Origin of the sequence: Pseudomonas sp. MS19 (assembly GCF_013277615.1) — a bacterium.
Lineage (GTDB): Bacteria > Pseudomonadota > Gammaproteobacteria > Pseudomonadales > Pseudomonadaceae > Aquipseudomonas > Aquipseudomonas marincola.
This window is the reverse complement of the sequence record NZ_VBTO01000013.1, coordinates 228,594-343,936: the sequence shown is the minus strand read 5'-3', so window position 1 is coordinate 343,936 and position 115,343 is coordinate 228,594. Positions and strand designations below refer to the sequence as shown.

105 protein-coding genes (2 of these 105 cut by a window edge) are annotated in these 115,343 nt (G+C 58.1%); 40 read left to right on the top strand and 65 right to left on the bottom strand.

The genetic code is table 11. The features are described 5' to 3' along the window. From dnaE to rpsB, 17 genes are all read right to left on the bottom strand, one after another. A protein-coding gene (gene dnaE / locus FEZ62_RS14880) for a DNA polymerase III subunit alpha (protein ID WP_172928558.1) crosses the window boundary here: on the bottom strand, positions 1-515 show its 5' end (the start). 3,004 nt of this gene lie to the left of the window's left edge; the window shows 515 of its 3,519 coding nt (coding positions 1-515); the start codon lies at positions 513-515; its stop codon lies off the left edge, out of view. Positions 516-606: 91 nt separating this feature from the next. Next, positions 607-2,064 (bottom strand): alanine/glycine:cation symporter family protein, encoded by a 1,458-nt coding sequence (locus FEZ62_RS14875; protein WP_090508892.1) that lies wholly within the window; start codon positions 2,062-2,064, stop codon positions 607-609. A 210-nt stretch (positions 2,065-2,274) separates the two neighbouring features. After that, complete coding sequence (gene rnhB / locus FEZ62_RS14870; RefSeq protein ID WP_090508893.1) at positions 2,275-2,871, bottom strand: ribonuclease HII; 597 nt, start codon at positions 2,869-2,871, stop codon at positions 2,275-2,277. After that, positions 2,871-4,004: a lipid-A-disaccharide synthase gene (gene lpxB, locus FEZ62_RS14865; RefSeq protein ID WP_172928556.1), complete on the bottom strand. Its 1,134-nt coding sequence runs from the start codon at positions 4,002-4,004 to the stop codon at positions 2,871-2,873. Before lpxB ends, rnhB begins: the two co-directional genes overlap by 1 nt. Before the next feature lie 3 nt (positions 4,005-4,007). Next, complete coding sequence (gene lpxA / locus FEZ62_RS14860) at positions 4,008-4,784, bottom strand: acyl-ACP--UDP-N-acetylglucosamine O-acyltransferase (RefSeq protein WP_069899472.1); 777 nt, start codon at positions 4,782-4,784, stop codon at positions 4,008-4,010. Next, positions 4,781-5,221, bottom strand: coding sequence for a 3-hydroxyacyl-ACP dehydratase FabZ (fabZ, locus tag FEZ62_RS14855; protein ID WP_069899473.1), 441 nt, complete (start codon positions 5,219-5,221; stop codon positions 4,781-4,783). Before fabZ ends, lpxA begins: the two co-directional genes overlap by 4 nt. 48 nt (positions 5,222-5,269) lie before the next feature. Continuing rightward, entirely contained in the window at positions 5,270-6,331 is a 1,062-nt protein-coding gene (gene lpxD, locus FEZ62_RS14850) for a UDP-3-O-(3-hydroxymyristoyl)glucosamine N-acyltransferase (RefSeq protein WP_172928795.1), read from the bottom strand. A gap of 1 nt (position 6,332) precedes the next feature. Next, positions 6,333-6,842: an OmpH family outer membrane protein gene (locus tag FEZ62_RS14845; protein ID WP_172928554.1), complete on the bottom strand. Its 510-nt coding sequence runs from the start codon at positions 6,840-6,842 to the stop codon at positions 6,333-6,335. Between the two features lie 42 nt (positions 6,843-6,884). After that, complete coding sequence (bamA, locus tag FEZ62_RS14840; RefSeq protein WP_172928552.1) at positions 6,885-9,281, bottom strand: outer membrane protein assembly factor BamA; 2,397 nt, start codon at positions 9,279-9,281, stop codon at positions 6,885-6,887. Positions 9,282-9,354: 73 nt separating this feature from the next. Further along, a complete protein-coding gene (gene rseP / locus FEZ62_RS14835) occupies positions 9,355-10,707 on the bottom strand; it encodes a sigma E protease regulator RseP (RefSeq protein ID WP_172928550.1) in 1,353 nt (450 codons plus the stop codon). A gap of 18 nt (positions 10,708-10,725) precedes the next feature. Then, complete coding sequence (gene ispC, locus FEZ62_RS14830; RefSeq protein ID WP_069899478.1) at positions 10,726-11,913, bottom strand: 1-deoxy-D-xylulose-5-phosphate reductoisomerase; 1,188 nt, start codon at positions 11,911-11,913, stop codon at positions 10,726-10,728. After that, positions 11,910-12,725: a phosphatidate cytidylyltransferase gene (locus tag FEZ62_RS14825; RefSeq protein ID WP_172928548.1), complete on the bottom strand. Its 816-nt coding sequence runs from the start codon at positions 12,723-12,725 to the stop codon at positions 11,910-11,912. Before FEZ62_RS14825 ends, ispC begins: the two co-directional genes overlap by 4 nt. After that, positions 12,725-13,480, bottom strand: a complete 756-nt coding sequence (uppS, locus tag FEZ62_RS14820; protein ID WP_069899480.1) for a polyprenyl diphosphate synthase — start codon at positions 13,478-13,480, stop codon at positions 12,725-12,727. Before uppS ends, FEZ62_RS14825 begins: the two co-directional genes overlap by 1 nt. Positions 13,481-13,496: 16 nt before the next feature. After that, on the bottom strand, positions 13,497-14,054 hold the full coding sequence (gene frr / locus FEZ62_RS14815; RefSeq protein ID WP_069899481.1) for a ribosome recycling factor: 558 nt from the start codon (positions 14,052-14,054) through the stop codon (positions 13,497-13,499). Next, complete coding sequence (gene pyrH, locus FEZ62_RS14810) at positions 14,051-14,797, bottom strand: UMP kinase (RefSeq protein ID WP_069899482.1); 747 nt, start codon at positions 14,795-14,797, stop codon at positions 14,051-14,053. Before pyrH ends, frr begins: the two co-directional genes overlap by 4 nt. Positions 14,798-15,115: 318 nt before the next feature. After that, positions 15,116-15,985, bottom strand: a complete 870-nt coding sequence (gene tsf / locus FEZ62_RS14805) for a translation elongation factor Ts (RefSeq protein ID WP_069899483.1) — start codon at positions 15,983-15,985, stop codon at positions 15,116-15,118. 123 nt (positions 15,986-16,108) lie between these two features. Then, positions 16,109-16,852: a 30S ribosomal protein S2 gene (rpsB, locus tag FEZ62_RS14800; protein ID WP_069899484.1), complete on the bottom strand. Its 744-nt coding sequence runs from the start codon at positions 16,850-16,852 to the stop codon at positions 16,109-16,111. A gap of 398 nt (positions 16,853-17,250) precedes the next feature. Between rpsB and map the strand changes: the two genes are divergently transcribed. The 7 genes from map (at position 17,251) to FEZ62_RS14765 (ending at position 25,221) form a co-directional block, all read left to right on the top strand. Then, positions 17,251-18,033, top strand: coding sequence for a type I methionyl aminopeptidase (map, locus tag FEZ62_RS14795; RefSeq protein WP_069899485.1), 783 nt, complete (start codon positions 17,251-17,253; stop codon positions 18,031-18,033). 35 nt (positions 18,034-18,068) lie between these two features. Further along, positions 18,069-20,771, top strand: coding sequence for a [protein-PII] uridylyltransferase (locus FEZ62_RS14790; protein WP_090508901.1), 2,703 nt, complete (start codon positions 18,069-18,071; stop codon positions 20,769-20,771). 60 nt (positions 20,772-20,831) lie between these two features. Then, entirely contained in the window at positions 20,832-22,049 is a 1,218-nt protein-coding gene (gene dapC / locus FEZ62_RS14785; RefSeq protein WP_172928545.1) for a succinyldiaminopimelate transaminase, read from the top strand. Further along, positions 22,046-22,393 carry an ArsC family reductase gene (locus tag FEZ62_RS14780; protein WP_069899488.1) on the top strand — a complete coding sequence of 116 codons (348 nt, stop codon included), beginning with the start codon at positions 22,046-22,048 and terminating at the stop codon, positions 22,391-22,393. Before dapC ends, FEZ62_RS14780 begins: the two co-directional genes overlap by 4 nt. A gap of 81 nt (positions 22,394-22,474) precedes the next feature. Next, a complete protein-coding gene (dapD, locus tag FEZ62_RS14775) occupies positions 22,475-23,509 on the top strand; it encodes a 2,3,4,5-tetrahydropyridine-2,6-dicarboxylate N-succinyltransferase (RefSeq protein ID WP_069899489.1) in 1,035 nt (344 codons plus the stop codon). An 87-nt stretch (positions 23,510-23,596) separates the two neighbouring features. Continuing rightward, positions 23,597-24,802 carry a cysteine desulfurase gene (locus FEZ62_RS14770; RefSeq protein ID WP_172928544.1) on the top strand — a complete coding sequence of 402 codons (1,206 nt, stop codon included), beginning with the start codon at positions 23,597-23,599 and terminating at the stop codon, positions 24,800-24,802. Beyond that, on the top strand, positions 24,799-25,221 hold the full coding sequence (locus FEZ62_RS14765; protein ID WP_172928542.1) for a SufE family protein: 423 nt from the start codon (positions 24,799-24,801) through the stop codon (positions 25,219-25,221). The genes FEZ62_RS14770 and FEZ62_RS14765 overlap by 4 nt, the downstream gene beginning before the upstream one ends. Here the strand turns inward: FEZ62_RS14765 and tcdA are convergent. Continuing rightward, on the bottom strand, positions 25,208-26,017 hold the full coding sequence (gene tcdA / locus FEZ62_RS14760) for a tRNA cyclic N6-threonylcarbamoyladenosine(37) synthase TcdA (RefSeq protein ID WP_090508905.1): 810 nt from the start codon (positions 26,015-26,017) through the stop codon (positions 25,208-25,210). The two genes, FEZ62_RS14765 and tcdA, sit on opposite strands and share 14 nt — an antisense overlap. Before the next feature lie 323 nt (positions 26,018-26,340). Between tcdA and FEZ62_RS14755 the strand changes: the two genes are divergently transcribed. The 4 genes from FEZ62_RS14755 (at position 26,341) to FEZ62_RS14740 (ending at position 31,439) form a co-directional block, all read left to right on the top strand. After that, positions 26,341-28,932, top strand: a complete 2,592-nt coding sequence (locus tag FEZ62_RS14755; protein WP_172928540.1) for a glycosyltransferase — start codon at positions 26,341-26,343, stop codon at positions 28,930-28,932. Between the two features lie 117 nt (positions 28,933-29,049). Continuing rightward, positions 29,050-30,195, top strand: coding sequence for a succinyl-diaminopimelate desuccinylase (gene dapE, locus FEZ62_RS14750; RefSeq protein WP_150547403.1), 1,146 nt, complete (start codon positions 29,050-29,052; stop codon positions 30,193-30,195). After that, a complete protein-coding gene (locus FEZ62_RS14745; RefSeq protein WP_172928537.1) occupies positions 30,192-31,013 on the top strand; it encodes a putative RNA methyltransferase in 822 nt (273 codons plus the stop codon). Before dapE ends, FEZ62_RS14745 begins: the two co-directional genes overlap by 4 nt. A 54-nt stretch (positions 31,014-31,067) precedes the next feature. After that, a complete protein-coding gene (locus tag FEZ62_RS14740; RefSeq protein WP_172928535.1) occupies positions 31,068-31,439 on the top strand; it encodes a hypothetical protein in 372 nt (123 codons plus the stop codon). Between the two features lie 60 nt (positions 31,440-31,499). Here FEZ62_RS14740 and FEZ62_RS14735 read toward each other — a convergent pair whose 3' ends face one another. Continuing rightward, positions 31,500-31,709, bottom strand: coding sequence for a cold-shock protein (locus tag FEZ62_RS14735; RefSeq protein ID WP_069899496.1), 210 nt, complete (start codon positions 31,707-31,709; stop codon positions 31,500-31,502). Between the two features lie 308 nt (positions 31,710-32,017). Between FEZ62_RS14735 and plsB the strand changes: the two genes are divergently transcribed. Then, positions 32,018-34,501: a glycerol-3-phosphate 1-O-acyltransferase PlsB gene (plsB, locus tag FEZ62_RS14730; RefSeq protein ID WP_172928533.1), complete on the top strand. Its 2,484-nt coding sequence runs from the start codon at positions 32,018-32,020 to the stop codon at positions 34,499-34,501. A 60-nt stretch (positions 34,502-34,561) separates the two neighbouring features. On the opposite strand, the gene FEZ62_RS14725 is transcribed toward plsB, so the two are convergent. From FEZ62_RS14725 to FEZ62_RS14705, 5 genes are all read right to left on the bottom strand, one after another. After that, positions 34,562-36,199 (bottom strand): phosphoethanolamine--lipid A transferase, encoded by a 1,638-nt coding sequence (locus FEZ62_RS14725; RefSeq protein WP_172928524.1) that lies wholly within the window; start codon positions 36,197-36,199, stop codon positions 34,562-34,564. A 205-nt stretch (positions 36,200-36,404) separates the two neighbouring features. Next, entirely contained in the window at positions 36,405-37,163 is a 759-nt protein-coding gene (locus tag FEZ62_RS14720; protein ID WP_172928522.1) for a hypothetical protein, read from the bottom strand. A 212-nt stretch (positions 37,164-37,375) separates the two neighbouring features. After that, positions 37,376-37,891, bottom strand: coding sequence for an ATP-dependent zinc protease (locus FEZ62_RS14715; RefSeq protein WP_172928520.1), 516 nt, complete (start codon positions 37,889-37,891; stop codon positions 37,376-37,378). 171 nt (positions 37,892-38,062) lie between these two features. Then, positions 38,063-41,143, bottom strand: coding sequence for an efflux RND transporter permease subunit (locus tag FEZ62_RS14710; RefSeq protein ID WP_172928518.1), 3,081 nt, complete (start codon positions 41,141-41,143; stop codon positions 38,063-38,065). Next, on the bottom strand, positions 41,143-42,252 hold the full coding sequence (locus tag FEZ62_RS14705) for an efflux RND transporter periplasmic adaptor subunit (RefSeq protein ID WP_172928516.1): 1,110 nt from the start codon (positions 42,250-42,252) through the stop codon (positions 41,143-41,145). The genes FEZ62_RS14710 and FEZ62_RS14705 overlap by 1 nt, the downstream gene beginning before the upstream one ends. Before the next feature lie 91 nt (positions 42,253-42,343). Between FEZ62_RS14705 and FEZ62_RS14700 the strand changes: the two genes are divergently transcribed. Continuing rightward, on the top strand, positions 42,344-42,979 hold the full coding sequence (locus FEZ62_RS14700) for a TetR/AcrR family transcriptional regulator (RefSeq protein WP_172928514.1): 636 nt from the start codon (positions 42,344-42,346) through the stop codon (positions 42,977-42,979). 27 nt (positions 42,980-43,006) lie between these two features. Here the strand turns inward: FEZ62_RS14700 and FEZ62_RS14695 are convergent, their stop codons facing one another. Further along, complete coding sequence (locus FEZ62_RS14695; protein ID WP_172928512.1) at positions 43,007-43,783, bottom strand: class I SAM-dependent methyltransferase; 777 nt, start codon at positions 43,781-43,783, stop codon at positions 43,007-43,009. A gap of 271 nt (positions 43,784-44,054) precedes the next feature. Here FEZ62_RS14695 and FEZ62_RS14690 point away from each other — a divergent pair, with 271 nt between their 5' ends. From FEZ62_RS14690 to FEZ62_RS14655, 8 genes are all read left to right on the top strand, one after another. After that, positions 44,055-44,363 (top strand): DUF2282 domain-containing protein, encoded by a 309-nt coding sequence (locus FEZ62_RS14690; protein ID WP_069899504.1) that lies wholly within the window; start codon positions 44,055-44,057, stop codon positions 44,361-44,363. A 23-nt stretch (positions 44,364-44,386) separates the two neighbouring features. Continuing rightward, on the top strand, positions 44,387-45,292 hold the full coding sequence (locus FEZ62_RS14685; protein ID WP_172928509.1) for a DUF692 domain-containing protein: 906 nt from the start codon (positions 44,387-44,389) through the stop codon (positions 45,290-45,292). Further along, positions 45,289-46,077, top strand: coding sequence for a DNA-binding domain-containing protein (locus FEZ62_RS14680; RefSeq protein WP_172928506.1), 789 nt, complete (start codon positions 45,289-45,291; stop codon positions 46,075-46,077). The genes FEZ62_RS14685 and FEZ62_RS14680 overlap by 4 nt, the downstream gene beginning before the upstream one ends. Beyond that, a complete protein-coding gene (locus tag FEZ62_RS14675) occupies positions 46,070-46,591 on the top strand; it encodes a DoxX family protein (RefSeq protein ID WP_172928498.1) in 522 nt (173 codons plus the stop codon). The genes FEZ62_RS14680 and FEZ62_RS14675 overlap by 8 nt, the downstream gene beginning before the upstream one ends. Positions 46,592-46,608: 17 nt before the next feature. After that, a complete protein-coding gene (locus FEZ62_RS14670; protein ID WP_172928495.1) occupies positions 46,609-46,962 on the top strand; it encodes a hypothetical protein in 354 nt (117 codons plus the stop codon). A gap of 101 nt (positions 46,963-47,063) precedes the next feature. Then, positions 47,064-48,326, top strand: a complete 1,263-nt coding sequence (locus FEZ62_RS14665; protein WP_172928492.1) for a TolC family protein — start codon at positions 47,064-47,066, stop codon at positions 48,324-48,326. Then, the gene (locus FEZ62_RS14660) at positions 48,323-49,810 is read left to right on the top strand and encodes an efflux RND transporter periplasmic adaptor subunit (RefSeq protein ID WP_172928489.1); all 1,488 of its coding nucleotides are present in this window, start codon (positions 48,323-48,325) and stop codon (positions 49,808-49,810) included. The genes FEZ62_RS14665 and FEZ62_RS14660 overlap by 4 nt, the downstream gene beginning before the upstream one ends. Further along, on the top strand, positions 49,807-52,923 hold the full coding sequence (locus FEZ62_RS14655) for an efflux RND transporter permease subunit (RefSeq protein ID WP_172928486.1): 3,117 nt from the start codon (positions 49,807-49,809) through the stop codon (positions 52,921-52,923). Before FEZ62_RS14660 ends, FEZ62_RS14655 begins: the two co-directional genes overlap by 4 nt. A gap of 38 nt (positions 52,924-52,961) precedes the next feature. On the opposite strand, the gene FEZ62_RS14650 is transcribed toward FEZ62_RS14655, so the two are convergent. The 5 genes from FEZ62_RS14650 to ppc all read right to left on the bottom strand — a co-directional run bounded on the left by FEZ62_RS14650 (position 52,962) and on the right by ppc (position 58,725). After that, a complete protein-coding gene (locus FEZ62_RS14650; protein WP_172928483.1) occupies positions 52,962-53,822 on the bottom strand; it encodes a DUF72 domain-containing protein in 861 nt (286 codons plus the stop codon). 51 nt (positions 53,823-53,873) lie between these two features. Next, the gene (locus FEZ62_RS14645) at positions 53,874-54,233 is read right to left on the bottom strand and encodes a hypothetical protein (RefSeq protein ID WP_172928480.1); all 360 of its coding nucleotides are present in this window, start codon (positions 54,231-54,233) and stop codon (positions 53,874-53,876) included. Positions 54,234-54,332: 99 nt separating this feature from the next. Further along, positions 54,333-55,016, bottom strand: a complete 684-nt coding sequence (gene tsaB / locus FEZ62_RS14640) for a tRNA (adenosine(37)-N6)-threonylcarbamoyltransferase complex dimerization subunit type 1 TsaB (protein WP_172928478.1) — start codon at positions 55,014-55,016, stop codon at positions 54,333-54,335. A 175-nt stretch (positions 55,017-55,191) separates the two neighbouring features. After that, on the bottom strand, positions 55,192-55,839 hold the full coding sequence (gene adk / locus FEZ62_RS14635; protein ID WP_069899515.1) for an adenylate kinase: 648 nt from the start codon (positions 55,837-55,839) through the stop codon (positions 55,192-55,194). Between the two features lie 249 nt (positions 55,840-56,088). Next, positions 56,089-58,725: a phosphoenolpyruvate carboxylase gene (gene ppc / locus FEZ62_RS14630; RefSeq protein WP_172928475.1), complete on the bottom strand. Its 2,637-nt coding sequence runs from the start codon at positions 58,723-58,725 to the stop codon at positions 56,089-56,091. 184 nt (positions 58,726-58,909) lie between these two features. Between ppc and FEZ62_RS14625 the strand changes: the two genes are divergently transcribed. Both FEZ62_RS14625 and FEZ62_RS14620 read left to right on the top strand, forming a co-directional pair. Continuing rightward, complete coding sequence (locus tag FEZ62_RS14625) at positions 58,910-59,053, top strand: hypothetical protein (RefSeq protein ID WP_172928473.1); 144 nt, start codon at positions 58,910-58,912, stop codon at positions 59,051-59,053. 89 nt (positions 59,054-59,142) lie between these two features. Further along, positions 59,143-59,472, top strand: a complete 330-nt coding sequence (locus tag FEZ62_RS14620; protein WP_150547424.1) for a hypothetical protein — start codon at positions 59,143-59,145, stop codon at positions 59,470-59,472. A gap of 198 nt (positions 59,473-59,670) precedes the next feature. Here FEZ62_RS14620 and FEZ62_RS14615 read toward each other — a convergent pair whose 3' ends face one another. From FEZ62_RS14615 to FEZ62_RS14520, 20 genes are all read right to left on the bottom strand, one after another. Then, complete coding sequence (locus FEZ62_RS14615) at positions 59,671-60,018, bottom strand: hypothetical protein (RefSeq protein WP_172928471.1); 348 nt, start codon at positions 60,016-60,018, stop codon at positions 59,671-59,673. Positions 60,019-60,087: 69 nt separating this feature from the next. Further along, positions 60,088-60,768, bottom strand: a complete 681-nt coding sequence (locus FEZ62_RS14610; protein ID WP_172928469.1) for a hypothetical protein — start codon at positions 60,766-60,768, stop codon at positions 60,088-60,090. A 474-nt stretch (positions 60,769-61,242) separates the two neighbouring features. Next, positions 61,243-61,569 (bottom strand): hypothetical protein, encoded by a 327-nt coding sequence (locus FEZ62_RS14605; RefSeq protein ID WP_069899521.1) that lies wholly within the window; start codon positions 61,567-61,569, stop codon positions 61,243-61,245. Next, positions 61,566-62,444: an alpha/beta fold hydrolase gene (locus tag FEZ62_RS14600; RefSeq protein ID WP_172928467.1), complete on the bottom strand. Its 879-nt coding sequence runs from the start codon at positions 62,442-62,444 to the stop codon at positions 61,566-61,568. Before FEZ62_RS14600 ends, FEZ62_RS14605 begins: the two co-directional genes overlap by 4 nt. Beyond that, positions 62,444-63,190, bottom strand: coding sequence for a TIGR00266 family protein (locus tag FEZ62_RS14595; protein WP_172928465.1), 747 nt, complete (start codon positions 63,188-63,190; stop codon positions 62,444-62,446). The genes FEZ62_RS14600 and FEZ62_RS14595 overlap by 1 nt, the downstream gene beginning before the upstream one ends. Positions 63,191-63,252: 62 nt before the next feature. Next, a complete protein-coding gene (locus FEZ62_RS14590; protein WP_069899524.1) occupies positions 63,253-63,879 on the bottom strand; it encodes a hemolysin III family protein in 627 nt (208 codons plus the stop codon). Between the two features lie 230 nt (positions 63,880-64,109). Beyond that, complete coding sequence (locus FEZ62_RS14585) at positions 64,110-65,405, bottom strand: flavohemoglobin expression-modulating QEGLA motif protein (protein WP_170827731.1); 1,296 nt, start codon at positions 65,403-65,405, stop codon at positions 64,110-64,112. A 29-nt stretch (positions 65,406-65,434) separates the two neighbouring features. Beyond that, the gene (locus tag FEZ62_RS14580; protein ID WP_172928463.1) at positions 65,435-65,986 is read right to left on the bottom strand and encodes a hypothetical protein; all 552 of its coding nucleotides are present in this window, start codon (positions 65,984-65,986) and stop codon (positions 65,435-65,437) included. A gap of 195 nt (positions 65,987-66,181) precedes the next feature. Further along, the gene (locus FEZ62_RS14575; RefSeq protein ID WP_345940449.1) at positions 66,182-66,886 is read right to left on the bottom strand and encodes a TetR family transcriptional regulator; all 705 of its coding nucleotides are present in this window, start codon (positions 66,884-66,886) and stop codon (positions 66,182-66,184) included. Positions 66,887-67,052: 166 nt separating this feature from the next. Beyond that, the gene (gene lysS, locus FEZ62_RS14570) at positions 67,053-68,552 is read right to left on the bottom strand and encodes a lysine--tRNA ligase (protein ID WP_090508934.1); all 1,500 of its coding nucleotides are present in this window, start codon (positions 68,550-68,552) and stop codon (positions 67,053-67,055) included. Between the two features lie 212 nt (positions 68,553-68,764). After that, positions 68,765-69,860 (bottom strand): peptide chain release factor 2 gene (prfB, locus tag FEZ62_RS14565; protein WP_139134676.1). Its coding sequence is split into 2 segments (ribosomal slippage): positions 68,765-69,787 and positions 69,789-69,860, totalling 1,095 coding nucleotides; the frame shifts between segments, so codons are not numbered across the junction. An 89-nt stretch (positions 69,861-69,949) separates the two neighbouring features. Then, positions 69,950-70,939 carry a PleD family two-component system response regulator gene (locus tag FEZ62_RS14560; protein WP_242454958.1) on the bottom strand — a complete coding sequence of 330 codons (990 nt, stop codon included), beginning with the start codon at positions 70,937-70,939 and terminating at the stop codon, positions 69,950-69,952. Positions 70,940-70,993: 54 nt separating this feature from the next. Beyond that, positions 70,994-71,998 carry a chemotaxis response regulator protein-glutamate methylesterase gene (locus FEZ62_RS14555; protein ID WP_172928460.1) on the bottom strand — a complete coding sequence of 335 codons (1,005 nt, stop codon included), beginning with the start codon at positions 71,996-71,998 and terminating at the stop codon, positions 70,994-70,996. Then, positions 71,995-74,358 carry a hybrid sensor histidine kinase/response regulator gene (locus FEZ62_RS14550; protein ID WP_172928458.1) on the bottom strand — a complete coding sequence of 788 codons (2,364 nt, stop codon included), beginning with the start codon at positions 74,356-74,358 and terminating at the stop codon, positions 71,995-71,997. Before FEZ62_RS14550 ends, FEZ62_RS14555 begins: the two co-directional genes overlap by 4 nt. Further along, complete coding sequence (locus FEZ62_RS14545; protein ID WP_090508937.1) at positions 74,355-75,029, bottom strand: chemotaxis protein CheW; 675 nt, start codon at positions 75,027-75,029, stop codon at positions 74,355-74,357. Before FEZ62_RS14545 ends, FEZ62_RS14550 begins: the two co-directional genes overlap by 4 nt. Beyond that, on the bottom strand, positions 75,022-76,290 hold the full coding sequence (locus FEZ62_RS14540) for a protein-glutamate O-methyltransferase CheR (protein WP_172928455.1): 1,269 nt from the start codon (positions 76,288-76,290) through the stop codon (positions 75,022-75,024). The genes FEZ62_RS14545 and FEZ62_RS14540 overlap by 8 nt, the downstream gene beginning before the upstream one ends. Beyond that, on the bottom strand, positions 76,283-76,807 hold the full coding sequence (locus FEZ62_RS14535) for a chemotaxis protein CheW (RefSeq protein WP_345940448.1): 525 nt from the start codon (positions 76,805-76,807) through the stop codon (positions 76,283-76,285). The genes FEZ62_RS14540 and FEZ62_RS14535 overlap by 8 nt, the downstream gene beginning before the upstream one ends. Before the next feature lie 4 nt (positions 76,808-76,811). Beyond that, positions 76,812-78,452, bottom strand: coding sequence for a methyl-accepting chemotaxis protein (locus FEZ62_RS14530; protein WP_172928452.1), 1,641 nt, complete (start codon positions 78,450-78,452; stop codon positions 76,812-76,814). Positions 78,453-78,589: 137 nt separating this feature from the next. After that, positions 78,590-80,242 carry a GMC family oxidoreductase N-terminal domain-containing protein gene (locus tag FEZ62_RS14525; protein WP_172928449.1) on the bottom strand — a complete coding sequence of 551 codons (1,653 nt, stop codon included), beginning with the start codon at positions 80,240-80,242 and terminating at the stop codon, positions 78,590-78,592. Positions 80,243-80,387: 145 nt separating this feature from the next. After that, the gene (locus FEZ62_RS14520; RefSeq protein ID WP_172928447.1) at positions 80,388-81,167 is read right to left on the bottom strand and encodes a tellurite resistance TerB family protein; all 780 of its coding nucleotides are present in this window, start codon (positions 81,165-81,167) and stop codon (positions 80,388-80,390) included. 239 nt (positions 81,168-81,406) lie between these two features. Here FEZ62_RS14520 and FEZ62_RS14515 point away from each other — a divergent pair, with 239 nt between their 5' ends. The 7 genes from FEZ62_RS14515 (at position 81,407) to FEZ62_RS14485 (ending at position 89,690) form a co-directional block, all read left to right on the top strand. Continuing rightward, positions 81,407-82,318 (top strand): LysR family transcriptional regulator, encoded by a 912-nt coding sequence (locus FEZ62_RS14515; RefSeq protein ID WP_172928445.1) that lies wholly within the window; start codon positions 81,407-81,409, stop codon positions 82,316-82,318. A gap of 109 nt (positions 82,319-82,427) precedes the next feature. Then, the gene (locus FEZ62_RS14510) at positions 82,428-83,894 is read left to right on the top strand and encodes a gamma-aminobutyraldehyde dehydrogenase (RefSeq protein ID WP_172928443.1); all 1,467 of its coding nucleotides are present in this window, start codon (positions 82,428-82,430) and stop codon (positions 83,892-83,894) included. 92 nt (positions 83,895-83,986) lie between these two features. After that, complete coding sequence (ydcS, locus tag FEZ62_RS14505) at positions 83,987-85,138, top strand: putative ABC transporter substrate-binding protein YdcS (RefSeq protein ID WP_172928441.1); 1,152 nt, start codon at positions 83,987-83,989, stop codon at positions 85,136-85,138. Positions 85,139-85,409: 271 nt separating this feature from the next. Then, positions 85,410-86,450 carry an ABC transporter ATP-binding protein gene (locus FEZ62_RS14500; RefSeq protein WP_172928439.1) on the top strand — a complete coding sequence of 347 codons (1,041 nt, stop codon included), beginning with the start codon at positions 85,410-85,412 and terminating at the stop codon, positions 86,448-86,450. A 1-nt stretch (position 86,451) separates the two neighbouring features. After that, the gene (locus tag FEZ62_RS14495; RefSeq protein ID WP_069899542.1) at positions 86,452-87,402 is read left to right on the top strand and encodes an ABC transporter permease; all 951 of its coding nucleotides are present in this window, start codon (positions 86,452-86,454) and stop codon (positions 87,400-87,402) included. Then, the gene (locus FEZ62_RS14490; RefSeq protein WP_090508945.1) at positions 87,392-88,201 is read left to right on the top strand and encodes an ABC transporter permease; all 810 of its coding nucleotides are present in this window, start codon (positions 87,392-87,394) and stop codon (positions 88,199-88,201) included. The genes FEZ62_RS14495 and FEZ62_RS14490 overlap by 11 nt, the downstream gene beginning before the upstream one ends. Positions 88,202-88,265: 64 nt before the next feature. After that, the gene (locus tag FEZ62_RS14485; RefSeq protein ID WP_172928437.1) at positions 88,266-89,690 is read left to right on the top strand and encodes a gamma-aminobutyraldehyde dehydrogenase; all 1,425 of its coding nucleotides are present in this window, start codon (positions 88,266-88,268) and stop codon (positions 89,688-89,690) included. Positions 89,691-90,044: 354 nt separating this feature from the next. Here the strand turns inward: FEZ62_RS14485 and FEZ62_RS14480 are convergent, their stop codons facing one another. The 3 genes from FEZ62_RS14480 to FEZ62_RS14470 form a co-directional block, all read right to left on the bottom strand. Then, the gene (locus FEZ62_RS14480; RefSeq protein ID WP_172928435.1) at positions 90,045-90,815 is read right to left on the bottom strand and encodes a tellurite resistance TerB family protein; all 771 of its coding nucleotides are present in this window, start codon (positions 90,813-90,815) and stop codon (positions 90,045-90,047) included. Positions 90,816-91,048: 233 nt separating this feature from the next. Continuing rightward, positions 91,049-92,764: a single-stranded-DNA-specific exonuclease RecJ gene (gene recJ / locus FEZ62_RS14475; RefSeq protein ID WP_172928433.1), complete on the bottom strand. Its 1,716-nt coding sequence runs from the start codon at positions 92,762-92,764 to the stop codon at positions 91,049-91,051. Positions 92,765-92,809: 45 nt separating this feature from the next. Then, entirely contained in the window at positions 92,810-93,337 is a 528-nt protein-coding gene (locus FEZ62_RS14470) for a winged helix DNA-binding protein (RefSeq protein WP_069899547.1), read from the bottom strand. 254 nt (positions 93,338-93,591) lie between these two features. On the opposite strand from FEZ62_RS14470, the gene FEZ62_RS14465 reads away from it, so the two are divergent. The 5 genes from FEZ62_RS14465 to FEZ62_RS14445 all read left to right on the top strand — a co-directional run bounded on the left by FEZ62_RS14465 (position 93,592) and on the right by FEZ62_RS14445 (position 98,098). After that, positions 93,592-94,353 carry a 5-oxoprolinase subunit PxpA gene (locus FEZ62_RS14465; protein ID WP_172928431.1) on the top strand — a complete coding sequence of 254 codons (762 nt, stop codon included), beginning with the start codon at positions 93,592-93,594 and terminating at the stop codon, positions 94,351-94,353. Further along, the gene (gene pxpB, locus FEZ62_RS14460) at positions 94,350-95,054 is read left to right on the top strand and encodes a 5-oxoprolinase subunit PxpB (RefSeq protein ID WP_172928429.1); all 705 of its coding nucleotides are present in this window, start codon (positions 94,350-94,352) and stop codon (positions 95,052-95,054) included. The genes FEZ62_RS14465 and pxpB overlap by 4 nt, the downstream gene beginning before the upstream one ends. Then, positions 95,051-95,968, top strand: a complete 918-nt coding sequence (locus FEZ62_RS14455) for a biotin-dependent carboxyltransferase family protein (protein ID WP_172928420.1) — start codon at positions 95,051-95,053, stop codon at positions 95,966-95,968. Before pxpB ends, FEZ62_RS14455 begins: the two co-directional genes overlap by 4 nt. A 27-nt stretch (positions 95,969-95,995) precedes the next feature. After that, on the top strand, positions 95,996-96,787 hold the full coding sequence (locus FEZ62_RS14450; RefSeq protein WP_172928418.1) for a putative hydro-lyase: 792 nt from the start codon (positions 95,996-95,998) through the stop codon (positions 96,785-96,787). An 84-nt stretch (positions 96,788-96,871) separates the two neighbouring features. Further along, positions 96,872-98,098: an NRAMP family divalent metal transporter gene (locus FEZ62_RS14445; RefSeq protein WP_172928416.1), complete on the top strand. Its 1,227-nt coding sequence runs from the start codon at positions 96,872-96,874 to the stop codon at positions 98,096-98,098. Between the two features lie 74 nt (positions 98,099-98,172). On the opposite strand, the gene FEZ62_RS14440 is transcribed toward FEZ62_RS14445, so the two are convergent. Then, on the bottom strand, positions 98,173-98,715 hold the full coding sequence (locus FEZ62_RS14440; RefSeq protein ID WP_069899553.1) for a YaeQ family protein: 543 nt from the start codon (positions 98,713-98,715) through the stop codon (positions 98,173-98,175). A 94-nt stretch (positions 98,716-98,809) separates the two neighbouring features. Here FEZ62_RS14440 and FEZ62_RS14435 point away from each other — a divergent pair, with 94 nt between their 5' ends. Both FEZ62_RS14435 and FEZ62_RS14430 read left to right on the top strand, forming a co-directional pair. Continuing rightward, positions 98,810-100,009 carry a CaiB/BaiF CoA-transferase family protein gene (locus tag FEZ62_RS14435; RefSeq protein WP_172928414.1) on the top strand — a complete coding sequence of 400 codons (1,200 nt, stop codon included), beginning with the start codon at positions 98,810-98,812 and terminating at the stop codon, positions 100,007-100,009. 117 nt (positions 100,010-100,126) lie between these two features. Further along, positions 100,127-100,840 carry an endonuclease I family protein gene (locus FEZ62_RS14430; protein ID WP_069899555.1) on the top strand — a complete coding sequence of 238 codons (714 nt, stop codon included), beginning with the start codon at positions 100,127-100,129 and terminating at the stop codon, positions 100,838-100,840. 38 nt (positions 100,841-100,878) lie between these two features. On the opposite strand, the gene gtfA is transcribed toward FEZ62_RS14430, so the two are convergent. The 5 genes from gtfA to xerD all read right to left on the bottom strand — a co-directional run bounded on the left by gtfA (position 100,879) and on the right by xerD (position 107,392). Continuing rightward, positions 100,879-102,321: a sucrose phosphorylase gene (gene gtfA, locus FEZ62_RS14425; RefSeq protein WP_150547446.1), complete on the bottom strand. Its 1,443-nt coding sequence runs from the start codon at positions 102,319-102,321 to the stop codon at positions 100,879-100,881. A gap of 367 nt (positions 102,322-102,688) precedes the next feature. Further along, complete coding sequence (gene thrC, locus FEZ62_RS14420) at positions 102,689-104,098, bottom strand: threonine synthase (RefSeq protein WP_069899558.1); 1,410 nt, start codon at positions 104,096-104,098, stop codon at positions 102,689-102,691. Positions 104,099-104,146: 48 nt separating this feature from the next. Further along, positions 104,147-105,451 (bottom strand): homoserine dehydrogenase, encoded by a 1,305-nt coding sequence (locus tag FEZ62_RS14415; protein WP_069899559.1) that lies wholly within the window; start codon positions 105,449-105,451, stop codon positions 104,147-104,149. A 134-nt stretch (positions 105,452-105,585) separates the two neighbouring features. Continuing rightward, the gene (gene dsbC, locus FEZ62_RS14410; RefSeq protein ID WP_069899560.1) at positions 105,586-106,323 is read right to left on the bottom strand and encodes a bifunctional protein-disulfide isomerase/oxidoreductase DsbC; all 738 of its coding nucleotides are present in this window, start codon (positions 106,321-106,323) and stop codon (positions 105,586-105,588) included. A 172-nt stretch (positions 106,324-106,495) separates the two neighbouring features. Further along, complete coding sequence (xerD, locus tag FEZ62_RS14405; RefSeq protein WP_172928412.1) at positions 106,496-107,392, bottom strand: site-specific tyrosine recombinase XerD; 897 nt, start codon at positions 107,390-107,392, stop codon at positions 106,496-106,498. Positions 107,393-107,498: 106 nt separating this feature from the next. Between xerD and FEZ62_RS14400 the strand changes: the two genes are divergently transcribed. Next, on the top strand, positions 107,499-109,334 hold the full coding sequence (locus FEZ62_RS14400; RefSeq protein WP_069899562.1) for a sodium:proton antiporter: 1,836 nt from the start codon (positions 107,499-107,501) through the stop codon (positions 109,332-109,334). Positions 109,335-109,389: 55 nt separating this feature from the next. Here FEZ62_RS14400 and FEZ62_RS14395 read toward each other — a convergent pair whose 3' ends face one another. From FEZ62_RS14395 to ffh, 6 genes are all read right to left on the bottom strand, one after another. Further along, positions 109,390-109,806: an acyl-CoA thioesterase gene (locus FEZ62_RS14395; RefSeq protein ID WP_172928410.1), complete on the bottom strand. Its 417-nt coding sequence runs from the start codon at positions 109,804-109,806 to the stop codon at positions 109,390-109,392. A 175-nt stretch (positions 109,807-109,981) separates the two neighbouring features. After that, a complete protein-coding gene (gene rplS, locus FEZ62_RS14390; RefSeq protein WP_069899564.1) occupies positions 109,982-110,332 on the bottom strand; it encodes a 50S ribosomal protein L19 in 351 nt (116 codons plus the stop codon). Between the two features lie 42 nt (positions 110,333-110,374). After that, positions 110,375-111,127, bottom strand: a complete 753-nt coding sequence (trmD, locus tag FEZ62_RS14385) for a tRNA (guanosine(37)-N1)-methyltransferase TrmD (protein ID WP_069899565.1) — start codon at positions 111,125-111,127, stop codon at positions 110,375-110,377. A gap of 5 nt (positions 111,128-111,132) precedes the next feature. Further along, positions 111,133-111,669 carry a ribosome maturation factor RimM gene (rimM, locus tag FEZ62_RS14380; protein ID WP_069899566.1) on the bottom strand — a complete coding sequence of 179 codons (537 nt, stop codon included), beginning with the start codon at positions 111,667-111,669 and terminating at the stop codon, positions 111,133-111,135. Between the two features lie 6 nt (positions 111,670-111,675). Further along, on the bottom strand, positions 111,676-111,927 hold the full coding sequence (rpsP, locus tag FEZ62_RS14375) for a 30S ribosomal protein S16 (protein WP_069899567.1): 252 nt from the start codon (positions 111,925-111,927) through the stop codon (positions 111,676-111,678). A gap of 226 nt (positions 111,928-112,153) precedes the next feature. After that, the gene (gene ffh, locus FEZ62_RS14370) at positions 112,154-113,533 is read right to left on the bottom strand and encodes a signal recognition particle protein (protein ID WP_172928408.1); all 1,380 of its coding nucleotides are present in this window, start codon (positions 113,531-113,533) and stop codon (positions 112,154-112,156) included. 157 nt (positions 113,534-113,690) lie between these two features. On the opposite strand from ffh, the gene FEZ62_RS14365 reads away from it, so the two are divergent. Both FEZ62_RS14365 and FEZ62_RS14360 read left to right on the top strand, forming a co-directional pair. After that, complete coding sequence (locus FEZ62_RS14365; RefSeq protein WP_069899569.1) at positions 113,691-114,491, top strand: inner membrane protein YpjD; 801 nt, start codon at positions 113,691-113,693, stop codon at positions 114,489-114,491. A 9-nt stretch (positions 114,492-114,500) separates the two neighbouring features. Next, positions 114,501-115,343: the 5' portion of an HlyC/CorC family transporter gene (locus tag FEZ62_RS14360; RefSeq protein ID WP_069899570.1), read on the top strand. Its footprint extends 444 nt past the window's final position; 843 of the gene's 1,287 nt are visible here — the first part of the coding sequence; its start codon is at positions 114,501-114,503; the stop codon falls past the right edge of the window.

Sequence of the window (115,343 nt, the reverse complement as noted above, 5' to 3'; positions counted from 1 at the left end):
GTACGGTGCAACTCGACATAGAAGCGATCGGGGAAAACCGCCTGCCATTCGCGCAAACGCTGCTCGGCAAGCACCGGATCACCGGCCAGCAAGGCGCGACCGACTTCACCTTCACGGGCGCCGGACAACGCAATAAGCCCTTCGGCAGCCGCTTTGACCCAGTCGCGCTGGATAATTACCAAATCATTGCTTTGGCCTTCACTCCAGCCGCGCGAGACCAGTTCGGTGAGGTTGCGATAACCCTTGCCGTTCATCACCAGCAAGGTCATGCGCGTCAGCGCGCCATCTTCATCTGCACTGGCCAGCCAGATATCAGCCCCGCAAATGGGTTTGATACCGGCGCCCATCGAGGCTTTATAGAACTTGACCAGTGAGCACATGTTGCTCTGATCGGTGACTGCCACCGCCGGCATACCCGCGCCGGCAACGGCCTTGATCAACGGCTTGACCCGGACCAGACCGTCAACCAGGGAGTATTCGCTGTGCACACGCAGATGGACAAATGGAACAGTCATGGCAGCCCTATTCAAAACACAAAAACGACAAGGCCCGGATTGTACCGAGCCTTGGATCAAACATCAGCTTTGCGGATCAAACTATCGCTAATTAGCGATCATCCCAAACGCCGGGTGAAAGTTTTTTCTGCACTTCCGGGTATTCGCTGGCATCGAAGGTCGGCACCTTGCCCGCCTTGCGCTGTGCGTTGTAGTCACGCGCCAGCTTGAACGCCAGATTGGAGAGCAGTATCACGGCAATAAGGTTGGTAATCGCCATCAACCCCATCGACACGTCCGCAAGATTCCAGACGAAGGGTAACGATGCCAACGCACCAAACATAACCATCGCCAACACTGCCAAGCGGAAAATCAACAGGCCGGACTGGTGATTATGCTCCAGGAATACCAGACAGTTCTCGGCATAGAAGTAGTTGGCAACAATTGAGGTGAAGGCGAAGAACAGAATCACCACCGCCAAGAAATACTTGGCCCAACCGCCCAACTGGCTGCTCAGCGCCTGCTGCACCAGCGCAATACCTTCCGCGCTGCCGGCTGGCACCTTGGCCAGCAAAATGATCGCGGCCGAGGCGGTGCAGATCAGCAGCGTATCGATAAACACGCCAGCCATTTGCACATAGCCCTGCGACACCGGATGCGGCGGATAAGGCGTCGCCGATGCAGCAGCATTGGGCGCAGAACCCATGCCGGCCTCGTTGGAGAACAAGCCGCGCTTGAAGCCGTTCATGATCGCCGCACCAATGCCGCCAGCCGCTGCCTCATGCAAGCCAAAGGCGCTCTTGAAGATCAACGAGAACACAGCCGGCAACTCGCTGAAATTGATCACGATGATAACCAGCGCCACCAGCAGATAGGCCGCTGCCATGACCGGCACGGCCAACTCGGAGAAGCGGGCAATCGAGCGCAGGCCACCGAAGATAATCAATGCGGTCAGCACCACCAATCCCAGACCGATCACCGCTGACGCCACCGGAATCACGCTGCCCATCAGGGTGAACGTACCCCAGTCGATATTGAACGCGCCAATCATCGCGCCGCTGATGGTGTTGGCTTGCACGGAATTGAACACGAAACCGAAGGCAATGATCAGGAAGATCGAGAACAGAATGCCCATCCAGCGTGCATTAAGGCCACGCTCCATGTAATACGCCGGACCGCCGCGAAACTGGCCTTGCTCGTCGCGGCTCTTGAACAACTGAGCCAGCGTGGCTTCAACAAATCCTGTGGCCATGCCGACCAGAGCAATCATCCACATCCAGAAAATCGCACCCGGCCCGCCGAGCGTGATCGCCACAGCGACACCGGCAATGTTGCCCGTACCGACGCGCGCCGCCAGTGAAGTACACAACGCCTGAAACGATGAAATCCCCGAACTGTCACTGTTACGGCTGCCGCGCAACACCGTGAAGATGTGCCCGAAGTGACGAAACTGTACCGCGCCCAAGCGAACGGTGAAGTACAAACCGGAACCGACCAGCAACCAGATGAGTACCTTCCCCCAGATCAACCCGTTCAACAGGTCTACAACCTGCGTGGCCACTTCTTGCATGGAAATCCTCCGACCGCCTACCGCGGCATTTACGCTCGACCCTGAATTACCGGCCGGAAACGAATGTGCATCGCACTCAAGGTGCAACCTGAAAATGATGCTGACTACCAGTGTAGACAGCTCGAAAGGGCTGGGACTTTGAAATATTGGCCGCTCGCTTGCCTGCGAATGAGCGACCCATATTTGCAGTCAGGCGACAATGGCCGCGAATTAGCTGTCTAGCAGATTTCTGACCGGCGCAAACGAGCGCCTGTGGATGGGGGTTGGCCCCAGACGCCGCAGCGCCTCAAGATGTACAGGTGTCGGGTAGCCCTTGTGTTTGGCGATGCCGTAGCCCGGATATTGCGCATCGAGCGCAAGCATCTCCCGGTCACGACTCACTTTCGCCAAGATCGATGCAGCGGCAATCGCCGCCACCGAGCTATCACCCTTGACCACAGATGCACTGGGAACGTTCAATTTCGGACAACGATTGCCGTCAATCAACGCAAGCTTAGGGGTGACGCTGAGCCCTTCTACAGCCCGCTGCATGGCCAGCATTGTGGCGTGAAGAATATTCAGCTGGTCGATCTCTTCAACCTCAGCTCTGGCAATACACCAGGACAGGGCCTTCTCGCGAATCTCGTCAAAGAGCATTTCGCGGCGCGCTTCGGTGAGCTTCTTCGAATCGTTGAGCCCCAGAATCGGCCGCGCCGGATCAAGAATCACCGCAGCGGTCACGACTGCGCCGCACAGCGGGCCACGACCCACTTCGTCCACCCCGGCGACAAGTTCTTCGACCTGAGCAAAATCCAATCCCATCTGCATCAGGCTCGACCTACCAGCTCAAGTACTGCATCAGCCGCCTGCTTGGAGGCATCGCAGCGCAGTGAACGATGGATCTGATCGAAGCGTTCGGTTTGCACCTCGCCGCCATCAAGCAGTGGCGAAACCGTTTGCGCCAGCGCCTCGGCAGTTGCCGCGTCCTGAATCATTTCAGGCACCAGCAGGCGCTTGGCCAATAGGTTTGGCAGCGAGATATACGGGCTCTTAACCAGACGCTTGAGGATGCTGTAGGTCAGCGGAGCAACGCGATAGGCCACCACCATCGGCCGCTTGTACAGCAGCGCCTCAAGGGTTGCGGTGCCGGATGCAATCAGCACAGCATCGCAGGCTGCCAACGCTTCATGCGAACGGCCATCGAGCAACGTCAGGGCCAGATCGCGATCTGCGAGCATGGCTTCAAGTTGTTCGCGACGCTCACGGCTCGCGCACGGCAGCACAAACTGAATACCGGGACGCAACGCGCGCAAACGTTCAGCCGCATCCAGGAACAAAGCGCCCAGGCGCCCTACTTCACCACCGCGACTGCCCGGCATAAGTGCAATCACCGGAGCATCGTGAGCCAGGCCCAGCGCTTCGCGAGCGCCATGCCGATCCGCTTGCAGCGGGATCTCATCCGCCAGCGGATGGCCGACAAAGCGCACCGGCACCTGATGTTCATCGTAGAACTGCGCCTCGAACGGGAACAGCGTGAGCATCAGGTCGCAGGCGTCACGAATCTTCAGCACACGCTTTTGCCGCCACGCCCAAACCGACGGGCTGACGTAATGCACGGTCTTGATCCCGGCTTGGCGCAGTTTCAGCTCAAGACCAAGGTTGAAATCGGGCGCATCGATGCCGATAAACACATCCGGTTTAGCGGCAATCAGGGTTTTGATCAGGTCGCGGCGGCGCGAGAGCAGCTCCGGCAGGCGGCCGAGAACCTCGACCAAGCCCATGACCGACAAGCGTTCCATCGGGAAAATCGGCTCGAGGCCCTGAGCCTGCATCCGCGGCCCACCAACCCCGATAAACTCAACCTGCGGATGGCGCAGCTTGAGCGCCTGCATCAGACCCGCGCCGAGAATATCGCCCGAAGCTTCGCCGGCCACGAGGGCGACGCGCAATACAGCCGACATAAATTAGCGGGTGATGCCGCGTTGGGAAGACTGGATCGAGTCGCGGAATACCGCCACTTCGCTGAACTCATCGGCCAACTCAGCCAGTTCAAGCAAAGCGTCTTCGATGGTCAGGCCCTGACGGTAGACAATCTTGTAGGCACGACGCAGCGCCTGAATGGCTTCGGCGCTGAAACCACGACGGCGCATGCCCTCGAAGTTCATGGTGCGCGCTTCGGCCGGGTTGCCGGAAACGGTGACATACGCCGGAACGTCTTTACCGATCGCCGTACCCATGCCCGCAAAGCTGTGCGCGCCAATGTGGCAGAACTGATGAACCAGGGTGTAGCCGGACAGAATCGCCCAGTCACCAATGTGCACGTGGCCTGCCAGCGCGACATTGTTAACCAGAATGCAGTGGTTACCGATTACGCTGTCATGGCCGATGTGGGCATAAGCCATGATCAGGTTGTGATCACCGACGGTGGTTTCGTCACGATCCTGAATCGTGCCACGGTGCATGGTCACGCCTTCACGGATGATGTTGTGATCGCCAATCACAAGGCGCGTGGGTTCGCCCTTGTATTTGCGATCAGGGGTGTCTTCACCAAGTGAGCAGAACTGATAAACACGGTTGTGTTTACCAATTCGGGTCGGGCCTTTAATGATCACATTAGGCCCGAGCACGGTACCCTCACCAATTTCCACATCAGCCCCAATAATGCACCAAGGCCCGACCACAACGTCGTCAGCCAACTTGGCAGCAGGATCGATAATGGCGCGAGGGTCAATCAAACTCATAATTTGCGTTCCGCACAAATAATTTCAGCTGAACAGACTTCCTTGCCGTCTACGGTTGCCTTGCACTCAAACTTCCAGATGCTGCGCTTGGAGCTGAGGAACTTGGCTTCGAGAATTAACTGGTCGCCCGGCACAACCGGCTGGCGAAAACGCAGTTTATCCGAGCCAACAAAATAGTATAGCGTGCCGTCTGATGGCTTGATGTCCATCATTTTGAAACCCAGGATACCCGCTGCCTGAGCCATGGCTTCAATAATCAGGACGCCCGGCATAATCGGGTGCTCAGGAAAATGGCCGTTGAAAAAAGGCTCATTAATGCTGACATTCTTATAGGCACGAATACATTTGCCTTCAACGTCCAGCTCCGCCACCCGGTCAACCAGGAGAAACGGATAACGGTGCGGCAAGTATTCACGAATTTCGTTGATGTCCATCATTTCCAGAGAAGCCTGTAATAAAAAAAGAGGAGCACGGTTTTTCCGTGCTCACGCATCAGATGAGGCTTTTCCGTTCGAGGTCACTGCGGCGAGCTGTTTTTCCAGCTGCTGCAAGCGTTTGGCCATATCATCCAACTGGCGAATCCGCGCTGCACTTTTGCGCCACTCGTTCGCCGGCTGCATTGCCGTACCTGAAGAATATGAGCCCGGTTCTGTAATCGAGCGCGTTACCATGGTCATGCCCGTGACAAACACACCGTCACAAACCTCAATATGACCGACCATGCCCACGCCGCCGGCAATCATACAGTTCTTGCCGATCTTGGTGCTGCCAGAAATACCGACACAACCGGCCATTGCGGTGTTGTCACCGACCTGTACGTTGTGCGCGATCATGATCTGGTTATCCAGCTTCACACCATTGCCCAACACCGTGTCGGACAACGCGCCGCGATCGACAGTGGTATTGGCGCCAATTTCGACATTATCGCCGATAAGCACACCGCCAATCTGCGCTATTTTCTGCCACACGCCCTTCTCGTTGGCGAAGCCGAAGCCCTCACCGCCGATCACTGCGCCTGACTGAATAACCACATTCCGGCCGATACGCACGTCGTGATACAGGGTAACGCGCGGCGCCAACCAGCCACCTTCACCGATTATCGAACGCGCACCGACAAAGCAATGCGCGCTAATGGTGACACCGGCCGCAATCTGCGCCCCGCTCTCGATCACCGCATAAGCGCCAACGCTGGCCGTCGGATCAATGCTGGCATCCGCTGCCACCAACGCACTCGGATGAACCCCGACCACGCCTTGCGGCTTGCGGTCAAAGGCATGCGACAGCTCGGCGTAAGCCAGATACGGATTGGCCACAATCAACGCGTTACCGGGGAAACCCTCGGCATCCGCTTCTGTGAGCAACACCGCAGCCGCCTGGGTATCAGCCAGATACTTACGGTACTGGGCATTTGCCAGGAAGCTCAATTGCCCAACGCCGGCGTCCTGCAAAGTTGCAAGGCCAGTAATCAACAACTCGGAGTCACCCTTGAGGGTGGCTCCGAGTCGAGTGGCCAGTTGGCCGAGAGTAAATTCTTTAGCCGTCATCAGATCAACGCAGTTGGTTCATACGCTCGATAACCTGGCGGGTGATGTCGTACTGAGGCTTAACCTCAACCACGGCGCCACGCTCCAGAACCAGATCGTAGTTACCTTTCTTGATGACTTCTTCAACGGCCTTGTCCAGGTTCGGCTTCAGCTTCTTCAGCATGTCGCGGTCGGCAGCTGCTTTGGCTTCGTTGAGTTCTTTGGACTGGAACTGGAAGTCACGGGCTTTTTGCTTGAAATCAAGCTCAAGACGCTCGCGCTCAGCGGTCTGCATCTTGTCGCCGCCTTTAACCAGACGATCCTGAATCGACTTGGCGCTGCTTTCCAGCGACTTCAACTTGCTCAACTGCGGGCCGAACTTCTTCTCGGCATCCACTGCGTAACGCTTGGCAGCATCGGATTCGAGCAAGGCCATTTGATAGTTCAGCACAGCAATTTTCATTTCAGCCATTGCCGGAGTGGCAGTCGCCGTCAAAGCAGCACTTAACAGAATAACTTGAGTCAACTTACGCACGATGCACCCCTGCAAAACTTGTGATTGATTAAGTTCAAACGCTTAGAACGTCTGACCAAGCGAGAATTGGAACACCTGCGTGTCTGCATCGTCCGGCTTCTTGATCGGTGCAGCCAAGCTGAAGCTCAACGGCCCCAGAGCAGTGATCCAAGTCAGGCCAACACCCACCGAACTTGCCATGCTGCCCAAGTCAATATCGCAGCTGTCGCTCAACTGCTTCTGGCTATCGGTGCAGTTGGTGTCGTAGACATTACCCACATCCCAGAACAGCGAGGTCCGCAGTGAACGCTGGTCTTTGACGAACGGCAGCGGGAACAGCAACTCGGCACCACCCTGAATCAACACGTTACCACCGAACGGCAGTGGGTCCTGATCCGGGTCAGTGTAGCGACCATTGGCATCCGGCACACCGTAGATGATTTCACCCTGATCGTTACGCACCACACTTGGCGTACTGCGCGGGCCCAGGCTGCTGTCTTCGAAACCACGTACCGAGTTGAAACCACCGGCGTAGTAATGCTCGTAGAACGGCAGTTCCGAGGTATCACCGAAGCTGTCGCCATAACCCAGCTGGGTGTGGAAACGCATGGTGTAGTCATCATTGATCGGTGCAAAAATCTGTCCGCGGTAATCGACCTTGTAGAACGATAGATCACTGCCCGGCAATGTTGTTTCAACCACGAAGCTCTGCGAGTGACCACGGGTCGCCAGAACGCCACGGTTGAGGGTCGATTCGGACCAGCCGAAAGACGCCTTCCAGTTCAGGTAGCTGTCACCTTCCTTGTTCAGGAAGTCGTAGATTTCATCAACGGTGTAAACACCGGTATTGATGTCATCCTGCTGCACAGTCAAACCGTAGGTCAGACGCGAGGTTTCGCTGATCGGATAACCGATGCTCATGCCCGCACCGTAGCTGTCTACCGCATAGCTGGATACGTCGGTATCAAGCTCATCGTAGTCAGTCGAGCGATAGAACAGGTTATAACCCAGGCTCACACCATCCGGCGTCCAGTAGGGATTCACAAAGCCAAAGTTGTAGCGGCTCTGATAATCACTGCGGGTCAAGCCGATGCTGACCTTGTTACCGGTACCGAGGAAGTTGTTCTGGCTGATCGAACCACCGAGGATCAGACCGGCGTTCTGGGCGAAACCGACGCTGGCAGTGATAGAACCGGACGGCTGCTCTTCAACGCTGTAGTTCACGTCGATCTGGTCATCAGTGCCCGGCACTTGCGGCGTTTCGACGTTTACTTCCTTGAAGAAGCCCAGACGCTCAAGACGCGTCTTCGACTGGTCGATCAGGTAGGTCGAAGCCCAGCCGCCTTCCAGCTGACGCATTTCACGGCGCAGTACTTCGTCTTCCGTCTTGGTGTTGCCACGGAAGTTGATGCGGTTGACGTAAGCACGCTTGCCCGGATCGACAGCAAATACGATCGAAACTGTTTTATCTTCATCGTTAGGCTGCGGAATACCGTTGACGTTGGCGAAGGTATAACCCTCGTTACCCAGACGACGGGTGATCAGCTCGGAGGTGCTGGTCATCACTTTACGTGAGAACACCTGCCCTTCCTTGACCAGCAACAGCTTGCGAACTTCTTCCTCAGGTACCTTGAGGTCACCACTGAGGCGAACGTCGCTGACTTTGTACTTGCTGCCTTCGTCGATGTTTACAGTAATGTAAACATGCTTTTTGTCAGGGGTGATCGAAACCTGAGTCGAGGCGATATCCATGTTGATATAACCGCGATCGAGGTAATACGAGCGCAGGCGCTCAAGGTCACCGGAAAGCTTTTCACGGGCGTACTTGTCATCGTTCTTGAAGAACGACAGCAAGTTGGTGGTTTTCAACTCGAACAGATCAATCAGATCGTCGTCCGGGAACACCGTGTTACCGACTACGTTGATGTGCTGAATCGCAGCAACCGAGCCTTCGTTGATGTTGATCTTCAGCGCCACACGGTTACGTGGCTGCGGGATCACCTCGGTCTCGATTTCAGCTGAGTAACGGCCCTGAGCAACGTACTGGCGTTGAAGTTCGTTACGCACGCCTTCAAGGGTTGCACGCTGGAAGATTTCACCTTCAGCCAGGCCGGACTGGTTCAGGCCCTTGAGCAAGTCTTCACTGGTAATCGCCTTGTTGCCTTCAATTTCAATGTTCGAAATCGAAGGTCGTTCGACGACTGTAATTACCAGCACATCACCGTCACGTCCGAGCTGGATATCCTGAAAGAATCCAGTTTTGAACAGATCACGCGTTGCATCGACCAGAGCGCGGTCATCAGCAGCTTCGCCGACGTTAAGCGGCAACGCGCCAAACACGCTCCCCGCAGACACACGCTGTAGACCGTTTACGCGGATATCGGAGATGGTGAAGGACTCGGCGTGAACTTCGGCGATCATCAATGCGGAAAGCACCGCAGGCAGCAGCAGACGTTTCATGAAGTCCTTTCTTATTCCAACTGACGATAAAAAATCTGCCGCTCTTGGCGACAGATTTGTAATTCAGTAGCGATTACAAACGGCTCAAATCGTTAACCAGGGCCAGTAACATCACCCCAACCACCAGACTTATGCCAATTTGCATCCCCCAACCTTGAACCCGCTCAGACAATGGGCGACCACGCACCCACTCGACCAGGTAAAAAAGCAAATGCCCTCCGTCTAATACCGGAATAGGCAACAAATTGAGTACCCCCAAGCTTATGCTCAGATAGGCGAGGAAGTTAAGAAAATCCCCCAAGCCCGACTCAGCCGAAGCGCCCGCCACTTTAGCAATGGTTATCGGCCCACTCAAGTTTTTTACCGAGAGCTCGCCGAAGAGCATTTTCTTCAGGGAGTCGAGAGTCAACAGACTCATGGTCCAGGTGCGCTTAAAACTCTCGCCGATTGCGGCAATCGGGCCATGGCTGACTTCGCGTAACATGTCGCTCGGCCAGTCAACGCCTTTAACCCCAGCGCCCAGATAACCTGTAGGCGCATCCAGTTCACCGCGCGTGGCCAGCGTCACCGGCACGTCACGCTGAGCACCGTCACGCTCAACGGTGAACACCACCGACTTACCCGGCAGGCCGCGCACCCGATCAACCAGCTGCTGCCAGTCGTCCAGCGGCTGCTGATCCAGCGCTACCAGCCGATCACCCAACTGCAAGCCGGCAGCGCCTGCAGGCCCTTGCGGGTCGAGCTGATCAAGAACCGGCGGAATCTGCGGACGCCAAGGCGTGATGCCCAGCGCAGCAATCGGATCAGGCTCACCAACACCTTGCAGCCACTTGTTCAACGCCACCTGACGCGAGCTTTCAACGCTTGAGCCCGGCTCGCGCACGGTAATATTCAGATTGCCGGTCTCACCCAGACGGCGAACCAGCTGCAAATTGACCGCCGACCAGCCGTTGGTAGGCTTGCCGTCGATCGAAACAATTTCCTGCCCAGCGGCGAAACCCGCCTCAGCGGCCAGACTTGAGACCTCGACACTGCCGATAATCGGCTTGACCTGCTGGCTGCCCAACATGGCAACCACCCAGAAGAACCCGATGGCGAGCAGAAAGTTGGCAATCGGCCCTGCCGCAACCACGGCGATGCGCTGCCCAACGGTTTTGCGGTTGAAGGCGTGTTCCAGCTGGTCCAGCGGCACATCGCCTTCACGCTCATCGAGCATTTTGACGTAGCCACCTAACGGGATTGCCGCCACCACGAACTCGGTGCCGTGGCGATCGTGCCAGCGCAGCAATGGCGTGCCGAAGCCGACCGAAAAACGCAGGACCTTGATCCCGCACTTGCGGGCGATCCAGAAGTGACCGAACTCATGGAAAGTAACCAACACCCCGAGCGCAATCAGGGTGCCAACAATCATGTACAGCGCACTCATCACTCTTCTCCGCGTGGTTTATCCACGACGTGTAAGCCAATGCTCAGCCAGGCTGCGCGCAACGCGATCAGCCTCCAGCACGGTAGCAAGCCCTTCGACAGCAACACCAGGCTGCGTGCTCAGAACATCTTCGATGATACTCGGGATTTCGTTAAAACGAATGCGCCGCTGAAGAAATGCCTCAACCGCCACTTCATTCGCCGCGTTGAGCATGGCCGGTGAAGTACCGCCAGCATCCGCCGCCTCACGCGCCAGACGCAAACACGGGAAACGCACCTCATCCGGTGCCTGAAAATCCAGCCGCGCGACCGCAAACAGGTCCAGAGGCGGCACACCGGAGTCGATTCGCTCCGGCCACGCCAGCGCATGGGCGATTGGCGTGCGCATATCCGGATTACCCATCTGCGCTAGCACCGAGCCGTCTACATAGTCGACCAGCGAATGAATCACGCTCTGTGGATGAATCACCACCTCGACCTTGGCCGGGCGCGTATTGAACAACCAGCAGGCCTCGATCAACTCCAGGCCTTTGTTCATCATGCTCGCCGAATCGACCGATATCTTGCGCCCCATCGACCAGTTCGGATGGGCGCACGCCTGTTCTGGCGTTACTTGAGCCAATTGCTCGAGTGGTGTTTCACGGAACGGCCCGCCAGACGCGGTCAGCAAAATACGCCGTACACCCACCGACTCAAGACCATTGGCATAATTGTTCGGCAGGCACTGAAAAATCGCGTTGTGTTCGCTGTCGATAGGCAACAGCACCGCGCCACTGTGTTTGACGGCCTGCATAAACAGATCGCCCGACATCACCAGCGCTTCCTTGTTGGCCAGCAGCACCTTCTTGCTCGCCTCAACCGCCGCCAGCGTTGGCTTAAGCCCCGCTGCACCGACGATTGCCGCCATCACCGTATCAACCTGCGGGTGACTGGCCACCGTGCACAAACCGCTTTCACCGATCAATACTTCGGTGCTCAAGCCTGCGGATTGCAGACCGCCGCTCAACAGCTCAGCCGCCTGCTCGTCACGCACCACCGCAAACCGTGGGCGATGCTTGAGACACAAGGCCTCCAGCTCTGCCAGACGACTGAACCCACTCAGGGCAAAAACAGCGTAACGCTCGGGATGACGCGCGATGACATCAAGCGTGCTCAAGCCAATCGAGCCCGTCGCCCCGAGCACGGTAATTTGCTGAACGTGACTCACAGAGTTGCCCAGCCAGACAGCAATAACAACAGCGCAAATACCGGTATCGCAGCCGTCAGGCTGTCAATGCGGTCAAGCACGCCGCCGTGGCCAGGCAGCAGATTGCTGCTGTCCTTGATGCCGGATTCACGCTTGAACATGCTCTCGGTCAGGTCGCCGACGACCGAGACTGCCACAACGATGCCAGCGCCCAGCAGCGCCAGAACTGTATTGCCGGCCGACCAGCCCTGAACGATACCAGTGACCAGCGTAATCAGCAGGCACGTACACATGCCGCCAATCATGCCTTCCCAGCTCTTACCGGGACTCACTGCCGGGGCCAGCTTGCGCTTGCCAAAGGCCTTACCGGAGAAATAAGCACCGATATCAGCCGCCCAGACCAGCACCATTACGGCGAGTATCAGCCAATTGGCTTGCGGCCATTGCTTGAACAGGACCAAGCCCTGCCAGGCCGGCAGCAAAATCAGCAAACCAATGGCAATCCGCCGCCAGGCAGGCGCCCAATACACAGCAGACTGCGGGAACTTCAACACCAAAGCTGTCGCCACGCACCACCACAACACACCCAGCAGCAACACCGGCGTCGCCAGAATCGGCGCGTGGTAAAGCCCGAGCAACAATACGGCAACAAGCGCTGCAAACAACACACGCTGCCACTGCGCAGGAAAACCGGCCAGACGCGCCCACTCCCAACCACCCAGCGTCACAACGGCGCCGATAAACAGGGCAAAAGCGCCTCCCTCAAGCAGGAAGAAGCCACCCAGCGCTATCGGCAACAGGATGAGCGCGGTGATGATTCGTTGTTTAAGCATTAAGCTTTCGCCTCGGCTTCGATTTGCTCACTGGTGCGACCAAACCGCCGTTGGCGTTTGGAAAAGTCAGCGAGTGCTTTGCGCATGGCGTCATGCTTGAAATCCGGCCAGAACAGGTCGGAAAAATACAGTTCGCTGTAAGCCAACTGCCACAACAGGAAGTTGCTGATGCGATGCTCGCCACCGGTGCGGATACACAGATCCGGTAACGGCAGGTCGCCCGTCGCCAAGCAGCTTTGCAGCAACTGCGGGGTTATGTCGGCAGGCTGCAAGTGCCCACCTTGCACTTCACGGGCAAGACGCTGCGCGGCCTGAGCGATATCCCACTGGCCGCCGTAATTGGCGGCAATCTGCAGCACAAAGCGCTTATTGCCAGCCGTTTGCGCTTCAGCATCACGCATGGCAGTTTGCAGATCCGGATGAAAGCGAGCGCGATCCCCGATAATCCGCAAACTGATACCGTTTTCATTGAGCTTCTTGGTTTCACGCCGCAGCGCTGCCAGGAACAACTCCATGAGCGCGCCGACTTCTTCCGCCGGACGCTGCCAGTTCTCGCTGGAGAAGGCAAACAGGGTCAGCACCTCAACCCCGGCCTCTGCGCAGACCTCGATCACCGCACGAACGGCATCAACGCCGGCTTTATGTCCCGCCACACCAGGCATGAAACGCTTTTTCGCCCAGCGGTTATTGCCGTCCATGATGATTGCAACATGGCGCGGCACTACTTCGGCGAGGCCGTTTTTACTCTTCTCCATAACGCCATCCTGGCCGTCAGACGGCCATCAGATCCGCTTCCTTGCCTTCCAAGGCCTTATCGGCTTCGGCGACAAATTTGTCTGTCAGTTTCTGGATTTCATCAGCGGCGCGACGCTCGTCGTCTTCGCTGATTTCCTTTTCCTTGACCAGATCCTTCAACTGCGCCAGCGCGTCACGACGAATGTTGCGCACCGCAACACGGGCGTTCTCGGCTTCAGCGCGCGCCTGCTTGGTGTAACCCTTACGCGTTTCTTCGGTCAGGGCAGGCATTGGCACACGAATGGTGGTGCCGGCAGTGGACGGGTTCAGGCCCAGATCCGAGGTCATGATGGCTTTTTCGACAGCCTGGATCATGCTCCGGTCGAACACGGTCAATGCCAGTGTGCGCGAGTCTTCTGCCATCACGTTGGCAACCTGACGCAGCGGAGTGTCGGTGCCGTAGTAAGATACCATCACGCTATCGAGGATGCTCGGATGTGCGCGGCCGGTACGAATTTTGGCAAAGGCGCCAGCCAGCGACTCAAGAGTCTTGGCCATACGCACTTGAGCGTCTTGCTTGATCTCGTTGATCATTGTTGTTCACCTTCCTCAATTAAAGTGCCTTCTGCGCCGCCGACTACAACATTGAGCAATGCGCCAGGCTTATTCATATTAAACACACGAAGCGGCATATTATGGTCGCGGCACAGGCAGATTGCCGTCAGATCCATAACGCCAAGCTTGCGATCCAGAACCTCGTCATAGGTCAGGTGATCGAATTTCTCGGCGTGCGGGTCCTTGAACGGATCAGCGGTGTACACACCATCCACCTTGGTTGCCTTGAGCACTACGTCCGCATCGATCTCGATGGCGCGCAGGCAGGCAGCAGAGTCGGTGGTAAAAAACGGATTACCAGTGCCAGCGGCGAAAATCACCACCTCACCGGTTTTCAGATGACGCATGGCCTTACGACGGTCGTAATGATCAGTCACACCCACCATCGAGATGGCCGACATAACGATGGCCGGAATGTTTGAACGCTCCAGCGCGTCACGCATGGCCAATGCGTTCATTACAGTTGCCAGCATGCCCATGTGGTCGCCGGTCACACGGTCCATTCCAGATGCGCTCAGAGCCGCACCACGGAACAAGTTACCGCCACCAATGACCAGACCCACTTGAACACCGATACCTACCAGCTGGCCTACTTCCAAGGCCATACGATCGAGCACTTTAGGATCGATCCCGAAATCTTCGGAACCCATCAGCGCCTCGCCGCTAAGCTTGAGCAGAATGCGCTTATAGCGCGGTTGACGACCACTCACCTGCTGAGCCATTACCAGTCTCTCCTGCGGCGTTAAAAATTCTTGGCGAACCGACATGATTCGCAACTTTCGAGCACTTCGACAGCGCCCGACACAAAAATGCTGCGAGCGTGCAAACAAACAACAGCGCTCGTGATCCAGGTGTTTATTCTAGCGTCCGGCCGAACAGCTTACCGGTTACTGCAAGGATTACCTACAACACTGCCAGTGCGGGTGAACTTTGCCATGCAAAGACCCCACGCTTAAAGCGTCAATCAGTCACCCTATTTTGACAAAGAGGCCGCGCGCATAAGCGGGCAGCCTCTTTTTAGCAATAGCCTTGGGGGCTAATTACTGCTTGCTGGCAGCCAACTGAGCAGCTACTTCAGCGGCGAAGTCAGTTTCGCCTTTGTCGATGCCTTCACCTACTTCGTAACGTACGAAGGAGATGATTTCAGCACCGGCTTTCTTAACCAGCTCGCCAACTTTAACGCTGTCGTCTTTAACGAAAGCCTGTTCAACCAAGCTCGCTTCAGCGAGGAACTTGGTGATACGGCCAGCAGTCATTTTCTCAACGATTTCAGCAGGCTTGCCCTTGATCTTCTCTTCGTTCAGCGCCAGGAATATTTCTTTTTCCTTGGCGATGGCTTCTTCAGAGACTTCAGAAGGGTTAAGGAACTGCGGGTTGCTGGCAGCAACGTGCATAGCAACGTCTTTAGCCAGTTCAGCGTCGCCGCCTTTCAGAGCAACCAGAACACCGATGCGGTGACCGTGCAGGTAAGAACCTACAACGTCAGCCTCAACAGTCGCCAGACGACGGATGTTGACGTTCTCGCCTACTTTAACAACCAGTGCTTCACGCTCGGCTTCCTGAGCTGCGATCAACTGAGCAACGTCAGTGATGTTCTCAGCGAAAGCCTTGTCGATGCTGTTAGCAACGAAGCCTTTGAAGTCGTCTTGCAGAGCCAGGAAGTCGGTCTGAGCGTTAACTTCGATGATCAGAGCACGCTTGTTGTCATCAGCAACTTTAACGGCGATAGAGCCTTCAGCTGCGATGTTACCGGCTTTCTTGGCGGCCTTGATCGAACCTGCTGCGCGCATGTCGTCGATGGCTTTCTCAATGTCGCCACCAGCAGCAGTCAGGGCTTTTTTGCAGTCCATCATGCCTTGGCCAGTACGCTCACGCAGTTCTTTAACCAGGGCTGCAGTAATCTCTGCCATTTTGAAAATCCTCTTGGTAGGTCTTCAACCAGTTCACCCCATCACAGGGCAATCAATTCTATAAGTGGCAAAAAGGGGGCCAAGCCCCCTTTTCGCGCAGCGAGTAACGCAGGCGGTTACTGCTTAGCCTTGAGCGGCTTCAGCTGCCGGGGCTTCTGCGACGAATTCCTCAGTGCCACCGTTAGCGTTGCTGCGGCCACGGATAACTGCGTCAGCAAATGCGCCCATGTACAGCTGGATAGCGCGGATTGCGTCGTCGTTACCTGGGATGATGTAGTCAACACCTTCAGGGCTGCTGTTGGTATCAACGATGCCGATAACCGGGATACCCAGCTTGTTGGCTTCGGTGATAGCAATGCGCTCGTGATCAACGTCGATTACGAACATGGCGTCTGGCAGACCGCCCATGTCCTTGATACCACCCAGGCTGCGATCCAGTTTTTCCAGATCACGGCTGCGCATCAGGGCTTCTTTCTTGGTCAGCTTGGTGAAGGTACCGTCTTGCGACTGGGTTTCCAGATCACGCAGGCGCTTGATCGAAGCACGGATGGTTTTGTAGTTGGTGAGCATGCCGCCCAACCAGCGGTGATCGACGAACGGAGAGTTGCAACGAGCAGCTTCTTCGCGAACGATCTTGCCAGCAGAACGCTTGGTACCAACGAACAGAATCTTGTTTTTACCAGCAGCCAGTTTCTCAACGAACGACAGCGCGTCGTTGAACATTGGCAGGGTTTTTTCAAGGTTGATGATGTGAATCTTGTTACGCGAGCCGAAAATGAACTTGCCCATTTTCGGGTTCCAGTAACGGGTCTGGTGGCCGAAGTGCACACCGGCCTTCAGCATATCGCGCATATTGACTTGGGACATTGTCGTTCCTTAATAAGTCGGGTTAGGCCTCCACGCATCCCAATCTCCAACCCTTGCACGTGGCAAAAGGCACCCAGGAAATCGTGTCGATACGTGTGTGGGTTAGTGCTCTACAGACAGACAGCCCGTAAAGCGGCGCGTTTTATACCACAACAACCCGATCTAAGCTACACCTATCAGCAATCAGATCAACCCATTGCCCGACCTAAGGCGGGTGGCAAATACGCCGACGCCGCCAATACACCGGACCGGCCAGCCCTGTTTAACGGCAGCAACACAACCCGCCAACTATGCCGCAGCAGGCCGGACGGTTCGCCGCCGCGTGTTTACGGCTTATAGCTTGGCGACTAGAACTGTTACCATAGACCTCTTTTTTCAGCTTGACCGCGAGAGCCCACATGACCGTGACCATCAAAACGCCCGAGGAAATCGAAAAAATGCGCATCGCTGGCCGTCTGGCCGCCGAAGTGCTCGAGATGATTGGTGAGCACGTCAAGCCGGGCGTCACCACTGAAGAACTCGACCGCATTTGTCATGACTATATAGTGAACGTGCAGCAGGCCATCCCTGCCCCGCTCAACTATCGCGGTTTTCCCAAGTCGATCTGCACCTCGATCAACCACGTGGTCTGCCACGGCATTCCCAACGAGAAGCCGCTTAAAGAAGGCGACGTACTGAACATCGACATCACGGTGATCAAGGACGGCTATCACGGCGACACCAGCAAGATGTTCATGGTGGGCAAGGTTGCCGAGTGGGCCGAGCGCCTGGCGCAGGTCACCCAAGAGTGCATGTATAAAGGTATCGAAATCGTCAAGCCGGGCACCCGCCTGGGCGATATTGGCGAAGTGATCCAGAAGCACGCCGAGAAAAACGGTTTCAGCGTAGTCCGCGAATATTGCGGCCACGGCATTGGCGCGGTGTTCCACGAAGAGCCGCAGGTTCTGCATTACGGTCGCGCCGGCACGGGCATGGAACTCAAAGAAGGCATGACCTTCACCATCGAGCCGATGATCAATCAGGGCCGCGCCGAAACGCGCCTGCTGGGTGATGGCTGGACGGCAATCACCAAGGACCGCAAGCTCTCGGCCCAGTGGGAACACACCATTCTGGTGACTGCCGATGGCTACGAGATTTTCACCCTGCGCAGCGATGACACCCTGCCACGCACGTCAGCCTAATCCGCCAGCACGGCCGTAACCATGAAGGATGCAGTATGCCGCAGGTAGATCCCGAACTGTTTGATCGCGGCCAGTTCAAAGCCGAACTGGCATTGAAATCCAGCCCGATTGCAGCCTTCAAGAAAGTTATCCGCCGTGCCAACGAAGTCCTCGACGCCCGCTTCATGGCGGGCCGCGAGATTCGCCGGCTGATCGAGGACCGCGCCTGGTTTATTGACCAGATCCTGCTTGAGGCCTGGGGTCGGCTGGAGTGGAGCGAAGATGCCGATATCGCCCTGCTCGCTGTGGGCGGCTACGGCCGGGGCGAACTGCACCCGCACTCCGACATCGACCTGCTGATTCTACTCGACTGCGCCGACCACGAAACCTTCCGCGACCCGATTGAGCGCTTCCTCACCCTGCTCTGGGACATCGGCCTGGAAGTGGGCCAGAGCGTGCGCTCAGTGGATGAATGCGCCAGCGAAGCTCGCGCCGACCTGACCGTCATCACCAACCTGATGGAAAGCCGCACCATTGCCGGCCCGGAACGCTTGCGCCAGCGCATGCAACAGGTGACCAATACCGAGCAGATGTGGCCGAGCAACGAATTCTTTCTGGCCAAGCGTAAAGAGCAACGCGCGCGCCACGCCAAGTACAACGACACCGAATACAACCTTGAGCCCAACGTCAAAGGCTCGCCGGGCGGCTTGCGCGATATCCAGAACATTCTCTGGGTCGCCCGCCGGCACTTCGGCACGCTCAATCTGCAGTCCATGGTCGATCAGGACTTCCTGCTGAAAACCGAATACAACATGCTCGCGTCCAGCCAGGAGTTTTTGTGGAAGGTGCGCTACGCCCTGCACATGCTGGCAGGCCGCGCCGAAGATCGGCTGTTGTTTGATCACCAGACGCAAATTGCTGAGCTGCTCGGTTATACGACGAATGAAAGCAAGCGCGGCATTGAGCAGTTCATGCAGAAGTACTACCGCGTGGTCATGGGCATCGCCGAACTCAGCGACCTGATCAAGCAGCACTTCGAAGAGCAAATCCTGCGGGCGGGCGAGTCGGGCCCGGCGACACCGATCAATAGCCGCTTCCAGTTGCGCGACGGTTATATCGAGGTCACCCACCCCAACGTCTTCAAACGCACGCCTTTCGCGATCATGGAAATCTTCGTGCTGATGGCCCAGCACCCGGATATCAAGGGCGTCAAAGCCGATACCATCCGTTTGCTGCGCGATCATCAACACCTGATCGACGATGAGTTTCGCAACGACATTCGCAACACCAGCCTGTTTATCGAGCTGTTCAAAAGCAGTTCCGGTATCCACCGCAATCTGCGCCGCATGAACCGCTACGGCATTCTTGGCCGTTACCTGCCCGAGTTCGGCCTGATTGTCGGACAAATGCAACACGACCTGTTCCATATTTTCACGGTCGATGCGCACACGCTCAACCTGATCAAGCACCTGCGTAAGTTCAAGTGGCCCGAGCTTGCCGAGAAATTCCCGCTGGCGAGCAAGCTGATCGACAAACTGCCAAAACCCGAGCTGATCTACATCGCCGGGCTTTATCACGATATCGGCAAGGGCCGTGGCGGCGATCACTCCGAGCTGGGCGCTGTCGATGCCGAGGCATTCTGCCAGCGCCACCAATTGCCAACATGGGACTCGAAACTGGTGACATGGCTGGTGCAGAGCCATTTGGTGATGTCGACCACTGCCCAGCGCAAAGACCTTTCTGACCCGCAGGTAATCCACGACTTTGCCCTGCATGTCGGCGATGAAACCCATCTCGACTACCTGTATGTGCTGACCATCGCCGACATCAACGCGACCAACCCGACGCTCTGGAACTCCTGGCGCGCGAGCCTGTTGCGCCAACTGTATACCGAGACCAAGCGTGCACTGCGCCGTGGCCTTGAGAACCGTCTGGAGCGCGAAGAGCAGATCCGCCTGACGCAAACGGCAGCACTGGACATTCTGGTACGCACCGGCACCGACTCTGATGAGGCGGAGCATCTGTGGTCGCAATTGGGAGATGACTACTTCCTGCGCCACACCGCCAATGACGTGGCCTGGCACACCGAAGCGATCATCCAGCACGGCAACGACAGCAACCCGCTGGTGTTGATCAAGGAAACCACCCAGCGCGAGTTCGAAGGCGGCACGCAGATATTCATCTACGCGCAGGATCAGCACGACTTCTTCGCGGTAACCGTAGCGGCCATGGCCCAGCTCAACCTGAATATTCATGATGCGCGGATTCTGACCTCGACCAGCCAGTTCACCCTCGACACCTATATCGTCCTTGAAGGCGATGGCAGCTCGATTGGCGACAATCCGGCGCGTATCAAGCAGATCCGTCAGGGCCTGATCGACGCACTGATCAACCCCGACGAATACCCGAATATCATTCAGCGTCGCGTACCGCGTCAGCTCAAGCACTTCGACTTTGCGCCGCGCGTGACCATCCATAACGATGCACAGCGCCCGGTGACCATACTCGAACTGACGGCGCCGGACCGGCCAGGCCTGCTGGCACGGATTGGCGGGATCTTCCTCGACTTCGACCTGTCGTTGCAGAACGCCAAGATTGCCACCCTTGGCGAGCGGGTAGAAGACGTGTTCTTCGTCACCGACGCCAACAACATGCCGCTCTCTGACCCGGACTTATGCATGCGCCTGCAAGAGACGATAATCTCGCAGCTGTCCGAAGCCAGTGGTCATATGAGCGAACCCAACCGGATCTCTATTTAACTTTTATTCGCAAGAAATCGTTGGCCCGCGCAGCCAGTGTTTAAGTTTCAGGAAGCCCACATGAACGACGCGTTAAACCAGCTGCAACCCTACCCGTTTGAAAAGCTCCGCGCCCTGCTTGGCAGTGTTCAGCCGAATGCCGACAAAGCGCCGATTGCGCTTTCCATTGGCGAGCCCAAGCACCGCAGCCCGGCATTTGTCGCCGAGGCCCTGAGCAGCAACCTCGACCAACTGGCGGTCTACCCGACTACGCTGGGCATTGCGGCACTGCGCGAAGCCATCGCCAACTGGGCCACGCGTCGCTTCAACCTGACCGCCGGCGCGCTCGATCCGGCGCGCCACGTGCTGCCGGTCAACGGCACCCGTGAGGCGTTGTTCGCGTTTACCCAAACCGTGGTCAAGCGTGCGCAAGGCCCCGACGCGCTCCCGGGCCTGGTAATCAGCCCCAACCCGTTCTACCAAATCTACGAAGGCGCCGCCCTGCTGGCCGGCGCCCAGCCGCATTACCTGCCGTGCCTTGAAGATCATGGCTTCAACCCTGACTTCTCCAAAGTCAGCGCCGAGACCTGGCAGCGTTGCCAGATCTTGTTCCTCTGCTCGCCCGGCAACCCGACAGGCGCGCTTATCCCGCTGCCGGTACTCAAGCAGTTGATCGCGCTGGCCGATGAGCATGACTTTGTGATTGCCAGCGACGAGTGCTACAGCGAGTTGTATTTTGATGAGAGCAACCCACCCGCAGGTCTGTTGACCGCCTGCGCCGAGTTGGGCCGTAATGACTTCAAGCGCTGCGTGGTCTTCCACAGCCTGTCCAAGCGCTCCAATCTGCCAGGCCTGCGTTCTGGCTTTGTCGCCGGTGACGCCGACATTTTGAAATCTTTCCTGCTGTACCGTACCTATCACGGCTGCGCGATGCCGGTGCAAACCCAACGCGCGAGCATTGCTGCATGGGAAGATGAGGCGCACGTGCTGGCCAATCGCGACCTGTACCGGGAAAAATTCGACGCCGTACTTGAAATTCTCAAGGATGTACTCGATGTAAAGCGCCCGGACGGTGGTTTTTACCTGTGGGCGAAAACCCCGGTGGATGATGAAACCTTCACCCGTGACCTGTTCGCCCAGCAACACGTGACGGTCGTGCCAGGTTCTTATTTGTCGCGTCAGGTTGAGGGTAATAATCCAGGCGCCTACCGCATTCGTATGGCGCTGGTTGCTCCACTGGCGGAGTGCATTGAAGCCGCCGAACGGATTCGCACTTTTGTTAAGGGTCTGTCTGTATGACTAACACGCTGTTTGGCATCAAAGCTTGTGACACCATGAAGAAAGCCCGGACCTGGCTCGACGAGCATCAGGTCAGCTACCAGTTTCACGATTACAAAGCCGTCGGTATCGACCGCGAAAACCTGCAAAAGTGGTGTGATGAACATGGTTGGGAAAAAATCCTCAACCGTGCCGGCACGACTTTTCGCAAACTGGACGATGCGCAGAAAAGCGACCTCGACCAGAGCAAGGCCATCGAATTAATGATGGCCCAACCTTCGATGATCAAACGCCCTGTGTTGGATTTGGGCACTAAAACGCTGGTGGGTTTCAAACCCGAGCTTTACGCCGCAGAAATGGCATAAGGCCAGGTGTCATGCACAGGCATGACACCGACTGAATAACCCCACGCGCCACACATTGAATTCGCTGTAAGGAAGATAAACATGAGCAACTCACTATTCAGCCTGGCCTTCGGGGTCGGTACGCAAAATCGTCAGAGCAACTGGCTCGAAGTCTTCTATGCACAGCCACTGCTCAACCCGAGCGAAGAACTGGTTGCCAAGGCCGCCGAAAAGCTCGGCTACGATGGCGGCAATCAGGCCATTGCGTTCACCAATCAGCAAGCGGCGCAACTGGCTGAAGCCCTGAAAAGCGTAGACGAAGTGCAAAGCGCCCTGCTGACCCGTCTGGCCGAGAGCAACAACCCACTGGTCGCGACCTTCCTGGCCGAAGACTCATCGCCAACCAGCACGCCTGAGGCCTACCTCAAGCTGCACCTGCTGTCGCACCGTCTGGTGCAGCCGCACGGCGTCAACCTCAGCGGCATCTTCCCGCTGCTGCCAAACGTGGCATGGACCAGCCAGGGCGCAATCGATCTGGCCGAGCTGGCTGAGCGTCAACTCGAAGCGCGTCTGCGCGGCGAGCTGCTGGAAGTGTTCTCGGTCGACAAGTTCCCGAAAATGACCGACTACATCGTGCCGAAAGGTGTGCGCATCGCCGACAGCTCGCGCATCCGTCTGGGCGCCTACATTGGCGAAGGCACCACCGTCATGCACGAAGGTTTCGTCAACTTCAACGCCGGCACCGCAGGCCCGGGCATGATCGAAGGCCGTGTATCGGCTGGCGTATTCGTGGGCAAAGGTTCCGACCTTGGCGGCGGCTGCTCGACCATGGGCACTTTGTCTGGCGGCGGCAACATCGTGATCTCGGTCGGCGAAGGCTGCCTGATCGGCGCGAACGCCGGTATCGGCATCCCGCTGGGTGATCGCAATACCGTTGAAGCGGGCCTGTACGTGACCGCCGGCACCAAGATCAACCTGCTCGACGGCGAAGGCAATCTGGTTAAAGTGGTCAAGGGTCGCGACCTGGCTGGCCAACCCGACCTGTTGTTCCGTCGCAACTCGCTGAGCGGCGCGGTCGAGTGCAAGACGCACAAGTCCGCAATCGAGCTGAACGAGTCGCTGCACGCGCACAACTAAGCGCGGCTGCGCGACTTACGGGGAGTCGCTTAAACACGAAGCGCTGTATAAGCTCGTCTTTAGCGACTCCAATGTCTGGATACCCACATGTCTTTGCACTCCCCCTGGCGAGCCGACTTCCCCGGGATTCTGGCGCTTGAAACCGAGCACCAGACCTACCTCGACAGCGCGGCCACCGCGCAAAAACCGCAGAGCGTAATCGACGCAATCACCGGCTATTACCTGCATGGCGCGGCGAATGTCCATCGTGCCCAGCATGTGCCGGGCGAACGTGCGACGCGGGCGTTTGAGGGCACGCGGGAAAAAGTCAGCCAGTGGTTGAATGCGCCGGACCCGGCGCAAATCATTTTCACTCATGGCGCAACTGAAGCCTTCAATCTGCTGGCCTATGGCCTTGCGGATGTGTTTCAGGCGGGCGATGAGATCGTCATCAGCGCAGCCGAACACCACGCCAACCTGCTGCCGTGGCAACAACTGGCGCTGCGCAAGCAACTCACCCTGCACGTTCTGCCACTGGCAGACGACGGCCAGATTGACCTGCAACAGGCCGCTGAAATAATCGGGCCGCGCACCCGTCTGTTAGCCGTGACCCAGCTTTCTAACGTACTGGGCGGCTGGCAGCCCTTGGCCCGGCTACTCGAACTCGGCAAAACACACGGCGCAATCACCGTGGTCGATGGCGCGCAGGGCGTGGTGCATGGCCGCCACGATGTGCAGCAACTGGGCTGCGACTTTTATGTTTTCTCCAGCCACAAACTCTACGGCCCGGACGGCGTCGGCGTCATTTCTGGTGAGGCGCAGGCTCTACAGCAGTTGCGCCATTGGCAGTTCGGCGGCGAGATGGTGCGCAGCGCAACCTTTGAGTCGGCGGAATTCAATCCGGCCCCGCTGGGCTTCGAGGCCGGCACGCCACCGATCAGCAGCGTGATTGGCCTTGGCGCCGCGCTGGATTATCTGAGCGGGCAAAATCCAACGGCCATCGCCGCGCATGAAGCGGCGCTGCATAAGGCGCTGCTTGCCGGCCTCAGTCAGTATCCGCAGGTGAAAATTCTCGGCCAGCCCGAGGTTGCGCTGGTCAGCTTTGTGGTTGATGGCGTGCACAACGCCGACCTCGCCCACCTGCTCACCGAGCAAGGCATTGCGGTGCGCGTTGGTCATCATTGCGCCATGCCGCTGCTGAAAAGCCTCGGCCAGACGGGCGCGATCCGTGTGTCACTGGGTTTGTACAACAACGGCAACGACTTGATGCGCTTCTTCAATGCCTTTGATCAGGCCCTGGAGTTGCTGCAATGAGCCCGCAGAACTTACCCGCTTCTGCTGCCGAAGCGCTTAGCGCGTTTCAGGCGGCCGGTAGCTGGGAGCAACGCGCGCGCCTGCTGATGCAATGGGGCGCGCGGCTCGAACCGCTGAGTGACGCGCAACTCTGTGAAGAGAATCGCGTGCATGGCTGCGAAAGCCAAGTCTGGCTGGTTGCGCAACAACAGGGTGATAGCTGGCAGTTCAACGCCAGCAGCGACGCCCGCCTGTTGCGCGGTCTGCTCAGCGTGTTGCTGGTACGGGTCAACGGTTTGTCTGCCGGTGAACTGGCGCAACTCGACCTGATCGACTGGTTTAATCAGCTCGGCCTGTCACGGCAATTGTCACCCTCGCGCAGCAACGGCCTCAACGCCGTGCTGCAGCGCATGCACCAGCTGGCGGTCAGCTCGGCTTAACCCGCTCGGATGGCCGGCGCACGCCTTCCACCAGTTTCTCCACGGTTTTACTCACGGCGACCATGCCGAAAGTCGCCGTCACCATCATCGCCGCGCCAAGCCCGCCCGCACAATCGAGGGCCACGGCGTCGCCGACAAAGCTCTTGCTCAGGCACATCGATCCATTGGGCAGCGGGTAGCGTAATTGCTCGGTTGAGAACACGCACGGCACGCTGTAATTACGCCCCTGAGTGCGCGAGAAGCTGTAATCACGGCGCAATGTTGAGCGTACTTTGGATGCCAGCGGGTCGTTGAACGTCTTGTTCAGATCGCCCACGCGAATCTGCGTCGGATCAATCTGGCCACCGGCACCGCCCGTGGTGACGATTTGAATCTTGCGCCGCTTGCACCACGAAATCAGCGCCGCCTTGGCGTTAACACTGTCGATGCAGTCAATGACCGCATCCATGTCTTCGGTGATGTACTCGGCCATGGTTTCACGGGTCACGAAATCGGTGACCGCATGCACCTTGCACGCCGGATTGATCGCCCGTACCCGCTCGGCCATCACCTCGACCTTGGACTTGCCGACGGCGCCGTCCATTGCGTGGATTTGCCGATTGGTGTTGGTGATGCACACGTCATCGAGGTCGAACAACGAAATCTCGCCCACGCCCGAGCGCGCCAAGGCTTCGGCCGCCCACGAGCCAACGCCGCCAATCCCGACCACGGCCACGTGCGCCGCCAATAGACGCTCAGCACCTTGCTGGCCATAGAGTCTGGCGATACCGCCGAAGCGTTGTGGGTCGAACGTCATTACTGTCCCCTGAAGGCGGCTATTGAATGCAGGCGCGCATTATAGAAAGCTCAACGCAAACCCCCAAGCCCGCTGGTAGATAAGCCGTAATCAGCCAGCAGCTAAACGCGCCGCCGCTTATTACGGGCAGGAAGTTAGGTGTAGGAAATTTCGAACTCATTGCAAACGCGACGCTCTAACCTTCATCGTTAAATATTGCCTTTGGGAGCAGTGCATACGCAGGCTATACAGCCTGCCTGGGTGAGAGTAGGATGCGCGCCAACCGGCGTTCGCCGGATTCTCCCTGCTCCCTTCTGCTACTTTCTGCGGAATTTGAAAACACCATGCCATCGCGCAAATTTGGTCTCAACCTGGTTGTTGTACTGGCAATTGCCGCTCTGTTTTCCGGTATCTGGGCGCTGTATAACCGCCCCGTTACGGCACCGGACTGGCCCGAACAGATATCCGGATTCTCCTTCTCGCCATTTCGCCAGGGGCAAGATCCGCAGAACAATACCTACCCGAACGATGAAGAGATCCGCTCCGACCTTGAGCTGCTCTCCAAGCACACCGATAACATCCGCACCTATTCGGTCGACGGTACGTTAGCTGACATCCCACGACTGGCCGAAGAGTTCGGCCTGCGCGTCACTTTGGGCATCTGGATCAGTACTGATGAGGTGCGCAATGCCCGCGAGATCGCCCGTGCGATCGAGCTGGCAAACACATCGCGCAGCGTCGTGCGGGTTGTGGTGGGAAACGAGGCCTTGTTCCGTGAGGAAATCACCGCCGACAAGCTGATCGAATACCTCGATTACGTGCGCAGCAAAGTCAAAGTACCGGTGACCACCTCCGAGCAGTGGCACATCTGGGAGAAGTACCCCGAGCTTGGCCAGCATTCCGATCTGATTGCCGCGCACGTGCTGCCTTACTGGGAATTTATTCCCATGAAGGACTCGACCGAGTTCGTGCTTGAGCGTGCCCGAGACCTGAAAAACCTGTTCCCGAAAAAGCCGCTGCTGCTTTCCGAAGTGGGCTGGCCGAGTAACGGCCGCATGCGTGGCGGCGCCGATGCCAGCCAGGCGGATCAGGCCATTTATCTGCGCACCCTGGTCAATACACTCAACGCCAAGGGCTACAGCTACTTCGTGATCGAGGCGTTCGACCAGCCGTGGAAAATCAGCGATGAAGGCTCAGTGGGCGCCTATTGGGGCGTGTACAACCTTGATCGAAACCCCAAATTCAACCTGACCGGGCCAGTCGTGGCGATTCCCCAGTGGCGTCTGCTGGCGATTGGTTCTGTGGTCATGGCCTTGCTGTCGCTCGCCCTGCTGCTGATCGACGGCAGCGCCCTGCGCCAGAACGGCCGGACCTTCCTGACCTTTGTAGCCTTTGCCGGCGGTTCGGCGCTGGTGTGGATCGGCTACGACTACAGCCAGCAATACAGTACTTGGTTCAGCCTGACGGTCGGCCTGTTGCTGGGCGTCGGCGCGCTCGGCGTGTTTATTGTGTTGCTCACCGAGGCCCATGAGCTGGCCGAAGCCGTTTGGACACGCGTGCGCCGGCGTCCTTTCAGGCCGATTGTGGGCGAGTCTGATTACCGTCCCAAAGTGTCGATTCATGTGCCGTGTTACAACGAGCCGCCGGAGATGGTCAAACAGACCCTCGACGCCCTCGCACGCCTCGATTATCCGGATTTTGAAGTGTTGCTGATCGACAACAACACCAAGGACCCGGCGGTGTGGGAACCGGTGCAGGCGTATTGCGAACAACTGGGCCCGCGTTTCAGGTTCTTCCACGTCGCACCACTTGCAGGCTTCAAGGGCGGCGCACTCAACTACATTCTGCCGCACACCGCGCCAGACGCTGAAGTGGTGGCCGTGATCGACTCGGACTACTGCGTAGACCCGAACTGGCTCAAGCACATGGTGCCGCACTTTGCCGACCCGAGCATTGCCGTGGTGCAGTCGCCGCAGGATTACCGCGACGGCACTGAAAGCACCTTCAAGAAGCTTTGCTACGCCGAATACAAAGGCTTTTTCCATATCGGCATGGTCACGCGCAACGACCGCAACGCGATCATTCAGCACGGCACCATGACCATGATCCGGCGCAAGGTGATGGATGAACTGCAGTGGGCCGACTGGACCATCTGCGAAGACGCCGAGCTGGGTCTGCGTGTGTTCGAGAAGGGCTATCAAGCCGCGTATGCCTACGACAGTTATGGCAAGGGCCTGATGCCCGACACCTTTATCGACTACAAGAAGCAGCGCTTCCGTTGGTCGTATGGCGCCATCCAGATCATGAAAGGCCACGCCAAGAGCTTGTTTGGCCGTGACTCGACGCTCAAGCGCGGCCAGCGTTATCACTTTATTGCGGGCTGGTTGCCGTGGATTGCCGATGGCCTGAACATCTTCTTCACCGCCGGTGCCCTGCTCTGGTCGGCGGCAATGATCATCGTGCCGCAACGAGTTGACCCGCCACTGTTGATTTTCGCAATCCCGCCACTGGCGTTGTTTGTGTTCAAGATCGGCAAGATCCTGTTCCTTTACCAGCGTAATGTCGGGGTCAACCTGAAGGACGCCTTCTGCGCCGCCGTGGCCGGTCTGGCGTTGTCCCACACCATTGCCAAAGCCGTGCTGTACGGAGCGTTCACCACCAGCATTCCGTTCTTCCGGACACCGAAGATGCGCAGCAGCCATGGCTTTATGGTGGCGCTGGCCGAGGCACGTGAGGAGGTTTTCCTGATGCTCCTGCTCTGGGGCGCAGCGGCAGGTATTGCGCTGGTTCAGGGGCTGCCAAGCGCAGACGTGAAGTTCTGGATCACCACATTGTTGGTGCAGTCACTGCCGTATCTGGCGGCGCTGATCATGGCGATGCTGTCTTCCTTGCCCAAACCCAAGGAAGACGAGGCGCCCGAGACCGCCCCGGCTTAAGCCTGAATAACCTGCTTGCAGTGCAAGGTGCATGCAGATCAGCAGTTTCGGCGGCCAATGGCCGCCGTTTTGCTTTAAGATGTCGGCCTTTCTGCTGACCGTTGCCCTGGAGTCGTAATGACCACCCTGACCCCGACCCTCGAACTTGCCTGCGATCTGATTCGTCGCCCTTCCGTGACGCCGGTCGATGAAGGCTGCCAAGAGTTGATGATGCGCCGCCTGGCCGACATTGGCTTCAACGTAGAGCCGATGCGCATCGAGGAAGTCGATAACTTCTGGGCCACTCACGGTCACTCAAAAACCGGCCCGGTGCTTTGCTTCGCCGGCCACACCGACGTGGTGCCGACAGGCCCGGTGCAGGCGTGGCAGCACCAGCCGTTCGATGCGCTGATCGACGAGCAAGGCATGCTTTGCGGCCGTGGCGCCGCAGACATGAAAGGCAGCCTGGCCTCGATGATTGTCGCGGTCGAGCGCTTTATTGCCGATCATCCGCAGCACAAAGGCGGCATCGCCTTCCTGATCACCAGCGACGAAGAAGGCCCGGCGCATCACGGCACCAAGGCCGTGGTCGAACGCCTGATGGACCGTGGCGAGCGCATGGACTGGTGCATTGTGGGTGAACCCTCGAGCACTTCCAAAGTCGGCGACGTGGTCAAAAATGGCCGTCGTGGCTCGCTCGGCTGCACCCTCACGGTTAACGGCGTCCAAGGCCACGTGGCTTATCCGCATCTGGCCAAGAACCCGATCCATCTGGCGGCTCCGGCGCTGGCCGAACTGGCTGCCGAACATTGGGATGACGGCAACGACTTCTTCCCGCCGACCAGTTTCCAGATCTCCAATGTCAACTCTGGCACCGGCGCGACCAACGTTATTCCGGGCGAGCTGCGTACCATCTTCAACTTCCGTTTCTCGACCGAGTCGACCGTTGAAGGCTTGCAGCAGCGTGTTCGCGAGATCCTCGACAAGCACGAACTCGACTATCACCTTGAGTGGGCACTTTCCGGCCTGCCGTTTCTCACCGAGCCAGGCGCTTTGCTGGATGCCGTGAGCGATAGCGTGCGCAGCGTAACCGGTCAGGAAACCCGCGCCAGCACCAGCGGCGGCACGTCCGATGGGCGTTTCATTGCCACCATGGGCGCTCAGGTGGTCGAGCTCGGGCCGGTCAACGCAACAATTCATCAGGTCAACGAGCGCGTACTCGCCAGCGACCTCGACCTGCTGACCGAAATCTACTACCAGACGCTGGTCAATCTGCTGACATGAGCCAGAGCCGTTCAAGCCTCATTTGCCCGATCTGCCACGGCGCGCTCAGCGCTGTGGATAACGGCGTCGCCTGCCCGGCCAACCACCGCTTCGACCGGGCGCGTCAGGGCTATCTGAATCTGTTGCCGGTGCAGCACAAGAACAGTCGCGACCCGGGCGATAATGCCGCGATGGTTGCCGCACGCCGCGACTTTCTGGAAGCCGGTCACTATGCCCCGCTGGCCAAGCGCCTGGCCGAACTGGCCGCCAGCTATGCGCCACAGCAGTGGCTGGATATTGGCTGCGGTGAAGGTTATTACACCGCACAGATAGCCGAGCTATTGCCGCAAGCACAAGGCTACGCGCTGGATATCTCGCGCGAGGCGGTAAAGCGTGCGTGCCGCCGAGCGCCCGCGGTTGAGTGGCTGGTGGCGAGCATGGCGCGGGTGCCTTTAGCTGATGCATCGTGCCAGTTGCTCGCCAGCGTTTTCAGCCCGCTCGACTGGCAGGAAGCCAAGCGCCTGCTCTCACCCGGCGGCGGTTTGCTGCGCATGGGGCCAACGCGTGAACACCTGATGCAGTTGCGCGAAAAACTCTACGACGAGGTGCGCGACTACGATGACCAGAAGCATCTGGAACTGATTCCGCAAGGCATGCGCCTGGCGCACAGCGAAGTGCTGGAGTTCGAGCTGCAATTGCAACACAGTGCTGACCGCGCCAACTTGCTGGCAATGACCCCGCATGGCTGGCGCGCCAGTGCCGAGCGCCGCGAGGCCGTGATTGCCGAGCCGCTGCAGGTTAAAGTGTCGATTCGTTATGACTGGATTGTGCTCGACTAGAGTTCAACCGGCCCAATCCATTCAATGCCAGACAGTCCAAAGGTATTTACCATCATGCGCCAACCCGATATCGAGATTTACCTGAAAGACGCCGACCATAACGACATCAGCAACTGGCTGACCACGGCCATTGGCCCGTGCTCCGAGTGGCAGCAAAAGGGCCAGACCTTCAAGTGCAAGGCGGGCGATGTCGCGGTGACCTGGCTGCCAAAAGCAGTCGGTAAATGGCACAGCCTGTATCTCGAAAGCGCAGACACCCCTTGGGAAGATGATCTGGCGTGTGCACAAGCAGCCTTTGCCGCTCTCAACGTAGAAGTACGCTGCGCGCCTGGCACTTGGGTTGAAGAAGAAAGTGTCGAGCAGGCCGACCGCTGGATGCGCATCAGCGCCGATGGCGTTGAAGAAATTACCTGGCGCACTCAGTAATTACATGTGAGCCGCGCATAAAAAAACCCGTCGATGACGGGTTTTTTTATGCCAATTGGCTTATCGCGGCGCTACATCATCCGCTTGCAAGCCCTTCTGGCCTTCGGTTACCGCGAATTCAACCTGCTGGCCTTCGACCAGCGAGCGGTGGCCTTCGCCGCGAATCGCCCGATAGTGGACGAACACATCAGCACCACTCTCACGCTGAATAAAGCCATAACCCTTGGAATCGTTGAACCACTTGACGGTTCCCAGTTCGCGCTCAGCCATTACCATACTCTCCAACTGCAGTTTTTTATTGTCTCAAAGGTAAGTTGAAAGCTCGCCAATCGCACCTGGTGCTTTACCGGCACGCGCGCCACGGCCTGCAATCCAGACTCAGTATAATTCAACGAATTTCGCTGAAAAGTGCTAATTCAACTGGTTATCTGATGTTTTACGTCCACGGTCAATAAAAGCCAGGAGCAGACGCCGGTGCTGAACGCTCTGGTAATGAGAAGATTTTGCCCCGCTGCGGGCGATGCGTCACACTAGCGCCCCCGAGCATTCGCTCGATTGAAATCACCAGCAGACTCCGTATGACCCGCTCACCGCTACACCGTCTTGTATTCGGCACACTGCGCCGCCTGCTGTACCTCTGGGTACGCTCGGAAACCATTAATCAGTCATCCTTGTCGCTCAAACTCGACCGCGGCACGCCGGTATTTTACGTGCTGCAATCGCCCTCGATGACCGACCTCGCGGTGGTCGACACCGAATGCACCAAGGCCGGATTGCCGCGCCCGGTACTGCCGGTATCTCTGGGCTCGCTGGATGAACCCAACGCCTTTTTCTACCTGACCCCGGCGCCTGGCTGGTTTGGTCGGCAGGATAAACGCGGTGTCGCGCCGACGCTCGACCGCCTCGTCAGCGCGCTAAGCAGCGATGCACTGCTGAGTGCGCAAATCATCCCGGTCAGCGTGTTCTGGGGCCAGTCGCCCGACCGCGAAACCAGCCCCTGGAAACTGCTGTTTGCCGATAGCTGGGCCGTAACCGGACGCATCAAGCGATTGTTCAGCATTCTGATTCTGGGCCGCAAAACCCGCGTACAGTTCGCTGCGCCGATTCAGTTGCGCGATCTGGTCGCCCAGAACAAAGGCCATGAGCGTACCTTGCGCATGGTTCAGCGCATTCTGCGTGTGCACTTTCGCAATCAGAAAGCCGCGGTTATCGGCCCGGATGTCTCGCACCGTCGTCATCTGGTCAAAGGGCTCGTGCACTCGGCGCAGGTTCGTCAGGCCATCAGTGACGCCGCCAGCCACGACAACATCAGCCTGGAAAAAGCCGAAGCGCAGGCGCTGCGTTACGGCAATGAAATTGCCTCGGATTACACCTATACGGTGATCCGCTTCCTCGAACTGGTGCTGAGCTGGTTCTGGAACAAGATCTACGACGGCATCAAGGTTAATCATATCGAGGGCGTGCAGGACGTTGCGCAAGGCCACGAGGTGATCTATGTGCCCTGCCACCGCAGCCACATCGATTATCTGTTGCTGTCTTACCTGCTGTTTCGCAATGGCCTGACGCCGCCGCACATTGCCGCGGGCATCAACCTCAACATGCCAGTGGTCGGTAGCCTGCTGCGCCGTGGCGGTGCGTTTTTCATGCGCCGCACCTTCAAGGGCAACCCGCTGTACACCGCAGTATTCAATGAATACCTGCATACCCTGTTCACCAAGGGCTTCCCGGTTGAGTACTTTGTCGAGGGCGGCCGTTCACGCACCGGCCGCATGCTCCAGCCCAAGACCGGCATGCTGGCGATTACCGTACGCAGCTACTTGCGCAACAACCGTATGCCGGTGGTTTTCGTGCCGGTCTATATCGGTTACGAGCGCGTGCTTGAAGGCCGCACCTACCTCGGTGAGTTGCGCGGCGCGAGCAAGAAGAAAGAGTCGATATTCGATATCTTCAAAGTCATCGGCGCGCTCAAGCAGCGTTTTGGCCAGGTGTGGGTCAACTTTGGCGAGCCGATCAAACTGGCGGAATTCCTCGATGCCGAACAACCCGATTGGCGCCAGCAGGATTTAGCGCCGGCCTACCGCCCCGAATGGCTCAACGCCACAACCAACCGACTCGGCCAGCGCGTTGCCCAGCACCTCAATGAAGCCGCTGCGGTCAATCCGGTGAATCTGGTGGCATTGGCGTTGTTGTCCACCAGCAAGCTGGCGCTCGATGAGCGCTCGCTGGCGCGGGTATTGGATCTGTATCTGGCTCTGCTCCGGGAAGTGCCTTATTCACCGCATGCCACCTTGCCGGAAGGCGATGGCGCGGCGCTGATCGAGTACGTCGCACGCATGGACCTGCTCGCACAGCAGGATGATCGTCTGGGCAAGATTGTCTATCTGGACGAGAAAAATGCAGTCCTGATGACGTACTACCGCAACAACGTGCTGCATATATTTGCGATTCCAGCGCTGCTCGCCAGCTTCTTCCAGAGCAGTGCGCGCAACAGCCGCGAACAGATATTGCGCTACACCCGTGCGCTTTATCCGTATTTGCAGAGCGAGCTGTTTATCCGCTGGAGCCTCGACGAACTCGACGCGGTGATTGACCAGTGGCTGGCGGCGTTCGTTTCGCAAGGCCTGCTCAAACAGGAAAACGACGCCTACACCCGCCCGGCGCCAAGCTCGCGGCAGTTCGTGTTGCTGACTTTGCTCTCGCGCACGGTCGCGCAAACCCTGCAGCGCTTCTACATGGCCACCGCGCTGTTGATTAACGCCGGACAAAACACCATCAGCGCCGAAGAACTGGAAGACCTGTGTACAGTCATGGCTCAGCGTCTGTCGATCTTGCACGGCCTCAATGCGCCGGAATTCTTCGACAAGAGCCTGTTCCGTCACTTCATCCAGACCCTGCTCGACCAGGGCGTGTTGCGCCGTGATCAGGCCGGCAAGCTGAGCCATCACCCGGCACTCGACTCGCTGGTTGAGGGCGCGGCCAAGCGGGTGCTGCCTGCCGAGTTCAGGCTCTCAATCCGTCAGGTGACGATGGACGGTAATCAGGATCACCCAGCCGACCAATAATTGACCCAGAATCCAAAAGCCCCGGAATAATCCGGGGCTTACTGGTGCAGATTGGCCGTATCAGTTAACGCCCTTCGCCTGCGTACCGCTGATGGTTGAAGCCTGCTGCGGCGCCTGACACTGATGGAACATATCGCGGGCCGGGTCGTAAACGCTGGTTTGAATAGCCATCAAGCCCAACACCGAATCGAAAAGATTATCCTGCGACCAAGCTTTATCCTTAACACTCTGCAAGCAACCTGGCTGCAGGTTGGCGGTTTCCTCCATGCCTTGGGACATCCACAGAATCATCGGGATATGCGTTTGCTGCTGCGGCGCCATGGCGTAAGGCAGGCCGTGCAGGTAAATGCCATTCTCGCCGAGCGACTCGCCGTGGTCGGACATATACAGCATGGCGGTGTCGAAGCGCGTTTGATTAGCCTTGAGCAATTCGATGGTCTGCGCCAAAACATGATCGGTGTAACGCAGTGAGTTGTCGTAAGCATTGACGATGCTCTCGGTTGAACACTGATCCAGCTCACTGCTCTGACACACCGGCGTGAAGTGCTCAAACGCTTGCGGGTAGCGCTTGGAATACGACGGGCCGTGACTGCCTTTCATGTGCAGCACCACCACAGTGTCGTCCTTGAGCGTGTCCAGATAATCCTGCAGGCCGCTGAGCAATGCTTCGTCGTGGCACTCGCCGCCCGCCTCGCAGATGTCAGCAAGCCCCAGATTCGACACATCAACGCTCGCCACGCGATCACAAGCACCTTTGCAACCGGAGTTATTGTCACGCCAGAGCACGTTGACCCCAGCGTGTTTCAACACATCCAGCAAGCCTTCGCGGGACGTTGCCATCGACGGCTTGTAATCATCACGACCGGCTTGCTGGAACATGCACGGCACCGATACCGCAGTGGCCGTACCGCACGAGCTGGCGTTGGTGAAGTTGATGATGTCCTGCTTTGAAAGCTCAGGATTGGTGTCGCGCTTGTAGCCATTGAGCGCAAAGTTCTCGGCGCGCGCCGTTTCACCGACCACCACAATGGTCAGGCGTGGTTTGACGGCATTACCCACGCGCATCTGCCGGTGAGCATCGGCGCCAATCACTTCAAGTTGGGTCGGGGTTTTCAGTTCACGACGCACATAACCATTGACCGCAGACACCACGTTGGACGGCGTCAGTTGCAGGCGAATTTCGCGGTGGTTGCGAAACAACGAGGCGTAGGACTGATACTCGCTCATGGCGATGCCGCCGATACCGGCCAGGGCAACCACCACACTGACCAGCTTCATGCTCAGCTCACGCTTCCAGCTGAACTTGCGGGTTTCAATGCGGGTGAGCAGAAACGCAGGCAGAACGCCTAACAGCGCGATCCAGATGAACATGCGCGGGCTGAGCAGTTCGAGCGCCTCACGGGTGTCTGTCTGCACCACGTTAGTCAGCATGTCGTAATCAATCACAATCCCGAAGCTGTTCATGAAGTAGCTGGCCGAAGCCGAAACGATCAGGAACAGGCCCAGCACCCACTTGGTCATCCGGCCCCACGCCAGCAGCGTGAGCAGGCCAAATGTCCACAGCAGTGCCAGCACTGGCAGGCTCAGCAAAAACAGCGGGCTGCCGTTATCCCAGCCGCCGATGCCTTGCCAGACAGTGGTCCAGAATGTGCTGTTGCTGAAAACCAGCAACCACACCGAAACCAACAAAATCTGCATGGGTCGGCTTAAGCTGATTTTCCAAGCGAAAGAGGATGAGTTAGCGGTGTTGTCAGTAGTGGGCTTGGTCACTTCGAGTCCTGCAGCTGAGCCTAGAATGAAGCCAGCTTACGGAGCACGCTGTTAGTGGAATGTCAGCCCGATGTGAAAAAATCGTTGGTCAGATTACAGTGGCACCTGGCGTCAGGTGCCACTGTAATCTGAGTCATGCGCTGGGGTTGGCGACCAGTGTAACCGGGGCCCGGCGCTGGGCAATGCTGGCTCCTACGATCATCAGCAGCAGGATCGCGCCGAGAATAGCTGACGAGCCGATAGTGCCGAAGCCCATGCCGCCCTGCTCGTGTGTCTTGGTCAGGAAATCGCCAAGCGTTGCGCCAAACGGACGGGTCAGCACGAAGGCAATCCAGAACAGCGCCACCGGCGAAATCCTGGTGACGAAACGCAGTACCACTACCGCTGCGATCAGGCTGCCGATCAGCAGCGCGCCACCGGCAAAACCTAGCCCCGAATCATCGGCCAGATAATCACCGAGGGCGGTGCCCAGTGTGTTCGAAAACAAGATGGCGACCCAATAGAACAACTCACCTTTGCGGGTGGTGATGTGCTCAACGTTGAGCGACTTTTCACTGTATTTCCACACGGCAAAGGTCAGCAGCAAGATGCCGATCAGCAATGCCGAACCAGTGGCGTAACCGAGCCCGAGTGTGCGATCCATAAAGTCCGACATGGTGGTGCCGGCAGTGCTGGTTGCCAGAATGACCACCCAGTACAACGCGGGGTGGTAGCGACGTGAATAGAGTTGCCCCAACAAGGTCAGCAGAAACACGCTGATGAGTAATAGCGAGCTCATTGCATAGCCGATATTGAGGGTCATCGATAACAAATCACCGGCGGTTTCGCCGAGAGTGGTCGCACAAATCTTCATCACCCAGAAAGCCAGGGTGATTTGCGGAAGTTTATTCATAGAGGGGCGCTCGCGAGACGGTTGGCGGAACTGCACCCGGTATGCGGCCCGGCTGTATTAGCCGGGCTTGAGCGGTTCAAGGTGTCAGTGCGCGAACAGTAGGCAAGCGTTGGTGAAAATAGCGTCAAGAAACAATCAAGCCGGTATTAGCGCCTGAGTTGTTCTGAAACTAGTGCATCAGGCCAGGCAAAAGGCTAAGGGTGCCGGACAGCTCAGAGCTTGCACTTGGGCTTGGTGGTGAATGTCTGGGAAACATCGACCGCGCCTAAATGCTCAAGCGTGCGACGACCAATGAGCACCGGATAATTCATCTTTCCACGGTTCTTCAGCGAGAACTGCTCATCGTAGATTTCGTTACCGATGCAGATTTTCATCATCACCACCGGGCGGCTTTCCTGCCCGCCAGCACCACGCACCTTGATTCTGCGAACCACCCGCCGCTCAACGGGCGAGTTGCTGACTTCACCGGTGTTGGCGTCTTTCAGCTCAACCATGAACCGTACCCAGTCCTCGCCATCTTTCTTGAAGGTTTCCAGGTCCTTGGCATCCATCGACGATGTCTTGGCCCCGGTGTCGAGCTTGGCCTTAACGGTGATGGCCTCAGGTTCGATTATCGCTTCCTCGATCCAGCCGAAGGTTTTACTTTGGGCCTCGCCCGCCAGTGCCGGAAAAACACTGCCGATGCCCAAGGCGATTAGTGCGAAGCGAATGCAGCGTGCGACTTGCATAACGATCCCCCGATAAGGTGTAGGTGTCGATTATGCCGCAGCAAATGTGAATGGATTGTCATGCCGGAGCAAACCGACAGCGCTGCAGCTCTCGACCTAGCCTAGCCCACAGGCCAGACGACCGACAGGCAATGGAGCAGATGCGCTGCCCTGTTGCCTGCCCAGGCGTGCTTAGTCGGTATGCGCTTCACTCGGTTTCACTCGGAACCAGGCGGCGTACAACGCTGGCAGGAACAGCAGTGTCAGCGCAGTCGCGACGATCAAGCCACCCATGATTGCCACCGCCATTGGCCCGTAAAACACACTGCGCGACAGCGGAATCATCGCCAGAACAGCGGCCAGCGCCGTAAGCACAATCGGCCTGAAACGGCGTACGGTGGCATCGATCACCGCATTCCAGCGATCCTGACCAGCAAGGATATCCTGCTCGATCTGGTCCACCAGAATTACCGAGTTACGCATGATCATCCCGGACAGGGCGATGGTGCCCAGCATGGCAACAAAGCCGAATGGCTGATTGAAGATCAGCAGGAACAAGGTCACCCCAATCAACCCCAACGGCGCCGTGAGAAACACCATTGCGGTGCGCGAGAAACTCTTCAACTGCAACATCAGCAAGGTCAGCACCACCACCACAAACAGCGGGATACCGGCGTTTACTGAGCGCTGCCCGCGCCCGGAGTCTTCAACGGTGCCGCCCACTTCAAGGTGATAACCACCAGGCAGGCGCGCACGAATCGGCTCCAGCGTTGGCAGAATCTGCTGCACCAATGCCGAAGGCTGTTCCGGCCCATAAACATCAGCCCGCACGGTGACCGTTGGCAGGCGCTTACGGCGCCAGATAATGCCCTCTTCAAAGCCGTATTCCAGCGAGGCGATTTGCGCCAACGCAACGCTGCGCCCGTTACCCGTTGGCACCGACAAACTCGACAACATGCTGAGTTTTTCACGGTCTTCCTTGGCCCCGCGAATCACCAGCGCAATCAGCTCATTGTTCTCGCGGTACTGGCTGACCGGCGTGCCGACCAGAGTACTTTGCAAGAAGTTGGACACTTCGCGCGTGCTCACACCCAATGCCCGTGCGCGCTCCTGATCTATATTCAGGCGCACCACTTTGCTTGGCTCCTGCCAGTCGAGGTGAACGTTGGTCACGTAGGGGTTCTCACGCACTTTGCGCTGCACTTCGCGGGCAAATGCGCGAACCTCGTCTATGTGCTCACCAGACACCCGAAACTGGATCGGATAACCCACCGGCGGGCCGTTCTCAAGACGCGAAACGCGGGTGCGCATGGTGGTGAACTCGGTCGCCATCAGGTCGATCAACCATTTGCGCAACACCTCACGTTGCTCCAGATCCTTGGCCAACACCACGAACTGGGCGAAGCTGGTCATCGGCAGTTGTTGATCGAGCGGCAAGTAGAAGCGCGGCGACCCTGAGCCAATGTAGCCCACATAGTTATCAATGCCCGGATGATCCTTGAGCATGGCCTCAAGGCGTTTCGCCTGCGCCTCGGAGGCTTCAAGGGAAGCACCTTCGGCCAGTTTCAGGTCGACCATCAGCTCAAGACGACCGGATGCCGGGAAGAACTGCTGCGGCACCAGCTTGAATAAAAACACCGAGCCGATAAACAGCACCAGCGTCGAAACAATGACTGTTTTACGGCGCTCGACACACCAGCCCACTACACGCCGCACGCGCTGATAAAACGCCGTTGAATAAGGGTCATGTCCGCCTGCGCTGCCGCCGTGCTTGGCCGCATGCAATTTAGCCAGATCCGGCAGCAGGCGATCGCCCAGATACGGCACAAATACCACTGCGGCGAACCAAGACACCAATAAGGCGATGGTCACAACCTGAAAGATCGAGCGGGTGTACTCACCGGTACCGGACTGCGCGGTGGCAATCGGCAAGAAACCGGCGGCGGTAATCAAGGTGCCGGTCAGCATCGGAAATGCAGTGCTGGTCCAAGCGAAGCTGGCGGCCTTAAGGCGGTCATAGCCCTGCTCCATTTTGATCGCCATCATTTCGACGGCAATAATGGCGTCATCCACCATCAAGCCCAGCGCCAGCACAAGTGCGCCGAGGGAAATCTTGTGCAAGCCGATACCGAAGAAATACATCGCCGCAAAGGTCATGGCCAGCACCAGCGGGATCGACAAGGCGACCACTAAACCTGTGCGCAGCCCAAGCGAGAAGAAGCTCACCAGCAAGACGATCACCACCGCCTCGGCCAACACTTTAACGAACTCGTTGACCCCAGCTTTAACCGCAGCGGGCTGGTCGGACACCTTGCTCAGCTGCATGCCGGCGGGCAAATCGCTCTGCAGCGTGGCAAAGGTTGTTTCAAGCGATTCCCCGAGTTGCAGAATATCGCCGCCGTCCTTCATCGCCACGGCCAGGCCAATGGCATCTTCACCCATGAAGCGCATGCGCGGCGCCGCTGGCTCATTGAAGCCGCGTTTAACCTCGGCAATATCGCCCAGCCGGAAGGTGCGCCCGGCCACCCGTATGGGGAAGTTGCGAATCTGCTCGGGCGTGGTGAAGCGCCCGGAAACCCTGACTTGCACGCGGTCGGTGGCGGTCTCGAAAAAACCTGAGCTGACAATCCCGTTCTGGTCTTGCAGCGCCTGCTGCACAGCCTGTAACGGCACGCCCAGCGTTGCCAGTTTGGTGTTGGACACCTGCACCCAGATGCGCTCGTCCTGCAGCCCGATCAACTCGACCTTGCCGACGTCTTTAACACTTTGCAGTTGCAGCTGCACACGCTCGGCATAATCCTTGAGCACGGCGTAATCAAAGCCCTTGCCGGTCAGTGCATACAAGTTGCCGAATGTGGTGCCGAATTCATCGTTGAAGAAAGGCCCTTGCACGCCTTCGGGCAACGTATGCTGGATATCGCCGACCTTCTTGCGAATCTGATACCAGAGCTCGTTAACGTCCTTGGGCCCCATCGCATCGTTGGCAATGAAGGTGACTTGGGACTGGCCCGGTCGCGAAAACGAGATGAGCTTTTCGTACTCGCCGGTCTCCATCAATTTCTTTTCAATGCGGTCCGTCACCTGCTCGGCCACTTCCTCGGCACTGGCGCCGGGCCAATCGGTACGTACCACCATTGCTTTGAAGGTGAAGGGCGGATCTTCACTCTGCCCCAGCTTGGTGTAGGAGAGTGTGCCGACAACGGCCAGCAACAGCATGAAATAGAGCACGATCTGGCGGTTTTTCAGCGCCCAAGCCGATAGATTGAAGCCCATTACTGCGGCTCCTGACCAGTCAACTCAACGGTGCGGTTATCACGGTCCACCGGGCGCACTTTCTCGCCTTCGTGAAGCATCTCGACACCGGCCAGGACAAACCAGTCATCGGCACTCAAGCCTTCGAGCACAGGCACCAGACGCTCGCCGTACGGGCCCACGCGCACAGGCCGTTTGTGCAATGTCGAGGTTGCCGGGTCAAGCCACCAGACATAGGGTTGCTGCCCTTCTGCGGTCAACGCCGAAAGCGGAATTGCCAGCGCGTCCTGATCTTTTTCAAGAATGAATACCCGTGCGCTCAAACCCAGTGCGACGCGCGTGGTGTCGGTGTTGAAGGCCACCCGCGCCGCGTAGGTGCGCGACTGTGCGTCGGCTGAGGGTGAAATCTCGCGGATGTAGCCGATGTAGCGTTTACCCGGCTGCGACCACAGTTCCACGGCGACCTTCTGGCCGATTTCAAGTTTGGAAACCATGTGTTCAGGCAAGTCGATCTGCACTTCACGGTCGCCATCGGCGGCCAGGCTCAACACCGTTTGCCCCGGCGAAACCACTTGGCCGACGTCGATCATCCGCTCAGCGATAACCCCATCCTGCGGGGCGCGCAGCACTGCGTAGTCGGCATGATTACTGGCCACCTTGTATTCGGCCTTGGCCTGATTGAGCCTGGCCAGACCTGCACGGTAGAGGTTTTCGGTGTTGTCGTATTGCGAGCGACTGACCAGTTGGCGACCGAGCAAAGTCTTGTAGCGATCCCGTTCGGTCTTCACCAACTGCAGGTTGGCTTCGGCTGCCGCGAGCTGAGCCCGCATGGCATCGAGCTTGAGGCGCATGTCATCCGGATCGAGTTCGGCCAGCGCCTGATTCTTTTTCACCCGCTGCCCGGAATCAACCAGCCGCTTACTGACCTTGCCGGCGATGCGAAAAGCCAGTTCAGGCTCGAAGCGCGCGCGAACCTCGCCCGGGTAAGCCTCCTGCAACTCGATGGCAGATTGCGGCTGCGTCACCATCGCAGCGCGAATAACCGGCTCCGAGGTCGGTTCCTTACCGCAAGCGGCAAGCAATGCAACCAGCGCCAATGGCAAGGTTAGGTTCACAATAGGACGCAGCATGACAGCAGACCTTTGAAGAAGGTTTAGAATATTTATACTGAGCGGTATAGTAAAAATACTAAACTCGGCAGTCCAGTATTATAATCAGCCAATGACCGACAAAATATTGCAGACCAACGGCCCGGGCCGTCCCAAGGATCAAGCCAAGCGCCAAGCCATTCTGGATGCGGCGCAATCGCTGTTTCTGAGCAATGGCTATGACGGCAGCAGCATGGATGCGATTGCCGCCGAGGCAGGCGTTTCAAAGCTTACGGTGTATAACCATTTCACCGATAAAGAGACGCTGTTCTCGGCCGCAGTGGCCGCCAAGTGCACCTCGCAGTTACCGGAAGGCCTCTTTGAACTGACGTCAGACGTCTCGATAGAAAAGGTTCTGATGAATATCGGCAGAGCGTTCCACACGCTGATCAACAGCCGCGAGTCCATCGAACTGCACCGGGTGATGGTCAGCCTGAGCACGCAGGAATCGAAACTGCCGGAGATGTTTTTCCAGGCAGGCCCACAAACGCTGATCGACAAGATGACGCGCCTGCTGACCCAGGCCAACAGCAGCGGCACACTCAATGTGGAAAAACCACAACTGGCGGCGGATCAGTTCTTCTGCCTGCTCAAGGGCACCAGCAATTTTGCACTGCTGATCGGTTGCCGCGCGGCGCACAGCCCGCAGGAGGCGGAATTGCACGTCAGCGATTGCGTGAAAATGTTCATCCGCGCCTATCAGCCGTAATCTGCCGGGCGTAACTGACCGGCAGGGTTACTGAAGCTTCTTCAGCGGGTAGATATCGTAACGGCTGGATTTACCTTCCAGCGCATAACCGGGTTTGAACCCCTCGATTATCGGAGCCTTGCGCGGGCGTTTAACCACCACGCGGTGAGTGGCCAGCGCCATCGCGGCCGCCAGCAGCGCCGGAGCATCCTGATCGTCGCCGACCAATGGCCGAAACAGGCGCATTTCCTTTTTCACCAAGGCGCTCTTGTCGCGGTGCGGGAACATCGGGTCGAGATAAATCACCTGCGGCGCTTCGCCCTGCCACGCGCTCATCAACTCGATTGCATTGCCTTGCAGCAAGCGCATGCGTGCGCAGATCGGTGCGACATCCAGATCCAGCCGTGCCCGCGCCAGCCCGTCTTCCAGCAAGGCGGCAATCAGTGGCTGACGTTCGATCATGCTCACATTGCAGCCCAGACTCGCCAGCACAAAGCTGTCGCGCCCAAGCCCTGCGGTAGCGTCCAGCACCACCGGGCGTATGCCTTGCTGAATGCCGACGGCCTTGGCGATCATCTGCCCGCTGCCACCGCCAAACAAGCGCCGGTGCGCCACCGCGCCTTCAACAAAATCGACCTTGACCGGCCCCGGCGCCTTGTCACCCAGCTCGCTCAGTTGCAGGCCAGCCGGACCGAGTTGCAAGGCAAAATCGGCATCGCCGTGCAATGCAAGGCCCAAGCGTGACGCCCATTGCAGCGCTGCATCATCCAGCTCCGGCACCAGCGCTTCCATCCGCACCACGGCTGCTTGCACGTTATCGCTCATAAACCACTCATCAATTATTCGTCTGCGCAGGCATTCTGCGCTGAGACCTTCCAATGCCGGCTATTTTGCCAGAGCCGGGCACTTCACGGGTTATCCAAGCGCCGCTGAAATTGTTTATTTGCCCGCTGTAACAAAAACACCGCTGACGGCTCTTTAGTCTCAAGCGAGCGACATCAGCATCTCGCTTATAACTGGCGCTCATCAGGTGATTAATCGCCGGTCTGAGCCAGCAACAGATCCGCTCAATCTTTGAAGCCTTGGAGATATAAAGATGACTAACAAAAGCACCCGCGCTGTATCCGCTGCCAGCTTGGCCCTTGCGCTTGGCGCAGCCGTTGCGATCTCGACTGCCACTGTTACCACCGCCCATGCCGCCGACAACGAGAAATGCTTCGGTATTTCCATGAAAGGTAAAAACGATTGCGCAGCAGGCGCTGGCACCACTTGCGCAGGCACTGCAAAAACCGATTTGCAGGGTAATGCCTGGAAATATGTCCCGGCCGGCACCTGTGAAAAGACCCCGTCTGCCTCATCGCCAACCGGCTTTGGTCAGCTGCAGGAATACAAAGAAAAAGCCTGATAACTCGCGGGGGAGCGGTCTGTATGCCTAATGCTCATTTAACCGACGTCAGCCTGCGCGCCCCCGCGAAAGTCCGGGGCCTGCCCAACCGGGCGGGCATCGGCCTGAAAAGCCAGCATGTGGCCGAAATTATCGAGACGCTTCCGGAGCTCGGTTTCTTCGAGGTACATGCAGAGAATTACATGGTTGCCGGAGGTCCGTTTCACCACTTCCTGCAACAGATTCGCCAGCATTATCCGCTCTCTATTCATGGCGTCGGCCTGTCGATTGGCGGTGAAGAGCCACTCGACACCGCACATTTACAGCACCTGCAAATATTGCTGGAACGCTACCAGCCGGAGTCGTTTTCCGAGCATCTGGCCTGGTCAAGCCATGGGCAAAACTATTTCAACGACCTGCTGCCAGTTGCTTACGACGCCGCCACGCTGGACCGGGTGTGTGAGCATGTCGATCAAGTGCAGTCGCTGCTGAAGCGACAGATACTGCTGGAGAATCCATCGACTTACGTCGAGTTCGCTGACTCCAGCCTGACTGAGCCGCAGTTTATCAGTGCGATCATCCAGCGCACCGGCTGCGGCCTGCTGCTCGATGTGAACAATGTGTACGTCTCGGCGACCAATCATAACTGGGACGCACAACAGTACATCGACGCGTTGCCGCTGCACGCGGTCCGCGAAATTCATTTGGCAGGCTTCAGTGAAGACCTCGACAGCCTCGGCAGCCGCCTGCTGATCGACGCCCACGGTTCTGCCGTGGATCAGGCCGTGTGGGCGCTGTACGCCGATGTTCTGCAGCGCCTCGGGCCGGTTCCGACGCTGATCGAGCGCGACAACGATGTGCCAGCGCTGCAACATTTACTGGCCGAGGCGGATATCGCCGAGCAACATCTGCAACATGCAGCCGCCGCACGCAAGCAGGCCTGTCGATGAGCAACCAGACCACCTTCAGCCAGGCCCTGCTCAACCCAGAGCAGCCGTGCCCGGATGGCTTACGCAGCTGGAATGGCTCCGATCCTGCGCAACGCTTTGCGATTTATCGCAACAACGTCACCCGCTCGTTGATCGACGCGTTGGCAGACACTTTTCCGGTGGTCGCTGAGCTGGTAGGTGCAGACTTTTTCGACTTGCTGGCGCACAGCTACATTCAACACAGCCCCCCCACCAGCCGGCTTCTGGTCAAGTACGGTGAAACCTTTGCCGACTTCATTCAAGGCTTTGCACCGGCCGCCAGCGTGCCGTATCTGGCGGATGTCGCGTGCCTTGAGTTCGCCAGAGTCCGGGCTTATCACAGCGCCGATATTACAGCTCTGACGCCGGTTGCGATCGCCGAGGTAATCGGCCAGCCCGAACACTTGGCCAGCATGACTTTCGCCCTGCATCCTTCCGTGCAGATAGTCCACTCACGTTTCGCCCATGTCTCGATCTGGGCCGCGCATCAAGGCACGCATGACCTCGCCGGGGTTGATAGCCAATGCGCCGAAACAGCGCTGATTTTGCGCAACCGTTTAAGCGTCGAGGTCATGGCCATTAAACCGGCAGACGCGGCGTTTATCAGCGCACTGAAACAGGGCCAGCCGTTTGCCAAGGCGGCCGAACTCGCTATGGACGTGGCCGCCGAATTCAATCTAAGCCCACCACTCGCTCACCTGATCAACACCGCCGTGATCGTGGGTTATGCCTATCCGGGCGCCTCATTAGGAAACAACCATGTCTGACTCCCCAACACTCGCCAACGCCTCGGCACCGGTAAAACTGATCGCAAAAGCGGTCGACTGCTGCAAACGGATTCCCTACAGCCTGATCGCTTTTATCGCGCGCTTCTCGATCGCGGCGGTGTTCTGGAAATCGGGCCAGACCAAGGTTCAAGGCTTTGTCATCGACATCGTCTCTGGCGATTTCGAATTGGGCGTGCCGCAGTTGTCCGGTTCGGCAATTCCCTTGTTCACAGAAGAGTACAAAGTGCCGCTGCTTTCCCCGGAGTTTGCCGCCACGCTGGCAGCGTTCGCCGAGCACCTGTTCCCGGCGCTGCTTCTATTGGGCCTGGCCACTCGTTTTTCTGCGCTGGCCCTGCTGGCCATGACGCTGGTAATCCAGTTATTCGTATACCCCGATGCCTACCCGGTTCACGGAACATGGGCGGCAATATTGCTGATGCTGGCGGCCAAGGGGCCGGGCAAGCTATCAATCGATCATCTGATCGCAAAACACTATGGCTATAAGTCAGCCTGAGACGTTAAAGTACCAACATGACTGCCCTCACTCGCCTGTGCCTGCGTTTGCTCATTGGCCTGACCCTTGCCTTCAATGGCATGGCTCAAGCCGAGACGCATATGCCCTGTCCGATGCAGGCTAGCGAGCAGAACGCCATGCATACCCAGCACATGATGGATGCGATGGATTGCTGCAACGATGCGGCAGATCACCAGTCCAGCAAAACGCCCTGCAAAGACGGCCAGGACTGCAGCAGCGCCAATATCGTGTTGCCCCTGCCCGGCCTGACTACACCGCTGGCGTTCTCTGCGCAGCGCACCCTCTCGACCTATCAAAGTTTCATCCCTGCCAAGACCCCGTCCGGTGTCTGGCGCCCGCCCCGGGCCTGATTCCTCTGTTCTGACTTGATCACATCGCTCTCGCCTTGCGCCTGAGCGAGCTGGCGTGCCGTTGCGCATGCCAGATCATCAATATGACTGGAATCAGTACGATGAATGTTCACCGTAGTCATCCACGACGCAGTGCCTGCGCACTCGTCTGCAGCCTCGTGCTTGGCGGATTCACCCCGAACATCAGCAGCGCCCTGACGCTGGATGAAGCCTTGCGTATTGCCGAAGCACAAGCGCCTTCCCTTAACGCCCAGACTGCCGATGTTGAATTGGCACGCAGCATGTCCAAGCCGGCCGACCAATTGCCCGACCCGAAACTCTTGCTGGGCCTGAATAATTTTCCCATCAGCGGAGAAAATCGTGGCGAGCTGAACGCCGAACCGATGACCATGCAAATGGTCGGCATCTCTCAGGAAGTCACCAGCAGCGACAAACGTCAGGCGCGGGTGGCCATGGCTCAGGCGACAATCGAAACGGCGCAGGCCCAACGCCAGATCGAGCGGCTGAATGTGCGCTTGCAAACAGCGCTGGCATGGATTTCTGCGCGGGCGACTGAGCAAAAACTGCAGTTGTTCAAACAGCTCTACAGCGAAAACAAGTTATTCGCTGCCGCCATTCGCGCCAGCATCGCCGGGGGTCAGGGCCAGTCTGCCGACAGCGTCGCGCCCCGCCAGGAAGCCCTGTTATTGGCAGAACAACAGGACAGCCTTGAGCAGGAACGCAGCCAGCAACGTGCCGCATTGCGCCGCTGGATCGGCGAAGACGCCCGCCAACCGCTCACTGGCAAGTTGCCGCAATGGCAGCCCGTCCCCGCGCAATTCAGCCACGCTCTGGAGCAGCATCCCGAGCTTGCGGTGTATGAACCGATGAGCCGTCAGGCGGACGCTGCGATCAGCGCGGCCGTTGCCGAAAAGCAGCCGAACTGGGCCTGGCAGGTGGCGTACCAAAAGCGCGGCGCAGATTTCGGTGACATGGTCAGCGTGCAATTCAGCGTCGACTTGCCGGTGTTCGCAGGCTCGCGCCAAGACCCGAAAATTGCCGCCAGCCACTCCGCGCGCAATCGTCTGGACGCTCAACGCGAAGCCAAACTTCGCCAGCACCGCCAGCAGCTTGATGATCTGCAGGCGCAATACCACCGGCTCGACCGCGCCGTGGAGCGCAGCCAGTCACAGTTGATCCCGCTGGCAGTCGACAAGGTGCAACTGAGCCTTGCCGACTACCGCGCCGGCAAGAATCAACTTGCCAATCTGATCAGCGCCCGCCGTGAACTGATTGAAGCCCGCCTCAAAGATATCGACCTGCAACAACAGCGCTCACTCGTCAGCGCCAACCTGCATTACGCCTACACAGAGATCAGCCAATGAACACGCATCGCACCTACACGCTGCTCGGCGCGGCAATTCTGATCGGCCTCGGCGCCGCCGGGGGTTATTGGCTGGCACTGAGTACCGGCGAACATTCCGCCGACATGTCGGCGATGCAATCCGCTGCGGCCGAGAAAAAAGTTCTGTACTGGTACGACCCCATGTATCCGCAGCAGAAGTTCGATAAACCCGGCCCGTCACCGTTCATGGACATGGCCCTGGTGCCGCGCTACGCCCAGCAAGAAGCCTCGGGCGCTGCCGTGAGAATCGACTCCGCCGTGACCCAGAACCTTGGCATACGCTTGGCGCCGGTGGTTCGCGACACGCTCGATTCGACACTGGAAGCCACCGCCAACCTGAATATCAGTGACCGCGACCGCGCCGTATTGCAGGCCCCCGAACAGGCCTTTATCGAGAAGGTGTATCCGCTGGCAGAAGATGATCTGATCCGCGCGGGTGAGCCGATAGCCGACCTGCTGATTCCCGAATGGGTGCGCGCGCAAGAAGAGTTTCTGGCGCTGCGCAGCAGTGGCAACCGCCAACTATTGGAGGCCGCGCGCCAGCGCATGCGCCTGATCGGTATGCCATCCGCGCTGATTGCAGCGGTTGAGCGCGGCGGCAGGACCCAGACCGTATGGACACTGACCAGCCCGATTAACGGCGTAATCAAAAGCCTGGATGTACGCCGTGGCATGCGCCTCAATGCAGGCCAGGATTTGGCCAGCATCAGCGGTTTGGGCACGGTATGGCTGGACATAGACGTCGCGCAGGGCAATGCAACGCGCGTGCAACCTGGCCAGTCACTGGAGGCACGCCTGAGTGCATTTCCAGGTGAAGTGTTCAACGGCAAGGTCAAAGCCATACTGCCGGAAACAGACACCGACAGCAGCACGCTGCGGGTTCGCGCAGAACTTGATAATCCACAAGGACGCTTAAGGCCGGGCCTCACTGCGCAGGTTCGGATCAATACCGGAGCCGGACGCGAGACATTGTGGGTACCCACCGAGGCACTGATTCGCACCGGCCAACGGACACTGGTCATGTTGGCTGCCGGTGAAGGTGCTTATCAGGGCGTGGAAGTTCGCACAGGGCTCGAAGCCGGGGACCGCAGCGAAATTCTCGCTGGCCTGCAGGCGGGGCAAAACGTCGTGGTTTCAGGGCAGTTCCTGCTCGACTCCGAAGCCAGCCTGCAAGGGGTCGAGATACGCCGGCTGAGCGACAGCGCGGCAACTGAAGATGCAACAACTGCAAAACCCCTGCATGCCTCGCAAGGTGAAGTCATCGAGGTCAGTGCCAGCGCTATCACCGTCGCCCACGGACCGTTCGAAACACTCGGCATGCCGGGCATGACCATGAGTTTCAAACTCGCCAAAGCCGAGCTTGCCGACGGTATTGAGGTTGGCGCGCACGTACGCTTTGCGGTCAGCGAAGCGGATGCCGGGCTGATCGTTGAGCAACTGCAGGCAATGGAGGCTCAGCCATGATTGCTGCGTTGATTCGCTGGTCGGTTCACAACCGGTTTCTGGTATTGCTCGCGACCTTGTTCATCACGGCATGGGGAACGTGGGCGGTGCAGAACACCGCAATTGATGCCCTGCCCGACCTCTCCGATGTACAGGTGATTATCCGCACGCCCTACCTCGGACAGGCGCCGCAGATTGTCGAAAATCAGGTCACGTATCCGCTCGCCACGACCATGCTTTCAGTACCCGGCGCCAAGACCGTTCGCGGCTATTCGTTCTTTGGTGACAGCTACGTGTATGTGCTGTTTGAAGACGGCACCGATCTGTACTGGGCGCGCTCGCGCGTGCTCGAATACCTGAGCCAGGTGCAAAGCCGCTTGCCTGCCGAAGCCAAGCCCAGCCTGGGCCCGGACGCCACAGGCGTTGGCTGGATATACCAGTACGCGCTGGTTGACCGCAGCGGCAAACACGACCTTGCGCAACTGCGGGCATTGCAGGACTGGTTTCTCAAATTCGAGCTGAAAACCATCGCCAACGTCGCTGAAGTGGCGACTATCGGCGGCATGGTCAAGCAATATCAGGTGGTACTTGATCCGGTGAAAATGGCCAGCCTGGGGATAACCCAGGCGCAGATCACCGCGGCCATTGGCGAGGCCAATCAGGAAACTGGCGGCGCGGTGATGGCGCTGGCCGAGACCGAGTTCATGGTGCGCGCTTCGGGCTACCTGAAAACATTGGATGACTTTCGCGCCATCCCCCTGAAACTCAGTGCACGCGGAGTCCCGGTCACGCTTGGTGATGTGGCGCACATTCAACTGGGCCCGGAAATGCGCCGGGGCATTGGCGAACTCGATGGCGCAGGCGAAGTGGTGGGCGGCGTGGTGATTTTGCGCAGCGGCAAAAACGCCCGTTCCACCATTGCCGCGGTGAAGAGCAAACTGGAGGAACTCAAGAGCAGCCTGCCGGAAGGCGTCGAGATCGTCAGCACTTACGACCGCAGTCAGTTGATTGACCGCGCGGTGAGCAATCTCAGCTTTAAGTTACTTGAAGAGTTCGTGGTGGTTGCGTTGGTCTGCGGGCTGTTTCTCTGGCATCTGCGTTCCGCCATGGTCGCCATCGTCTCGCTGCCGGTTGGCGTGCTGATCGCCTTTGCCGTGATGCACCAGCAAGGCGTCAACGCCAACATCATGTCGCTGGGCGGCATTGCCATTGCCATCGGCGCAATGGTCGATGCCGCGGTGGTGATGATCGAGAACGCGCACAAGAAGATCGAAGCCTGGCATGAGCAAAATCCGGGCAAAACCCTCGAAGGCGCTGCGCATTGGCGAGTCATCACCGAAGCCGCTGTAGAGGTCGGCCCTGCGCTGTTTTTCAGCCTGATGATCATCACCCTGTCGTTCATTCCGGTGTTCACTTTGCAGGCGCAGGAAGGTCGCTTGTTCGGTCCACTGGCGTTTACCAAGACTTACGCCATGGCGGCCGCCGCCGGTTTGTCGGTGACGCTGATACCGGTGTTGATGGGCTACTGGATTCGCGGGCGTATTCCCAGCGAAAAGCAGAATCCGCTCAACCGCGGCCTGATCGCGATTTACCAGCCGCTGCTCGACGCGGTTCTGCGCAAGCCTAAAACCACGATGGTGGCTGCAGGCCTGCTGTTCTTCAGTGCAGCCTGGCCGTTGGCGCATTTGGGCGGCGAGTTTTTACCGCCGCTCGACGAAGGTGATCTTTTGTACATGCCGTCCGCGCTGCCGGGTTTATCCGCGCAAAAGGCCGGGCAGTTGCTGCAGCAGACCGACCGTCTGATTAAAACCGTGCCGGAGGTTGCCAGTGTGTTTGGCAAGGCCGGACGCGCCGAGTCCGCCACCGATCCGGCGCCGCTGGAGATGTTCGAAACCACCATTCAGTTCAAGCCACAAGCGCAGTGGCGCGAGGGCATGACGCCCGCCAAATTGATCGAGGAGCTTGACCGTGTGGTGCAAGTGCCGGGCTTGAGCAACATCTGGATCGCGCCAATCCGCAACCGCATCGACATGCTCGCCACCGGCATCAAAAGCCCGATTGGGGTCAAGGTTGCGGGGCAGAATCTGGCGCAGATCGATGCCATTACCCAGGCCGTTGAAAAGGTCGCGAAACAGGTTGATGGTGTTAGTTCGGCACTCGCCGAACGGCTGACGGGCGGGCGCTACATTGATGTCGATATCAAGCGCAAAGCCGCTGCGCAATACGGTCTGAATATCGCCGAGGTCCAGGCGATTGTCGCCGGTGCAATCGGTGGGCAGAACATCGGTGAAACCGTAGAGGGCTTGGCGCGCTTCCCGATCAGCGTGCGCTACCCGAAGGAGTGGCGTGACTCGCTGAGTCGCCTGCGCGAACTGCCGATCATCACCGCGAACGGCAGCCAGATTACCTTGGGCATGGTCGCCAGCATAAGCGTCAGCGACGGACCGCCGATGCTCAAAAGCGAAAACGCCCGCCCCTCGGGCTGGGTTTACATTGATGTGCGCGAGCGCGATCTGGCCTCGGTGGTCAGCGACTTGCGCGAAGCAATCGATCAGAACGTGACGCTACAGCCGGGCATGAGCTTGAGTTACGCCGGGCAATTCGAGTTTCTTGAGCGCGCCAATGCGCGTCTGAAACTGGTAGTACCGGCGACATTGCTGATCATTTTCGTGCTGCTGTATCTGACCTTTCAGCGGTTCAGCGAAGCGCTGCTGATCATGTCGACCCTGCCCTTTGCCTTATCCGGCGGAATCTGGTTTCTCTACTGGCTGGATTACAACTTGTCGGTGGCCACCGGAGTCGGTTTTATCGCCCTGGCCGGCGTCGCGGCCGAGTTCGGGGTCATCATGCTGCTGTACCTGAAAAACGCCTGGCAACAGCGGTTAGCGCTCGGGCAAAACTCGCCAGCGGCCTTGCTTGATGCAATCCGTGAAGGCGCCGTTCAGCGCGTAAGGCCCAAGGCGATGACCGTGGCGGTGATTATTGCCGGTTTGCTGCCAATTCTGCTCGGCAGTGGCACCGGCAGTGAGGTGATGAGCCGTATCGCCGCGCCGATGGTGGGCGGCATGATCACGGCGCCGCTGCTGTCGCTGTTTGTGCTACCAGCGGCTTACCGGCTGATGCAGCGCAAGTAGCCCCTGCCCGCCGTGCAGCGCCAGCCGCGCTGCACGGATCACAGCAAACCGAGTTGCTCGGCGGGTGGCGCAATGTCGATGGCAGGCAATGCCGGCAGACCCGGCAAACGCGTCATCAGTTGTTCGTGAAAGCGCCGGGCCAACAGCGGCGCCAGGCGATTATCCGAGGTGTGCAAGTACACATGCGGGGTGAGACCGGCTTCGATCCACTGCGCCACTTTATCCAGCCAAGGTTCGATAAATGGATCATTCGCCAGTAATTGCGGATGGCCAATAAAACGTACCTGCGGCGCTTGGCTGAATGCAGCTGGGCGAATGGGCAGCCGCGGCTTTTTATCCTGCGCATGCACAACCGAGGCATCTGCGGAGGTACAACTGAACAGCGCGCGCGAGTCCAGACAAATGCGCTCAACGCCTCTGTCCAGCAACAATCGGTTAAGTGCTTTCTCCTCCTCGCCTTTGGCGAAAAAGTGGGGATGACGCACCTCGACGGCTAAAGCCCCTTCCCCCCAACGATCGATAAAGCTGGCTAACTCGGGTAGCCGCCGTGGCTCGAAACTGGCCGGCAATTGCAGCCAGTACGGAGTCACTCTCTGACCTAATGGCGCCAGCAGTTGGCGGAACTGATCAACCGCTTCAAGCTGCAGACGCAAGTCACCGGAGTGGCTGATATCTCCAGGCAATTTGGCGCAAAAACGGAATGAGCTGGGCATGGTCTCAGCCCAGCGCTCAATCGTCGCCTGCGAGGGCCGCGCATAGAAGGTGGTGTTGCCTTCGACGGTATTGAACAGCTGGCAGTAATGGCCAAGAAAGTCAGAGCTGCGGGCCTCATCGGGATACACCAGGCCGCGCCAGGCGTTTTCACTCCACGACGGGCACCCCAAATAATAAGGAATCATTGATAACCCGGCAGACGGTCAATTGCTGCAACGCCCGTGCGCATCAGCCGCTCAGGCGAACAGATCGAGACCTACGACCTGCGGGCCATCGGAGTCGGCGACAAAGGCGGCGGTGCTGCTGTAACTGGCGATGGCCTGAGCGGCGCGGTTGTTCAGGCGCGGTTGGTAGTCCTGATCAGGCTGCGTGGCAGGTAACCGGCCGTACAAGCTGTCGGTGGTCGATGAGGCAGTTGTTGCGGAATAGACCTGCAAACCCGATGTGGACGAGCCCGGCGCAGGGCTGACAACTGCATCCGGACGCTGCGCGGCTTGCTGGGTGTCTTGCTGGATTTGCCGATACGTAGACGAAGCCGTTCCCTGTCGCGGGCTGCGATCCAGTGAAACCGGCAATGACGGGGCGTCTATACGCATCTAATACTGCTCAAAAAATAATCAGAACGCTAATTTGAACTGCAATTTAACCTGCGCCCGGCACCTTGGCAACAATGGTCAGGTGCCGGGCATCACAAACTACTGGCGTTCAGCCTTCGGCGTGGCGACCTGATCACGCAAGTACACCGGCAACGCCTGATCCGCCGGCAGTGCCTCACCACGCGCCCAGGCAAAACCGGCCAGCGCCAGAACGTCTTCAGCATGCGGCAACATGGCGGGTTCGCACGCCTTGAGCGTGACATCAATGCGCTCGGCAAACGTGCCCCAACCGGTGCCTGCACCGTACCAATCGCCACTCGCGCCGACTGGCAAACTGGCAGATTCTGGCGCGCAAACGCGCTCGTTTTCCTGCAGGCGCATCTCGCCATCTTTGAGGCTGTAGCAGCCCCAGTAGACTTCATCCATGCGCGCATCAATCGCCGCTGCGACTTGGCTTACGCCCTGCTCGCGATAGGCCCGCTGAGCCAGTGCCGCCAGATTGGAAACCGGCAGTACCGGGCGATCCAGCGCAAAACCCAGCCCCTGAACCACACCGATGGCAATCCGAATACCGGTAAACGCGCCAGGCCCACGGCCAAAAGCGATGGCGTCGAGCTGAGACAATTCAACACCCGCCTCCGCCAGCAGGTTCTTGATCATCGGCAGCAGGCGCTGCGCATGCAGGCGTGGAATCACCTCGTAATGACTGGTCACCTTGCCGTTATGCAGCAAGGCAACCGAACAAGCTTCAGTCGCGGTATCCAGGGCCAACAAGGTGGTCATTGCACAATCCAGAAAATCGGAGCCAGTGAATTCAGGCGGGGGCGCATTATACCTGCAGTTGCGCCGCTAAAACGACTACGGCCCGCAAGCGGGCCGTAGGTTGAGCAAACAGGGCATGAGGCCAGTTGCTCGCTAAAACCTCAGGTAAGCCGCAAAGGCGCTTACCTGTGCGGTCTTAGCTAAGTGCTGCCAACACCTTGGCAGTGATCTCATCGACCGAGCCAACGCCTTGAACGGCGGTGTACTTTGGCGTGCCTTCAGCAGCCGAAAGTGCCTGATAGAAGGCGACCAGCGGTTGAGTCTGCGAATGGTAAACCGACAGGCGATGACGCACGGTCTCTTCCTTGTCGTCTTCACGCTGAATCAGCTCTTCACCGGTTTCATCGTCTTTACCGGCTACTTTCGGCGGATTGTGTTCGGTGTGGTAAACGCGGCCCGAGGCCGGGTGAACGCGGCGACCGGCGATACGGCCGACGATTTCTTCGTCATCTACTGCGATTTCGATAACAGCGTCGATGACCACGCCTGCGTTCTTCAGGGCTTCTGCCTGAGGAATGGTGCGCGGGAAGCCGTCAAACAGGAAACCACCGGCGCAATCCGGCTGAGTCAGGCGCTCACGGATCAGATCAATGATGATTTCGTCAGATACCAGACCGCCGCTATCCATCACACCCTTGACCTTGAGGCCAAGCGGGCTGCCGGCTTTGACCGCTGCACGAAGCATGTCACCGGTGGAGATTTGTGGAATGCCGAACTTCTTGGTAATGAAGCCGGCCTGGGTACCTTTACCGGCACCGGGCGCCCCTAGCAGAATCACGCGCATCGATGTGCTCCTCAAACATTAAGTAGTAATCGTCGGACTCGCCTCATGGGGCCAATCTCAATAATAGGTTTCGGCTGTTGGACACAGGGGTGCCAAATTGCCAAAGGCCGATCAAGATACACAGCGCACACCCAGCGCACAAGCCATCGAAAGTAGCAGGAACCTCAATGGCACAAAAGTCGCACGTGGTCTAATGTCGCAGGTCCAAAAAGACGCGAACCTGCGCCATCACACGCCGATAAGCGAGCCTTATCCGGTGTTGCGCAAACCCGCCGCAATACCGGCGACGCTCACCAGCAAAGCTTGTTCCAGAGGGCTGTCTGCGGTACTTTCGCGCATTCTCGAGCGTGCCAAAAGCTCAGCCTGAAGCAAATGCAGGGGATCGAGATAGGTATTGCGCACACTGATCGAGGCCAGGGTCACCGGCGAGTGACCCAGCAGCCGGGACTGGCCAGTCAGCTCCAGAACAGCCGCACACGCCTGCGACAATAGGTCGCGCAAATGATCGCCCAGCGGTCGTAAATCCGCACTCACCAGCCGCTCGTCATAGAGTTTTGCGATGTCGGCGTCTGCTTTACTGAGGACCATTTCGAGCATGTCGATGCGCGTCCGGAAGAACGGCCAGTGCTCACGCATGTGCCGGAGCAAATCGCCTTCGCCGCGCTCAATCGCCTTGCCCAGCGCATGATCCCAACCCAGCCAGGCCGGTAACATCAGTCGTGTCTGGGTCCAGGCAAATATCCACGGAATCGCCCGTAAGCTCTCAATGCCGCCCGCCCGACGCTTGGCAGGGCGACTACCGAGCGGCAAACGCCCCAATTCCTGTTCTGGCGTGGCCTGACGGAAATACTCGACAAATTGCGGATGGCTGCGCACCACGCCCCGGTATCCCTCGACACCATCTGCCGACAAGCGGTCCATCATTTCCCGCCATTGCTGCTCGGGCGCAGGCGGAGGCAGCAAGGTGGCTTCAAGCACCGCCGACAGATAAAGGTTGAGGTTCTGCTCGGCAATTCTCGGCAGGCCAAACTTGAAGCGAATCATCTCGCCCTGCTCAGTAGTACGGAAACGCCCATTCACCGAACCCGGCGGCTGCGAAAGAATCGCAGCATGAGCAGGACCGCCGCCCCGCCCAACCGTGCCACCACGGCCATGGAACAACAACAATTCAACCTGATGCGCTGCACACACCTGCACCAGACTTTCCTGCGCACGGTACTGCGCCCAGGCGGCTGCGGTTGTGCCGGCATCCTTGGAGGAGTCGGAATAGCCGATCATCACTTCCTGCGGCCCGCTGAGGCGTGCGCGGTAACTTTCCAGACCGAGCAATTGATCGATCACAGCGCCGGCGTTATTCAGATCTGCCAGTGTTTCAAACAGCGGCACCACCCGGATCGGTCGCTGCAATCCGGCTTCTTTAAGCAGCAGTTGCACCGCCAGTACATCCGAGCCTGCACCCGCCATCGAAATAACATAAGAACCCAATGAGGCCTCGGGCGCGGCGGCGACTTCTCGGCAGGTTGCCAGCACCTCGGCGGTGTCAGTTTCTGGTTTGAAATGCGCCGGCAACAGTGGTCGACGGCTGTCCAGTTCGGTTTGCAGGAACATCAACCGCGCCGGTTCATCCCAGTCGGCGTAACGGCCCAGCCCCAGATATTCGGTGATTTCAGTCAGTGCGGCGGTGTGGCGGCTGGAGTCCTGGCGGACATCGAGGCGCACCAGGAACAAGCCAAAGGTGGCCACCCGACGCAGACAATCGAGCAGCGGCCCGTCGGCGATCACGCCCATGCCGCACTCATGTAGCGAGCGATAGCACAGCGCCAGCGGCGCCATCAGTTGCTCGTTGTCCTGCAACACAGCAAGGGGCGCAGGCACTTCGCGGGTGAGTGAAGCATGCGCCCAGTTGCGTGTTTCACGCAGGCGGTCACGCAGCAGTTTCAGCTGCGCTCGATACGGCTCGGCCGTTTTGCCGACGACCGAGCACAACTCATCGCTGGCCTGCTGCATGGACAGCTCAGACGCCAGTTCATCGACATCACGCAGGTAAAGGTCTGCCGCCATCCAGCGCGCCAGCAGCAAGACTTCGCGGGTTACGGGGGCGGTTACATTGGGGTTACCGTCGCGGTCACCGCCCATCCATGAGGCAAACCGGATTGGCGCCGCCTCGATAGGTAAGCGTTTTCCGGTAGCGGCCAGCAATTGCTGATCGGTTTTTCGCAAGAATTGCGGCACCGCCTGCCACAGCGAGTGCTCGATAACCGCAAAGCCCCACTTGGCCTCATCAATCGGCGTGGGTCGCACCCGCCGGATCTCTTCGGTGTGCCAGGCCTCAGAAATCAACCGCTGCAAACGCTGCTGCACTTGCTCGCGCTCCTCGGGCAGCAGGTCATCGTGATCCTGCGCGGCTAACTGCGCGGCGATTGCATCGTATTTTTGGATAAGCGTGCGGCGTGCCACCTCAGTCGGGTGCGCCGTGAGCACCAGCTCAATATCGAGCGAGGCTATCTGTTCTGCCAGTTCGGCGCTTTGATGCCCGCTGGCCAGCAGCCGCTGGAGGAGTTCCGGCAGCACGCAATCGGCCAGTTGCTCGGGCTCATCGGCGCTGCGTCGGCGGATGCAATGATATTGCTCGGCAATGTTGGCCAGATTGAGGAACTGGTTGAAGGCGCGGGCAACTGGCAGCAGCTCGTCGTCGTTCAGGCTGTCGAGAGTCTCGCTGAGCTGCTGAGCGCCTTTGGCAGAGCCTTGACGAGCAGCCTTGGCACCTTTGCGAATACGCTCGATCTTCTCCAGAAATGCATCGCCACGCTGGTCGCGAATGGTATCGCCAAGCAACTCACCGAGTTGATGAACATCTTCGCGCAGTCGTACGTCGATCTCAGCCATGCCAGAACCTCCTGCAAATCCATGTATGCCAAGAGTGCACAGCGCGGCGCGTTCTTACAAGAGTGCGACAGCTGGCGGCATATCTGCCGCGTTAGAACTAATCTTGCAGATGACGACTCCAAAAGAACGTTAACACCCGCGTAATCACACATGCCTACCACGAATAGGCTAAGGATTGAGCTGAATGAAAATTCGCGAACCAATACGCCATTGGGAACATAACGCAGAAGGCAGCAATGTCGTTGCTACTGACGAAATGGGCGATCCGCTCCATGACAAAGACGGGCAAGCGTTAGGAAAAACTGAATACCTCCTGAAAGCTGCATGACACACAGCCTTGCGATCACTTAACAAGCCGTGATCCTGAAAGGCAGCCACACCGTTTAAGAACAAACTCAGCCAAGCAGGAGATTTCATATGAACACTTTCAGAGACATGTTGAACAACTGGGAATCCAAGTCGCAGGAAGCCAGTGAGCGGGTTGAATTCACCCTCACTATGGACAAGCATGATCTGGTCAAAATCAAAGCATTCGCCAAAGCTTATGGACTGGACGAAGCCACCATCACCGAAGACCTGATCCGCTCGGCCATTAAAGAAGCAGAACAGGCTATGCCCTACGTAAAAGGCCAAGAGGTCATCAGGATCGAAGAAGGCGAAGAGATTTATGCCGATGCCGGCAAAACCCCATTATTCGTGGAAGCCGAGCAGGCGATTTCTCACGAGATGCATATGAAAAGTCAGTGACTAATCAATTGCAATTTGATTTGGCCGATACGAGGCATATTTCGATAGGCTGAGATCGGCCGGGGGCGGTCATCTACTGACTACGGCACCATGGAAGATTCACACTTCGCCACGCCATTTAACCTTGGATTAAGGGGCGAGCGTCAGCGAGTCCAGTCCACGCTTATTGGGGCGCTTTGGAATTGCCTTGCTATACGCTTAGTCTGGTTTTGTTTGAATAATGGTAATATTTTTAGCATTAGCTATTAATACCGTGACTTCCTTCTCTGAGAAGCCCTCAAGGTGAAAAACTTCGTTATCTTTAGTATTAAGGATTACTTTACGAGATGCTTTGTTTTTTAACCACTGAACGACCACTGCCGCAATGGATGGCGCCAAAGACAAACCTGAAAGAGCTTTAATTATCTCTAGCGTCTCACCGGTAGCAAGAACGGTACCCGGAAGAAAATGGTTTACCTTGCTGCAAGGAATATCGTATTTGTCCAAAAGCGCAGTAAAATCATCAGCTCCATTTTTAAATAATCTAACTTCTAGTGCTTCGTCCATTCCTTAACTCCATTCGTCATGATCCATAGAGCTGCGCTCTACGGAAATTTGTCCGGCAGCATCGCTTTGTTAGGCCTTCGCGATCTCTCGCTCGAAGTCATCTCTGAAATTGTACATCAACCGATCTAACTCCCAACCGTTGAGGCCGGCTGCTCCCGCTACGTCAAGAAAAAAATCTTCATGCTCTTGATATTTTTTGAAATTCAGACCTAATGCCTCAGAAATCGCCTTGATCCGCACATCAATGGCTATGCTATCTCTGAAATCTTCATGATAAACATCCATCATGATGTTTCTTGCATATTTAGGCCCTATGCCTGGAAGTTGCTGAAGAAATTTCATTTTTCCATCGCGACCTTCTGCTGAAAGAAGTTTTTGTTTTGCTTGTTTCAATCCACCCAGATCGTTTAGAGCTTTAAAGCAACTAAGAATAAAACCAGCTTTTCTATCTGGCATTCTGATCTTAGCAACTCGGCAAACTGATTTAACAACTACCTCCCTGTCATCATTACTCAAGCCAGAGAGCGCATTAAAAGTAACTTGATTATAATTATCTTTATTACCGATAAGCCCTTCCCAGCCAGACGACCTTCCCATTGTTGAGAAGCTTTGGAGTAAGAAATGCCACAAAAAATCATCTCGTTCAATTTCGGAGTATTTTTTCTTCAATGAATCGAGATACTCTGCATTCTGCTCGTATATATTTCTTGCGATAGTCGCCAGCTTGGCAACTTCTACTTTGTATGGCATGCGCTTCCTCATAGGACTAACGATAATGTTAAGGGGCATGCTTTAGCCCGCCCCTGTGAATGAAATGAGCGTTTTGAGCGCATTGCTATACGAGTCCACACGATATCTTGTTGTCTGTGTGTGTGTGTCGAGTTGAATCGACCCAGTTTTCCTAGACACATAATGACCGCTCAAGGCTGATTGCTGCCATACACTTCAGGCTAAAGTCTGCCGTATGCAGTCAGCAGATTATCTCTAGAAAACTTGGGGCGAATTACTGCAGTCCGGAATTGATAACCAATATCCATCAACATAAAACAATCGATAATTCGAACTTCGACCAACGCCTAAGGAAGTCGGCCCCGACGCCACGTTTTCTGGCGCTGTCACGCAAACTCCTGCACACGCAGGCAGAACCACTCGACAACGCCGAGCACCAGCATTTACAGCGTTCAGCCACACCCGCCATGCGGCGTGTGTGGCTGAACGGGGCGTTTAAGGCATTACCTTGGTTGGGGTTTCCTGGCCAATGCAGTGCACGGCTTGCTTGCGTGAGTCGACCAGCACGCCAGAGAGGCCTTTCTGCTCGGTATCAAACAACACCAGCACGCCATCGATGCACTGAGCCACCTGACTGGCGGGCTTGAGCGAGATTTTGTAGTCCTCGCCGGGCACTGTCTTGAGCATGGTGAATTCGGACAGCAGCAGTGCGTCCTGCTCTTTGGCGAAGTGCACATAGCCGTAGTAAGAAAGAATTGCGATGGTCGCGCAGACGCTACCAATGGCAGTGAGAATCAGCGGGATTGGGTCACGTTCACTCATTGTGGGCTCTCGGGGTCAGGAACTTCAGCCAAACGGCGCAGGCCGGTGAATCCGCGCGGATCGCTCATAAACAGCAGCATCACCTGGCGCCATGTCGGGTCGGCAAATGTTTGCACATGATTGCCACGGGTTGGCTGGAACACCCGTGGCGGCGGCGCAGCTTGATACAAACTGACGCCGTTGGAAAGAGGCACAACCGGATCATCAATGCTGTGAAAGATCAGCATCGGCACGCCAGTCAGCTGCGGCATGGCCTTGATCGCGCTGTCGCCATCGGGCACAAACCAACTCAGCGGCACCTGCAACGGCCATGTTAGCCATGCATTACCCAGTGCGAATTGAGCGACATCACGATAACTGGCCGGTACGCCATCAAGCACCAGCGCCTTGAGTTTTTTACGCTGCTGCGGTTGCTCGGCCAGATAATGCACGGCCATCGCACCACCCAAGCTCTGTCCGAGCAGAAACAGCGGCTTGCCAGTAACTTCCGGGGCTTGATCGAGCCACGCAAATGCCGCGTCTATATCTTCATAGACCGCCGGTAAGGACGGCGTACCGGCGGAGGTACCAAAGCCGCGATAATCCAGCATCAGCACTTGGTAACCCTGTTCCGGCAACCAGAATGGCCCGCCCAGATGCGCCGCCATATTGCCGCCATTGCCGTGAAGGTACAGCACCGTACCTTGCACATCGGTCCCCGCCTTGGCCGGCAGCCACCATGCGCTCAAGCGCGTACCGTCGGCGGCCATAAGGCTGACATCACGGTATTCAAGTTTGGCAGCAGTCGGTGTGTAGGCCAGATGCTTATCGGGATAGAACAGCAACTCGCTGCAGCCCTGCAGCAGCAACAGCGCCAGCAGCCAGACGAGGCGCATTATTGGCCACCTGTGCGCACTTCCTCGCGGGCCTTGTAGGTGGCCTCGTAAACGCGCTCGGCGAGCCGGGAGAATGGCAGGCTTTGAATCCATACGGTGCCTGTGCCCTTGAGCGTAGCCAGCCAGATGCCCTCGCCGCCGAACAGCATGCTTTTCAGGCCGCCCGCCAGCTTGATATTGTAATCAATGCCCTCACTGAACGCCACCAGACAACCGGTATCGAGGCGCAGCGTCTGATTGTTCAGCTCTTTGCGGATGACCGCGCCGCCCGCATGCACAAACACCAGACCGTCGCCTTCGAGTTTTTGCAGGATGAAGCCCTCACCGCCAAAGAATCCGGCGCCAAGGCGCTTGCTGAAGCTGATGCCAATCGAGGTGCCGCGGGCTGCACACAGAAACGCATCCTTCTGGCAATGCAACGTGCCGCCAACATTCGCCAACGAGATCGGCACCACCGTGCCTGGATAAGGGGCGGCAAACGCCACCCGAGCCTGCGTCTTGCCGTCATTGGAGAAGTGCGTCATGAACAGCGATTCGCCGGTGACCATGCGCTTGCCGGCGCTCCACAACTTGCCCAGCACACCCGTCGCGGAACCATCCCCCATGCGGGTCTCGAAACGCACATCTTCGGTCATGTAGTTCATCATCCCGGCCTCGGCAATCACCGTTTCACCCGGATCGAGAATGATCTCGACGCACTGCGCCGAGCTGCCGATGATTTCGTATTCGAGCTGATGGCTGTCCATAGAGCGTCCTTGTGTGCAGGCACCGGATTGACCGGGTCTCAGACCGTGCGGGTCAGGCAATACTATCGAACATAACCAATAATGGAAATGAAGTGTGACATCGAGCCTAACAATACAAACAGGTGCCAAATACCATGACTGTGCCGGAGACTTATAACTTCATCCAACACATAAAAAATAATACCGACGGTATAAAACAATCCACCCGCCACTAACCAATAAAAACCCGCTGCGTGCAACGCCTGCTTCAAGGCGGTTAATTCCAGCGCGCAAGTCCAGCCCATTATCAAATAAATACTTATTTGCAGAATCTCGACCCGATTCTTTTTGAATACATCAATACAGATCCCGACCACCGCCATCGACCAGACAAAGATCAGCAGCTCAAGCCCATGACTGTGCTCCAGCGAAACCAGCATGAACGGCGTGTAGGTCCCTGCGATCAGCAGGTAGATCGCCACGTGATCGAGCTTGCGAAAAATTCGCTTGAGTGTCGGCAGGTAGAAGCTGTGATACAGCGTGGAACACACATACAGAACAACCAGAGCAAAACCAAAAACTGCATAACTAAGGGTTAGCTTTAAATCTTTCAGCATAACGCCAACAGCAATCAGCGCGCCCAGCCCCACCAAAGCAAAAACAGCACCGACCAAATGGGTAATGCTGTTAAATTTCTCACCGCTATACATTGATAATATCCATATTAAAATTCCAGGCTTCCAAAGCAAGGGTAAATATTGAAGCCCGCGCTGCCCCAAAGTTCACACTTCAAATGGTTACGATTGATATAAATCACCCGCCAAGGATGCGACGCGCGCAGGCCAACCGGCGTACTTGTTAACAAGCGCTGTTTACAATGAGTAAATGAGCATTTTAAACAGGCACTCCGGCGCAGTGGCAGCCAGCGCAGCAGCCCGCCTCAGAGGATATTGGCGTAATCGGCCTCGATTCTTTCCAGGCTCAGGTGATTGAGGAAGTTTGAGAAGCACATCCACGCTGACAGCGAGTTCAAGTCGCTGAACTGCGGCGGCAGGTACTTGGGCGGCACCACCAGTCCTTCATCGACCAGCTGGCGCAACGTGCGCATATCTTCGAGGGTGGTCTTGCCGCAAAACAGCAGCGGAATCTGCTCCAGCTTGCCTTTGCGCACAGCGAGCTGGATGTAGTTGTAGATCATGATGAAGCCTTTCAGGTACGAAAGGTCCTTGGTGAACGGCAGGCCAGTCGGTGTAGAGCCACGGAATGCCCGGTTGGCATTGCTGTAGCTCTCTTCCATGCTGAAACCCTGCTCACGGTAGAAGTCGAATACCTGCAGGAAATCAGCGCCCTCCTCGGCCATGTGAATGGCGCGAGTGCGGTTGGTCAGTTTGCGCAAACGAGTCGGATACGAGGCGAAGGTGATGACTTCCATCAGAATCGCCAGGCCTTCCTGCGTAACTGTTGATGAAGGTGGACCTTTGGCCAGAAAGGTACAGATCGGCTGGTTCTGACCATTCAGGGTCGTTGCCACATGCACCAGCCCTTCGTGGACCTCAAGCGCACGCACATCGCGCTCGTTGAACATGGCATCGGTGCGGATCTTGATGTAGTCGGCGCCTGCGGCTGCGTCGGCGAGAATGCCGTCGGACTCGAACACGCGAATCGTGTCTTCGTGCTCGCCGAACACCTTATTCAGGCGATGCTGGAGCAGATCGACCGCTGTTTTAGCGTCCAGATCTTTCGCCTCGTCCTTGAGGTCACCGCGTTTGTCGATGTTATTCAGAAAGCCCGAGAACATTACGCCGAGATCGGCCAGAGTCGGATCACCGGCATGGAAGGCATCCGAGGCCGCGCCGTAGAGTTCCTGCGAGATAAGACCGAAGTCTTCGGTGCCGCGCGCTTCGAGCATGCGAATAACCATGCGGTATTCACGGCACATGCGGCGCATGATCTGGCCAACCGGGTTGAATTGCCCCAGTTGGCGGGTGACATCGCGTTCGATGTTCTGAAATTCGAGTTTCTTCGCGGCGGTATCAAACGCCAGCGGGCGATTGACGTAGTAATCACGATCAACCTGCGGCAGCGCCTTGCCTTTGTGTTTGAGGAACTCGTTGCGTACGTTTTCGTCCCACTTCACCGCATCCAGCACGCGGATCGGGGTTTGCGCCTCTACAATCCGGTCGGACAGTGCGCGGACGACTAATTGGTAATCGTCCAAACCTACATGACTGTTCATTGCTCTCTCACGACCTCACACCCACACAATCACTCGCTGGTACGCTGATAACGGCCGACCTCGACAAACACATCAGAGTTGGCCGGGTCGTTCAGGTAGGCGAATACTTTTTCCATTGGCGAGGTTATCAACACCCCTTCGCCGATTGGCATGTCGACCCGTTCACCTTGCCACAGGCCATCGTCAAGCTCTTGCAGCATGCGCTCGACATCCAGAGCATACAATACCAGCTCGTTATCATTGGTCAGCTCGAAGCCACCAATCGCAAAGTTTGCTCCCAGACGCTTCGGCAAACCGGTGGACAGATACCAGCGCTTACCGTGATGGGCCACGGTAAAACCAAATTCCTGCATGCTCTCCAGGTTGTCCGGGCTGTTCTCGTAGGTTCGCGCCTTGTAGGTATTGGAGCCGGCGCGGCTGATTTCGAGATACTGCATCTCACCCCATTCATCCTTGCGCGCCCAGTCGCCCAGCAGCGGGATCGGGGCAGCCTCGTTGGCCGGAATCGGATCTTTGAACGTTACCAGGCAGCCACTCAACAATATGAATGATAACGCGACCATCACACGCCAGGCCTTCATTCAGCTCTCCTTCTGAAAACGAGTTGGCAAAGCAATACGCACGGTGCAGCTGATTACCCTGACATTGGACAGTTGCACTGGATAGCAACCGCCACTATCAAAGCATGCAGTTACAAAATAGCCGATAAACGGTCGCGAAGAGCGGTTACCCGCACAAAAACCAGCAAAAAAATCCACGGGCGCGGATTAAACGGTTCAGGCCAGCTTCAAAACCAGATACATGTGGCGCTTGAGAATGGCCAGCATTGCTGACTTGTCTAGGACTTCGACGCCGTCGATCAGGCCCTGATATTCCATTTGCAGAATGACCGGCATCAGCAACCTTGAGTCTTCAAAGGGCTGATCCGAGCCCAAAGCCTCAAAGAATTTGCTCACGCCAAACAGCACCATTTTACGGTGCGCGCGCCATAGCTCATGCAGGCCGGGATTGAACAACGCGGCGTGATAGAAAGCCTGCCCGGCAATCAGCTGATCGCGCCGTGTGGTCAGTTGCATCACCACATAGTCGAGGGCGATCTGCGCCAACTCGTCAGCTAGCACCTGACGCTCATTCGGGCACTCACCACGGGCTTTCAAGCTGGCAAAAAGCCGGTTTTCAGTCTGCGACCAATAGGCTTCAAGGTTGGCCGCGCTTTGCTCGACAAACTGAGTAAAGGTGTCGCTGATCAGGTCGTCGATATCATCGAAATAATAGGTGGTGGCCGATAGCGGCACTTGCGCTTCGGCAGCAACTGCCCGATGGCGCACCGCACGCACGCCTTCACGGACTATAAGGCGCATGGTCGCATCGAGAATCGCCTGGCGGCGTAATTCACTGCCAGCACGGCTGGCCTTGCGACCCTGGTACTGCAGCGTATCGGCAACCGTTTTGGCTTTGGGCGTGTTGAGTGTAGGGATCACAGCAGATCTCCTTAAAATGAGGCATCAGTACATATTGTTGTTTTTATCGGGCAAGCCAACTGTAACCGCTAAAAACAAAAAACCGCCAGCGCTGGCGGTTTTTTTATTCTTAGCTTTTATTGCTAACTCGAATAAGCGAGTCAGGCAGAAGACTGCCTGAGGCTGCTTAGCTTTCCGGGCGCATGTGCGGGAACAGAATCACGTCACGGATCGACGGCGCGTCAGTCAACAGCATCACCAGACGGTCGATACCAATGCCCTCGCCCGCAGTTGGCGGCATGCCATATTCGAGCGCACGGACGAAATCGGCATCGTAATGCATGGCTTCGTCGTCGCCTGCATCTTTATCCGCGACCTGCGCCATGAAACGCTCAGCCTGATCTTCTGCATCGTTAAGCTCGGAATAGGCGTTGGCGATTTCGCGGCCACCAATGAACAGCTCGAAACGGTCAGTGACGCTTGGGTCCTGATCGTTACGGCGCGCCAGCGGCGACACTTCGAACGGGTACTGAGTGATGAAGTGCGGTTGCTCCAGCTTGTGCTCGACCAGCTCTTCGAAAATCATCACCTGCAATTTGCCCAGCCCTTCAAAACCGAGCACCTTGGCACCGGCCTTCTTGGCGATTTCACGGGCCACGTCGATGTCCTGCAACTGCTCGGCAGTGACGTCGGTGTACTTGAGGATCGAGTCGAATACCGACATCCGCGCAAACGGCTCGCCAAAGTGGAAAACCTTGCCCTGATACGGCACATCGGTGGTGCCCAGCACCAACTGCGCCAACTCACGGAACAGCTCTTCGGTGAGGTCCATGTTGTCTTCGTAGTCGGCGTAAGCCTGATAGAACTCAAGCATGGTGAATTCCGGGTTGTGACGCGTCGAGACGCCTTCGTTACGGAAGTTGCGGTTGATCTCGAACACGCGCTCGAAGCCGCCAACAACCAGGCGCTTGAGATAAAGCTCAGGCGCAATGCGCAGGTACATCGGCATGTCCAGCGCGTTATGGAAAGTCTCGAACGGGGTCGCCGCCGCGCCGCCCGGGATGGTTTGCAGCATGGGCGTTTCAACTTCGAGGAAGTCACGTTCGGCGAGGAACTTGCGAATGTGCGCGATCACCTGAGAACGCACGCGGAAATCCTGACGCACTTCTTCGTTAACGATCAGGTCGACGTAACGCTGACGATAGCGCTGTTCGGTGTCGGTCAGGCCGTGGTGCTTGTCTGGCAGCGGGCGCAGCGACTTGGTCAGCAGGCGCACGTTGCTCATTTCAACGTAAAGATCGCCCTTGCCGGAGCGTGCCAGCGTGCCTTCAGCGGCAATGATGTCACCCAGATCCCAGGTTTTAACCGCTGCCAGGGTTTCTTCCGGCAGGGTTTTACGGTTGACGTAAACCTGAATGCGCCCGGTCATGTCTTGCAGCACCATGAAGGCGCCACGGTTAAGCATGATGCGACCGGCAACCTTGACCGGAATAGCGGCTTCGGCCAGCTCTTCCTTGGTCTTATCGACGTACTGTTTCTGCAAGTCCGCGCAGTAGCTGTCACGGCGGAAATCGTTCGGGAAGGCATTACCCTGCTGACGCGCGGCGGCAAGTTTTTCCTTGCGCTGGGCAATCAGCTTGTTCTCTTCCTGTTGCAGTTCATTCGTGTCGATGTGTTGGTCGCTCATGGTTTTCGTCTATTCCTGTATTCGTAGGTTCTTGCTGAGCGCAGCGATGCTCAACATCCGGCCAGCCGGCCGGTCTCCTACGCAAATGCAGCGCCGCTCGTTGGACCTAGCACAGCTTAGCCCAACCTACATTGCGTGGTTATTCAGCGCCGGAATTCAGCGCCAAACAGCGAAGTTAGCCGGGATAACCAGCCAACTTCGCTTATGTCGCCTTACAAGCCCTGTTTCAGACTGGCTTCGATGAACTCATCGAGGTCGCCATCAAGCACCGCATCGCAGTTACTGTTCTCGATGTTGGTGCGCAAATCCTTGATCCGCGACTGGTCGAGCACGTAAGAGCGAATCTGGTGGCCCCAGCCGATGTCGGACTTGGAGTCTTCCAGCACTTGAGAGGCTGCGTTGCGTTTCTGCACTTCCTGCTCGTACAGCTTGGCCCGCAACATTTTCATCGCGGTGTCTTTGTTCGCATGCTGCGAGCGTTCGTTCTGGCAGCTCACCACGGTATTGGTCGGGACGTGGGTAATACGCACGGCCGAGTCGGTGGTGTTTACGTGCTGACCACCGGCGCCCGAGGAGCGATAGGTGTCGATGCGCAGGTCTGCCGGGTTGATCTCGATCTCGATGTTGTCATCGATTTCTGGCGAGACAAACACCGCAGTGAACGAGGTGTGGCGACGGTTGCCCGAGTCGAACGGACTCTTGCGAACCAGACGGTGAACACCGATTTCGGTGCGCAGCCAACCAAACGCGTACTCGCCCTTGATGTGCACGGTAGCGCCTTTGATACCGGCAACTTCACCGGCCGACAGCTCCATGATGGTCGCGTCGAAGCCGCGTTTGTCTGCCCAGCGCAAGTACATGCGCAGGAGCATGTTGGCCCAGTCCTGGGCTTCGGTACCGCCGGAACCTGCCTGAATATCCAGGTAGGCGTTGTTGGCGTCCATCTCGCCGCTGAACATGCGGCGGAATTCGAGCTGTTCAAGAATGCCGCGCAGGCGCTCGACTTCAGCGGCCACATCGTCGACAGCCGACTGATCGTCCTCTTCGGCGGCCATTTCTAGCAGATCACGGGAATCTGCCAGGCTGCCGTTGAGGTCATCCAGGGTTTCGACAATCAGGGCCAGAGAGGCGCGTTCACGCCCCAGATTCTGGGCGTATTCGGGATCATTCCAGACGTTCGGGTCTTCGAGCTCTCGGTTAACTTCAACTAGACGATCATGCTTTTGATCGTAGTCAAAGATACCCCCGAATAGTCTGGGTGCGCTCGGACAGGTCCTTGATGCTATTAAGGATCGGGTTGATTTCCATGGCTGGCAGCACTCGCAGGTAAAACGTTCGAAAAGCCGAACATTATACCTGCTCTGTCAACTCACCGACAGCCCGTGAATGCACAAGCCTTAATCGGCGATGCCAACCTGATTGCGACCGCCCGCCTTGGCTTGATAAAGCCCCTGATCGGCCTTCTCGACCAGCCCAACCGGGTCTTGCCCTTGCTGCGGCACCATGGTTGCGACGCCAATACTGATGGTTACGTGCGAACCTTCTGCGGGCATGTTGTGGGCAATATTCAGCTCCTCAACCGCACGGCGCAGCTTCTCGGCCTGCAACCGCGCACCGCCGCTCGAAGTGCCGGGCAGCACCATGACGAACTCTTCGCCGCCATAACGCGCGGCCAAATCACTGGCCCGGCTACAGGCCGCGTCCATCGCCTTGCCGAGCATGCGCAGCACTTCGTCGCCGGCAACATGGCCGAACTGGTCGTTATATTTCTTGAAATAGTCGACATCGATCATCACCAGCGACAACTGGCTGCTCTCGCGCATGGCGCGCTTCCATTCAATGTCCAGGTATTCGTCGAAGTGACGGCGATTGGCCAGACCGGTCAGGCCGTCCGACTTCATCATGCGTTGCAGCACCAAATTGGCTTCGAGCAACTGCTGCTGGCTTTCGCGCAATGCCCGAAACGCCTCGTCGCGCTGCTGCAGCGCGAGAAAGGAGCGCGAGTGATAACGAATGCGCGCGACCAACTCGATTACATCCGGCAGCTTCACCAGATAATCATTGGCGCCGGCGCTGAACGCGGCACACTTGATCTGCGGGTCTTCCTTGGTCGACAGCACAATAATCGGCACGTCGCGCAGATTGGGCTCCGCGCGATAGGCCGGCAGCAGGCTCAAGCCATCGACGCCGGGCATCACCAGATCCTGCAGAATCACCGTCGGTTGTATCTGCAGCGCAACGGCCACCGCCTCATGCGGGTCTGAGCAGAAATGAAAATCGATACCGGGCTCGCTGACCAACGCGCGGCGCACGGCCTCCCCGATCATGGCCTGATCATCCACCAGCAGCACCATCACGGCTTGGTTTACCGAGACTGCAGATCGCATACTTCGCCCTTCAAATCACTCATTTAAATGCCATCGCAACAGACGATGGATGGTTTAGCCAAACGCGCGCATCAACCGCGGGGCGATATCGACCAACGGCAAAATCTCATCGGCTGCACCAATCGCGGCAGCCGCCTTGGGCATGCCGTAAACCGCACAGCTCTTTTGGTCCTGAGCGAGGGTGAGAAACCCGCGCTCACGCATGTGTTTCAGCCCTTGCGCGCCATCGCGGCCCATGCCAGTAAGCAATACGCCAACCGCATCGCCGCGCCAATGCTGTGCAAGGCTATCAAAAAAGACATCAATCGACGGCCGGTATATCTGCCCAAGCGGTTCTTCGGCATAAACCAGTCGGCCACCTGCCTGCAGGCACAGATGATTATTGGTGCCCGCCAGCAGAACCTCACCGTGTTTCGGCGACTCACCGTCACACGCCAGCCGCACCGGCATTTGCGACTCACTGCTCAGCCAATGGGCCATGCCCGCCGCGAACTCGGCGTCGACATGCTGCACCAGCACAATGGCTGCATTAAACGTAACCGGCAATTGCTTCAATACTTCCAGCAATGAGGCCGGGCCGCCCGCCGAGGCGCCAATGGCGACCAGACGCTTGTTGTTTTCAGTCGCGCGGGGCTTGGCCTGAATGGTCGCGGCTTTTTTATCCGGCTGGCCAATCACCCAGCTTATGTTGTGCAACTTGCGCAGCAACGTACTGGAATCCAGCCCTTGCGGGCCGCCCAGACTCGGCGTATCCACCACATCCAGCGCGCCGTGGCCCATGGCTTCAAACACCAGGCCCATATTGCGCTGAATATCGGCGGTGACAATCAGGATCGCGCACGGCGCTTGCGCCATGATCAGCCGCGTTGCCTCAACACCATTCATGACCGGCATCAGCAGGTCCATCAGCACCACGTCGGGGGTATTTTCCAGGCAGCACTCCAGCGCTTCGCGGCCATCGTGCGCGACCCACACCACCTGATGCCTTGGCTCGTGCGCAAGCGCCCGCCGGAGCGCCTCGACGGCAAGCGGCATGTCATTGACGATCCCTATCTTCATTGCGACGCATCCCCAATCAGTAGCTGCACAGCATCCAGCAGTGCTTCGTCATGGAAGCTGGCCTTAGCCAGATAATAGTCTGCTCCGGCATCCAGGCCGCGCTGGCGATCTTCGGCGCGGTCTTTGTAAGACACCACCATGACCGGCAGAGACTGCAGGCGACTGTCGCGGCGAACCAGCCCGACCAGTTCGATGCCGTCCATGCGCGGCATGTCGATATCGGTAATCAGCAGGTCAAACGACTCGGCGCGCAGCGCATTCCAGCCATCCATACCGTCTACGGCTACCGCTACATCATAGCCGCGCGCGAGCAATAATTTGCGCTCCAGCTCACGTACAGTCAGTGAGTCATCGACCACCAGTACACGCTTGCGCGCGGCCGCTCCGGCTTGCCGTTCGCGGCGGTCAACCCGCTGCAAACTGCCGCTGCCGAGGAGTTTGCCAATTGAGCTGCACAGGTCTTCTACGTCGAGGATCAGCACCGGCGTGCCGTCATCCAGCAAGGCACCGGCAGACACATCGCGGACCTTGCCCAAGCGCCGGTCAAGCGGCATCACCACCAGCGTGCGCTCGCCAATGAAACGCTCCACCGCCAAGCCGTAAACCTGTTCGCGGTCGCTGAGAATCACCACGGCAATATCCGTTTGCTCGCCGCGTTTATCAGTCTTCTGCAACAGCTGACTGGCCGACACCAGGCTGACATGGCGGTTTTCATACCAGAAGTGCTGACGCCCTTCGAGCTGCACAATGTCCTCGGGCTGTAAGCGAATCATCCGCTCGATATGCGCCAGCGCAATGGCATAGGCTTCGCCGCCGATTTCAACCACCAGGCTGCGCACCACCGAAAGGGTTAACGGCACTTCAATGAAGAACCGACTGCCGCCCCCGGCCAGCTGCTGCATGCGCACCCCGCCGCGCAACTGACGCACCTCATGCATCACCACATCCAGCCCGACGCCACGCCCCGACACCTCGGTAACGCTCTCGCGCATGCTGAAACCGGGCAGGAACAGGAAGGCCAGCAGCTCATCTTCGCTCATGCGCTCCACGGCATCCTGCGGCGCCAGCTTGCGCGCCACAATCGCCGTGCGCAGCCGCTGCAAGTCTACGCCTGCGCCGTCATCGTGCAGCTCCAGGGCGAGCATGCCAGCGTGATGACGGGCACGCAGCAGTAACCGGCCCTCGGCAGGCTTGCTTTGATTGATGCGAATTTGCGGGTCTTCGATTCCGTGATCCACGGCATTGCGCAGCAAGTGAGTCAGTGGCGCTTCCAGGCGCTCCAACACATCGCGGTCGACCTGCGTAGACTCGCCTTCGATATCCAGGCGCACTTGCTTACCCAGCGAGCGGCCCAGATCGCGCACCATTCGCGCCTGCCCTTTGAGCATGTCGGCAAACGGCCGCATGCGCGATTCCAGCGCGGCGTCGTAGAGTTGCTGGGTGCGCCGGCTACCCTGCCAGGCGAAGTCATCGAATGCTTCCATGTGTTCGGCAAGCATCTGCTGGCTGTCACCGAGCAACTTGCGCACCTCGCCCAGCAACGCCAGCGCGGCAGGATCGAGGTCGCTCTGCTGGGTGCTTTCGCGCAAGTTATCCAGGGTTTTACTGGCGGCCGCCTGTGTGCGTTTGAGGCGCATCAATGACTGGCTCAGCGCTGTAGTCTGCTGGAACTCGACCAGCGACTTCCCCGACATATCCAGCAGATGATCCAGCCGCGCCGAAGACACCCGCAGCACACGGCCACGGCCCGTTTCGGCGCCCTCCGCAGGCGCCTCGCCGGTTGCCTCGGCAAGGGTCGACTGCACTGGAGCAGACACTGGCAGGCTTTCGGCGGCCTTGGCTTCTGCTGGCGTGTGCGCAGTGAAATCCAGCGCATCACGGTCGCTTTCAGGCTCTAGGCTTGGCGGCTCGGAATCTGTTGTAGCGGGTGGCTGCGTCGGCATGGCCAAGCCCGGCGAGCCCTGCACAAACAGGGTCTGTAAACGTGCGACCAGCGCGCTGACCGCTTGTGCTTGCTGCTCGGCACCCGCCTCGCTGACTGGCGTGGCTATTTGCATGAGCATATCGGCGCCTTGCAGCAAGCCATCAATATGCTCGGAGGCCAGCGTTAACAGCCCTTCCTGCGCGGCGACGAAAATGTCTTCCATGGCGTGGGCAATCTTGACGCCGGGGTCGAGCCCGACAATCCGTGCTGCGCCCTTGAGTGAGTGGGCGGCGCGCATGCAGGCTTCGAGTTGCCCGGCATGTTGCGGCTCTCGCTCCAGCACCAAAAGCCCTGCGCCCAAAAGCTGGGTTTGCGCTTCAGCCTCGAGCTTGAACAACTCCAGCAGGGATGCGTCCCTCATCTGATCCGGGGTCATTGCAGGCTCCTGACCATCGCGTGCTGGAGCAATTGCTCATCCAGCAGGGTAATACTGCGCTCGCGCCACTGCGTGACTCCCTGAGCAAATTGGCCTGCCGTTTGACCGGCAGCGCGATTGGCCGGCACGATGGCCGCGAGCGGCAAGGGATGAATGCCTTCAACCTCATCCACCGGGCTGACCAATACGCCGTCCGCGCCCTGTAAAATCAGCATTCGCGGCACTACCCGGCGCTCACTGGAAACGCTGCTGGCAGCTTCCAGCCCGAGCAATTCGCTGAGCGACAGACAGGCGACCAGCGCGCCATTGACGTTGGTCACGCCCAGCAGGCTGCGCGTGCGTTGATGCGGCAGCGAATGAATCGGCGTTTGCGCAACGACCGCGACCAGACTGCGGGTCGCCAACCCCAGCCACTCATCGCCAAGCCGGAAAATCAGGGTCGAGCGCGTCTCGCCAATGTCATCGGTGTCAGCCTGAGCCGGTTCGTCTTCGTACTGATGCAGCGCGCCGTAGCGATCCAGCAACACCACCGCCGCTTCGGCATAAACCTCGCAGTTGCGGCAATGCACATGTTTGGCCAAGCGCTCGCAACTCTTGTCACCGTATACGCCAATGCGCTTCCAGCAGTCGTCAATCACCGGCATTTCACCCACGCCAACGCCCTCATCCATCTTGCTTCACTCCACGACTGGCGCGCTCCTGCAATCGCCGGGCACCGGCCAGATCGCCCTTGGCCGCGAGCAACAGTGCCAGCTGGGCCAACGCCTCACGGTGATGCGGATCGATGTACAAAACCTTACGGTAATAACTCTGCGCAGCATCGGCCTGGCCAGCGCCGTCGCTGAGCAAGCCCAGCCAATAGAAAACTCCGGCCGAACCACCACGCTCTGCCAGCAAACGTTCGCAGGCGGCGCGAGCCTCATCACTGCGACCGCTGTTGGCGAGCTGCTCGATATTGTTCAGTTCAAGCGTCGCAGCATCGCTCTGATTCGCAGCTGGGCTCGGCGGCCTTGCGGGCTCATTCTTGTTCAGGACCGAGCTTTTGCTGACGGCCGGTCGCGCAACAGGCTGACGAGAAATCGGCGGGGCAACCGGGACTGGAATTACCGGCGGGCGATAGTTCAGCGCGGGCCTCGCCGGGCGCTGGTCACGCTGGAACACGAAACTCAGCGGCACCCCGAGTGCGCGCAAACCATTGCTGCTCATCAACCCGGCCTCTGCTGGCCCGGTAAACAGCGAGCCTTTTTCATCCAGCAAACCCTTGAGCACCTTGAGCGCCTGCTCCTGAGTTGGCCGGTCAAAATAAATCAGCAGGTTGCGGCAAAAAACCATGTCATAACGCGGCTGCTTCGCCAGCACCGGAGCGGCCAACAGGTTCGCGCAACTGAAATTGACCTTGTCGCGCACCTCTGCATTCAACTCAAAGGCATCGCCGCGTGCGCTGAAATAGCGCCGTTGAAACGTCAGATAATTGCCACGAAACGCATTACGTCCGTACACCCCGGCCTTGGCGTGCTGCACGACGCGCTCGCTGATATCAAACGCATCGACACTAAACCGGGCCTTGTCGATACCGGCATCGAGCAACGCCATCACAATTGAATAAGGTTCCTCGCCGGTTGAACACGGCAAGCTGATGATGCGCAGCGGGCGACTGCCAGCGAGACTAGCGAGCCGTTCCTGAGCCAGACGCCCGAGCACGGCGAAGGATTCGGGGTAACGGAAAAACCAGGTCTCCGGCACCACAATCGCTTCAATCAAAGCCTGCTGCTCGCGGCTGGAGCCTTGCAGCAATTGCCAGTATGCCGCGCAATCGACGGCACCCGCTGCACGTTGCCGCTGTTTGATTGCCCGCTCCAAAGCACTGTGGCCGACGGATTCGATATCCATGCCAATGCGCTGATGCAGCCACTGCTGAAATTGCTCAAGCATCGCTGCGCACCTGAGCTGCGCTCTCGCCCAGCAAAAACGCGCGTAAATCCGCGTCGAGCAATTGCTCGACCGTGATCTTTTGCAGCACACCATCAACTGCCGGCTGAACCGCACCGAGATACTCAGGCTGCCCGGCCATCGGGCTGGCACTGAACGCAGCATCGTTAATACGCCGGGTTTCACTGACCCGTTCGAGAATCAACCCCACCGTCAGTAATGGCTCATCAGCGTCTTGCTGCTGGCGGTAGTGCACCAGAACCAGCCGCGTACTGGTACGCATTTCGGCGGGGCGAGCGAAAGCCCGGGCAGACAGATCGAGCACCGGTAGCACTTGCCCACGATAGCTGAACAATCCGGCCACCCAGTGCGGCGCCTCGGCGACCTGCTTGAACGGCGGCAACGGCAAAATGGCCACAATGTCCTTCGCGGCCAGTGCGTAGCGGTCGTCACCCATGCGAAACAGCAGGTACAGCGCATCACGCTGCTGCGCTGCAGAACGGGCGCTGCTGCGGTTCACAGGTTTATACCCGGAAACGGCTAACGCCGGTGCGCAAGCTGTTGGCGACCTGATTTAGCTCATCAATCGCCGAGCTGGTCTGACGCAATGATTCGACTGTCTGGCCGCTGGCCTCGCCCAACTGGGCCAGTGCCTGATTGATTTGATCCGCGCCGGTGGCTTGCGCCTGCATGCCTTCGTTGACCATTTGCACGCGCGGCGCCAGCGCCTGAACCTGCTGAATAATCTGCGAGAGTTGCTCGCCAACCTGCGCGACCTCAGAGATTCCTCGTCTGACCTCTTCGGAGAACTTGTCCATACCCATGACACCGGCCGATACCGCGGACTGAATCTCGCGCACCATCTGTTCGATATCGTAGGTGGCAACGGCGGTCTGGTCGGCCAAACGTCGTACTTCGGTGGCAACCACGGCAAAACCACGGCCATACTCACCGGCCTTTTCCGCCTCAATCGCGGCGTTGAGCGACAGCAAGTTGGTCTGATCGGCAAACTTGACGATGGTGGTGACCACTTGCGTGATATTGCCCGCCTTCTCGTTGAGTATCGCCAGCTTGGCGTTTACCAAGTCCGCCGCACCCATGACCTGATGCATGGTGTCTTCCATGCGCGTCAGGCCCAACTGGCCGGAGCCGGCCAGCACCGAAGTGTGCTCGGCGGTGCTGGAGACTTCACTCATGGTGCGCACCAGATCACGGGAAGTCGCGGTAATCTCCCGCGAAGTCGCACCGATTTCCGTGGTCGTGGCGGCAGTCTCTGTCACCGTGGCTTGCTGCTGCTTGGAGGTCGCGGCAATTTCGGTCACCGAGGTGGTCATCTGCACGGCCGAGCGCTGAGCCTGAGTCACCAGCCCTTTGAGGGCTTCGCTCATGTTGTTAAAGCCTTCTTCGATGGCGTTGAATTCGTCTTTACGCTGCAAATCCATGCGCACCGACAAATCACCGCCACCCATGATCTTGAGCGTACTGACCACCTGCGAGATTGGCTGGGTAATCGCCCGTAACAACAGGAAGCCACTGACCGCCGCCAACGCAACCGCGAGCAAAACGGCGAGCACCATGCTCAGCTCCAGCTCGGTCACGGACTCGTGGATATCCGCCACCGAGGTAATCGCAACATCGCGGTTAACTTCAACCAGCTTGTTCAACACCTCACGGCCCTGCTGCCAGTCTGCGAGCATCTGGCCGGTACTCAGGGCAAAGGCATCAGCACTGCGACCTTGTTTGTGCAGCGCCAGCAGTTGCTCGTGCAAGCCCAGATATTGTTTGCGCAGCTGCTCGAATTCGGCAATCAGCGTGCGCTCATGCGCCTCGGTGATCGTGGTTTTGTAGATGCTCAGGTCGTGTTCCAGCGCTTGCTCGGTTTTGCTGAACTGCGCCTCGTCCTGATCCAATAACTGCGGCTCGGCCACGCCATTGTTCTGCGAGGCAACCAGCAACTCCTTGCGGGTCAGCAGCATGTGGTCGACCCAGGAACTGCGTATGCGCGATATCTGATACAGGCCGGGAACGGCGTTATCACGCACCAACTGCGCGCCTCTTTCCACGACTACCAGGCGGTTGTAGGCAACTGCCGCCATGAGCAGCAAGATGGTGATCACAACAGCAAAGCTTGCGATGATGCGCAGCTGAACAGACCAGTTCTTCACAGTATTCCCCGATTCCAAGTTTGCAGGCATGCCTACAGTTTTAGCGCACAAGGCTATGCACGCGACTCTAGAGGCTCGCCCGCTGCCGGGCAAGCGACTAACTGCAATCGCTGCAAACTTATCAGCCGCCCCTCGGTTTAAACGTGGAGTAAGTCTGGCGCATGCACTTTGTTATCGGCCGCACTCGCCTGCTGCTGAAGAATTAGTTCAGAGGCCTTCTCGGCAATCATCACCACCGGCGAGCAAGTGTTGCCTGAGATGATCGTCGGCATGATTGACGCATCGGCGATGCGCAGCCCGCGAATACCGTGCACACGCAACTGCGCATCCACCACAGCGGCGGCATCGTTGCCCATCTTGCAGGTGCCTACAGGGTGAAAAATGGTCGTGCCGATCTCGCCTGCCGCGCGCTGCAAATCAGCTTGAGACTGATACGCAGGGCCCGGCTTGTATTCACGCGGCTCATAAGTTGCCAAGGCGGGCGATGAGACGATCTTTCGGGTCAGCCGAATCGCATCTGCTGCCACCTGCAAGTCGCGCTCGTCACTGAGGTAGTTAGGCGCAATAAGCGGCGTAGCGGCCGGATCTATCGAATTGATCTGCACCTGCCCACGGCTGTGCGGGCGCAGGTTGCAGACCGAGGCGGTGAATGCGGGAAATTCATGCAGCGGATCGCCAAAACGCTCCAGCGAAAGCGGCTGTACGTGATATTGCAAATTTGCCGTGGCGTGTTCCGGGCTGGAGCGGGCAAATGCGCCGAGCTGGCTGGGCGCCATCGACAAAGGGCCACTGCGCTTGAGCATATATTCAAGGCCCATGCCCATTTTGCCCCACAGGCTGGCGGCGATCTGATTGAGGGTTTTAATCCCGCTGACCTTGTAGATAAGCCGCAATTGCAGATGGTCCTGCAGGTTGGCGCCCACCCCGGGCAGTTCATGGCGCACGCCGATGCCGAGCTTTTCCAGCAATGGCCGTGGGCCAATGCCAGAGCGTTGCAGCAATGCCGGGGTGCCGATAGCGCCTGCACACAGAATGACTTCACGGTTGGCGCGCACAGTCACTGGCTGGCCCTGATAAATCAGCCGCAATCCTTCGGCCCGGTCATCCTTGAGCTCGACCCGGTCAACCAGCGTGTCGGTTATTACCTGCAGATTGAGCCGCTGTTTAATGTCACGCAGAAAAGCCTTGGCCGCATTCCAGCGCACGCCGCCCGACTGATTAACCTGAAAATAGCTGCAACCAAAGTTATCGCCGGTGTTGAAGTCAGCAACGCTGGGAATACCGTTCTGCGCGGCGCCTTCTCGAAACGCTTCAAGTATCTGCCAGGTCAGGCGCTGCTCAGAAACCTTCCATTCGCCCTTGCCGCCGTGCATATCACTGTCACCGGCAAAGTGGTTCTCACAGCGTTTGAACAACGGCAATACATCGTTCCAGGCCCAGCCCGGATTACCCTGCGCGGCCCAACCGTCGTAATCCGCCGATTGCCCACGCATGTAGATCATGCCGTTGATTGAGCTGCTGCCGCCAAGCACCCGCCCTCGCGGATACTTCAGCGAACGGCCATTGAGGCCCGGCTCACTGGCCGTTTCAAAGCACCAGTCGGTACGCGGATTACCAATGCAATACAGATAGCCGACAGGGATATGAATCCACGGGTAGTTATCCCGCCCACCCGCTTCGATCAGCAACACCCGAACAGCCGGATCGGCCGACAGCCTGTTAGCCAGCAAACAACCCGCAGGGCCGGCGCCGACAATCAGGTAATCATAACGATCAAGAAGTGGTTGCATGTGCGCCTCGCGGTCGGATCATGGAAGTGATGACTCGCAGACTAACGTGCGCGCAGAAGGAACGACATACGCCATAGGTTGCAGACATAAGCCAACATTCAGCCTGTCGCACACGCTGGCAACCGGCTGAATATTGGTCTGAGGATCAAGCGTTGATCTGCTCCTCAAGATGCGCCTGCAAGCCGGGCTCTATCCCCAGATGCTGCGCCAACTGGTCCAGATAAACCCGCTCGCCGCCTTCCTGACGCCCCACCAGCAAGGCACTGGCCAAGTACATCTCCGCCGCCATTTCCGGGGTTTTCGCCGCAATCGCAACGTCTGCCGGATTCAGCGGGCGACGCACCTCAGCATCCAGCCACGCCTGCAAGCCGGGGTCATCCGCGAGCTTGTGAATTTCGGCGTAAATCAGCTTCTTCTCCTGCTCATCAATTCGCCCGTCTGCCTTGGAGGCGGCAATCAGCGCCCGCAACACCGCATTGCTGCGCTCCTCAAGTTCAGGGCCAGCCGAGGGCCCGGCCAGCAATTCTTCGGATTGCGGCGCATTAACGAACGCATTGCGGGTAGCCGTCTGCGCGCCGGAATCCTGATTACGTTGCCAGGCGCTGTAGGCTTGAAACGCCAGCATGCCCAGCGTTGCCAGGCCGCTGTAGTTAATCCCGCCGCCTGAACCCTGTTGCCGGCCACCGGCCTGAGTTGGCGCTGCGGAGGACTGCCCACCCCCGAGCAAACCGCCCAGCAGCCCGCCTAAACCACCCATGCCGCCGGATGCTCCAGAGCTCTGGCCGCCTCCACCCAATAAACCGCCCAACGCCCCACCCAGCGCGCCGCCAAGACCGCCCATCCCTGAGGTGCTTTGGCGACCGCCACCGCCCTGCCCAGAGAGCCCGGACTTAAGTAACTGCTCAAGTAAATCACTGGTGTTCATTGATGCCTCCTTCGGCAGATCCAGCCGATTCAGGCTATTGAAGATAGCCCAAGCCCGGATTCACGCGGTGGCGTCCGCCAAACGGCGGGATCACGCCGGCTCGACGAATAACTCGAACGGCTTACGCAGTTGCCACATCAAGGCATAAAACAACCATCGACCTATCTAAATAATCGAAAGTAGCGATACATTATTGTAAATTCAGCTTAAACCGCAGCCAAAAGCAGCCATAAAACACCATGATGACCCTGCGCCAGATTCGCCACTTCATCGCTGTCGCCGAAACCGGCTCGATCTCTGCCGCCGCTCAGGCGGTGTTTATTTCGCAATCGACCCTGACTCTGGCGATTCAGAAACTCGAAGAAGAAATCGGCGTGAGCTTGTTCAACCGACACGCCAAAGGCATGTCACTGACCCATCAGGGCCATCAGTTTCTGAGGCAGGCGCACTTGATTCTGGCCACTGTGGATAACGCCAAGCGCAGCCTGCAACAAAGCACCGACACTGTTGCCGGCAGCCTGACAATCGGCGTAACCAGTCTGGTTGCCGGTTACTACCTGGCCGACCTGCTCACCCGCTTTCAACGCGCCTACCCCAACGTTGAGATCCGCGTACTCGAAGATGAGCGTCCTTATATTGAGCACCTGCTGGTCAGCGGCGAAATCGACGTCGGCGTGCTTATTTTGTCCAACCTCGAAGACCGCCACGCCTTGCAAACAGAAGTGCTCACTCACTCGCCACTGCGTTTGTGGTTGCCGCCGCAGCACGCTTTGCTGGAACTCGACAGCATCAGCTTGGCCGACATCGTTAGCGAGCCGTTAATTCAGATGAATGTCGATGAAATGGGCCTCAACGCCCAGCGCATCTGGAGTGGCGCCGGCCTGCAACCCAACATCACCCTGCGCACCGGCTCGACCGAAGCGGTGCGAAGTTTGGTGGCTGCCGGCCTTGGCATATCCATCCAGCCAGACATGACGTATCGCCCGTGGTCGTTGGAAGGCGACATTATTGAGGCGCGCTCGGTGGTCGACCTGACCCAGACCCTCGACGTGGGCCTGGCTTGGCGCCGCGGCACGGCGCGCCCCGCGCTGGTTGACCCGTTTCTGACCGTAGCCCGCGAGTTGCCAACCGGGCGCAAGCCATCTATTTAATCGAATACCACCTTCAGTATTAAGAAATTGTAGGCACCGATCAGGCCATCTAGTCTCTATCGCACTATAAGAACTGCGCTATCCGCGCAAACAATAGAGCACAGAAACTATGGCAAGCTCCGCCACCCTGACTCCGCTAAGCCATCACCTGCTGATCAACGGTGAACTGGTGCTTGGCAGCGGCGCGCCGGAAACCGTGCTCAATCCGGCTACCGGCGAAACCCTCGCCCACGTTCACGAAGCCTCGGCCGAACAGGTTGAAGCCGCTATCGTCGCGGCCCATGAAGCCTTCTCCAGTTGGTCGCGCACCACACCGCAACAGCGCTCGGTTTGCTTGCTGGCTATTGCCGATGTAATCGAGCGCAACGCCGATTCGCTTGCCCGCCTCGAAGCCCTCAACTGCGGCAAGCCCCTGCACTTGGCTCGTCAGGATGACCTGAGTGCGGCGGTGGATGTCTTCCGTTTCTTTGCCGGCGCGGTGCGCTGCCAAAGTGGTCAGTTGTCTGGTGAATATATTCCCGGCTACACCAGCATGGTGCGGCGTGATCCGATTGGCGTGATCGCCTCGATTGCGCCATGGAATTACCCGCTGATGATGGCCGCGTGGAAAATCGCACCGGCATTGGCGGCAGGCAACACCCTAGTTTTCAAACCGTCCGAACACACTCCGTTATCGATTCTGGCGCTCGCGCCGATGCTCAACACAGTTCTGCCAGCAGGCGTGCTGAATATTGTCTGTGGCGGCGGCGAAGGCGTTGGCAGCCACTTGGTTGGCCATCCCAAAGTGCGCATGGTCTCGCTCACCGGCGACATCGTTACCGGGCAGAAAATCCTCCAGAGCGCAGCCAAGACGCTCAAGCGCACCCATCTTGAACTGGGCGGCAAAGCGCCGGTGATTGTCTGCAACGACGCCGATCTGCAAGCCGTAATCGAAGGCGTGCGCAGCTACGGCTATTACAACGCCGGGCAGGACTGCACAGCTGCCTGCCGCATCTACGCACAAGCCGGTATTCATGATCGTCTGGTCGCTGAACTGGGTGACGCGGTCAGCAGCCTGCGCTTTGCCCGCAAACGTGATGAAGACAATGAACTCGGCCCCCTGATCAGCGCGCGCCAACGCGATCGCGTGGCCAGCTTTGTCGAGCGCGCACTTGGCCAGCCGCACATCGAGCGCGTCACGGGTGCAGCCGTGCATTCCGGCCCCGGTTTCTATTACCAGCCAACCTTGCTGGCGGGCTGTCGGCAGAACGATGAAATCGTCCAGCGCGAAGTGTTCGGGCCGGTCGTTACGGTGACCCGTTTTGATCAACTTGAGCAGGCGGTGGACTGGGCAAACGACTCCGAATACGGCCTTGCCTCTTCGGTGTGGACACAGAATCTGGACAAGGCCATGCAGGTGGCGGCGCGCCTGCAATACGGCTGCACCTGGATCAACAGCCACTTTATGCTTGCCAGCGAAATGCCCCACGGCGGCATGAAGCGCTCCGGTTACGGCAAGGATTTATCCAGTGACTCTCTGCAGGACTACAGCGTAGTGCGCCACATCATGGCGCGCCACGGCAACGCCCTGGATTGAACAGACATAACAATTGATGAAGTCGCCCATAAGGGCACCTGTTGCACGACGTTTAACTGCCCCGACCTAACAATAGAAAAGAGGGAACCCCGATGATCGTGAAAAAAACTCTGCTCCTCAGCGCACTCTCAACTGCGCTGCTGGCCACCGGTAGCGTCAATGCTGCAGAAGCGCTGCAGTCGATCGGCAAAGGCGAAGGCCAACTGGATATCATCGCCTGGCCTGGCTATATCGAGCGTGGCGAAACCGACAAAGGCTACGACTGGGTTACCGGCTTCGAGAAGCAGACCGGTTGCATGGTCAACGTTAAAACCGCCGCCACCTCGGATGAAATGGTCAGCCTTATGGCCAAGGGCGGCTACGATCTGGTCACGGCATCGGGTGACGCCTCCTTGCGTTTGGTCGCGGGCAAGCGTGTACAGCCGATCAACACCGCACTGATCGCCAACTGGAAGAACGTCGACAAGCGTCTGCAAGATGCGCCGTGGCACACCGTTAACGGCAAGCATTACGGCACGCCGTACCAGTGGGGCCCGAACGTGCTGATGTACAACGCCGAACTGTTCAAGCAAGCGCCGACCAGCTGGAGCGTCGTATTCAAGGAAACCACCCTGCCCGACGGCAAGAGCAACAAAGGCCGCGTGCAAGCTTATGACGGCCCGATCTACATCGCCGACGCCGCGCTGTACCTGAAAACCGCGCAACCGGAGCTGGGCATCAAAGACCCGTATCTGCTCGACGAGAAGCAGTACGCCGCCGTGCTTGATTTGCTGCGCCAGCAACACGAGCTGATTCACCGCTACTGGCATGACGCAACCGTGCAAATGAGCGACTTCAAAAACGAAGGCGTGATGGTTTCCGGTTCCTGGCCGTATCAAGTCAACGCGCTGCAACTCGAAAAGCAGCCGATTGCCTCGACCGTACCGGCTGAAGGCGCCACCGGCTGGGCCGACACCACCATGCTGCACGCCGATGCCAAACATCCATCGTGCGCCTATCAGTGGATGAACTGGTCGCTGGACAACAAGGTTCAGGGCGACGTCGCGGCCTGGTTTGGCTCGCTGCCTGCCGTACCGGCGGCGTGTGAAGGCAACGAACTGCTCGGCGCCGAAGGCTGCAAAACCAACGGTTTCGACAACTTCGACAAGATTGCCTTCTGGAAAACCCCACAGTCCGAAGGCGGCAAGTACGTGCCCTACAGCCGCTGGACTCAGGATTACATCGCCATCATGGGCGGCCGGTAACTCTCACCTCGCGCTGATTGCGCGATCCGTGGGCGGCGTTGTGTTAGCGCACAACGCTCGCCTGGTGGGTGGTTAGTGTGAGGTCGTGCTGCGCCATGAACCGATCGCTCAGTGCTGTTTTTGAGTTGACTGAACTGGGGCAAACCACACGCCCATTGGGTAATTTTTTTGCGTAGCTAGACAGCTTTAGATCCATCGGCGCCGGCGTTCTGTGTCGGCAAGCCTGAACGATGGCGTGGATGGATTATTTTTCTCCTGGAGTTTTTTTGACATGACCCTTGCAGTGCAATTCACCGATGTGTCCCGCGTATTCGGCGACGTAAGAGCCGTAGACCGGGTGTCCATCGACATCCAGGACGGAGAATTCTTTTCCATGCTGGGCCCTTCCGGCTCTGGCAAAACCACCTGCTTGCGCCTGATCGCCGGATTTGAACACCCGAGCGCCGGCTCGATCCGAATTCACGGGGTCGAGGCTGTTGGCCTCGCGCCGTACCAGCGTGACGTTAATACCGTGTTCCAGGATTACGCCCTGTTCCCGCACATGAACGTTCGCGACAACGTGGCTTACGGTTTGAAGGTTAAGGGCGTGGGCAAGTCCGAACGCCTCAACCGTGCCGAAGAGGCACTGGGCATGGTCGCCCTCGCCGGTTATGGCGATCGTAAACCGGCACAGCTTTCGGGCGGCCAGCGCCAGCGTGTGGCATTGGCCCGCGCGCTGGTCAACCGCCCGCGCGTGCTGCTCCTCGATGAGCCACTCGGCGCACTCGACTTGAAGCTGCGTGAACAAATGCAGGGCGAACTGAAGAAGCTTCAGCGCCAACTGGGTATTACCTTCATTTTCGTCACCCACGACCAGACCGAAGCCCTGTCGATGTCGGACCGTGTGGCGGTGTTCAACAAAGGCCGGATCGAGCAGGTCGACACCCCGCGCAATCTTTACATGAAGCCGGCAACACCGTTTGTGGCCGAGTTCGTCGGCACCTCGAATGTGCTACGCGGTGAAATCGCCCAGCGCCTGACTGGCAGCGCACAGCCGTTCTCGATTCGCCCGGAACATATTCAATTTGCCGAAGGCGCCGCCTCCAGCGAGCACGTCGAACTCAGCGGCGTACTCCACGATATTCAGTATCAGGGCGCGGCCACGCGATTCGAACTGAAGCTCGATAACGGCGAAAACCTCAGCATCAGCCAGGCCAATTCGCAGTGGGGAACTCAGGGACAGCCGCTAACGCTGGGCCAGCAAGTGACTGCGCGCTGGCCACGGGAAGCGATGGTCACGCTGCATGACAACGCCGCAACCGAGGCTCGTTGACATGCAAATTTCCACTCCTATCGCGGTAACTGAGCAACGCCAAGGCGTGATGAATCGCCTGTCGAGCCTGCTCTACCGCAAGCCCAACCTGTATCTGTCGATGCTGCTGATTCCGCCGCTGGTGTGGTTCGGCGCGATTTACCTGGGCTCGCTGCTCAACCTGCTCTGGCAAGGTGTTTATACCTTCGACGACTTCAGCATGACGGTGCTGCCGGAACTGACCACGGCCAACTTCACGGCGCTGTTCCAGCCGGCCAACTTCGACATCATCGTGCGCACAGTGAGCATGGCCATTGCCGTTTCGATTGGCAGCGCCCTGATCGCATTCCCGATTGCCTATTACATGGCGCGCTACACCACCGGCAAAACCAAGGCGTTTTTCTACATCGCGGTGATGATGCCAATGTGGGCCAGCTACATCGTCAAGGCCTACGCCTGGACCTTGCTTCTGGCCAAAGGCGGCGTGGCGCAGTGGTTCGTTGAGCACATGGGCCTGACTCCGCTGCTGCAATTCATCCTGGGCATTCCCGGCGTGGGCGGCAGCACGTTGTCGACCTCGCATCTGGGCCGCTTCTTCGTGTTTATCTACATCTGGCTGCCGTTCATGATTTTGCCGATTCAGGCCGCACTGGAGCGCCTGCCGCCTTCCCTGCTGCAAGCCTCCAGCGACCTCGGTGCACGGCCCTGGCAGACGTTTGTGCAGGTGATCTTGCCGTTGTCGATTCCGGGCATTGCGGCGGGTTCGATCTTCACCTTCTCACTGACCCTCGGCGACTTCATCGTGCCGCAACTGATCGGCCCGCCCGGCTACTTCATCGGCAGCATGGTCTACGCCCAGCAAGGCGCGATCGGCAACATGCCGATGGCCGCCGCCTTCACCCTGGTGCCGATTGTGTTAATCGCCATTTATTTGTCTGTCGTCAAACGTCTGGGGGCCTTCGATGCACTCTGAAAAAGCTTCGCTGGGCCTGAAGATCGCCGCATGGGGCGGGCTGGTATTCCTGCACTTCCCGATCTTCATCATCTTTTTGTACGCCTTCAACACCGAAGACGCGGCGTTCAGTTTTCCGCCGCAAGGCTTCACTCTGGATTGGTTCAGCGTGGCGTTTGCGCGGGAGGATGTACTTGAGTCGATCAAGCTGTCGCTGCAAATCGCCAGCATCGCCACGCTGATCGCCATGGTGCTCGGCACACTGGCGGCAGCGGCGCTGTATCGCCGCGACTTCTTCGGCAAGGAGAGCATCTCGATGCTGCTGATTCTGCCAATTGCCCTGCCCGGCATTATTACCGGCCTGGCCTTGCTGGCAGCCTTCAAGCGTTTCGGTATCGAGCCGGGAGTCATGACCATCGTGATCGGCCATGCAACGTTCTGTGTGGTGATCGTCTACAACAACGTGATCGCCCGCTTTCGTCGCACCTCGCACAGCCTGATCGAAGCCAGCATGGACCTCGGCGCAGATGGCTGGCAGACCTTCCGCTACATCATTCTGCCCAACCTCAGCTCGGCACTGCTGGCCGGCGGCATGCTCGCGTTTGCCCTGTCGTTCGATGAAATCATCGTCACCACCTTTACCGCCGGCCACGAACGGACACTGCCGCTGTGGCTGCTCAACCAACTGAGCCGCCCACGCGATGTGCCGGTGACCAACGTCGTCGCCATGATGGTGATGCTGGTGACCATGGTGCCGATTCTGGGTGCGTATTACCTGACCAAGAGCAGCGAAAGCGTCGCGGGTAGCGGCGGCAAATAACTGATTCAAACCACTGCGTGTGCGTGACACGCAGCTAACAAATTCCGACAAGAGGATTGCACAGATGCAAAGCAAAATGCTCATCAACGGCCAACTCGTTAACGGCGAAGGCGCCAGCCAGCCAGTGCTCAACCCGTCTCTTGGAACGGCACTGCTGCACATCAACGAGGCCAGCAGCGAGCAGGTCGATGCCGCCGTTCAAGCCGCCGATGCGGCGTTTGAAAGCTGGTCGCAAACCGCGCCAAAAGATCGCTCTCTGTTGTTGCTACGTTTGGCTGATGCCATCGAAGCGCAGGCGGAAACCTTCGCCAAGCTGGAATCCGACAACTGCGGCAAGCCATACGCCGCCGCGCTGGGCGATGAAATCCCGGCCATTGCCGACGTATTCCGCTTCTTCGCCGGAGCCAGTCGCTGCCTTAATGGCTCGGCAGCGGGCGAATACCTGCCGGGCCACACCTCGATGATCCGCCGCGACCCGATTGGCGTGGTGGCCTCGATTGCGCCGTGGAACTACCCGCTGATGATGGTCGCATGGAAAATCGCACCGGCACTCGCCGCGGGCAATACCGTGGTGCTCAAGCCTTCCGAGCAAACACCGCTGACCGCCTTGAAACTGGGCGAACTGCTGGCTGAAATCTTCCCCGCTGGCGTGGTCAATATCGTCTTCGGCCGCGGCCCTTCCGTGGGCCAGCCGCTGACCACGCACAGCAAAGTACGCATGGTCTCGCTCACCGGTTCCGTGGCCACGGGCTCGAACATTATCTCCAGCACCGCCGACACCGTTAAGCGCATGCACATGGAGTTGGGCGGCAAGGCGCCGGTGCTGATTTTCGACGACGCCGACATCGACGCCGCCGTTGAGGGCATCCGCAGTTTCGGCTTCTATAACGCCGGACAAGACTGCACCGCCGCCTGCCGAATCTATGCGCAGAAAGGGATTTACCAGAAATTCGTCAAAGCCCTCGGCGAGGCCGTCAGCAGCATCAAGTATGGCCTGCAGGATGACCCGGAAACCGAACTTGGCCCGCTGATTACTGCCGAGCACCGTGATCGCGTTGATGGTTTTGTTCAGCGCGCCGCTGCTCAGCCGCACATCAGCGTGGTGACGGGCGGTAAAAAGGTCGCCGGGGATGGTTTCTTCTTTGAGCCGACCGTACTCGCCGGCGCACGCCAGGATGACGAAATCGTCCAGCGTGAAGTGTTTGGGCCTGTGGTTTCAGTCACCGAGTTTGAAGACGAAGCCCAAGCGCTGGAATGGGCCAACGACTCCGATTATGGCCTGGCTTCTTCGGTGTGGACTCAAGATGTCGGGCGCGCACACCGTCTGGCTGCACGTTTGCAATATGGCTGCACCTGGGTAAATACGCACTTCATGCTGGTGAGCGAAATGCCGCACGGCGGGCAGAAGCTGTCGGGTTACGGCAAGGACATGTCCATGTACGGGCTCGAGGATTACACAGCGGTGCGCCACATCATGTTCAAACATTGATTTGAGCGTGGCTCGCTTGGCTGGCGGGTGTTGTGAAATGGCTCGAAGTGCTCACGTACTTATGTACGCTCCGCCCCTTCTCACCATTCCACGCCTACGCCAGCCTGCCCGAGCCGCACTCAAGGGCTGGGATTTGAAGAGCACAGAGCAAAAAACAAAGAGCTTGTTGTGAGGCGGGGCGAAGTGCTGCGCACTTTTGTACGCCCCGCAACATCGCCCCGACCAAAAAAATATACCCGACGGAGGATGGATAAACCACAGGTTAATCCGTCATTACAATCTCACGGGTAAACACGCTGGCATTTGATTCAAACCAACAACCAATCGCTCACCGGATAAACCTCAAAGCGTCGCTTACTGAGCGCCCAACTCAACGCGCACTTGTTTCTCAAGCTCGGTTTGCAGCGCCGGATCGAGCTTGAGTTGCTTGGCCAGTTCCTGCAGGTAAGCGCGCTCCATGAAGTGTTCTTCATCCACCATCAGCACGCTGGCGATGTACATTTCTGCGGCCATTTCCGGGGTGGTCGCGGCGCGTGCGACTTCGGCGGGGTCTAGCGGTTTGTTCAGTTCGGCTTCAAGCCAGTGTTGCAACTCGGCGTCCTGCACCAGCTTGCCCAGTTCGCCTTCAATCAATTGCCGCTCACGCTCATCAACGTGACCATCGGCTTTGGCTGCCGCTACCAACGCCCTGAGAATTGCCTGACTGTGTTGTTCAACTTGCGGAGCGGGCAAGCGGTCGAGTGTTTGCGGCTCTTGCTGAACACTGCCGGCTTGCTGGGCTTGCCAGTTGCCGTAAGCCTTGTACGCCACCACACCCAACGCGGCGAGGCCGCCGTACGTCAGGGCCTTGCCGCCGATTTTGCGGGCTTTCTTGCTGCCCATTAACAAACCCATGGCACCCGCAGCCAACGCACCACCGCTGGCACCGGAGAGCAGGCTGCCGAGGTTGCTTGAGCCGCCGCCTTTGCCGCCCATTACGCTGCCGAGCAAATCGCTGATGCCACCGCCGCTGCTGGTTTGGGTATTGGCGTTATTGGCATTGCTGTTGGAGGAATTGCGCGAGGGTTGCTGCAACATATCCTGACCAGACTTGAGCAGTTGGTCGAGCAAACTACGGGTATTCATGGTCATCTCCAGAGGATTGATTGCGATCCTTAACAGACCCCAATTTACCCGCCGCAGTTGCGCAAACCACGCGCCAGAGTGCATCCAGATATTTCGGAAATTTCCTACAACCCAGCAAACACGGAAATCGGAGGATGGATAGCGCCAAGGCGCAATCCGTCAAGGCGCCCCGCGCCCAAACCCTCTAATTCAAAACACAACTCTGAAGGCTGAACGCAGCACGACTCGAACCGTTAACGCGCCGAAAGATGCGCCACCATCAGCTGCACGGTCTCGTTACCTTTGTATTCGTTGACGTCGAGTTTGTAGGCCAACTCGACCCAACGCACCGTTGGATTGGGCCATTGCTCGCGGTCGATATTGAATGCGATGGCATCCAGTGTCTGGCCGCCGCATTCGGTTTTCAAAACCATTTTCAGGTGTCGCTCACCCACCAGGCGCTGCTGGACAACCTGGAAAATGCCGTGAAATAACGGCTCGGGGAAATGCTGGCCCCACGGTCCGGCGTTGCGCAAGGCGCGCGCCAGTTCCAGGTTGTATTCCTCGATAGACAAGGTGCCGTCGGAAAGCAGTCGGCCAGTCAGATCATCCTCGACCAACTGGCGGCGCACTTCCTGATCGAACGCCTCGGCAAAGGCCGGGAAGTTGATGGATGGCAGTGACAAACCCGCCGCCATCGCGTGCCCACCAAATTTGCTGATCAGCCCCGGATGCTTGGCGGCGACGGCATCCAGCGCATCGCGAATATGAAAGCCCGGCACCGAACGCGCCGAACCTTTGAGCACGCCGTCACCGGCATCGGCAAAGGCGATGGTTGGGCGGTGATAACGCTCTTTCAGGCGCGAGGCAAGAATGCCGATCACGCCCTGATGCCAATCGGCCTCGAACAGGCACAGGCCAAACGGCATATCGGCGACTGGCAAATCCTTGAGTTGCGCCAGCGCTTCACGTTGCATGCCCTGCTCGATGGCTTTGCGATTCTGATTGAGCTGGTCGAGTTCAACGGCCATGTCTCGGGCCAGCGCTTCGTCGTCGCAGAGCAGGCATTCAATGCCCAGACTCATGTCATCCAGACGCCCCGCCGCATTCAGACGCGGGCCAAGAATAAAGCCCAGATCGGTTGAGGTGATGCGTCCATGATGACGCCCCGCCACCTCTAATATTGCGCGCAGACCCGGTCGCGCACGGCCAGCACGAATCCGCGCCAAACCTTGATGGACCAGAATCCGGTTATTGGCATCCAGCGGCACCACGTCCGCCACGCTGCCAAGCGCGACCAAATCCAGCAACTCTGCAAGGTTCGGCTCGGCCAGCCCATGCTGGGCAAACCAGCCAATTTCTCGCAGCCGCGCGCGCAGCGCCAGCAGCACGTAAAACATCACCCCGACGCCCGCCAGCGCTTTGCTCGGGAAACTGCAATCCGGCTGGTTGGGGTTGACGATGGCATCCGCCGCTGGCAGTTCCGGGCCGGGCAGGTGGTGATCGGTCACCAACACCTTCAGGCCGGCGGCCTTGGCTGCTGCAACGCCTTCAACGCTGGAAATGCCGTTATCCACGGTCATGAGCAACTGTGGCTGAGAGTTCAAGGCCACCGCGACAATTTCCGGAGTAAGACCGTAGCCGAACTCGAATCGGTTGGGCACCAGATATTCAACATGCGCTGCGCCCAGCAGGCGTAAACCGAGTACACCGACGGTGCTGGCTGTTGCGCCGTCGGCGTCGAAATCACCGACGATCAAAATCCGCTCGCTCTGCTGCAAAGCCGTTACCAGCAACTCGACGGCTGCATCCATGCCCTTCAGTTGTTGATACGGGATCAGCCGCGCCAGCCCCTTGTCCAACTCTTCGACCGATTGCACCCCGCGGGCGGCATACAAGCGAGTCAGTAACGGCGGCAGAGCGCCCAGATTCGGCAGAATCTGTGGCAATGGACGAGGTTCAATACGCATAAATCAAATTCCAGATGAGCTGCAGCAGGTTAAACCGCGCAGCTTTTACAAAGAGGTGGCGGCGCGGGCGGCTTGGTCATAAAGGCCGGACAAGGCGCGCAGCATGCCCGCGAGGCGATGAATTTCCTCGGGGTCGATATTGAGGTTTTCAAAGGGTGCAATCAGGCACTCCTGACGGATCTCGGTGTACACGGAGCAGAGCTCATGACCTTTTTCAGTGGTCTGATAGAACATCTCTTTGCCCTGTTTCTCTCCGCCGACCAGCCCTAGCTTGCTGAGTTTTTTCAGCGCGTAGGTCACGGTGTGTGTGTCTTCGATATTCAGCAGCAGGCAGATATCGGCCTGGCGCTTGGCCCGGCCGCGACTGGTCAGGCTATGCAGAACCATTACGTCGAGCGCGTTCATCTCGATGCCACCGGAGGCTTTCATGCAGCGCTCCATCCAGCGCATGAACGCATTGCCCGCAATGATCAGGCCGAACTCCATTTGCGAGAGTTCCTGCGACTGCTCCGCAAGGTGGCTGGAAGCCACAATTGAAGTACGCGAATTACGAGAGGCCTTGCCGTCAGTCATCTGAAGTCCGTCGTTGCTGGTTAGATCGCCGAAATACGCAGTTTATTCACGAATTTATCGCCACTCCGCAGCGCTAGGCTCAAGAGTTGAATAGGCGCGGCAGGCAAGCATACAACAAAGCATTTGGCCTGCGAGTTCACCGTTCGGATGAATGGCAAGAAAAATACATTGACGTTTTATTGATAATTTATCATCGTTTTGTCACATAAAGTCCTGTCCACCTGATGGACATCAATAATAAACACAGGATTTAGATGATGAGCGTGCGACTCAATTGCGACATTGGTGAGAGCTTTGGTGCATGGCAAATGGGCCTGGATGCTGAGGTGATGCCCTTCATCGACTGCGCCAACATTGCTTGCGGCTTTCACGCCTCCGACCCCAGCATCATGCGCCGCACGGTTGCGCTGGCGGTTGAACACGACGTGCTCATTGGCGCTCACCCGGCCTACCCCGATCTGGTCGGTTTCGGCCGCCGCTCAATGGCCTGCTCACCCGCCGAAATCGAAAACATGCTGCTCTACCAAATCGGCGCGCTTGAAGGCATGTGCCGCGCCGAAGGCACGCAAGTCGGTTACGTCAAACCGCATGGTGCGATGTACAACGACATGATGCGCAACCCGCAATCACTGCGCGCGGTCATGCAGGCCGTCGCCCGCTATAACCCCGAACTGCCGCTGATGCTGATGTCGACACGTGACAACAGTGCCAGCCAGGCGCTGGCCGATGAAATCGGTATCAGCCTGTGGTTTGAAGTATTTGCCGACCGCGCTTATGACGCCGCCGGCATGCTGGTATCGCGCGCCCAGCCAGGCTCAGTGCATCACGACGCCGCGACCATTATCAAGCAGGCCATCGATCTGGCCACCGGCACGGCGCTGACCGCCAGCGATGGCAGCAGCCTGACCCTGCGCGCCGACACCTTGTGCGTGCATGGCGACAACGCCGGTTCCGTCGCCGCCGTGCAACAGATTCGCGCCGCCCTGAGCGCACTGCAGGGAACTGCAAAGGCATGAAGTTAGCCATAGAAGTGGTGGCTATCGACACCTTGATGCTGCGCCTGTTTGATCAGATCGAAGAGTCCAACATGCCTTGGCTGCTGGCGGCCGCCGAGCGCCTGCGCGACGTATTCGCCGACAAGCTGTTGGAACTGGTGCCCTCCTACACCACCCTGCTCGTGCAATACGATCTGACGCAACTGGATGACCAGCAAGCCCGCGAACTGATCAAACAAGCCCTCACCGACTTGTCCCCGCAGGCGGCAACTGCAGGGCGCGAACAGCAAATTCCGGTGTGGTACGACACCAGCGTCGGCCCTGAACTGGCAGCCATCGGCAGCCGCAGCGGCCTCGGCGTCGCCGGCGTTATCGACTGCCACAGCCAGCATGTGTATCAGGTGTTCGCGTTGGGTTTCGCGCCCGGCTTTGCCTTTATGGGGCTGGTTGACGAGATCATTGCCAGCCCGCGCCTGAGCACACCCCGCCAGCAAGTGCCCGCCGGAAGCCTGGGTATTGCGGATCGCCAAACGGCGATCTATCCGCTGCAATCGCCGGGCGGCTGGAACCTGATCGGGCGCAGTACCACGCGTCTGTTTGACCGTGAACTGGATGGCTACAGCCTGTTGCAGCCAGGCGACCGCGTGCGTTTTGTCGCGGTAGACCGGGCCGAGTTCGTACGTTTGGGTGGCGACGACACACCATTTGAGGTGAAGCCATGAGCCTGTTGATTGAACGCAGTGGCGCCCTCGCCAATCTGCACGACAGCGGCCGCGTCGGTGTTCGCCATCTGGGCGTGACACAAGGCGGCGGCGCCGACTGGATTGCACAGAACTGGGCCAACTGGCTGCTGGGTAATTCGCTCAACGCCGCCGTGATCGAGATTACCCTCGGCAGCCTCGAACTGCTGGTTGAGCGCGATGCGTGTCTGGCCCTTTGCGGTGCGGATCTTGGCGCGCAACTCGATGAGCAAAACATCAAGCCGTGGCGCAGTTTCAACGTACGGCGCGGCCAGCGTCTGCGCTTCAATAATCCGCTGCAAGGTGTGCGCGCCTATCTGGCCGCACCCGGTGGGTTCAGTGCACCGCTGGTACTCGGCAGTTGTTCCAGCGTGCGCCGTGATCAGCTTGGCGGCCTGCACGGTGACGGCCAACCACTTAGCAATGCCGACCGCCTGAGCTGGAACGCCACACAGGCTCCAAGCCCGCGCGAACTCGCCGCCAGCCAGATTCCGCAACGCCCGGAGAACAGCAACCTGCCGGTAATTCTTGGCGCGCAGATTGCCGAGTTCAGCGGCCAGAGCCTGTTCGATGCCTTCAACAGCACCTGGACAGTTGACCAACGCGCGGATCGCATGGGCGTGCGTTTGCTCGGGCCAGCGCTGCGCTGCGAGCGTCAGCAAATGGTCTCGGAAGGTGTGCCACTGGGCGCCATTCAGGTGCCGAGCGATGGCCAGCCGATTGTGCTGCTCAACGACCGGCAAACCATTGGCGGCTACCCGCGCCTCGGCGCACTGACTCCAGCGGCCGTGGCGCATCTCGCGCAATGCCTGCCGGGCACCGAGTTGCAATTTCGGCCCATGGCATTGGCAGAGGCGCAGCGCCAGCACCGCCTGTTGTTGGCGCAATGGACCTGACCGCACACACGCAGAGTATTTAGCCACATGCAGCCACTCAACACGCAAAGCCCCGAACAACTGCGCCAGCTGATTCGCGCGGGCCAATTCAACGGTCCAACAGCCGGGCTGGCCGCAGGATTTGCTCAGGCCAACCTGCTGATCGTCAAACAGGCGCAAGCTTATGACTTTCTATTGTTCTGCCAGCGTAATCCACAAGCGTGCCCGCTGCTCGACGTCACCGATGTGGGCTCGGCCATCAGCAAATACGCGGCGCCTGGCGCAGATATTCGCAGCGATCTGCCGCTCTACCGCGTCTATCGCCACGGCGAGTTATGCGAGGAAGTGAGCGATATCAGCGCTCACTGGCAGGACGACATGGTGGCGTTTCTGATCGGCTGCAGTTTCAGTTTCGAAAGCGCGTTGCTGGCCAATGACGTGCCCGTGCGCCACATCGAAGATAACCACAACGTGCCCATGTACATCAGCAATCGCCAGTGCCGCCCAGCCGGGCAGTTCAGCGGGCCGATGGTCGTGAGTATGCGGCCAATGCCCGCCGACAAGGTGGTACGCGCCACACAAGTCACCTCGCGTTTCCCCGGCGTGCATGGCGCGCCCGTGCACATTGGCGACCCCGCAGCACTGGGCATCACCGACATCAACAAGCCGGACTTTGGTTGTGCTTCGCATATCCGCGAAGGCGAAGTACCGGTGTTCTGGGCGTGCGGTGTGACCCCACAAGCGGTGGCGATGCACAGTAAGCCGGAACTGGCGATTACTCACGCGCCAGGCCACATGCTGATCTGCGATCTGCGCAACGAACAGCTCGGCGTGTTCTGAGCCACCGGCCCTGAACAAACAAAACAATTCGAAATTCATACGCTAAAAAACGCCCTGCCATACTCCAAAAAAAAGAAGGTATTCATGCAATCCACGGCAAGCACTCTCAGCACCGCTCCCGAGCAACAGCGCAGCGTCATGCGCGGGGCGATATTCATCATGGCCACATCCTCGATTGGCCCGGCGTTCCTCACCCAAACCTCGTTGTTTACCGCCAAATACATGGCCAGCTTCGCCTTCGCGATTCTGGTTTCGCTGCTGATCGACATCGGTGCTCAGCTGAATATCTGGCGAGTGCTCAGCGTCTCCAACTTGCGCGGCCAGGATGTCGCCAACAAGGTCTTGCCCGGCGTCGGGCATTTGGTCTCCGGCTTTATTGTGCTCGGCGGTATTGCCTTCAACATCGGCAACATTGGCGGCGCAGGGCTGGCGATGAATGTGTTGTTCGGCGTGCCGCCGGTCATCGGCTCGCTGATTGCAGCGGTCGGCATCATTGGCATTTTCATGCTGCGCAACGCCAGCAGCGTGATGGATAAAGTCATGCAGGTTCTGGGATTGGTGATGCTGTGCATGATCGGCTACGCCATGCTGCAGTCCAATCCACCGATCATGGAGGCCTTGTCACAGAGCATTAACCCGGATGATCCGCTGCTTCTGCTGCTGCCCATCGTCACACTGGTTGGGGGCACCGTGGGTGGTTATATCTCGTTCTCTGGCGGCCACCGTCTGGTCGATGCGGGCATCACCGGCGTTGAGAATGTCGGCGCTGTGACCCGTGCCGCCGTGATCGGCATTGCCACCACCGGCGCAGTACGGGTTTGTTTGTTCCTCGCGGCCCTCGGTGTCGTCAGCCAGGGTCTGATACTCGACCCGGGCAACCCGGCAGCCTCGGTGTTCTCGCACTCAATGGGCACCATCGGCTACAAGGTATTTGGCGTGGTCCTGCTCGCAGCCTCCGTCACTTCGGTAATTGGCGCCGCCTACACCACGGTCAGCTTCATGTACTCATGGCATGCAGGCATCAAGCGTCACAGCCAGCGCATGGTGATTGGCTTTATCGCCTGCTCGACGCTGATCTATAGCCTGGTCGGCCAACCAGTCAAGGTACTGGTCGTCGCCGGCACACTCAACGCACTGGTTCTGCCTTTGGCACTGGGCTGCATTCTGATTGCGGCGAAGAAGCCGAGCATTGTCGGCACAGACTACAAGCACCCGAATTGGATGCTGGCTTTTGGCATCCTCGCGGTCATCGCGACCTGCGCAGGTGTGGTGCTGTCGTTCGATTCGTTCGTGAAATTCTGGATGTCTTGAATACACAGCGCACAAACTAAAAAGGCTTGGCGGGATTTCCTCGCCAAGCCTTTTTATTGTTCACAACAAACCCGTTAGCCGCGTTCGCCGATCAGCCATTCCAGCGGGATTTCATGCTGGCCGCGCTCGTCGGTGATGAACATTTCGCCGTCGCTGATCATCACACTCCAGCTCAAGGCGCGCGGCATATCCAACGCCAGGTTGGCCAGCGCCTCCTGATCGAGGGCCACCACATTGATGTTTTTCAAGCTGCGAACCGGGTCGAGGCATTTGGTTTGCCAAACGCGCAAATTACCGTAGGCGATCAGGCTGAAACGCTCGGTACGACGCGAGCACCAGGTCATGCGTTCGCTGTCTGGCTGGCCGACTTCAATCCAGTGCAGCACACGGTCATCCAGGCTCTTTTCCCACAACGCCGGCTCATCAACATCCGACAAGCCACGGCCAAAGCTCAGTTGCTCGTGATAGAACAAGGCATAGGCGATCAGGCGGGCGGCAAGGCGCTCCTCGGTCTCGGAGGGATGCTTGGCAACAGTGAAACGCAGGCTTTCGTAAACGCTGCGGTCCATGTCCGTGATGTTCATGTCAATTTTGTAGGGTGTGGATGGCAGGGCCATGTGCAGGCTTCTTGATTGATCAAATAGGCCGCAAGTCTACCCGATGCAGCTTGCGCACGTTAGAGTCACGTCCATCGTCTGATGGGTGGAAACCATGAACCTGCCAACCAAACCCCTTGCGGGGCTGAAAGTTATCGAACTGGGCACGCTGATCGCGGGTCCGTTTGCCTCACGTATTTGCGCCGAGTTTGGCGCGCAGGTGATCAAGGTCGAATCGCCGGATGGCGGCGATCCACTGCGTAAATGGCGCAAGCTTTATGAAGGCACTTCGCTGTGGTGGTTTGTGCAGGCGCGCAACAAGCAGTCGATCACCCTCAACCTCAAACACGAGCAAGGCCGCGAGGTGCTGAAAAAGCTGCTGAGCGAAGCTGACATTCTGATTGAGAACTTCCGCCCCGGCGTGCTCGAAAAACTCGGGCTGGGCTGGGATGTACTCCATGCGCTCAACCCGAAACTGGTAATGGTGCGGCTTTCTGGCTTCGGCCAGACCGGGCCGATGAAAGATCAGCCGGGCTTTGGCGCGGTCGGTGAATCCATGGGCGGGCTGCGCTATATCACCGGTTTTGAAGATCGCCCGCCGGTGCGCACCGGCATCTCGATTGGCGATTCGATTGCCGCACTGTGGGGCGTAATCGGCGCACTGATGGCCCTACGTCACCGCGAAGTCAATGGCGGCGAGGGCCAGGTGGTCGATGTGGCGTTGTATGAGGCGATCTTCGCGATGATGGAAAGCATGGTGCCGGAGTTCGATGTGTTCGGTTTCATCCGCGAGCGCAGCGGCAACATCATGCCGGGCATCACGCCCTCCTCCATCCACACCAGCAGCGATGGCAAGCACGTGCAGATCGGCGCCAACGGTGATGCCATCTTCAAACGCTTCATGCAGGCGATTGGTCGGCAGGATCTGGCCGAGGATACGACTCTCGCCAATAACGATGGTCGCGATGCACGCCGTGATGAAATCTACGGAGTCATTGATCGCTGGGTCGCGGCGCACTCCCTCGATGAGGTGATGGCCGCCCTGAATGCAGCCGATGTACCGGCGAGCCGAATCTATTCGGCGCAGGACATGTTTGCCGACCCGCAGTTTCTTGCCCGCGAGATGTTCCTCAGCGCCAAATTGCCTGACGGCAAAGACTTCAAGATGCCTGGCATCGTACCCAAGCTATCCGACACGCCGGGCAGTGCCGAATGGGTGGGGCCAGAGTTGGGCGAACATAATGAGGCGGTACTGGGCGCGCTGGGTTACGACGCCAGCGCGATTGCCGAACTGAAAGCCAACGGCGTGCTGTAACTGCGCCAGCGATCACACCCTGGCCCAGCCGATGCCCTTACTGGCAGCGAAGCCTAATTGCCAGCATTGGCATCTGGGTCAGGGTTGGTATGATGCAACGCTTTTGGACCCAGCCACATGCTTGTTCGCGCTGCCATCGCGTTGTTTTGCATCACCTTTTTCTCCTTTGCTTACGCCAATCCGCCACGCACTTTCAGTGAAGCCAAGAAAATCGGCTGGAAGCTTTATGCGCGCCAATCGGTGGAGTTTTACTGCGGCTGTAAATTCACGGGCAATCGCGTCGACCTGAAAAGTTGCGGCTACAAACCGCGCAAGAATGCCAAGCGCGCCCAGCGAATCGAGTGGGAACACATTGTCGCGGCGTGGGAAATTGGCCACCAGCGTCAGTGCTGGCAAAAAGGCGGCCGCAAGAACTGCTCGAAAAATGACGATGTCTATCGCCTTGCCGAAGCCGATCTACACAATCTGGTCCCGGCAATTGGCGAGGTCAACGGCGACCGCAGCAACTTCACCTACGGCTGGCTGCCACAAAAGCCCAGCCAGTACGGCGCCTGCCCGGTAGTGGTCGACTTCAAGGCCCGCAAAGCGATGCCACGCCAGAAGGTACGCGGCATGGTCGCGCGCACTTACCTGTACATGAGCGATCGCTACAAGCTGCGGCTGTCGAGCCAGAATCGCAAACTGTTCAACGCTTGGAACAAGGCGTACCCGGTGGAGCCATGGGAGCGCCAGCGCAACCAACTGGTGGGCTGCGTGATGGGCTGGGGCAATCCGTATGTAGGCAAGGTCAATCAGCAGGCGTGCAGCAAACAGCTGCTGGGCACGCTTTAGAACCTGTTACAAAGGACGCGCGCCCTCTGCATGGCTAATCAGCAGTGCATTTCCAGCTCACAACAGCCGTCGACATCACGGTAATCAATGCGCGCGGTTTTGTTGATCAAATCCACGCTCAGGCGGCAATAGTATTCGCCATGACGCCAGCCCATGACCACGAAGCTGTCGCGTGACGAGTTGAGTTCGAAACGTCCCTGAAACGCCGGGTAATCGCTGCGAAAGCGCATCAACGCCAGCAACCGTTGCACCACGGGTTTGCACATGGCGCTGTCGACTTCATCGAGGCTGAAAAACTCGCGATTGATATCCCGCGCCTCGCTGGTTCGCTCCATCAGCTCGTAATCGTTACGCCCGGCCAACAGCCCGACGTAATAGACCTGCGGAATGCCGGGCGTGAAGAATTGGATGGCGCGGGCGATGATGTACGCATCATCGTCACACAGCAGCGCCTCATAGAAGGTGCAGGTGAGCTGATAGATAGCGCCGACACTGTGCACACTCACCGCCGAGCGGCGCATGATCGGGTCGGCACTGCGCTGCGAAACATCGTCGATCAAGGCTTTGATCTGATCGTCGGGCAACACGCCTTCGACATCTGGAATACAGATGCCGTCATGGGTATCGAGCAAGGTGATTTGATTGCGCGGGCACATGCGCAACCAGTTTTTCAGATACCGGCTGTCCGCCATCAACAGGCAATGCAGCACCAGCGGCGGCAATGCAAACGCATACGGGCGCATGCCACGGCGCGAAATAGCATGTTGATAACTGAAGTGATCGTGCACTTCGGGCAGGGTTTCAGCGCCATATTTCTGCGTGGTGTCGCGGAACCACTCAAGAATCCGATAGACCTCTGGTTCGACCAGAAAGCAATTACTGCCGATGCGTTTGGTGGTGTAGCCGAATGCATCGAGGCGGAACAACTTGACCCCACGCGCCACCAAAAAGGCGATGTATCCCTCCATCAACTGATAGGTGTGCGCCGAGGTGTAATCGAGATCAATCTGCTGCTCGGTGAAGGTGCACCAGACCCGGCCGCGCTCGCCATTGGCAAACTCGACATCGCGAAACGGCTCCTTCTCTTTGCGGATGTGAATCAGCGACAGATCATCATGGCTGATCTCACCGAGTCGATCGACCTGCACAAAAAGGTCGGCGTAGGCAGAGGCCTGGCCATTTTTCAGGAAGTCCTGAAACTCGACCGACTCATCGGAGATATGGTTGATGGTCACGTCGAGGCACAAGTCAAAGCGCGAACTGATGCGCTCAACATCGGCCCAGGTGCCAAAGCTCGGATCAACCTCGGTGTGGGTCAGCGGCGAGAAGCCGTTATCCGCATTCGACGGATACAGCGGCAAGATATGCACGCCACCAATCGCGTCACTCAGGTGTTTGTCGATCACTTGATACAGGTCGCCGAGATTATTTCCCAGACGATCGGGGTAGCAGATCAGCTGAACCTGGTTGCGCAACGCCATGGCAATGTCCTTCAGTTATCGACTGATATCGCAACACCCTAACAAGGTTCTGAAAGACGCCCCACCGGTTTTTTGACTGATTTTAAAAGATAAGATTACGAAATAGCCGCAAGGCTCCCAACCGGCGGCGCTATACGCGAACAATTCGGAGGATGGTTAACCCAGCGGGTAAACCGTCATGACTACCGGATAATCAACATCCTGAGCGGGCATAGCCGGTGAATGCCATGACGGAAGCCGCAAGCGGATTCCATCCTCCGGACGGTGCTATCAAGCGAACCGTAATGGCAGCGACACGAGGCTCCAACCCCTACGCACAAAAAAGGCCAGCTCCCATCGGGACTGGCCTTTTTTACATGTAGCGCTCTTACAGTGGCTTACCGCGATTACCATGTGCGGCAACGAAGCCTTGCACGGCTTTCAGGTCGTTGGCCAGCACGGTGCAACGCTCATCGCGCTCGAACAGGTCGGCCAGATGCGCCGGCAATGTTGGCGACTCGCCGACACCTGCCTTCTCAACCGCATCCGGGAATTTGACCGGATGCGCCGTGCCGAGGACCACCATCGGCACAGCCAGGCTGCGACGGCATTCGCGGGCGGCGCGCACGCCAATTGCGGTGTGCGGGTCGAGCAATTCGCCGCACTCGTTGAACACTTCGGTGATGGTTTCGCAGGTTGCCTGATCATCCACAGCCAGCGAATCGAACAGCTTGCGGGCTTCGGTCCAGCGATCATCTTCGATGCTGAATCCACCGCCCTGCTTGAAGTTGGCCATCAACTCGGCAATCGACGCGCCGTTGCGACCGTGCAGGTCGAACAGCAGACGCTCGAAGTTCGACGACACCATGATGTCCATCGACGGCGACAAGGTCGGGTGCAGCGTCTCTTTGACGTACTGATTGCCGCTCATGAAGCGGTGCAGGATGTCGTTACGGTTGGTCGCAACGATCAACTGGCTGATCGGCAAGCCCATGTTGCGTGCGAGGTAACCCGCGAAAATGTCACCGAAGTTGCCGGTTGGCACCGAGAACGCGACCGAGCGCGCCGGGCCGCCAAGCTGCAGGGAAGCGTGGAAGTAGTAAACGATCTGGGCCATGATCCGCGCCCAGTTGATCGAGTTCACGGCAACCAGTCGCGTGCCCTTGAGGAAGCTCTGGTCAGCAAAGCTGTCCTTGATCATCTCCTGGCAATCGTCGAAGTTACCTTCAACCGCGATGTTGTGGATGTTCTCGCCCATGATGGTGGTCATCTGGCGACGCTGAACTTCCGAGACGCGGTTATGCGGGTGCAGGATGAAGATGTCGACGTTTTCGCAACGGCGGCAGCCTTCAATCGCAGCCGAACCGGTATCGCCGGAGGTTGCGCCCATGATCACCACGCGCTCGCCGCGCTTCTCAAGCACGTAATCGAGCAGGCGACCGAGCAGCTGCAGCGCGAAGTCTTTAAACGCCAGGGTCGGGCCGTGGAACAGTTCGAGCACCCACTCGTTGCTGTTCAGCTGACGCAATGGCGCGACCGCATTGTGGGCAAATACGCCGTAGGTTTCTTCAAGGATTTTCTTGAAGTCGGCATCCGGAATGCTGCCGGTGACGAACGGGCGCATCACGCGGAAAGCCAGTTCGTGATACGGCAGGCCAGCCCAGGAAGCGATTTCTTCCTGGGTGAAACGTGGCAGGTTTTCTGGCACGTACAGGCCGCCGTCGCTGGCAAGACCTGCCAGCAGCACATCTTCAAAATTCAGGGCCGGGGCCTGGCCGCGAGTACTGATATAACGCATTTCTACAAACCTTTGGCTTGAGCGTGGGCGGCAAAACCGCCCAGCTGATTAATTCAACTGTTCGACGCGGATGCGCACGACATTGCCGACCACATCATCCAGCGCTTCAAGCGCGCTGATGGCGTCGTCAATGTGCGACTCGACTACGCGATGAGTCACCAGAATCATTGGCACCAGGCCGTCATGTTCTTCGACTTCTTTTTGCATGATCGATTCGATATTGATTCCGCGAGCCGACAGAATACTGGCCACCTGAGCCAAAACGCCCGGACGGTCTTTAGCCTGAATGCGCAGGTAGTAAGCGCTCTCGCAGGCATTGATCGGCAGAATCGGGTGATCTGACAACGCGTCCGGCTGGAAGGCCAGATGCGGCACATGGTTGGTTGGGTCGGTAGTCAGTGCACGGACCACGTCGACCAAATCCGCCACCACAGACGATGCGGTTGGCTCCATACCGGCGCCAGCGCCGTAGTACAGGGTTGAACCGACGGCGTCACCGTTGACCATCACGGCGTTCATTACGCCGTTGACGTTGGCGATCAGGCGGTCAGCCGGGATCAGTGTCGGGTGAACGCGCAGCTCAATGCCCGCGTCAGTGCGGCGGGCCACACCCAGATGCTTGATGCGATAACCGAGTGCGTCAGCGTAGTTGACGTCAGCCGAGGTCAGCTTGGTGATGCCCTCGGTGTAAGCCTTGTCAAACTGCAGCGGCACACCAAAGGCGATGGACGCCAGAATGGTCAGCTTGTGCGCCGCGTCGATGCCTTCAACGTCGAAGGTCGGGTCTGCTTCGGCATAACCCAGCGCCTGCGCCTCTGCGAGCACGTCTTCGAAGGTGCGGCCCTTCTCGCGCATTTCGCTGAGAATGAAGTTGCCGGTGCCGTTGATGATGCCAGCCAGCCAGTTGATACGGTTGGCAGCGAGGCCTTCGCGGATGGCTTTGATCACCGGGATGCCGCCAGCAACAGCGGCTTCGAATGCGACGATTACGCCCTTCTCGCGCGCTTTGGCGAAGATCTCGTTACCGTACACGGCAATCAGCGCCTTGTTGGCAGTGACCACGTGCTTGCCGTTTTCGATGGCCTTGAGCACCAGATCGCGGGCGATGGTGCTGCCACCAATCAACTCGATGACGATCTCGATTTCAGGGTTGTTGGCAACCTCGAATACATCGTTGGTAATCGCAGTGCCGGTTGTATCGCATTGTGGGTTGGCTGAACGCTGCGCAATCTGCGCCACTTCAATACCACGCCCAGCGCGCCGCGCAATTTCTTCGGCGTTACGCTTGAGCACGTTAAATGTACCGCCACCGACAGTACCTAATCCACAGATGCCTACTTTGACCGGTTTCACACTGAACTCCCATCAGTACTGCATAAAACGGCCGACTGATAAGCCGGCCGCAGAAAATAGAGCCGCACATTACGAAGCGGCTGCTTATTAGTCAATCTACATGGGCGCCAAGCTGATCAGCGCCCTGCTGCATATTACTTGGCGTTGAGGGCCAATTCAGCCACTTGTGCCGCTGGCTGATAGCCGGGGATCAACTGGCCGTCTTCCAGAACGATTGCCGGCGTGCCGTTTACACCCACCGACTGGCCAAGCATGTATTGCTTGCTGACCGGGTTGCTGCACTTGGGTGCAGAGATATTCTGGCCTTCAACCATGGCGTCCATCGCCTTGGTGCGATCTGAAGAACACCACACGGCCTGCAATTGCTTGTCGCCAGCAGAGCCTGGCCCTTGACGCGGGAACGCCAGATAACGCACTTCGACGCCGCGCTTGTTCAACTCGGCCACTTCACCATGCAGCTTGTGGCAATACGGGCACGTGGTATCGGTAAATACAGTGATGTGAGTCTTGGCTTCGCCCACGGCCGGGTAAACGACCATTTCGGCAGTTGGAATGCCATTAATGGTTTTGGCGATGCCGGTACGCTCAGCTTTCTCGGTCAGGTTGACCGGGGCGCCAGGCGTCATCTGAAACAGATTGCCCTGCATCAGAAACTGGCCATCGGGGCTGGCATACAGCACGCGACCGCCCTGCAAATGGACCTCATACAAACCTTTTAACGGGCTGGCAGCAACGCTTTCGACCGGCACACCAAGCTGGATTGCCTCCAGTGACTTGCGGATAGCCTGCTCGGCATCATCGGCATGAGTGACAGTGCTCATGAGAGCCAGAACAGCGGTGGCAGCGGCAGCAATAATTCGGGTTACGCGCATGGGTACTCCTGTCGAGCAGCGCAATCTTTAGGGTCGTTGAGACTACCATAACGGGCCGAAAAGGCCGACTGTGAGACGCACTTCTGGCGCCATCCTATGCATGAGTGGTGCGTTAATCGGCAAAACTGCAGCATTGTCCTGCAGTTTTATCAGCCAATCGCAGGGAACTCCCCTAGCCGCGCGGGTGATGCTTGCCGTGCAACTCCTGCAACCGTGCTCGGGCGATATGGGTATAAATTTGCGTGGTGGATAAATCACTGTGGCCGAGCAGCATCTGCACCACCCGCAAATCTGCGCCGTGGTTGAGCAGGTGCGTGGCGAAGGCGTGACGCAAGGTGTGCGGCGACAGTGACTTGGCAATCCCGGCGACCTTGGCCTGATGCTTGATGCGGTGCCAGAAGGTCTGGCGCGTCATCTGTTCGCCGCGCAAACTGGGGAACAACACGTTGCTCGGTTTGCCATCAAGCAAAAATGGCCGCGCCTCTTTGCTGTAGCGCTCTATCCAGGCAATCGCCTCCTCACCCAGCGGCACTAACCGTTCTTTACTGCCCTTGCCGAATACACGCAACACGCCCTGGCGCAGATTGACTTGCTCCAGAGTAAGGCCAATCAGCTCGCTCACCCGCAGCCCGCACGCGTAAAGCACTTCGAGCATGGCGCGATCACGCAGGCCAATCGGGTCATCCAGTTCGGGAGCGGCGAGCAAGGCTTCAACATCCGCCTCAGACAGCGATTTAGGCAGCGGCCGGCCCAGCTGAGGCATATCGACCTGCAGGGTTGGGTCGAGCTCAATCACCCCTTCGCGCACCAAATAGCGATAGAAGCCGCGCGCTCCGGAGAGAAACCGGGCAGTTGAGCGCGCCTTGTAGCCTTCATTTAATCGCCAGGCCAAGTGGTCAAGTAACGCTTCTCGACCCACACTGATCAGGTCGAGATCACGCGCATTCAGCCACGCATGGAAATGCTCAAGATCACTGCGATAGGCATCGCGTGTGTGCTCACTCAGGCCTTTTTCAAACCAGAGTGCTTCGAGGAATCGTTCTATGTGCGGATGTTCTAGCGTTGCCATTGAATACTGCTTTAATGTTGCGACCTGAAGAAGCCACCGGCATTTGCGAAGTGGCTGCAACAGTCTTCCACAGCGCAAGCAGCATCACCAGCGACAAGGAGTCATGATGGACGAAACAAAGATTATGTTCGCAATCGGCGGCATTGGTGCAGCAGCGCTGGCAAGTCAGTGGCTGGCTTGGCGACTGCGCTTGCCGGCGATTCTATTTCTGCTGCTCAGCGGGCTTCTGGCCGGCCCGTTACTCGGCCTGCTCGACCCCGAAGCACTGTTTGGACCACTGCTGTTCCCAATGGTGTCACTGGCCGTCGCACTGATTCTGTTCGAAGGCAGCCTGACCCTGCATCTATCCGAATGGAAAGAGATCGGCACTGTGGTTCACCGTCTGGTGACATGGGGCGCAATGATCACCTGGGCGGTGATTGCCTGTGCCACGCATTACCTGCTCGATTTCAGCTGGGAACTGGCGCTGCTGTTCGGCACCCTGACACTGGTAACGGGGCCGACGGTAATTGTGCCGATGCTGCGCGTGGTACGTCCGAAAGCCTCGATTGCCAACATTCTGCGCTGGGAAGGCATTGTGATCGACCCGATTGGCGCGTTACTCGCCGTTGTGGTGTTCAGCTTTATTGTCAGTCAGGATGGCGGCAGCCCGTTTGGCGCCAGCATGATCACCTTTGCCATGGTCATCGGCACGGGCGCGCTGCTCGGTGCGGTTGGTGGCTGGCTGTTCGGTCAGGTGCTGAAACGCCACTGGCTGCCTGAATACCTGCAAAACCTGGCGTCATTGGCTGCGGTGCTGGGGATTTTCATCGGTTCCAACACCCTGGTGCATGAATCCGGTCTGCTGGCGGTCACGGTGATGGGCATGTGGCTGGCCAACATGCGCGGCGTCGACGTTAAACAGATATTGCACTTCAAGGAGAACCTCAGCGTTCTGCTGATCTCCGGCCTGTTCATCATTCTGGCAGCGCGTCTGGACCTCAATGCGCTAATCGCCCTGGGCCCGGTAACCCTCGTTCTGTTGGCCATCATCCAGCTGGTTGCACGCCCATTGAGCGTGTTCGTTTGCACGCTCGGCTCCAGCCTTAACTGGCGCGAGCGCAGCCTGCTGGCATGGATTGCGCCACGCGGGATTGTCGCAGCGGCGGTTTCGGCAATCTTCGCCCTGCGCTTGCAGGAGTATGGCTACGAGCAAGCAGTGCTTCTGGTTCCGCTGACCTTTCTGGTGATTATCGGCACCGTGGTTCTGCAAAGCGCCACGGCACGCCCGCTGGCACAATTACTCAAGGTTGCAGAGCCGGCGCCGAGCGGTTTCCTGATTGTCGGCGCCAACCCAGTCGCCCGCGCCATCGGCAAGGCCCTGACCAAGCTCGACACCCGCGTGTTGCTGACCGACTCCAGCTGGGAAAACACCCGTGCAGCGCGCATGGATAATCTGCCCACCTACTTCGGTAACCCGACATCACAGCACGCCGAAGCGCACCTGGATCTGGTCGGCCTCGGTCACATGCTGGCACTGTCGCCGTCGAGCGAACTCAACGCGCTGGCCTGTATGCACTATCGCCATGACTTCCCGGCCAAGCGTCGCTTCACTCTGCCAAGCGGCAATGAAAGCCGTCGCAGCGATAAGCATCGCAGCAGCGATGGTGTGCGTGGCCGGTGCCTCGGCAGCGAGCCGCTGAGCTTCCCGCAGTTCGCCAGTCGCCTGAGCAAAGGCGCCGAAATCCGCACGACCACGCTCACCGAAGCATTCGGCTGGAGTGAGTACCAGAAGCTTTATGGCGACAAGGCCGTGGTTATTCTGGCCCGCGACCCGAAAGGCTGGATCCACGTGGCCACCCAGCCGTTGGACTTCGCGCCCGGCCCGGACTGGAGCCTGATCGCGTTGATTGAAGAAGAGCCAGCCGAGGCCGCCCCCGCCGCGGTAGCTTCAGGCAAATAAAGCAAGTGTGAGGAATTACTGACGCAGGCTCTGTCGGGCCTGCGTCAGGGTTCACTCAGTCAGCAGGAAAGCCCGGCAATACCGGGATCGGCGTCTTCTCGTCATCAATGGCAACGAAGCTGAACACGCCATGTATCGCGCGCTCGCGACTGTCACAACTCATGCTCTCGACAAACACTTCAACCTCGACCTTGAGGCTGGTGTTGCCGACATGAATCACCCGCCCGACCAGCTCAACAATCGAACCTGCCGCAATCGCATGCTTGAAATCGATGCGATCGGATGAAACGGTCACCAGCGGCAGGCGACAAAACCGCGTGGCCGCAATAAACGAAACCTCATCCATCCACGCCAGCGCCGTACCGCCAAACAAGGTGTTGTGGTGGTTGGTGGTGGGCGGAAATACCGCCTTGGCGACGCGGGTGGTGGACAGCTCTGTGCGGCGTTGGATTTCTTGCTCGCGAGGGGTCATGCAATGCAACCTATTATGAATCGGGGAAAGCCACTGATCCGGCTGATGCGTGCCAGTGGCAGATACTTGAGCACCGCCCTGCTGCGCAGAAAAGACGGGCAGTTACGCTGAAAAATCAGGATTACAGAAACGAAAAAGGCAGCCCGAGGGCTGCCTTTTTTCAGAGAAAAATGTCTTACGACAGTTTTTCCTTGATGCGAGCTGCTTTACCAGACAGGTCACGGAGGTAGTAAAGCTTGGCTTTACGCACGTCACCGCGACGCTTAACAGCCAGGCTGTCTACCAGCGGGCTGTAAGTCTGGAAGGTACGCTCAACGCCTACACCGTTGGAGATTTTACGAACAGTGAAAGCACTGTTCACGCCACGGTTACGCTTGGCGATTACGACGCCTTCGAAAGCCTGCAGACGCTGACGATCGCCTTCCTTAACTTTAACCTGAACGACTACGGTGTCGCCCGGTGCAAAGGTAGGGATCTCTTTGGTCATCTGTTCAGCTTCGAGCTGAAGAATAATTTTGTTGGTCATGCTGCGCTCCTAAGACAAGCGGTCTGGCTTGTCATCGATACATTAACTATCGTCCCGCTGGCGGATGTATTCCTCCAGCAGCTTTTTCTCTTCCCCAGAAAGCGAGCGGCTATCCAGAAGATCGACGCGTCGTTCGTGAGTCCTACCAAGGGACTGCTGCAAACGCCAGCGCCGGATGTGCTCGTGGTTACCGCTAAGCAGCACCTCAGGAACACGCTTATCCGCATACACCTCCGGGCGGGTGTAGTGCGGGCAGTCGAGTAGACCATCCGTAAAGGAGTCTTCCTCGGCCGAACCTGCATGACCTAATGCACCAGGCAAAAGGCGCGTTACCGCATCGATCAGAACCATGGCCGGCAGCTCACCGCCAGACAGGACGTAATCCCCAATCGACCATTCTTCATCAACATGCGCCTCAATAAAGCGCTCATCGATGCCTTCGTAGCGACCTGCGATGAGGATCAAAGCCTCTTCGTTTGCCAGTTCGCGTACTGCTGACTGAGTCAGCTGGCGACCCTGCGGCGAAAGGTAAATCACCTTCGCTTTTTCACCTGCGGCTTGCTTGGCATCGAGCAAAGCATCCTCAAGCGGCTTGATCTTCATCACCATGCCAGGACCTCCACCAAAAGGTCGGTCATCAACAGTGTGATGACGATCAGTGGTGTAGCTCCGCGGATTCCAACAATTGAGCTGCAAGAGCTGTTGTTTCACCGCACGGCTGGTAATGCCATATTCGCTGATAGCAGCAAACATTTCCGGGAACAGCGTAATGACTTCAACGCGCAGGCTAGGCATGTCGCTTAGAAGTCCGCATCCCAGTCAACTTGCATCTCGCCAGCACTCAGATCGACCGACAACACGCACTGCTCTGTATAGGGCAGCAAGCGTTCACGATCATCCAGGCTGCCTGTACAAGGCTTGACCACTATCACATCGTTGGCGCCGGTCTCGAACAGATGATCAACCTTGCCGAGCAATTGCCCTGCCTGATCGATAACCTTAAGACCTTCCAACTGATACCAGTAAAACTCGTCATCGCTCAGTTCTGGCAGTTCGCTGCGGGCTACGCAGATCTCGAAGCCGGCGTAAGTACGCGCCACTTCACGATCATCGAGCCCCTTCAACTTCGCTACCAGGACCTTGCCTTGCAAGCGTCCACTGGCCACTTCAACCTGCTTTACCTCGTTGTCACGCCTAAGCGTCCAACGGCGGTAATCAAGCACATTACTGATCGGGTCGGTAAAGGAATAAACCTTCACGTCGCCTTTCACGCCATGTACCGAAACGATCTTACCGAGTACAACGAGGTCCTCGGCGGTAGCTGGCGTCGTGCTCATAAATACTTAGGCTGCAGCCTGAGCATTTACCTTCAGCAGCTGAGCAACGCGCTCAGACGGCTGTGCACCCTGGCTCAGCCAGTAAGTAACACGCTCTTGGTTAACAGACAGCTTGATTTCGTTACCCGAAGCAACCGGGTTGAAGAAACCAACACGCTCAACGAAACGACCGTCGCGCGCATTGCGGCTGTTGGTCACGGTGAGGTGGTAAAATGGGCGCTTTTTAGAGCCGCCACGGGCTAGACGGATGGTTACCATTAAACTTCGTTCCTGTAGTCGGTGCTGCAAAAAAGAAATGCAAGCATAGGGCACTAGGCCCGAAAGGCCGCATATTCTAAGGATTATCCGGATTTTTGCAAATAACTTTTTGCCCCCGCCGGTCGGGGTACTGGCCTGCCATGCCTGACAGGCTATTCAAACCTTCTGGTTTATTTGGCTAAACAGCCCATTTTAGCGGGCTGCAGGCCTAAACCAAGAGACTGAATTACAGCTTGGGCATCCCGCCGCCACCCGGCAACATTCCACCCATACCACGCATCATTTTCGCCATGCCGCCTTTAGCGGTGAATTTCTTCATCATTTTCTGCATCTGCTTGTGCTGTTTGATCAGCCGGCCGATGTCTTGAACCTGAGTTCCGGAACCCATGGCGATGCGGCGCTTGCGCGAACCACTGATAATTTCAGGGTCACGACGCTCGCCCGGCGTCATCGAGTTGATGATCGCCTCCATCTGTTTGAATTGCTTTTCAGCAGCGCCCTGGGCATTGCCCATCTGCGCCGGATTCATGCCGCCCATTTGCGGCAGTTTATCCATCAGGCCGCCAAGGCCGCCCATGTTCTTCATCTGTTGCAGCTGATCACGGAAGTCTTCGAGATCGAAGCCCTTACCCTTCTTCAGCTTCTTGGTGAGCTTGTCGGCCTTCTCACGGTCGATTGTCTGCTCAGCCTGTTCGATCAGGCTGAGTACGTCACCCATACCCAGAATGCGCGAAGCAATACGATCCGGGTGGAATGGCTCAAGGGCGTCGGATTTCTCGCCCATACCAATAAACTTGATTGGCTTGCCGGTCACATGGCGCACGGACAACGCCGCACCACCACGCGCATCACCGTCGACCTTAGTCAGCACAACACCGGTCAGCGGCAGCGCATCAGCGAAGGCCTTGGCCGTCGCAGCGGCGTCCTGACCGGTCATGGCGTCCACCACGAACAGTGTTTCAGCTGGCTTCACTGCCTGATGCAGGGCCTGAATTTCCGCCATCATCTCGGCATCAATGGCCAGACGACCCGCGGTATCGACCAGCACTACATCGATGTACTTGAGCTTGGCTTCGGCAATCGCCGCCTGTGCAATCGCTACCGGCTTCTGGCTGATGTCCGACGGGAAGAAGGTAACGCCTACTTCACCGGCCAGGGTCTCAAGCTGCTTGATCGCGGCAGGACGATAAACGTCCGCAGAAACCACCAGCACCGATTTCTTCTTACGTTCTTTAAGAAACTTCGCCAGTTTGCCGACAGTGGTGGTTTTACCCGCACCCTGCAGACCTGCCATCAAAACGACGGCCGGCGGCGTGACATTAAGGGCCAGATCTTCGTTGGCGGCCCCCATGATCGACTCAAGCTCAGCCTGAACGATCTTCACGAACGCCTGACCCGGGGTCAGACTTTTCGATACTTCGGTGCCGACCGCGCGATCACGAATGCGATTGACGAAGTCTTTAACCACCGGCAACGCAACGTCGGCTTCGAGCAACGCCATGCGCACTTCACGCAGGGTGTGCTTGATATTGTCTTCTGTCAGCTTGGCTTTGCCAGTGACATTTCGCAGCGTTAGCGAGAGGCGGTCAGTTAAATTTTCGAACATGCTCGTTCCTTTCAGGTTCCGCTGAACCGAGGCTGGGCTTGCAACTAGCCGGCGATTATAACCAACTGTCTGCAACACTGACACCGCCAGTGGTCTTTCGTGAACGATCCTTTGTGTGCCACACTCAGCGCCTTTAGGGATTGTCCTAACAGGAATTATGCACCCTCTGCTACCTAGCCTCGTTGCTATCTGCTTGTATGCAGGCGCCGCCGCCTACCAAGGCCTGAGCCTGAAACAGGGCAAGCGCCCCAACACACGCCTGCTGAAAATGCTCGGCGTCATCGCCTTGTGCTTCCACGGCGGCAGCCTCTATATACAGATGCATCACCCGGCGGGCCTTGCGCTCGACCTGTTCAATGCCGGCAGCCTGATCGCCTTCGCCGTGATCGCCATCACGCTATTGGCCTGCTCGCGCATTCCGGTGGAAAATCTTCTGCTGTTTTTGTACCCGCTGGGGTGCGTAACCGTGCTGTTTGCGCAATTCATGCCCAGCGGCACCATTCAGCCAATTGATGAAGAGCCGGGCATCATCGCGCATATCCTGCTGTCGATTCTGGCTTACGGCATGCTCACCATTGCCGTGTTCCAGTCGCTGTTGGTGCTCATGCAAGACCACCAACTGAAACACAAACACCCGACAGGTCTGATCAAGAACTTCCCGCCACTGCAAACCATGGAGAGCCTGCTGTTCGGCTTTCTCTGGGCAGGCATGGGCATGCTATCGCTGGCCCTGATCTCTGGCGCACTGTTCATCGACAATCTGTTTGCCCAGCACCTGGTACACAAGACCATACTGTCTTGCTTCGCCTGGGTGGTGTTCGCTGTGCTGTTGTGGGGCCGCCATCAGCTTGGCTGGCGCGGCCACAAAGCAATACGCTGGACGCTCGCAGGCTTCTGCCTGCTGATGCTGGCGTATTTCGGCAGCAAACTGGTTCGCGAATTCATCCTGCATATCTAGGCCACTACAGTGAACGATCTGCCTCCCGGCTTTTTGCTTGGCATCCTCATCTTCTTGCTGGCGTGCTCGGCTTTCTTTTCAAGTTCTGAAACCGGCATTCTCAGCCTCAACCGCTATCGTCTGAGGCATCGGGCTAAAGAGGGCCACCGTGGCGCCAAGCGCGTAACCGCCCTGCTCAACCGTCCCGACCACCTGCTCGGCACCATCCTCATTGGTAACAACTTCGTCAATATTCTGGCCTCATCGATTGCCACGGTACTGGCTATCAAGTTGTATGGCGAAGCAGGCATTGCTATCGCCACCATCGGCCTGACGCTGGCACTGCTGATCTTCGGCGAAATCACCCCGAAAACCCTCGCCGCCCTGCATCCGGAGCGCGTCGCTTACCCATTCAGCATGCCGCTGACCATTTTGCTGAAGATTTTTTACCCGCTGGTAATTGCCCTGAGCTGGGTCAGCAACCACCTGCTGCGACTGTTTGGCGTAGATCCGGCCAATCAGGGCACCGACAGCCTTACGACTGAAGAATTGCGCAGCGTGGTGCGCGAGTCCGGGCATGAACTGCCGAAGAACCGCCAGAACATGCTGCTGGGTATTCTCGACCTGGAGCGCGTGACGGTTAACGACATCATGATCCCGCGTAACGAGGTCACCGGCATCAACCTTGATGACGACCTTGAGCTGCTCATCCAGCAGCTCACCAACACCACGCACACGCGCTTGCCGGTATTTCGCAACGACATCAATCAAATTGAAGGCGTGGTGCACATCCGTCAGATTGCGCGCCTGCTCACCAGCAACGAGCTGACCAAGGAGGCGCTGTTGAGCGCCTGCACCGAGCCCTATTTCGTT

Excerpts from the sequence above, each read along its gene's own strand:
- FEZ62_RS14875 (WP_090508892.1), bottom strand. The coding sequence starts at position 2,064 with ATGCAAGAAGTGGCCACGCAGGTTGTAGACCTGTTGAACGGGTTGATC.
- rnhB (WP_090508893.1), bottom strand. The coding sequence starts at position 2,871 with ATGCAGATGGGATTGGATTTTGCTCAGGTCGAAGAACTTGTCGCCGGG.
- lpxB (WP_172928556.1), bottom strand. The coding sequence starts at position 4,004 with ATGTCGGCTGTATTGCGCGTCGCCCTCGTGGCCGGCGAAGCTTCGGGC.
- lpxA (WP_069899472.1), bottom strand. The coding sequence starts at position 4,784 with ATGAGTTTGATTGACCCTCGCGCCATTATCGATCCTGCTGCCAAGTTG.
- fabZ (WP_069899473.1), bottom strand. The coding sequence starts at position 5,221 with ATGATGGACATCAACGAAATTCGTGAATACTTGCCGCACCGTTATCCG.
- bamA (WP_172928552.1), bottom strand. The coding sequence starts at position 9,281 with ATGAAACGTCTGCTGCTGCCTGCGGTGCTTTCCGCATTGATGATCGCC.
- rseP (WP_172928550.1), bottom strand. The coding sequence starts at position 10,707 with ATGAGTGCGCTGTACATGATTGTTGGCACCCTGATTGCGCTCGGGGTG.
- FEZ62_RS14825 (WP_172928548.1), bottom strand. The coding sequence starts at position 12,725 with ATGCTTAAACAACGAATCATCACCGCGCTCATCCTGTTGCCGATAGCG.
- uppS (WP_069899480.1), bottom strand. The coding sequence starts at position 13,480 with ATGGAGAAGAGTAAAAACGGCCTCGCCGAAGTAGTGCCGCGCCATGTT.
- frr (WP_069899481.1), bottom strand. The coding sequence starts at position 14,054 with ATGATCAACGAGATCAAGCAAGACGCTCAAGTGCGTATGGCCAAGACT.
- pyrH (WP_069899482.1), bottom strand. The coding sequence starts at position 14,797 with ATGGCTCAGCAGGTGAGTGGTCGTCAACCGCGCTATAAGCGCATTCTG.
- tsf (WP_069899483.1), bottom strand. The coding sequence starts at position 15,985 with ATGGCAGAGATTACTGCAGCCCTGGTTAAAGAACTGCGTGAGCGTACT.
- rpsB (WP_069899484.1), bottom strand. The coding sequence starts at position 16,852 with ATGTCCCAAGTCAATATGCGCGATATGCTGAAGGCCGGTGTGCACTTC.
- map (WP_069899485.1), top strand. The coding sequence starts at position 17,251 with ATGACCGTGACCATCAAAACGCCCGAGGAAATCGAAAAAATGCGCATC.
- FEZ62_RS14790 (WP_090508901.1), top strand. The coding sequence starts at position 18,069 with ATGCCGCAGGTAGATCCCGAACTGTTTGATCGCGGCCAGTTCAAAGCC.
- dapC (WP_172928545.1), top strand. The coding sequence starts at position 20,832 with ATGAACGACGCGTTAAACCAGCTGCAACCCTACCCGTTTGAAAAGCTC.
- FEZ62_RS14780 (WP_069899488.1), top strand. The coding sequence starts at position 22,046 with ATGACTAACACGCTGTTTGGCATCAAAGCTTGTGACACCATGAAGAAA.
- dapD (WP_069899489.1), top strand. The coding sequence starts at position 22,475 with ATGAGCAACTCACTATTCAGCCTGGCCTTCGGGGTCGGTACGCAAAAT.
- FEZ62_RS14770 (WP_172928544.1), top strand. The coding sequence starts at position 23,597 with ATGTCTTTGCACTCCCCCTGGCGAGCCGACTTCCCCGGGATTCTGGCG.
- FEZ62_RS14765 (WP_172928542.1), top strand. The coding sequence starts at position 24,799 with ATGAGCCCGCAGAACTTACCCGCTTCTGCTGCCGAAGCGCTTAGCGCG.
- tcdA (WP_090508905.1), bottom strand. The coding sequence starts at position 26,017 with ATGACGTTCGACCCACAACGCTTCGGCGGTATCGCCAGACTCTATGGC.
- FEZ62_RS14755 (WP_172928540.1), top strand. The coding sequence starts at position 26,341 with ATGCCATCGCGCAAATTTGGTCTCAACCTGGTTGTTGTACTGGCAATT.
- dapE (WP_150547403.1), top strand. The coding sequence starts at position 29,050 with ATGACCACCCTGACCCCGACCCTCGAACTTGCCTGCGATCTGATTCGT.
- FEZ62_RS14745 (WP_172928537.1), top strand. The coding sequence starts at position 30,192 with ATGAGCCAGAGCCGTTCAAGCCTCATTTGCCCGATCTGCCACGGCGCG.
- FEZ62_RS14740 (WP_172928535.1), top strand. The coding sequence starts at position 31,068 with ATGCGCCAACCCGATATCGAGATTTACCTGAAAGACGCCGACCATAAC.
- FEZ62_RS14735 (WP_069899496.1), bottom strand. The coding sequence starts at position 31,709 with ATGGCTGAGCGCGAACTGGGAACCGTCAAGTGGTTCAACGATTCCAAG.
- plsB (WP_172928533.1), top strand. The coding sequence starts at position 32,018 with ATGACCCGCTCACCGCTACACCGTCTTGTATTCGGCACACTGCGCCGC.
- FEZ62_RS14725 (WP_172928524.1), bottom strand. The coding sequence starts at position 36,199 with ATGCAGATTTTGTTGGTTTCGGTGTGGTTGCTGGTTTTCAGCAACAGC.
- FEZ62_RS14720 (WP_172928522.1), bottom strand. The coding sequence starts at position 37,163 with ATGAATAAACTTCCGCAAATCACCCTGGCTTTCTGGGTGATGAAGATT.
- FEZ62_RS14715 (WP_172928520.1), bottom strand. The coding sequence starts at position 37,891 with ATGCAAGTCGCACGCTGCATTCGCTTCGCACTAATCGCCTTGGGCATC.
- FEZ62_RS14710 (WP_172928518.1), bottom strand. The coding sequence starts at position 41,143 with ATGGGCTTCAATCTATCGGCTTGGGCGCTGAAAAACCGCCAGATCGTG.
- FEZ62_RS14705 (WP_172928516.1), bottom strand. The coding sequence starts at position 42,252 with ATGCTGCGTCCTATTGTGAACCTAACCTTGCCATTGGCGCTGGTTGCA.
- FEZ62_RS14700 (WP_172928514.1), top strand. The coding sequence starts at position 42,344 with ATGACCGACAAAATATTGCAGACCAACGGCCCGGGCCGTCCCAAGGAT.
- FEZ62_RS14695 (WP_172928512.1), bottom strand. The coding sequence starts at position 43,783 with ATGAGCGATAACGTGCAAGCAGCCGTGGTGCGGATGGAAGCGCTGGTG.
- FEZ62_RS14690 (WP_069899504.1), top strand. The coding sequence starts at position 44,055 with ATGACTAACAAAAGCACCCGCGCTGTATCCGCTGCCAGCTTGGCCCTT.
- FEZ62_RS14685 (WP_172928509.1), top strand. The coding sequence starts at position 44,387 with ATGCCTAATGCTCATTTAACCGACGTCAGCCTGCGCGCCCCCGCGAAA.
- FEZ62_RS14680 (WP_172928506.1), top strand. The coding sequence starts at position 45,289 with ATGAGCAACCAGACCACCTTCAGCCAGGCCCTGCTCAACCCAGAGCAG.
- FEZ62_RS14675 (WP_172928498.1), top strand. The coding sequence starts at position 46,070 with ATGTCTGACTCCCCAACACTCGCCAACGCCTCGGCACCGGTAAAACTG.
- FEZ62_RS14670 (WP_172928495.1), top strand. The coding sequence starts at position 46,609 with ATGACTGCCCTCACTCGCCTGTGCCTGCGTTTGCTCATTGGCCTGACC.
- FEZ62_RS14665 (WP_172928492.1), top strand. The coding sequence starts at position 47,064 with ATGAATGTTCACCGTAGTCATCCACGACGCAGTGCCTGCGCACTCGTC.
- FEZ62_RS14660 (WP_172928489.1), top strand. The coding sequence starts at position 48,323 with ATGAACACGCATCGCACCTACACGCTGCTCGGCGCGGCAATTCTGATC.
- FEZ62_RS14655 (WP_172928486.1), top strand. The coding sequence starts at position 49,807 with ATGATTGCTGCGTTGATTCGCTGGTCGGTTCACAACCGGTTTCTGGTA.
- FEZ62_RS14650 (WP_172928483.1), bottom strand. The coding sequence starts at position 53,822 with ATGATTCCTTATTATTTGGGGTGCCCGTCGTGGAGTGAAAACGCCTGG.
- FEZ62_RS14645 (WP_172928480.1), bottom strand. The coding sequence starts at position 54,233 with ATGCGTATAGACGCCCCGTCATTGCCGGTTTCACTGGATCGCAGCCCG.
- tsaB (WP_172928478.1), bottom strand. The coding sequence starts at position 55,016 with ATGACCACCTTGTTGGCCCTGGATACCGCGACTGAAGCTTGTTCGGTT.
- adk (WP_069899515.1), bottom strand. The coding sequence starts at position 55,839 with ATGCGCGTGATTCTGCTAGGGGCGCCCGGTGCCGGTAAAGGTACCCAG.
- ppc (WP_172928475.1), bottom strand. The coding sequence starts at position 58,725 with ATGGCTGAGATCGACGTACGACTGCGCGAAGATGTTCATCAACTCGGT.
- FEZ62_RS14625 (WP_172928473.1), top strand. The coding sequence starts at position 58,910 with ATGAAAATTCGCGAACCAATACGCCATTGGGAACATAACGCAGAAGGC.
- FEZ62_RS14620 (WP_150547424.1), top strand. The coding sequence starts at position 59,143 with ATGAACACTTTCAGAGACATGTTGAACAACTGGGAATCCAAGTCGCAG.
- FEZ62_RS14615 (WP_172928471.1), bottom strand. The coding sequence starts at position 60,018 with ATGGACGAAGCACTAGAAGTTAGATTATTTAAAAATGGAGCTGATGAT.
- FEZ62_RS14610 (WP_172928469.1), bottom strand. The coding sequence starts at position 60,768 with ATGCCATACAAAGTAGAAGTTGCCAAGCTGGCGACTATCGCAAGAAAT.
- FEZ62_RS14605 (WP_069899521.1), bottom strand. The coding sequence starts at position 61,569 with ATGAGTGAACGTGACCCAATCCCGCTGATTCTCACTGCCATTGGTAGC.
- FEZ62_RS14600 (WP_172928467.1), bottom strand. The coding sequence starts at position 62,444 with ATGCGCCTCGTCTGGCTGCTGGCGCTGTTGCTGCTGCAGGGCTGCAGC.
- FEZ62_RS14595 (WP_172928465.1), bottom strand. The coding sequence starts at position 63,190 with ATGGACAGCCATCAGCTCGAATACGAAATCATCGGCAGCTCGGCGCAG.
- FEZ62_RS14590 (WP_069899524.1), bottom strand. The coding sequence starts at position 63,879 with ATGTATAGCGGTGAGAAATTTAACAGCATTACCCATTTGGTCGGTGCT.
- FEZ62_RS14585 (WP_170827731.1), bottom strand. The coding sequence starts at position 65,405 with ATGAACAGTCATGTAGGTTTGGACGATTACCAATTAGTCGTCCGCGCA.
- FEZ62_RS14580 (WP_172928463.1), bottom strand. The coding sequence starts at position 65,986 with ATGAAGGCCTGGCGTGTGATGGTCGCGTTATCATTCATATTGTTGAGT.
- lysS (WP_090508934.1), bottom strand. The coding sequence starts at position 68,552 with ATGAGCGACCAACACATCGACACGAATGAACTGCAACAGGAAGAGAAC.
- FEZ62_RS14560 (WP_242454958.1), bottom strand. The coding sequence starts at position 70,939 with ATGCGATCTGCAGTCTCGGTAAACCAAGCCGTGATGGTGCTGCTGGTG.
- FEZ62_RS14555 (WP_172928460.1), bottom strand. The coding sequence starts at position 71,998 with ATGAAGATAGGGATCGTCAATGACATGCCGCTTGCCGTCGAGGCGCTC.
- FEZ62_RS14550 (WP_172928458.1), bottom strand. The coding sequence starts at position 74,358 with ATGACCCCGGATCAGATGAGGGACGCATCCCTGCTGGAGTTGTTCAAG.
- FEZ62_RS14545 (WP_090508937.1), bottom strand. The coding sequence starts at position 75,029 with ATGGATGAGGGCGTTGGCGTGGGTGAAATGCCGGTGATTGACGACTGC.
- FEZ62_RS14540 (WP_172928455.1), bottom strand. The coding sequence starts at position 76,290 with ATGCTTGAGCAATTTCAGCAGTGGCTGCATCAGCGCATTGGCATGGAT.
- FEZ62_RS14525 (WP_172928449.1), bottom strand. The coding sequence starts at position 80,242 with ATGCAACCACTTCTTGATCGTTATGATTACCTGATTGTCGGCGCCGGC.
- FEZ62_RS14520 (WP_172928447.1), bottom strand. The coding sequence starts at position 81,167 with ATGAACACCAGTGATTTACTTGAGCAGTTACTTAAGTCCGGGCTCTCT.
- FEZ62_RS14515 (WP_172928445.1), top strand. The coding sequence starts at position 81,407 with ATGATGACCCTGCGCCAGATTCGCCACTTCATCGCTGTCGCCGAAACC.
- FEZ62_RS14510 (WP_172928443.1), top strand. The coding sequence starts at position 82,428 with ATGGCAAGCTCCGCCACCCTGACTCCGCTAAGCCATCACCTGCTGATC.
- ydcS (WP_172928441.1), top strand. The coding sequence starts at position 83,987 with ATGATCGTGAAAAAAACTCTGCTCCTCAGCGCACTCTCAACTGCGCTG.
- FEZ62_RS14500 (WP_172928439.1), top strand. The coding sequence starts at position 85,410 with ATGACCCTTGCAGTGCAATTCACCGATGTGTCCCGCGTATTCGGCGAC.
- FEZ62_RS14495 (WP_069899542.1), top strand. The coding sequence starts at position 86,452 with ATGCAAATTTCCACTCCTATCGCGGTAACTGAGCAACGCCAAGGCGTG.
- FEZ62_RS14490 (WP_090508945.1), top strand. The coding sequence starts at position 87,392 with ATGCACTCTGAAAAAGCTTCGCTGGGCCTGAAGATCGCCGCATGGGGC.
- FEZ62_RS14485 (WP_172928437.1), top strand. The coding sequence starts at position 88,266 with ATGCAAAGCAAAATGCTCATCAACGGCCAACTCGTTAACGGCGAAGGC.
- FEZ62_RS14480 (WP_172928435.1), bottom strand. The coding sequence starts at position 90,815 with ATGAATACCCGTAGTTTGCTCGACCAACTGCTCAAGTCTGGTCAGGAT.
- recJ (WP_172928433.1), bottom strand. The coding sequence starts at position 92,764 with ATGCGTATTGAACCTCGTCCATTGCCACAGATTCTGCCGAATCTGGGC.
- FEZ62_RS14470 (WP_069899547.1), bottom strand. The coding sequence starts at position 93,337 with ATGACTGACGGCAAGGCCTCTCGTAATTCGCGTACTTCAATTGTGGCT.
- FEZ62_RS14465 (WP_172928431.1), top strand. The coding sequence starts at position 93,592 with ATGATGAGCGTGCGACTCAATTGCGACATTGGTGAGAGCTTTGGTGCA.
- pxpB (WP_172928429.1), top strand. The coding sequence starts at position 94,350 with ATGAAGTTAGCCATAGAAGTGGTGGCTATCGACACCTTGATGCTGCGC.
- FEZ62_RS14455 (WP_172928420.1), top strand. The coding sequence starts at position 95,051 with ATGAGCCTGTTGATTGAACGCAGTGGCGCCCTCGCCAATCTGCACGAC.
- FEZ62_RS14450 (WP_172928418.1), top strand. The coding sequence starts at position 95,996 with ATGCAGCCACTCAACACGCAAAGCCCCGAACAACTGCGCCAGCTGATT.
- FEZ62_RS14445 (WP_172928416.1), top strand. The coding sequence starts at position 96,872 with ATGCAATCCACGGCAAGCACTCTCAGCACCGCTCCCGAGCAACAGCGC.
- FEZ62_RS14440 (WP_069899553.1), bottom strand. The coding sequence starts at position 98,715 with ATGGCCCTGCCATCCACACCCTACAAAATTGACATGAACATCACGGAC.
- FEZ62_RS14435 (WP_172928414.1), top strand. The coding sequence starts at position 98,810 with ATGAACCTGCCAACCAAACCCCTTGCGGGGCTGAAAGTTATCGAACTG.
- FEZ62_RS14430 (WP_069899555.1), top strand. The coding sequence starts at position 100,127 with ATGCTTGTTCGCGCTGCCATCGCGTTGTTTTGCATCACCTTTTTCTCC.
- gtfA (WP_150547446.1), bottom strand. The coding sequence starts at position 102,321 with ATGGCGTTGCGCAACCAGGTTCAGCTGATCTGCTACCCCGATCGTCTG.
- thrC (WP_069899558.1), bottom strand. The coding sequence starts at position 104,098 with ATGCGTTATATCAGTACTCGCGGCCAGGCCCCGGCCCTGAATTTTGAA.
- dsbC (WP_069899560.1), bottom strand. The coding sequence starts at position 106,323 with ATGCGCGTAACCCGAATTATTGCTGCCGCTGCCACCGCTGTTCTGGCT.
- xerD (WP_172928412.1), bottom strand. The coding sequence starts at position 107,392 with ATGGCAACGCTAGAACATCCGCACATAGAACGATTCCTCGAAGCACTC.
- FEZ62_RS14400 (WP_069899562.1), top strand. The coding sequence starts at position 107,499 with ATGGACGAAACAAAGATTATGTTCGCAATCGGCGGCATTGGTGCAGCA.
- FEZ62_RS14395 (WP_172928410.1), bottom strand. The coding sequence starts at position 109,806 with ATGACCCCTCGCGAGCAAGAAATCCAACGCCGCACAGAGCTGTCCACC.
- rplS (WP_069899564.1), bottom strand. The coding sequence starts at position 110,332 with ATGACCAACAAAATTATTCTTCAGCTCGAAGCTGAACAGATGACCAAA.
- trmD (WP_069899565.1), bottom strand. The coding sequence starts at position 111,127 with ATGCCTAGCCTGCGCGTTGAAGTCATTACGCTGTTCCCGGAAATGTTT.
- rimM (WP_069899566.1), bottom strand. The coding sequence starts at position 111,669 with ATGAGCACGACGCCAGCTACCGCCGAGGACCTCGTTGTACTCGGTAAG.
- rpsP (WP_069899567.1), bottom strand. The coding sequence starts at position 111,927 with ATGGTAACCATCCGTCTAGCCCGTGGCGGCTCTAAAAAGCGCCCATTT.
- ffh (WP_172928408.1), bottom strand. The coding sequence starts at position 113,533 with ATGTTCGAAAATTTAACTGACCGCCTCTCGCTAACGCTGCGAAATGTC.
- FEZ62_RS14365 (WP_069899569.1), top strand. The coding sequence starts at position 113,691 with ATGCACCCTCTGCTACCTAGCCTCGTTGCTATCTGCTTGTATGCAGGC.